Origin of the sequence: Thiocystis violacea, from assembly GCF_016583575.1 — a bacterium.
Taxonomy (GTDB): Bacteria; Pseudomonadota; Gammaproteobacteria; order Chromatiales; family Chromatiaceae; genus Thiocystis; species Thiocystis violacea.
In genome coordinates, this window is the sequence record NZ_NRRG01000001.1 from 171,783 (window position 1) to 257,745 (window position 85,963).

88 protein-coding genes (1 of these 88 running past the window's edge) are annotated in these 85,963 nt (G+C 65.7%); 59 read left to right on the forward strand and 29 right to left on the reverse strand.

The features are described 5' to 3' along the window. Together CKO27_RS00730 and CKO27_RS00735 are read left to right on the forward strand one after the other, a co-directional pair. Positions 1-905: the 3' portion of a glycosyltransferase family 9 protein gene (locus tag CKO27_RS00730; RefSeq protein WP_200372777.1), read on the forward strand. Its footprint begins 130 nt before the window's first position; the window shows 905 of its 1,035 coding nt (coding positions 131-1,035); the start codon falls outside the window, past its left edge; the stop codon is at positions 903-905. Continuing rightward, complete coding sequence (locus tag CKO27_RS00735) at positions 902-1,981, forward strand: glycosyltransferase (RefSeq protein ID WP_200372779.1); 1,080 nt, start codon at positions 902-904, stop codon at positions 1,979-1,981. Before CKO27_RS00730 ends, CKO27_RS00735 begins: the two co-directional genes overlap by 4 nt. Before the next feature lie 19 nt (positions 1,982-2,000). On the opposite strand, the gene CKO27_RS00740 is transcribed toward CKO27_RS00735, so the two are convergent. Then, the gene (locus CKO27_RS00740; RefSeq protein WP_200372781.1) at positions 2,001-3,209 is read right to left on the reverse strand and encodes a hypothetical protein; all 1,209 of its coding nucleotides are present in this window, start codon (positions 3,207-3,209) and stop codon (positions 2,001-2,003) included. A 166-nt stretch (positions 3,210-3,375) separates the two neighbouring features. On the opposite strand from CKO27_RS00740, the gene CKO27_RS00745 reads away from it, so the two are divergent. Continuing rightward, positions 3,376-4,521, forward strand: coding sequence for a glycosyltransferase (locus CKO27_RS00745; protein ID WP_200372783.1), 1,146 nt, complete (start codon positions 3,376-3,378; stop codon positions 4,519-4,521). 81 nt (positions 4,522-4,602) lie between these two features. On the opposite strand, the gene CKO27_RS00750 is transcribed toward CKO27_RS00745, so the two are convergent. Further along, a complete protein-coding gene (locus CKO27_RS00750; protein WP_200372785.1) occupies positions 4,603-4,776 on the reverse strand; it encodes a hypothetical protein in 174 nt (57 codons plus the stop codon). A gap of 619 nt (positions 4,777-5,395) precedes the next feature. Here CKO27_RS00750 and CKO27_RS00755 point away from each other — a divergent pair. From CKO27_RS00755 to moaD, 5 genes are all read left to right on the forward strand, one after another. Continuing rightward, positions 5,396-6,037, forward strand: a complete 642-nt coding sequence (locus CKO27_RS00755; protein WP_200372787.1) for a TusE/DsrC/DsvC family sulfur relay protein — start codon at positions 5,396-5,398, stop codon at positions 6,035-6,037. A gap of 131 nt (positions 6,038-6,168) precedes the next feature. Then, a complete protein-coding gene (locus CKO27_RS00760) occupies positions 6,169-7,341 on the forward strand; it encodes an NnrS family protein (RefSeq protein ID WP_200372789.1) in 1,173 nt (390 codons plus the stop codon). A gap of 46 nt (positions 7,342-7,387) precedes the next feature. Beyond that, entirely contained in the window at positions 7,388-7,918 is a 531-nt protein-coding gene (gene moaB, locus CKO27_RS00765) for a molybdenum cofactor biosynthesis protein B (protein ID WP_200372791.1), read from the forward strand. 10 nt (positions 7,919-7,928) lie between these two features. Beyond that, entirely contained in the window at positions 7,929-9,182 is a 1,254-nt protein-coding gene (locus CKO27_RS00770; RefSeq protein WP_200372793.1) for a molybdopterin molybdotransferase MoeA, read from the forward strand. Between the two features lie 25 nt (positions 9,183-9,207). Continuing rightward, positions 9,208-9,462 (forward strand): molybdopterin converting factor subunit 1, encoded by a 255-nt coding sequence (moaD, locus tag CKO27_RS00775; RefSeq protein ID WP_200372795.1) that lies wholly within the window; start codon positions 9,208-9,210, stop codon positions 9,460-9,462. A gap of 182 nt (positions 9,463-9,644) precedes the next feature. Here the strand turns inward: moaD and CKO27_RS00780 are convergent, their stop codons facing one another. Further along, positions 9,645-10,418, reverse strand: coding sequence for a hypothetical protein (locus CKO27_RS00780; RefSeq protein ID WP_200372797.1), 774 nt, complete (start codon positions 10,416-10,418; stop codon positions 9,645-9,647). 726 nt (positions 10,419-11,144) lie between these two features. On the opposite strand from CKO27_RS00780, the gene CKO27_RS00785 reads away from it, so the two are divergent. Next, positions 11,145-11,957, forward strand: coding sequence for an SHOCT domain-containing protein (locus tag CKO27_RS00785; protein ID WP_200372799.1), 813 nt, complete (start codon positions 11,145-11,147; stop codon positions 11,955-11,957). Between the two features lie 34 nt (positions 11,958-11,991). Here CKO27_RS00785 and CKO27_RS00790 read toward each other — a convergent pair whose 3' ends face one another. The 3 genes from CKO27_RS00790 to CKO27_RS00800 form a co-directional block, all read right to left on the reverse strand. Then, on the reverse strand, positions 11,992-15,039 hold the full coding sequence (locus CKO27_RS00790; RefSeq protein ID WP_200372801.1) for a PAS domain S-box protein: 3,048 nt from the start codon (positions 15,037-15,039) through the stop codon (positions 11,992-11,994). Between the two features lie 102 nt (positions 15,040-15,141). Beyond that, entirely contained in the window at positions 15,142-15,384 is a 243-nt protein-coding gene (locus tag CKO27_RS00795; RefSeq protein ID WP_200372803.1) for a hypothetical protein, read from the reverse strand. Positions 15,385-15,448: 64 nt separating this feature from the next. Next, complete coding sequence (locus CKO27_RS00800; RefSeq protein ID WP_200372805.1) at positions 15,449-15,790, reverse strand: hypothetical protein; 342 nt, start codon at positions 15,788-15,790, stop codon at positions 15,449-15,451. Positions 15,791-16,583: 793 nt separating this feature from the next. Here CKO27_RS00800 and CKO27_RS00805 point away from each other — a divergent pair. The 3 genes from CKO27_RS00805 (at position 16,584) to CKO27_RS00815 (ending at position 19,357) form a co-directional block, all read left to right on the forward strand. Next, a complete protein-coding gene (locus CKO27_RS00805; protein ID WP_200372807.1) occupies positions 16,584-17,117 on the forward strand; it encodes a P-loop NTPase family protein in 534 nt (177 codons plus the stop codon). Positions 17,118-17,119: 2 nt separating this feature from the next. Next, positions 17,120-17,854, forward strand: a complete 735-nt coding sequence (locus CKO27_RS00810) for a hypothetical protein (RefSeq protein WP_200372809.1) — start codon at positions 17,120-17,122, stop codon at positions 17,852-17,854. A 66-nt stretch (positions 17,855-17,920) separates the two neighbouring features. Continuing rightward, positions 17,921-19,357: a fibronectin type III domain-containing protein gene (locus CKO27_RS00815; protein ID WP_200372811.1), complete on the forward strand. Its 1,437-nt coding sequence runs from the start codon at positions 17,921-17,923 to the stop codon at positions 19,355-19,357. A 92-nt stretch (positions 19,358-19,449) separates the two neighbouring features. Here CKO27_RS00815 and CKO27_RS00820 read toward each other — a convergent pair whose 3' ends face one another. The 5 genes from CKO27_RS00820 to CKO27_RS00840 form a co-directional block, all read right to left on the reverse strand. Continuing rightward, positions 19,450-19,869: a DUF2384 domain-containing protein gene (locus tag CKO27_RS00820; RefSeq protein WP_200372813.1), complete on the reverse strand. Its 420-nt coding sequence runs from the start codon at positions 19,867-19,869 to the stop codon at positions 19,450-19,452. Between the two features lie 82 nt (positions 19,870-19,951). Beyond that, positions 19,952-22,177, reverse strand: a complete 2,226-nt coding sequence (locus tag CKO27_RS00825) for a RelA/SpoT family protein (RefSeq protein WP_200372955.1) — start codon at positions 22,175-22,177, stop codon at positions 19,952-19,954. Between the two features lie 100 nt (positions 22,178-22,277). Then, complete coding sequence (gene rpoZ, locus CKO27_RS00830; protein ID WP_200372815.1) at positions 22,278-22,580, reverse strand: DNA-directed RNA polymerase subunit omega; 303 nt, start codon at positions 22,578-22,580, stop codon at positions 22,278-22,280. A gap of 10 nt (positions 22,581-22,590) precedes the next feature. Then, positions 22,591-23,211, reverse strand: coding sequence for a guanylate kinase (gene gmk, locus CKO27_RS00835; protein ID WP_200372817.1), 621 nt, complete (start codon positions 23,209-23,211; stop codon positions 22,591-22,593). Positions 23,212-23,238: 27 nt separating this feature from the next. Further along, positions 23,239-24,105: a YicC/YloC family endoribonuclease gene (locus CKO27_RS00840; RefSeq protein ID WP_200372820.1), complete on the reverse strand. Its 867-nt coding sequence runs from the start codon at positions 24,103-24,105 to the stop codon at positions 23,239-23,241. 130 nt (positions 24,106-24,235) lie between these two features. On the opposite strand from CKO27_RS00840, the gene CKO27_RS00845 reads away from it, so the two are divergent. The 7 genes from CKO27_RS00845 to CKO27_RS00875 all read left to right on the forward strand — a co-directional run bounded on the left by CKO27_RS00845 (position 24,236) and on the right by CKO27_RS00875 (position 29,133). After that, entirely contained in the window at positions 24,236-25,174 is a 939-nt protein-coding gene (locus CKO27_RS00845) for a serine/threonine protein kinase (RefSeq protein ID WP_200372822.1), read from the forward strand. Between the two features lie 47 nt (positions 25,175-25,221). Beyond that, a complete protein-coding gene (gene rph, locus CKO27_RS00850; protein ID WP_200372824.1) occupies positions 25,222-25,941 on the forward strand; it encodes a ribonuclease PH in 720 nt (239 codons plus the stop codon). A gap of 13 nt (positions 25,942-25,954) precedes the next feature. Beyond that, complete coding sequence (gene rdgB / locus CKO27_RS00855; protein ID WP_200372826.1) at positions 25,955-26,563, forward strand: RdgB/HAM1 family non-canonical purine NTP pyrophosphatase; 609 nt, start codon at positions 25,955-25,957, stop codon at positions 26,561-26,563. Further along, the gene (locus CKO27_RS00860; RefSeq protein WP_200372829.1) at positions 26,560-27,291 is read left to right on the forward strand and encodes a YggS family pyridoxal phosphate-dependent enzyme; all 732 of its coding nucleotides are present in this window, start codon (positions 26,560-26,562) and stop codon (positions 27,289-27,291) included. Before rdgB ends, CKO27_RS00860 begins: the two co-directional genes overlap by 4 nt. 140 nt (positions 27,292-27,431) lie before the next feature. Next, positions 27,432-28,262: a pyrroline-5-carboxylate reductase gene (gene proC, locus CKO27_RS00865; RefSeq protein ID WP_200372831.1), complete on the forward strand. Its 831-nt coding sequence runs from the start codon at positions 27,432-27,434 to the stop codon at positions 28,260-28,262. Beyond that, complete coding sequence (locus CKO27_RS00870; protein ID WP_200372832.1) at positions 28,259-28,834, forward strand: YggT family protein; 576 nt, start codon at positions 28,259-28,261, stop codon at positions 28,832-28,834. Before proC ends, CKO27_RS00870 begins: the two co-directional genes overlap by 4 nt. Before the next feature lie 8 nt (positions 28,835-28,842). Continuing rightward, positions 28,843-29,133, forward strand: a complete 291-nt coding sequence (locus CKO27_RS00875; RefSeq protein WP_200372834.1) for a DUF167 domain-containing protein — start codon at positions 28,843-28,845, stop codon at positions 29,131-29,133. 15 nt (positions 29,134-29,148) lie between these two features. On the opposite strand, the gene gatA is transcribed toward CKO27_RS00875, so the two are convergent. Beyond that, the gene (gene gatA / locus CKO27_RS00880) at positions 29,149-30,603 is read right to left on the reverse strand and encodes an Asp-tRNA(Asn)/Glu-tRNA(Gln) amidotransferase subunit GatA (RefSeq protein WP_200372836.1); all 1,455 of its coding nucleotides are present in this window, start codon (positions 30,601-30,603) and stop codon (positions 29,149-29,151) included. Beyond that, a complete protein-coding gene (gene gatC / locus CKO27_RS00885) occupies positions 30,603-30,890 on the reverse strand; it encodes an Asp-tRNA(Asn)/Glu-tRNA(Gln) amidotransferase subunit GatC (protein WP_200372838.1) in 288 nt (95 codons plus the stop codon). The genes gatA and gatC overlap by 1 nt, the downstream gene beginning before the upstream one ends. Before the next feature lie 246 nt (positions 30,891-31,136). Here gatC and CKO27_RS00890 point away from each other — a divergent pair, with 246 nt between their 5' ends. The 21 genes from CKO27_RS00890 to CKO27_RS00990 all read left to right on the forward strand — a co-directional run bounded on the left by CKO27_RS00890 (position 31,137) and on the right by CKO27_RS00990 (position 50,787). After that, positions 31,137-32,183 (forward strand): rod shape-determining protein, encoded by a 1,047-nt coding sequence (locus CKO27_RS00890; protein WP_200372840.1) that lies wholly within the window; start codon positions 31,137-31,139, stop codon positions 32,181-32,183. A 103-nt stretch (positions 32,184-32,286) separates the two neighbouring features. After that, positions 32,287-33,153 carry a rod shape-determining protein MreC gene (gene mreC, locus CKO27_RS00895; protein WP_338115820.1) on the forward strand — a complete coding sequence of 289 codons (867 nt, stop codon included), beginning with the start codon at positions 32,287-32,289 and terminating at the stop codon, positions 33,151-33,153. 56 nt (positions 33,154-33,209) lie between these two features. Continuing rightward, positions 33,210-33,665, forward strand: a complete 456-nt coding sequence (mreD, locus tag CKO27_RS00900) for a rod shape-determining protein MreD (protein WP_242470656.1) — start codon at positions 33,210-33,212, stop codon at positions 33,663-33,665. 3 nt (positions 33,666-33,668) lie between these two features. Next, on the forward strand, positions 33,669-35,534 hold the full coding sequence (gene mrdA / locus CKO27_RS00905; RefSeq protein WP_200372844.1) for a penicillin-binding protein 2: 1,866 nt from the start codon (positions 33,669-33,671) through the stop codon (positions 35,532-35,534). Beyond that, positions 35,524-36,654 (forward strand): rod shape-determining protein RodA, encoded by a 1,131-nt coding sequence (gene rodA, locus CKO27_RS00910; protein ID WP_200372846.1) that lies wholly within the window; start codon positions 35,524-35,526, stop codon positions 36,652-36,654. Before mrdA ends, rodA begins: the two co-directional genes overlap by 11 nt. Positions 36,655-36,726: 72 nt before the next feature. Beyond that, positions 36,727-37,716: a lytic murein transglycosylase B gene (gene mltB, locus CKO27_RS00915; RefSeq protein ID WP_200372848.1), complete on the forward strand. Its 990-nt coding sequence runs from the start codon at positions 36,727-36,729 to the stop codon at positions 37,714-37,716. A 33-nt stretch (positions 37,717-37,749) separates the two neighbouring features. Then, positions 37,750-38,760: a septal ring lytic transglycosylase RlpA family protein gene (locus CKO27_RS00920; protein WP_200372850.1), complete on the forward strand. Its 1,011-nt coding sequence runs from the start codon at positions 37,750-37,752 to the stop codon at positions 38,758-38,760. A gap of 76 nt (positions 38,761-38,836) precedes the next feature. Beyond that, on the forward strand, positions 38,837-39,976 hold the full coding sequence (locus tag CKO27_RS00925) for a D-alanyl-D-alanine carboxypeptidase family protein (RefSeq protein ID WP_200372852.1): 1,140 nt from the start codon (positions 38,837-38,839) through the stop codon (positions 39,974-39,976). Between the two features lie 29 nt (positions 39,977-40,005). After that, positions 40,006-40,866, forward strand: a complete 861-nt coding sequence (locus CKO27_RS00930) for a D-amino acid aminotransferase (RefSeq protein WP_200372854.1) — start codon at positions 40,006-40,008, stop codon at positions 40,864-40,866. Beyond that, a complete protein-coding gene (locus CKO27_RS00935; protein WP_200372856.1) occupies positions 40,859-41,128 on the forward strand; it encodes a YbeD family protein in 270 nt (89 codons plus the stop codon). The genes CKO27_RS00930 and CKO27_RS00935 overlap by 8 nt, the downstream gene beginning before the upstream one ends. 8 nt (positions 41,129-41,136) lie before the next feature. Further along, the gene (gene lipB, locus CKO27_RS00940; RefSeq protein ID WP_276570109.1) at positions 41,137-41,790 is read left to right on the forward strand and encodes a lipoyl(octanoyl) transferase LipB; all 654 of its coding nucleotides are present in this window, start codon (positions 41,137-41,139) and stop codon (positions 41,788-41,790) included. 85 nt (positions 41,791-41,875) lie between these two features. Beyond that, positions 41,876-43,309 carry an Asp-tRNA(Asn)/Glu-tRNA(Gln) amidotransferase subunit GatB gene (gene gatB / locus CKO27_RS00945; RefSeq protein ID WP_200372860.1) on the forward strand — a complete coding sequence of 478 codons (1,434 nt, stop codon included), beginning with the start codon at positions 41,876-41,878 and terminating at the stop codon, positions 43,307-43,309. Positions 43,310-43,575: 266 nt separating this feature from the next. After that, positions 43,576-44,547, forward strand: coding sequence for an SLAC1 anion channel family protein (locus CKO27_RS00950; RefSeq protein WP_200372862.1), 972 nt, complete (start codon positions 43,576-43,578; stop codon positions 44,545-44,547). A 156-nt stretch (positions 44,548-44,703) separates the two neighbouring features. Beyond that, positions 44,704-45,549, forward strand: a complete 846-nt coding sequence (locus CKO27_RS24350) for an OmpA family protein (protein ID WP_242470657.1) — start codon at positions 44,704-44,706, stop codon at positions 45,547-45,549. 97 nt (positions 45,550-45,646) lie between these two features. Continuing rightward, positions 45,647-46,252, forward strand: a complete 606-nt coding sequence (hisB, locus tag CKO27_RS00960) for an imidazoleglycerol-phosphate dehydratase HisB (protein WP_200372864.1) — start codon at positions 45,647-45,649, stop codon at positions 46,250-46,252. Between the two features lie 86 nt (positions 46,253-46,338). Beyond that, a complete protein-coding gene (hisA, locus tag CKO27_RS00965) occupies positions 46,339-47,082 on the forward strand; it encodes a 1-(5-phosphoribosyl)-5-[(5-phosphoribosylamino)methylideneamino]imidazole-4-carboxamide isomerase (RefSeq protein ID WP_200372867.1) in 744 nt (247 codons plus the stop codon). A gap of 44 nt (positions 47,083-47,126) precedes the next feature. Beyond that, a complete protein-coding gene (hisI, locus tag CKO27_RS00970) occupies positions 47,127-47,522 on the forward strand; it encodes a phosphoribosyl-AMP cyclohydrolase (protein ID WP_200372869.1) in 396 nt (131 codons plus the stop codon). A 15-nt stretch (positions 47,523-47,537) separates the two neighbouring features. After that, positions 47,538-47,855: a phosphoribosyl-ATP diphosphatase gene (locus tag CKO27_RS00975; RefSeq protein ID WP_200372871.1), complete on the forward strand. Its 318-nt coding sequence runs from the start codon at positions 47,538-47,540 to the stop codon at positions 47,853-47,855. Between the two features lie 117 nt (positions 47,856-47,972). Further along, entirely contained in the window at positions 47,973-49,112 is a 1,140-nt protein-coding gene (tatC, locus tag CKO27_RS00980; RefSeq protein WP_200372873.1) for a twin-arginine translocase subunit TatC, read from the forward strand. Positions 49,113-49,235: 123 nt separating this feature from the next. Beyond that, a complete protein-coding gene (locus CKO27_RS00985) occupies positions 49,236-50,219 on the forward strand; it encodes a LysR family transcriptional regulator (protein ID WP_200372875.1) in 984 nt (327 codons plus the stop codon). Positions 50,220-50,409: 190 nt separating this feature from the next. Next, positions 50,410-50,787 carry a helix-turn-helix domain-containing protein gene (locus tag CKO27_RS00990; RefSeq protein ID WP_200372877.1) on the forward strand — a complete coding sequence of 126 codons (378 nt, stop codon included), beginning with the start codon at positions 50,410-50,412 and terminating at the stop codon, positions 50,785-50,787. 212 nt (positions 50,788-50,999) lie between these two features. Here the strand turns inward: CKO27_RS00990 and CKO27_RS00995 are convergent, their stop codons facing one another. From CKO27_RS00995 to CKO27_RS01015, 5 genes are all read right to left on the reverse strand, one after another. Continuing rightward, on the reverse strand, positions 51,000-51,458 hold the full coding sequence (locus tag CKO27_RS00995; RefSeq protein ID WP_200372879.1) for a cache domain-containing protein: 459 nt from the start codon (positions 51,456-51,458) through the stop codon (positions 51,000-51,002). Positions 51,459-51,588: 130 nt separating this feature from the next. Further along, the gene (gene hypE / locus CKO27_RS01000; RefSeq protein WP_200372881.1) at positions 51,589-52,635 is read right to left on the reverse strand and encodes a hydrogenase expression/formation protein HypE; all 1,047 of its coding nucleotides are present in this window, start codon (positions 52,633-52,635) and stop codon (positions 51,589-51,591) included. A 149-nt stretch (positions 52,636-52,784) separates the two neighbouring features. Further along, positions 52,785-53,921 carry a hydrogenase formation protein HypD gene (gene hypD, locus CKO27_RS01005; RefSeq protein ID WP_200372883.1) on the reverse strand — a complete coding sequence of 379 codons (1,137 nt, stop codon included), beginning with the start codon at positions 53,919-53,921 and terminating at the stop codon, positions 52,785-52,787. Next, complete coding sequence (locus tag CKO27_RS01010; protein WP_200372885.1) at positions 53,918-54,193, reverse strand: HypC/HybG/HupF family hydrogenase formation chaperone; 276 nt, start codon at positions 54,191-54,193, stop codon at positions 53,918-53,920. Before CKO27_RS01010 ends, hypD begins: the two co-directional genes overlap by 4 nt. Before the next feature lie 55 nt (positions 54,194-54,248). Then, complete coding sequence (locus CKO27_RS01015) at positions 54,249-55,466, reverse strand: nickel-dependent hydrogenase large subunit (RefSeq protein ID WP_200372887.1); 1,218 nt, start codon at positions 55,464-55,466, stop codon at positions 54,249-54,251. A 258-nt stretch (positions 55,467-55,724) separates the two neighbouring features. On the opposite strand from CKO27_RS01015, the gene CKO27_RS01020 reads away from it, so the two are divergent. Then, complete coding sequence (locus CKO27_RS01020) at positions 55,725-56,312, forward strand: class I SAM-dependent methyltransferase (protein ID WP_200372889.1); 588 nt, start codon at positions 55,725-55,727, stop codon at positions 56,310-56,312. A gap of 19 nt (positions 56,313-56,331) precedes the next feature. Here the strand turns inward: CKO27_RS01020 and CKO27_RS01025 are convergent, their stop codons facing one another. Continuing rightward, on the reverse strand, positions 56,332-56,892 hold the full coding sequence (locus tag CKO27_RS01025; RefSeq protein WP_200372891.1) for a tetratricopeptide repeat protein: 561 nt from the start codon (positions 56,890-56,892) through the stop codon (positions 56,332-56,334). A 157-nt stretch (positions 56,893-57,049) separates the two neighbouring features. Continuing rightward, a complete protein-coding gene (locus CKO27_RS01030) occupies positions 57,050-57,205 on the reverse strand; it encodes a hypothetical protein (protein ID WP_200372893.1) in 156 nt (51 codons plus the stop codon). A 219-nt stretch (positions 57,206-57,424) separates the two neighbouring features. Between CKO27_RS01030 and CKO27_RS01035 the strand changes: the two genes are divergently transcribed. From CKO27_RS01035 to speE, 7 genes are all read left to right on the forward strand, one after another. Further along, entirely contained in the window at positions 57,425-58,138 is a 714-nt protein-coding gene (locus CKO27_RS01035; protein ID WP_200372895.1) for a response regulator, read from the forward strand. After that, positions 58,135-59,487: an ATP-binding protein gene (locus CKO27_RS01040; protein WP_200372897.1), complete on the forward strand. Its 1,353-nt coding sequence runs from the start codon at positions 58,135-58,137 to the stop codon at positions 59,485-59,487. Before CKO27_RS01035 ends, CKO27_RS01040 begins: the two co-directional genes overlap by 4 nt. A gap of 51 nt (positions 59,488-59,538) precedes the next feature. Then, entirely contained in the window at positions 59,539-60,003 is a 465-nt protein-coding gene (locus CKO27_RS01045) for a peroxiredoxin (RefSeq protein WP_200372899.1), read from the forward strand. Between the two features lie 4 nt (positions 60,004-60,007). Continuing rightward, complete coding sequence (locus CKO27_RS01050; protein ID WP_242470658.1) at positions 60,008-62,464, forward strand: ATP-binding response regulator; 2,457 nt, start codon at positions 60,008-60,010, stop codon at positions 62,462-62,464. Next, entirely contained in the window at positions 62,461-63,342 is an 882-nt protein-coding gene (locus tag CKO27_RS01055) for an ATP-binding response regulator (protein ID WP_200372901.1), read from the forward strand. Before CKO27_RS01050 ends, CKO27_RS01055 begins: the two co-directional genes overlap by 4 nt. 21 nt (positions 63,343-63,363) lie before the next feature. Then, entirely contained in the window at positions 63,364-63,702 is a 339-nt protein-coding gene (locus tag CKO27_RS01060; protein WP_420825808.1) for an ArsR/SmtB family transcription factor, read from the forward strand. A gap of 117 nt (positions 63,703-63,819) precedes the next feature. Then, positions 63,820-64,677 (forward strand): polyamine aminopropyltransferase, encoded by an 858-nt coding sequence (speE, locus tag CKO27_RS01065; protein WP_200372903.1) that lies wholly within the window; start codon positions 63,820-63,822, stop codon positions 64,675-64,677. Here the strand turns inward: speE and CKO27_RS01070 are convergent. From CKO27_RS01070 to CKO27_RS01080, 3 genes are read right to left on the reverse strand one after another with little or no spacing between them, the layout of a single operon-like run. Beyond that, the gene (locus tag CKO27_RS01070; RefSeq protein ID WP_200372905.1) at positions 64,620-64,808 is read right to left on the reverse strand and encodes a DesA/ISL3 alpha bundle tail domain-containing protein; all 189 of its coding nucleotides are present in this window, start codon (positions 64,806-64,808) and stop codon (positions 64,620-64,622) included. The genes speE and CKO27_RS01070 overlap by 58 nt on opposite strands. 50 nt (positions 64,809-64,858) lie before the next feature. Next, positions 64,859-66,820: a hydantoinase/oxoprolinase family protein gene (locus CKO27_RS01075; protein WP_200372907.1), complete on the reverse strand. Its 1,962-nt coding sequence runs from the start codon at positions 66,818-66,820 to the stop codon at positions 64,859-64,861. Next, positions 66,817-69,276, reverse strand: coding sequence for a penicillin acylase family protein (locus CKO27_RS01080; protein ID WP_200372909.1), 2,460 nt, complete (start codon positions 69,274-69,276; stop codon positions 66,817-66,819). Before CKO27_RS01080 ends, CKO27_RS01075 begins: the two co-directional genes overlap by 4 nt. A gap of 72 nt (positions 69,277-69,348) precedes the next feature. On the opposite strand from CKO27_RS01080, the gene hemF reads away from it, so the two are divergent. Beyond that, positions 69,349-70,290, forward strand: a complete 942-nt coding sequence (hemF, locus tag CKO27_RS01085) for an oxygen-dependent coproporphyrinogen oxidase (protein ID WP_200372911.1) — start codon at positions 69,349-69,351, stop codon at positions 70,288-70,290. A 49-nt stretch (positions 70,291-70,339) separates the two neighbouring features. On the opposite strand, the gene CKO27_RS01090 is transcribed toward hemF, so the two are convergent. Both CKO27_RS01090 and CKO27_RS01095 read right to left on the reverse strand, forming a co-directional pair. Further along, positions 70,340-71,059, reverse strand: coding sequence for a DUF3581 family protein (locus CKO27_RS01090; RefSeq protein WP_200372913.1), 720 nt, complete (start codon positions 71,057-71,059; stop codon positions 70,340-70,342). A 306-nt stretch (positions 71,060-71,365) separates the two neighbouring features. Then, complete coding sequence (locus tag CKO27_RS01095) at positions 71,366-71,737, reverse strand: thioredoxin family protein (RefSeq protein WP_200372914.1); 372 nt, start codon at positions 71,735-71,737, stop codon at positions 71,366-71,368. Between the two features lie 238 nt (positions 71,738-71,975). On the opposite strand from CKO27_RS01095, the gene hemB reads away from it, so the two are divergent. From hemB to CKO27_RS01135, 8 genes are all read left to right on the forward strand, one after another. Then, a complete protein-coding gene (hemB, locus tag CKO27_RS01100; protein ID WP_200372915.1) occupies positions 71,976-72,986 on the forward strand; it encodes a porphobilinogen synthase in 1,011 nt (336 codons plus the stop codon). A gap of 99 nt (positions 72,987-73,085) precedes the next feature. Then, positions 73,086-73,928, forward strand: coding sequence for a shikimate dehydrogenase (gene aroE / locus CKO27_RS01105; protein WP_200372916.1), 843 nt, complete (start codon positions 73,086-73,088; stop codon positions 73,926-73,928). A gap of 31 nt (positions 73,929-73,959) precedes the next feature. Next, positions 73,960-74,835 (forward strand): NAD(P)-dependent oxidoreductase, encoded by an 876-nt coding sequence (locus tag CKO27_RS01110; protein WP_200372917.1) that lies wholly within the window; start codon positions 73,960-73,962, stop codon positions 74,833-74,835. Next, positions 74,832-75,539: a hypothetical protein gene (locus tag CKO27_RS01115; RefSeq protein ID WP_200372918.1), complete on the forward strand. Its 708-nt coding sequence runs from the start codon at positions 74,832-74,834 to the stop codon at positions 75,537-75,539. The genes CKO27_RS01110 and CKO27_RS01115 overlap by 4 nt, the downstream gene beginning before the upstream one ends. Before the next feature lie 149 nt (positions 75,540-75,688). Then, positions 75,689-76,024 carry a FeoA family protein gene (locus CKO27_RS01120; protein WP_200372920.1) on the forward strand — a complete coding sequence of 112 codons (336 nt, stop codon included), beginning with the start codon at positions 75,689-75,691 and terminating at the stop codon, positions 76,022-76,024. After that, complete coding sequence (locus CKO27_RS01125; protein WP_200372922.1) at positions 76,021-76,257, forward strand: FeoA family protein; 237 nt, start codon at positions 76,021-76,023, stop codon at positions 76,255-76,257. The genes CKO27_RS01120 and CKO27_RS01125 overlap by 4 nt, the downstream gene beginning before the upstream one ends. Next, complete coding sequence (gene feoB, locus CKO27_RS01130; RefSeq protein WP_200372924.1) at positions 76,254-78,599, forward strand: Fe(2+) transporter permease subunit FeoB; 2,346 nt, start codon at positions 76,254-76,256, stop codon at positions 78,597-78,599. Before CKO27_RS01125 ends, feoB begins: the two co-directional genes overlap by 4 nt. 2 nt (positions 78,600-78,601) lie before the next feature. Next, positions 78,602-78,823 (forward strand): FeoC-like transcriptional regulator, encoded by a 222-nt coding sequence (locus CKO27_RS01135; RefSeq protein WP_200372926.1) that lies wholly within the window; start codon positions 78,602-78,604, stop codon positions 78,821-78,823. An 80-nt stretch (positions 78,824-78,903) separates the two neighbouring features. On the opposite strand, the gene CKO27_RS01140 is transcribed toward CKO27_RS01135, so the two are convergent. The 3 genes from CKO27_RS01140 to CKO27_RS01150 all read right to left on the reverse strand — a co-directional run bounded on the left by CKO27_RS01140 (position 78,904) and on the right by CKO27_RS01150 (position 80,455). Further along, a complete protein-coding gene (locus tag CKO27_RS01140) occupies positions 78,904-79,425 on the reverse strand; it encodes a very short patch repair endonuclease (protein ID WP_200372928.1) in 522 nt (173 codons plus the stop codon). Next, positions 79,422-79,919, reverse strand: a complete 498-nt coding sequence (locus tag CKO27_RS01145) for a hypothetical protein (protein WP_200372930.1) — start codon at positions 79,917-79,919, stop codon at positions 79,422-79,424. Before CKO27_RS01145 ends, CKO27_RS01140 begins: the two co-directional genes overlap by 4 nt. A 119-nt stretch (positions 79,920-80,038) precedes the next feature. After that, entirely contained in the window at positions 80,039-80,455 is a 417-nt protein-coding gene (locus tag CKO27_RS01150) for a helix-turn-helix domain-containing protein (RefSeq protein ID WP_200372932.1), read from the reverse strand. 210 nt (positions 80,456-80,665) lie between these two features. Between CKO27_RS01150 and gltS the strand changes: the two genes are divergently transcribed. Both gltS and CKO27_RS01160 read left to right on the forward strand, forming a co-directional pair. After that, positions 80,666-81,874 (forward strand): sodium/glutamate symporter, encoded by a 1,209-nt coding sequence (gltS, locus tag CKO27_RS01155; RefSeq protein WP_200372934.1) that lies wholly within the window; start codon positions 80,666-80,668, stop codon positions 81,872-81,874. A gap of 2 nt (positions 81,875-81,876) precedes the next feature. Beyond that, positions 81,877-83,376 (forward strand): TAXI family TRAP transporter solute-binding subunit, encoded by a 1,500-nt coding sequence (locus tag CKO27_RS01160; RefSeq protein ID WP_200372936.1) that lies wholly within the window; start codon positions 81,877-81,879, stop codon positions 83,374-83,376. A gap of 597 nt (positions 83,377-83,973) precedes the next feature. Here the strand turns inward: CKO27_RS01160 and CKO27_RS01165 are convergent. Then, positions 83,974-85,560 carry an arylsulfatase gene (locus tag CKO27_RS01165; RefSeq protein ID WP_200372938.1) on the reverse strand — a complete coding sequence of 529 codons (1,587 nt, stop codon included), beginning with the start codon at positions 85,558-85,560 and terminating at the stop codon, positions 83,974-83,976. Between the last annotated feature and the right edge of the window lie 403 nt (positions 85,561-85,963).

The window sequence follows — 85,963 nt, forward strand, 5'->3', positions numbered from 1 at the left end:
CTCTGCTGGATCGGCATCCCGAGTTGGACGAGGTGATCGTCTGTCCGCGGCGCCATTGGGAGCGTCTGTGGCGGGCGCGCCGTTATCGCGAGCTGTTCGCCGGGATTCGGACCCTGCGCGCGACCCTGCGCGCGCGCGATTTCGATCTGGCGCTGGACCTGCAAGGGCTGCTCAAGAGCGGCGCGCTGGCCTGGCTCTCGGGCGCGCCCGAGCGTATCGGACTGGGCTCGCGCGAGGGGAGCCAATGGCTGATGACCCAGCGACTACCGCGCGGCGGGGACTCCAGGCGGATCGGGTCGGAATATCTCTTTCTCGCCGAGTCGCTCGGGCTGCCATGCGAGGATTTCGCGATGGAGGTCCACTATGGCGAGAGCGAGGCGGCCTTCGCCGAGGACGTCATCCGGCGCGAGGGTCTGGGCAACGGCTACGCGGTGCTCTGTCCCTTCACCACCCGGCCGCAGAAACACTGGATCGAGGAGCGCTGGGCGTCGCTGGCCCGGCGCATCCAGGCCGAGCTGGGATTGACGCCGGTGCTGCTCGGCGGACCGGCCGACCGCGAGGCGGCGACCCGTATCGCCGACGCCACCGATGATCTGCTGGTCGACGTCGTCGGTCGGACCAGTCTCACCGAGGCGGCCGCGCTGATCGATCGCGCGGCCTTGCTGGTGGCGGTGGATACCGGGCTGGGGCACATGGGGATCGCGCTGGACACCCCGAGCCTACTGCTGTTCGGCTCCACCTGCCCCTATCTGGACACCCGCCGCGCCAATGCTCGGGTGCTCTATCACAGGCTTCCCTGCTCGCCCTGCAAGCGTCGACCGACCTGCGGCGGAAGCTTCGACTGCCTGCGACGGATCGAGGTCGAGGAAGTCATGGGATCCGCCCGCGAGGTCTTGCGCGCATGAGGATCCTGCATGTCGAGGGTGGCCGGCATCTCTATGGCGGGGCCTTTCAGGTGCGGCATCTGCTGCGCGGACTGGCCGCGCGCGGACACCAGAATCGGCTCGCCTGCCCGCGCGGCTGCGCCCTGGCCGAGGCCGCCGCGCCGGTCGCCGAGGTGCACGGGCTGACGATGCACGGCGACGCCGACCTGGCGATGGTGGTCCGGCTGCTTCGGCTGATCCGCGCCGAGCGGCCGGATCTGGTGCATCTGCACAGCCGCATCGGGGCGGATGTCATGGGCGGAATCGCCGCCCGACTCGCCGGGGTTCCCGTGGTCCACACCCGCCGGGTCGACAACCCCGAGCCGCGCTGGCTGGTCGCGCTCAAATACCGCCTGCACGATCGCGTCATCGCCATCTCCGAGGGGATCGGCCGGGTGCTGCTCGCCGAGGGTCTGCCGCCCGAAAAGCTCCGGGTCGTGCGCAGCGCGGTGGATGTCGAGAGCTATGTCGGGCGGCTCGATCGCGCCTCGATCCGCGAGCGGCTCCAGGTTCCGGCCGAGGCCCTGTTGATCGGCGTCGTCGCCCAGTTGATTCCGCGCAAGGGGCACTGCTTTCTGCTGGAGGCGCTACCGGACCTGATCGCGGCGCATCCCGAGATCCAGGTGCGATTCTTTGGTCAGGGACCGCTGGCCGAGGAACTGGCGCGCCAGATCGATGGGGTTGGATTAGGCCAGCATGTCCGCCTCGCCGGCTTCCGCGAGGATCTGGCCGAGATCCTGCCAAGCCTGGACCTTTTGGTGCATCCGGCCCTGATGGAGGGGCTCGGCGTCTCCCTGCTGCAAGCCGCCAGCGCCGGCGTCCCCATCGTCGCCAGCCGCGCCGGCGGCATCCCCGAGGCGGTGCGCGATGGCCAGAACGGCCGACTGGTTCCGCCCGGCGATGTCCCGGCCCTGCGCGAGGCGATCCGCACCCTGCTCGTGGATCCCGAGCAACGGCGCGCCCTGGGCGAGGGCGGGCGGGCGCTCATGGCGCGCGAGTTCTCGATCGATGCCATGGTCGAGGGGAATCTCGCCGTGTATCGCGAGCTTCTGGATTGAAGAATCCGAGCCCGCGCCGCTATCGAAAAGGTCGGTAGGGTGCGAAGAAGAAGAGCAGCGCGAGACCGATGAAGGCGAGTACGGCGATGACGGTGGAGAGCCGATGCACGAGCCGCCAGCCGGGATTGGCCGCGCGCGTGATCTGGAAATCCTGGATGTGGATGGTCTCGCAGGCGCCGTTGCCGGTGTCGGTGCGGTTGGTGCTGGTGCCGCGCTGGAATCCGCCGGCGTGGGAGTAGCTGGCCAACTGGCCGCGAAGATGGATCTGATCGCCGATCCGGGCGGACTTGATCGCCTTCTGGAGATAGGCGTCGTGGCTCAAGAGATGGTTGTTGGAGAGCTGGTCCCAGCCGAAACGTTGCGCGGTCGCCGAGTCGTTGGTGGAGATCCAGCAGGTCCAGGTGGTGTTCTTGTAATGCATCTCGCGGAAGACGCCGTTGGCGACGTTCTCGCCCCAGACCACGCAGAGATCGCGGATGTTGATGAAATCCTTCCAGTCCTTGAAGTGGTAGATGTCCCAGAAGGCGTCGCTGTCGTGCAGGCTGACCACCACGCCATCCAGCTCGTAGTCGAACTGGGGCTCGATCCGGTACTCGATGCCCTGGGCCTCGATCTGGAACGGTTCGGTCAGGGTCGGGGTCTGGCGTGGCTCGACCAGTCGCTCCAGGTCGTAGAAGTCCGGCGGGGGGAATTGCTCGCCTTTCCAGTCGCTCCAGAGCGCGAGTCCCAGGCTGGAGAGGAAGACCAGCAGCAGGAGTTGGTTGACCAGTCGATAGGGGAAGCTGTCGGCCCGCTCCGGCGCGGCGGCGCGCGGTCGCTCCGTTGCGGCCGGTTGTCTGGCGTGCAGGAATTTGGCGAAGACGATCCCGCAGCGGCGGCAGATCTCGCCCGGCGGCTGTTCCTCGTCGCACTTGGGACAGCGGATGCCGACGCTCTCCATGGGCAGATCGAGTGGACGGGCGAAGGCCTCGGCGGCGGTTGGCGGCGCCTCGGACGCGGGTGCCTCGTCGCGGATCTCGCAGCCGATCCCCGCCCGCTCCAGCCGCTCCCTGGCGGCCTCGGCCTGGTCGAGCGTCAGCAAACCCTTGAGCGGCCGGGGCTTCCCGTTCAAGGCCGCGTCCGCCTGAGCCAGGTTCAGACGCAGCAGCTCGGCCAGCGCCGCGACGGCCTCGTACCGTTTGACGTCGGCCAGCCGTTCTCCAGTCAGGGTCAGTGAATAGCGTTTCATGGCGGCCTCGCGTCCAGGTGCGCCTCCTGTCGGGTCGATGCCTAATCATAACGGCGCGGGCCTTGGAGAAACGTGCCGGGCTCGACAGCTTGGCAACGCCTAGAATGCGAAACCCAGGCGCCGACTCCCTTGGCCGATGCCATTGCCCCCGCGAGACCCGTCGAACATGCCAGATTCAACCGCTCCAAGCCGGGTTCAGCCGACCCGCATCGCCTGTTTTTTCTCCACCTCCGGTCATAGCGGCGTGGATCGGGCGGCGAGGCATCTGATTCCGGCCCTGGCGCGGCGTGGTTACCAGGTGGATCTGCTCAAGGTACGCCGGCATGGACCGACACTGGAGACGATTCCGCCAGGCGTTCGGATCGTCGATCTGGGATCGCGCCATACCGCCGCCTGTCTGCCGGGGGTGGTGCGTTATCTGCGCGCCGAGCGGCCGGTCGTCATGCTCTCGGACAAGGACCGGGTGAACCGGATCGCCCTGCTCGCGCGCCTGCTCGCGCGCGTCCCGACCCGTCTGGTGCTGCGATCAGGCACCACCATCTCGATCGATCTCGCCAGCCGGGGTCCGCTGGAGCGCTGGATTCAGCGCACCTCCATGGGCCGACTCTATCCCTTCGCCGATCAGGTCATGGTCGCCAGCGAGGGCGTGGCCGACGACATGGCCGATTACACCGGACTGGCCCGCGCGCGCATCCGCGTGGTGCCGCCGCCCGTGGTTCCGGCGAGCCTCTTCGAGGCGGATCCGCCGCGCCCGGAACACCCCTGGTTCGGCCGGCCCGACGTGCCCCTGATCCTGAGCGCGGGTGAGTTGTGTAGTCGCAAGGACTTCGAGACCCTGATCCGGGCCTTCGCCCGACTGCGCGCCGAACGGGCCTCTCGACTCATGATCATCGGGCGCGGAGCGGCGCGCGAGCGCCTGCTGGCGCTCGCCGAGGAGTTGGGCGTGGCCGGGGATGTCGACCTGCCGGGCTATGTCGAGGATCCCTACGCCTACATGGCGCACGCCGATCTCTTCGCCTTCACCTCCCGCTGGGAGGGACTCGGCTTCGTGCTGATCGAGGCCCTGGCGGTTGGCACGCCGGTGGTCTCGACCGATTGCCCGAGCGGACCGCGCGAGATCCTTGATGGTGGGCGCTATGGCCCCCTGGTTCCGGTCGGCGACGTGACCGCGCTCGCGCGGGCGATGGCCGCGACCCTGAATAATCCGCCAGCGGCCAGCCGGCTCAAAGAGGCCGCTCGCCGTTATGAGATCGAGGCCAGCACGGATGCCTATCTGGACGCCATGGGGTTGCCGCCGATGGCCGAGGTTTAGGTGATGCGCGATCCTTGGTAGTCATCAATCTGACCCAGTAAAGACCCCATCGATCGGCACGATCGCCGCGCCGCGTCGGGATCAAACCGGATCCGCCGTATCCTCGCCGGTTCGGTCCGGCGCGGGTCGGGCGGACTCCGCTCCGACCTTCGCCGCTCGCCTCCGGTAGGTCGCGGGCGAGGCCAGACCGAGCAGGCATCCGTAGATAAAGGCCCAACCCGTCATGGCTCCAAAGGATTGATAGACGTATGTCATGGCTTTGTCTCCAGATGTCGACGCGCTCGCCACTGGCCTCCATCGCCAGGCTGACTCGCGCCCTATCGGGGGCGATCGCTCGAATCCGACCCCGCTGTTTTCGACTCCCTTCAAGAACAGCCTAGGTCAAGGAGGAGAACGCAAGCGGGATCCCCGTCACGTTCCCCAATGAATGTTCCGAGGACCGGCCATGGGGCCTCGGGAAGGAGGTATCCAAGCCGACCGCCGGCGCCATTCCGATGCCTCTTGTCTTTCTCGCGCGGCCTGGGTACGGATCGCCTGAACCGACCCGACCTCCTGGCCGATCGGCGCTCGGTTCGGCGAGACGATCCAGCCCGCCAATCAAGCCCGGAATCATTTGAATCCTATCGACTTATCAAGCTCCAGGCAGGAACGTCCAGGAAACTGAAATATCAAATATTTCGATGGGAAGTCCCGATAGATTTCGTTTTGCTTGGCCTTCAAACGCCACTATTTTCACTTTACCGCTGTGGATTCGGTCCCGACCCGGACTGGATCCGACACCGGATCGCTTCACTGAACCCAGCCGAACCGGGCCTGGCGCTTCCATCCTGGAGTCGCCTGGCTATTGGATGTCGTAGCCGTCGGAGACCTGACGATGATCGCAGTCAAAATATCCATGAAGGCCACCCATGAACCCCTGAAGCGCACCCCGGTCGTCCTGCGGCTGGACGCGGATGGGACCGAGACGGCGCCGGTACTGACCGATCGCGCCGGCGTGGCCAGCTTCGATCTGCCGCCGACCAGCGGCAAGATCCTGGTGTCCGGGGTGGAGCGCTACGATGGCCGGCTCGACGGCGAGATCCCGATCGAGTTGTGGTCCATCACCCAATCCGAGCAGGACTCGCGCGGACTCCCCGGCGAATTCCCGACCGGGAGCAACGCCTATCCCAACATGACGACCCGCGCGGTTCAGGTCGGCGGGCGCGCGATCCTGACCGACAGCGAGGGCTATCTGGTCGATCCCTCGGACTGGTCGGAAGACTTCGCGCGCGCCCTCGCCAGACAGGAAGGGCTGGCGCTGAATGCCGAACATTGGGAGGTGATTCGCTTTCTGCGCGCCCGCTTCGCCCGGCAGGGTACCCAGGCGACGGTGCGTGACATGATCCCGCACTTCCGCCAGGTCTGGGGGCGCGAACGCGGCAGCAACCGCTATCTTCACCAGATCTTTCCGCGCGGCGGTCCACAGAAGCAAGGCAATCGGCTGGCGGGACTGCTGCGCACGAAAGGCGAGCACTGAGTCGGGGTTCGACCGCCGGACCAGCGGCGGGGCGCGCGCCCCGCGACTTGACCGGCATCAAGGCCGGCACCCGACCCGGCGGCTAGCGTGCGAACCAACTTCGTTTCAGCCGCCACCCGGCCGGGATCCGTATGACCCTCAGCTCACGCCTTCAAGCCATGCCCGTCCTCGCGCTCGGGTTCCGTCCCTTCTTTCTCGCCGCCGGCGCGGCGGCGATCCTCGGTGTCGCCGTCTGGCTCGCGATGCTGAGCGGTCTCTGGCCACAACCGAGCCATCTCGCCGGCATCACCTGGCACGCTCACGAGATGCTTTTCGGCTATCTGGCGGCGGTGATCGCCGGCTTTCTGCTGACGGCGGCGCGCAATTGGACCGGCCTGCCCACGCCGACCGGTGCCTCGCTCGCTGCCCTGGTCGGGCTCTGGCTGGCCGGTCGGCTCGCGCCCTGGCTGGGGTTGCCGCCGGTGCTGATCGCGGGACTCGATCTCGTTTTCTTCCCGGCCCTGGCGCTGGCGCTCTGGCGACCGCTCTGGCTGGGTTCCAATCCGGTCAATCGGGTCTTTCTGCTGGTGTTCGCCGGCATGACCCTGGCCGGGGCCATGGTGCACCTGGAGGCGTTCGGCCTCTTTAGCGGCGGCGCGACGCGCGGCCATCGTCTGATGCTCGATCTGGTGCTGCTGATCCTGCTGCTGGTCTCGGGCCGGGTCATGCCCTTTTTCATCCGCAGTGTCATCGAGGACGCTCGGCCTCGGGTGTTTCCCTGGCTGGAACGCCTGACCTTCGCTGTCGCGGCCGGGCTGTTGATCGCCGATCTCGTCCAACCCTTTGGTCAAGTCGCGGGCGGGCTGGCCATCGGCCTGGGTCTGGTGCAACTGGCGCGGCTGATCGGCTGGCACGATCGCCGGATCTGGACCACGCCCATGCTGACCGTGCTCCAGACCGGTCTGCTCTGGCTGGTGCTCGGTCTGATCCTGGATGGACTGCCGGCCTTCGGCGTCCTGCCGCCGCGCGGCGCCCTGCACGCCCTGACCGTCGGCGCGATCGGGGTAATCACATTGGGTATGATGGCCCGGGTGGCGGTGGGGCACACCGGTCGGCCGATGCGGGCGACTCCGCTGACGATCCTCGCCTTCGTCCTCATCAATCTCGCCGCCGCCCTGCGCGGTCTCGTGCCACTGCTCGACCCCGCCGGCTATCACACATGGTTGATGATCAGCGGTTTCTGTTGGATCCTCGCCTTCGGGCTGTTTCTCTGGGTGCATGCCCCAATGCTGGTGAGCCCGCGTCCGGATGGACGGCCGGGATAAGCCGGCGCGCCAATACCAACAACGCCATTTATCAAAGGGGATCGAGATGAGTGAACACTTTAGCGAGCAGGCGTTTCTCCCGCTCAAGATCGCGATCCTGACCGTCTCGGACAGCCGGGGCGAGGACCAGGACAGCTCCGGGCGGTACCTGAAAGAGAGCGCCGAGGCGGCCGGACACAGGGTCGTTGCCAAGGCGATCGTCCCCGACGATGTCTACCAACTGCGGGCGGTCGTCTCGCGCTGGATCGCCGACCCCGAGGTCAACGTCATCCTGAGCACCGGCGGGACCGGGGTCACCGGACGCGACAGCACCCCCGAGGCCGTCCGGCCGCTGTTCGACAAAGGGATCGAGGGCTTTGGTGAGTTGTTCCGCCAGGTCTCCTTCGAGGAGATCGGTGCCTCGACCATCCAGTCACGCGCCATCGCCGGCCTGGCCAACGGCACCTTCGTCTTCTGTCTGCCCGGCTCGACCGGCGCCTGTCGCACCGCCTGGGAGAACATCCTCCGACCCCAGTTGGACATCCGCACCCGCCCCTGCAATTTCGCGCAACTCATCCCGCGTCTGCGCGAACAATGAGACGAACCCCATGACGACGTCTCACGAGTGTGGATCCATCCCCAGCGACCGCCCGACCCTGACCCAGCAGGAGGCGATCGACTTCCTGCTCTCACGGGTCCGACCCATCGCGGACAGCGAAACCGTCCGCATCGAGGCCGCTCTCGGGCGCGTCCTGGCCGTCCCGGTAACGAGTACCATCGATGTCCCCGGCTGGGACAACAGCGCCATGGACGGCTACGCCATCCGCCATGCCGATCTGGCCGCGCTCGGCGGACGGCTGCCCGTCGCCCAGCGCATCCCGGCCGGAACGACCGGCACGCCGCTGGAGCCCGGCACCGCCGCGCGCATCTTCACCGGCGCGCCCGTGCCGCCGGGCGCCGACAGCGTGGTGATCCAGGAGATCTGCGCGCGCGAGGGCGAGACGGTCCTCATCCCGCTGGACGCCAAGGCCGGGGCGAACATCCGGCGCGCCGGCGAGGACATCCGCGCGGGCGCGGAGGTGATCGCCGCCGGCATCCGTCTGGCGCCTCAGCATCTGGGTCTGGCCGCCTCGGTCGGGGTGGCCGAGCTGCGCGTCCATCGGCGCCTGCGGGTCGCGATCCTCTCCAGCGGCGATGAGCTGGCGACGCCGGGCGAGCCACTGGGGCCGGGCCAGATCTACAACTCCAACCGCTATAGCCTCCGGGGCTTGATCGAACGCCTGGGCGGCGAGGTGGTCGATCTCGGCATCGTCGCGGACACCCTGGAGGCGACCATCGCCGCCCTGAGGCGTGGCGCGGATGAAGCCGACCTGATCGTCGCCAGCGGCGGGGTGTCGGTCGGGGAGGAGGATCATCTCAAGCCGGCCGTCGAGCGGATCGGCACACTGGATCTCTGGAACATCGCCATCCGTCCCGGCAAGCCGGTCGCCTTCGGCTGGGTGGGCGAGACGCCATTCTTCGGCAGCCCCGGCAACCCGGTCTCGCTGTTCGTGACCTTCTGTCTCTTCGCCCGTCCGGTCATCCTGCGGATGCAGGGCCTGACCGGCGACCTCTCGCCCGTCCGGCTCAAGCTGCGCGCCGGCTTCGACTGGCCCAAGCCGGACAAACGCACCGAATTCCATCGGGGACGCCTGGTGGTGGGCGAGGACGGCGAGACCGAGCTGGCGGTCTATCCCAGCCGCTCCTCGGCGGTGCTCTCATCGGTCGCCTGGGCGGACGGTCTGATCGAACTGGCGCCGGGGCGGGTGATCGCGCGCGGTGATCGGGTCGACTTCATCCCCTTCGCCCATCTCTTCCAATGAGCCAGCCGCGAGGTCGACCGCCACCATGATCCGGATTCTCTATTTCGCCCGTTTTCGCGAGCAGCTCGGACTGGCCGAGGAAGCCCTCGCCCGTCCATCCGGTATCGACACCCTCGCCGACCTGCTGGGCCATCTGCGCTCCCGAGGCGGCCCCTGGGCCGAGACGCTACCCGAGGGCGAGCGTCTGATGATGGCCGTCAATCAGGAACTCGCCCGCCCAGAGACCCCGATTCGCGACGGCGACGAGGTCGGGATTTTTCCGCCGGTCACGGGCGGATGAGGGGGTGGTAGTGCCTCGATTCGTAGGATGACGACAAACGAGCCCACCCGTGGGAGCGGCTTTTAGCCGCGATCAGCACCAACGCGAGGTTTTTCGCGGCTAAAAGCCGCTCCCACGAAATCCTATCGATTGGGGCGCTACCGGCCCCCCCGGCAATGCCGGGGGATTAGCGAGCGCATCAACTAGCGCAGATAGTCATCCACGGCGTCGTCGGCGCGATCGATCTGACGATCCCCGCACGCGCTCGATACCCTCGTGCGACGGCCGTTCTGGTAAGAGACCGTGCAGCCGTTATCGAATCTGATCCGGCCACTGCCTCTTTCGCTCAAGTCGATATCAAGCCCCGAATTTCCGCGACGGGGCGGCTCCGATCCTTCGCGGTTATCGTAGGCACGGTCATAATCGCCCCGATCCTCTTGGCTGTAGCGACGGTCGCGACCCCCGCCGTATCCCTGTTCGCGGACATAGGACGCGGCGGCGTCATCGGCCCGGCGACGGTCCCCTGGACCGCAACTACCGCCGCGGTTGATCGGATCGCCGTCGCGATCATAAAGCGCGGTGCAACCGCCCGGCATCCGCACCTCGATTTCACCGGAACGACGGGGCACGACCTCGGGCACCCCGCCGCCCGGGCCGCCGCCAGGGCCACCCCCGACGCGGGGAGGCCGGCGTCCGCGGTAGTCGACATCGACCACGCGCCGGTTATTGATCTCGCAGCTCCAGGGATACTTGTCGCCATCGATCTTGGTCTTGCCCTCCACCCGATAGTTCTTCTCGCCGGGCAGTTGGGCGGCGCGGGACTCGCGCAGGTCGATGAGACCGTATTCGCTTCGGACGCGGCTCTCGCAATCGCGGACGGCGTCCTTGTTGTCGTAGGCGAAGGCGGCGCCAGGGGCCAGCAGCGCCAGGGTCAGCAAGACGCCGATCGGGGTTTGGATGGGATGGTCTCGGTGCATCGTCGATGGACTCCAGAGTGGAAGGCGTTGAACGAAACGGGATGGACGGTCGGTCGGAACCCTGACGGCGGTGACCATCAGGCGCCGATCATGATGACAAAATCCTTGCCGGAGCGTCGGTCGGGATGCCATGGACTGTCCGTCAGGATCATCAAGCGCGGGTAGCGCCCCAATCGATAGGATTTCGTGGGAGCGGCTTTTAGCCGCGATGAGCACCGATGCGAGGTTTTTCACGGCGGCAAGCCACTCCCACGGGAGTGCTCGTTTGTCGTTATCCTGCGAATCGAGGCACTACCCATCTTCGGTAGTGCTCCAATCCGTAGGATGGGCAGAGCGAGAGCGATGCCCATCCTGTACGCTCCGAGGCTCACGATAAAAGGATGGGCGAGCGCGGCGATGCCCATCCTCCACGCGCCGATCCTCTCGATTGGGGCACCACCCGGCGCCGATCCGTCCCCTAGCTGTCGTTGTTCAGCGGACGCTTTAGGGTTACCGTAAGCCCCATAGGATCGGTGCGCGCCTCGGCGGCAGGCGAGCCGCGCGACCCTCGCCCGGCCCCTCACCCCCGGCGCGGCGCGTTCGGTTGACCGCCACCCGTTCGACACTCCTGGCCAGGGCGCGATACGCATCGAAACGCCTCTGGTCGAAACCCCTCTAATGCCGCGCGGGAGAGACCCGATCTCTTCCGTGCCTTTTCGCCCGGCCAGACCGGGCGCGGAATGAAACATGCAGCCACTCACTTCCGAAGGTCAGCAAGTCGTCAACGCGCTATCCCAACGTCACGGCTTCAGTCCCGACGCCGTGACGCACATGCTGTTCGCCGTGCTCAACGGCAACGGTTCCATGGCGCAATTCAACCACCCCGAGTTTTCCGGGTCCGGTCAGTGGATGCTCGGCGGCATGCTGATGTTGAGCGACATGTTCAACCAGGGCCTGAAGGGACGTGTCGACGCCCTGTGCGGGGAGATTTCCGGGATCCTGGCCAACCAACCCGGCCTGTTGCGCCAGGGTAGCTTTCAATCGCAGAGTCAGAGCGGCGGTGGACAGCAGAGCCAGGGCGCGGGCGCCTTCATGGGCGACTCCAGCCTGTTCGTACCCGATCCAACCGCGCATTGGTGGCCTCGCGGGATCGGCTCGCCCAGCGCGACCGGCAGCCAGAACAACGTGCGCTACGCCTACTTCGCCAACGCCCGTCGGCTCGCGGTCGAGACCAATGGACAGGTCTGGGTGTATGACACCCTCGATCACCAAATCGGTGGCTTTTCCCAGCAGCAGGGAATGGGTGGATCGATCCTTTTCAGCAGTCAGTACGGCAGCGTGAATCTATCCAGCCTGCCGGTCGTCTCCATCAACGGCGAACCACCCGCCTCGCCCCATCCTGGAACATCGGCGGCGCCCATGCCGGACAGCGACTTCACCACCGCGCCAGGGGCGGATGTCTTTTCCGCCATCGAGCGCCTGGCCGATCTCCATGCCAAGGGCATTCTCACCGACGATGAGTTCGCGCGGAAAAAGTCGGAGCTGTTGAGCCGGTTCTAAACCGCGCCCATCGGACGATCCGCCACGACCCGCTTCAGGAACAGCGATCCAGCTCGGCCAGCAGGATCCTGGAGTCGAGCGGTTTCAGCAAATGCGCGTCGAAACCGGTCGCCTGGGTACGCTGGCGGTCATGTTCCTGGCCGTAACCGGTCAGCGCCACCAGTCGCGCGTCACGCCCCGCCTCGGTGGCACGCAGACGGCGCGCCACTTCGTAGCCGTCCATGCCGGGGAGTCCGATGTCGAGCAGAATCAGGTCGGGCTGGATCCGCTCGGCGGTTTCCAACGCCGTCGGGCCATCGTTGGCCGTGTGCACTTGCTGGCCCAGGCAGCGCAGCAGCATGGCGCAGGATTCGGCCACATCCCAATTGTCGTCCACCACCAGAATGACGCGCGATTGGTGGACGGGCCGATCGGAGGTCGAGGCCGATTCGGAGGCCACCGGCACGGTCGATGCCAGCGGCAAGGTCACGGTGAAGGTACTTCCGGCCCCAAGGCCGGGGCTCGCGGCCCGCACCTGGCCGTCGTGCAGTTCCACCAGACCCTTGACCAGCGCCAGGCCCAGACCCAGGCCGCCGCTGGAACGCTCCAGCGTCTGTTCGCCTTGGCTGAAGGCACTGAAGACGCTCGGCAGCAGGGAGGCCGCCATGCCGCGCCCTTCGTCGCGCACCTCGATCCGCGCCTCCTCGTTCGCCCTCTCCAGGGTCAGGAAGATCCTGGTGTTCGACTCGCTGAACTTGGCGGCATTGCTGAGCAGATTGACGATGACCTGTGCCAATCGCTCCGGATCGCCGTACACGCAGACAGGGGTTGGCGGGAGTGCGACCTCCAGACGCTGATCGTCCTTGTCGAGCCGCGGGCGAATCTGCTCCATGGCCCGTTCCACCGCCTCGCGCAGATCGAAGCCTTGCTTGCGAAGTTTCATCTTGCCCCGGTTGATGCGGGCGACATCGAGCAGGTCGTCCACGATTCGGCTGATATGATCGACCTGCCGACTCAGGAGACTGGCCGCCCAAGGCACCCGATCCAGTGTTGGATCGAGACTCAGGATGTCCGCCACATGCCGGATGGGGGCGATCGGATTGCGCAATTCGTGTCCCAGCATCGCCAGGAACTCGTCCTTGTGTCGATTGGCCTCGCGCAGGGCCTGCTCGGCGGCCTTCTGTTCGGTGATATCGATGGTGTAGCCCGCCAGCAGGGTCCGGCCGTCCTGGACGATCGGAAACTTGATCGAGGAATAGTGGCGCCCCTGGAACGCCTCCTCCAGAACCAGCATCTCCCCCGTGGATACGACGACCCAATCGTCCGCGGTGATCTTCGCGGCCACTTCGGCCGGAAACAGTTCAGACATGGTTTTGCCGACCATGTCCAGGCCCTGGAGACCGATCATCCGCTGAAAATTATCGCTGGCCTTGATCACGCGGCTCTCGGTGGATGTCACCTCCTTGAGATAGATGTAAACGGGCGAGTGACGCATGAACAGCGACAGTAATTCTTGATTCTCGCGCAGTGCCTCCTCCGCCTGCCTGCGTTCGGCGATGCCCATATCCAGGCAAAAGAGTTCCATCGCCCCGCCCGGAATCCGAACCACGGCATGACTCGATAGCACCGGAACCCGTCGCCCATCCTTGTGCCGGAGAGACAACTCGGCCATGGGCGGCGCTTGCCCGGTCGCGGCCATCCGCTCGATCGCCTGTTTCGCTTCCTCGCGCATCTCCGGCGGAATGATCAAATCCAGCAGATTCCGTCCGATCGCCTCCTCGGCTTCGTATCCGTAGAGGGTCTCGGCGGCCTTGTTCCAGTAATGCACGGTGCCGTCCGGACCATAGCCCTGGGCGGCGATCGACGGGGTTTGCTCCAGCAGCAGACGAAAGCGTGCCTCGCTCTCGCGCAGCACCTCGCCCTGGCGCCTCTGCTCGCTGATGTCGTACAGGACGCCGAGGCATCGGATCGGGAGGCCCTGTTCGTCGAATTCGAACCGCGAACCGATCCTGAGCCAGAGGACGGATCCGTCGGGACGGATGAACCGGAATTCGATCGGCCAGGTGTGCCTTTGCTCGATCATGGCCGTCAGTTGTTGACGAACCGAGGCGCGGTCATCGGGATGAATGTGCCGGGCGATGGTCTCGTTCAGGCCTCCGCAAAAGGTCTCCGGATCCATCCCGGTCATCTTGAAGGAGGTCTCGGACAGGTCCAGTGAATCGTCCCGCACGTCCCACACGAAGGATCCCAGTCCGGCGATGTCCTTGGCGGCATTGAGCAGCGCCTCGCCGCGCCGCAGGGCCTCCTCCATCTCGGCGCTGGCGCTGATGTCGATCAGGATGGCCCGCCACTGGGGCCTGACCTGCCGACCCATCGGCTCAAGGCTGGTCTCCAAACGGATCCGGCGCGGTGCCTTGTCTTCCCATTGGAGTCGCAGTTCGCAGGACCGTGGCACGCCCGAGGACCAGAGCTCCTGTCGGCAACGGTAGAAGACGTCCTGATCCTCGGGGTGGATGAAGCGGGTCAGGGCTTGGCCGACCAGGCGCATCCTCGGAGTTTCCAGGAGCTTCGCGGCGGCGAGGTTGGCCTCTTGGATCAGGCCATCCTCACCGAGGGTCACATAGCCCACCGGGGCCAAGTCATAGAGGTCGAAATAACGCGCGCGCGAGATCTCCAACTCCTCCAGGACGCCTCTCAGCTCCTCGTTCTGCAACTCCAGCTCGATCTGATGCACCCGCAATTCGTGGATCAGTCGTTCGTTCGCCTCTGGCGTGAGGCCGGTCGTCTCCGAAACGCTCATGGCGCCGGTCCGTGACTCGGCCCGCTGGCGCGGATTGTGCGGGGCATGGGACGGATCGGGAGCGGCGGCCGATAACCGGACCTGACGCAGATACTGGATATAGCGCCACAGCGTGGCGGCGATGGCGCGGGCGTCTTCCTCGTCCAGATCCTGGGACGCTTGTGCGTAGTGGGCCCGAAGGGTCTGGCTGTGCTTGTTGACGAACGCCTCGAAATCCAGCGTCCGATCGGCAATGATGGCGGCCTTGGTGTCGGGGTCGGAAGCTATTTCGCTGAAAATCCTGGCTGGATAGGGGTTGAACATCTCGCTAACGACCTGTTACGAATTGGCGTCCCATCAGCCGCTATCCAATGGCTCCGCGTTTTATCGGCTATCGTCTCGCGCACTCAAGAAGGATGGGTTCAGTCACCATGAGGCTTGGGGGCGCAAATAATGGAATAGAGCAACGGTCGCCTGACGAGCCGTTTCTCGATCCAATGTGTATCCACCCGCCTTTGCGTAATACTGGCGGATCGTCTCGCGATGCGTGGACACGAATTCATCGACCGCCAGGTTTTGGTCCGCGATAATCGATCCCAACCGGGCTCGGTCGGTCTCCAGATCGCGATAAATGATAGCTGGATCGAGATACGACATAATGAAGCGCACGACGGAATCAGGGTGTCTGGATTCTGCTCCCCATACGCACAGGACGTACACTGGGGAAGAATACTTAACCGCCAGACCCCATTGAAGGCGGAAATTTCTTTTCGTGTATGAATGGCGTTTTTGGTTTCTTTCGACCTAAACTGATAAATTCAAGTCCCATTACCCTGAAATCATGCAACCTCATGATTTGAATATTTTTTTGCGTTTCGAAAAATTCAACGGCCCATGAAGGATCCTGTGTAAAAAAACGGGCGCGCCTGGGCAAAAATGAGAACATCATCACGATTCGCTGCGGGGCATCCATCGCCGCCATATCGGCGACTGGATCCGCGATAAACACGCCGCCCGACCGCCATCCCATCGTTGCTCGTTCGAATCCATCGCCCACTCCGGCGAAATCATACACGCCTATGATCCAGTTCGCGGCCCATCCGACAGCCGGTCATCGGACTCCGGTCACAAATCGTCGATTCATCCGATTGACCTGGGTCGACCGTCCGATGGATCCGCCTGGCGTTCCTCGCGCGATGGATGTAGCCATGGAGCCGGGATCGCGATAGCGGTGTTTCGAATGAATGGAGCCGGCATCGGCACCCTGTCCGAAGGCCAGGGCCGGTCGAGAGGCGTATCCTTAGGGGTAGTGCCTCGATTCGTAGGATGGCGACAAACGAGCACTCCCGTGGGAGTGGCTTACCGCCGCGAAAAACCTCGCGTCGGCGCTCATCGCGGCTAAAAGCCGCTCCCACGAAATCCTATCGATTGGGGCAAAGATCGCACAGGATGCTCGGCGAGGGTCTCCCGCGGTTTCGCCCAGGCCCGCGCGGATGAGATGATGCGCACCCGCCCAAGGGTCGCGGGATGCCCGGTCGGGCTGGCCGCCGTGGACGAAAGCGGGGGTTCCGCCCTGGACGATTGGCCCCTGGCGGTTCATCCTAAACATCCTGTGGTTATGTCATCATGGCGTGTCCGTTCCATGACGGCCACACGCCCGGATCCAGGAGGTTTCGCGTATCGTTGAAATTACCAGCGCCCTTACCTTTATCTCCACCCTATCTCTCAATCGCGGATGATACTCAGGGACAACGATGAGTCAGAACGATGAAAAAAACCGGCGCGCGCTAGAGCAAATCGCTGAAGTCAAGCGGATCCTGGGCGCGATCGAGCATTCCTTGGGGGAGCGCAGGCCGATGTCACTGCTCGTGACCAGCGCCGCGAGCGACGAGGGGAAGACCCTGTTCGCTTCGTCGCTGGCCGCGACGGCCGCGCTCCTGGGTCGGTCGCGCGTGATCGCGCTGGATCTCAATTGGCACCGGCCCGCGATGCATCGCTTCTTTGGATGCGAGCCGGCCCACACGCTGGACAGGATGCGGGAGAGCGATCTGTCGGATCTCGTCTTTACTCCCAAGGACAGCACGCTGGACGTGCTGTGCGCGCCAGTCGACCATGCCGAGCATGAAAGGCTGAACAGCGATCTGTTCGGCATCGGCCATCGTCTCGTCGACCAGGCGAAGAATGCCTATGACCTGGTCGTCGTGGACGGCGCGGCCATCTTCCCAACGAATAGAAGAATGCTCGATCCCGTCATGCTGACCAAGATGGTCGACGGTGTCGTCATGCTGGTTATGAGTGGGGTGACTTCAAAACAGGATGTGAAGAAGGCCCATAAGATCATGGAAATCGCCGGAGCCAACATCATCGGCGTCGTCACGAATCAGCAAGCGAAGGGGGAATGATCATGGGTTTTCATATTCGGCGTTATCTCGCGGCCCTGAACGCGGAGAAGCGGTGGGCTCCCCTGATCCTGCTGCCACTGTTGATCTATCTGATCGGCGCGGCCTACCTGGATCGACAATACCGCGTACAACAGGATTTCTCCTACTCCGGGACGATCCTGGTCGTGAAGAATCCGGTCAGCACACTGAGTCTCGACGAGCTGATGGCGGATCCGGATCAATTGTTTCTCGATGGTTTCGCGATCTCGCGATTGCAGCAGAAAATGGAGCTGCTGCGCGATGGCGATGTTGCCCCGCGCGGCGAAGCCGATCTGCGTCGGCGCGTGCATTCGACCCTCAGCCTGGCTGGAGAGGGTGATTCGATGGCGCGGCTGAGCTATCAGGGCAACGATGGAGAACTGGGGCGCTATCTTGTGAATTACTTCACGGAACGTCTCCTGCAAAGGATCGAGGATGCGAAGGTACGTCAGACCTCGTCCATCGGCGCCGCTTCGCGATTCGAGAAATCCGGGGAGATGACCGTCAGCGCAAGTCCGGATCCCTGGAATGCGGACCGCGGGCTTCCCGCCGCAGCTATTCTTGGGCTGTCGCTGCTGGTGTTTCTCGTGCTTGTCGGGATTCGCGAGATCGCGAATCCATCATTCAAATCGGACCGGCAGATCGCGCGCTATCTTGGATTGCCGGTGCTGGGCAGCCTACCCAATGCCGAGCCGCTTGGAAGGCATTTAACAGAATAGGGTGAGCTTATGAAAATCGCATGGCCTGGCGCACGATTCGGCACGGCGGCCATCGTTGCCGGCGTGATGGCTCTTGTCAACATTCAGGCGATGGGTTCCGAGCCGGGATCCATCGAACTGGAATGGGATCCGGTTCAGGATTCCCGGGTCGCTAATTACAGGGTGCATTACGGACAAAGCCCCGGCAATTACGATCAGTTCCAGGATGTGGGGATGGCGACCAGCACGACGATTTCGAATCTTGTCCCAGACGCCATCTACTATTTTTCGGTCAAGGCGACCGATGGCTATTCGGAGGAATCGGATTTCTCCAATGAGCTGACATCCGGCCGGTTCCGCTATCTCTTCGGCACCAGCGACACCGCGTCCGGGGGCCCCTGGGTCGAGGTCGCCAACATGAAACGCAGCCATGAGCAGTTCCTGCCCGCCGAGCTGACCGAGCCCGACGCGATTCACGGTCAGCCGATCATCGCGACCGGCGACATCGATGGCGACGGTCGGGACGAGGTGGTCATAGGCTACATCGGCGCCACCGATACCAGTCCCTCGCGTGGCGGTCTGTTTCGGGTTCTCGACGACGACTTCACGCCCTTGACCTGGGGAGTCGTCTCCTGGCCGGACTACGCGGCGGCCACGGGTGACACCTACCCAGCGCTCGGTGATCTCGATGGCGATGGCCGGGCCGAGATCCTGGTCGGCCTCGGGACGGGCGGTGCCGGCCTGGTGGAGGTCTTCGCTTATTCCAACGGCGCCCTCGCGCCGCGTGGCTGGACGGAGGTCGACTGGCCCGAATACAACGCGGCCAGTGGCGCCACCTATCCCGCCCTGGGTAATCTCGATGGGGAGGGCGCGGACGAATTGGTGATCGGCCTGCATGCCGTGGATAGCCCGGCCGGCATTCCCGGAGGCACCTTTCTGATCAAGACGGGAATCGACATCTCCCCACCAGCCGAGGGATCCACCGAGGCCGGAACGATCCAACTCTCGCCGGGTCTCCAGGGGCGCCTCCTGGCCGAGCAGGGTCTGACCTTCGAGGGCCTGTCCTGGATCGAGTATGCCCACGACGTGGGCGAGACACGTCCGGCCCTGGGCGACCTCGATGGCGACGGCACGGACGAACTCGTCATGGGCTTCGGCGTGGGCGGCAACGGCTATCTGGAGGTCTTCGACTATACGCACGCCTCCCTGGTGTCCCTGGGTCTCATCGGCGTCAATTTCCCCAACTACAACCGACTCAACGGAGAGACACGGGCGGCCATCGGCGATATCGATAACGATGGGCGTGGCGAGATCCTGGTTGGACTCGGCCCGGAGGGGGAGGGAGTCGTCGAGGTGATCGACGACAGCTTCGAAAGCTTCTCGTCATCCGAGCGTTTCCAGGTCGGCGCCGAGGTGTCCGAGGCGCCCGCCGCATCCGCTCAATTCCAGGTCGGGGCCGCGAACGAAACGATCGCGAACACCGGAACCTGGCCCGCCTACAAGCGGGAGCGAGCGACACCATAGGGGAAGGCCGTTCGCCCCCATCCAGTCCGGGAATCGCGGCTTGGATGGGGCCTCCCACCCACGACCAGCCGGTCAGGGAGTCCCTTCTCCCGCTAGCTCGCCCTTCCGTATTCGGCCTTCGAGCCCGTCAGATCCCAGGCGAAGGTACAGTCCAGGTGCGACAGTACCGAGATCATGCCGCTCTCGCCGTCCTCCACCATCACCGCGACCGGCGCGCGCCGGCCGAATTGCCGATTGGCGCGTTTCACCCAGAGTCGGCGCATCTCGGAGTTGCGCGGAAAGTAGGTGTGCAGGGCCTCTTCGATGCGGGAGAGGTAAGCGATCCGCCGATTCACCTCGGGATCGTCCGGAAAGGCTTCCTGATCGTGGAAACGGCCCAGATGCCGTGGCTTGATCGTGTCGGGCAGTCGTAGGATGAGGGCGATCTCGCGCCCCGCCAAACCCCAACCCTCCAGCAAATCCATGGTGCGCCGGGTCAGAGAGAGGCGCTCGTCGAGTGTCGATTCAGTCATGTGGACCACCTGGGACCATGCCCGCGACCGGCGCGCCTGGGCTTCGGGTCCGAGATGGCGACGCCTGGCGCGGGTTCCAACCTCAGGAGCGGGTGACGCGGGTGATGCGGGTGACCAGTGGGATCAGACGCAGCCGCCGCATAATGCGGGCGAGGTGGGCGCGGCTCCTGACCTGAAGTCGAAACTCCAGGTCGGTCATCATGCCGTCCTTCTCCAGCGTCTGGACGTTGTCGATGTTGCATCCCTGCTCGGCGATCGCCCCCGCGACCACGGCCAGCACGCCGCGGCGGTTGTTGACCTCGACCCGAATCTCGGTGGCGAACTCGCCCTCGGGCTCGTTGCCCCATTCGACGTCGAGCCGTTTGTCGCGCCGGCTTTCCAGGCTGCCCAGATTGCGGCATTCCGCGCGGTGGACCACGATGCCGCGCCCCGGACTGAAGACCGCCGTGATGGCGTCGCCCGGAATCGGACGGCAGCAGCGGGCGAAATTGACCACCATGCCCTCGGTGCCCCGAATCGCCAGACGATGGGGGTGGCCGTCCGGATCGCCACGGCCCTCGGCGACGATGTCATCGCCCTCGATGCCGACCAGCCGGCGGGCCACCAGGGTCGCCAGACGATTCCCCAGACCGATATCCCCGAACAGCTCCTCGCTGTCACGCAGGCTGGCGTCCTCCAGATAAGCCGCCAGACGGATGGGGTCGAGCGTATCCACATCGACGCCGAAGGCGCTCAACTCGGCATTGAGGAGACGCCGTCCAAAGGTCCGCGCCTCAAGCTGCTTGATGTTCTTGAGATGCCCCCGGATGTTCACGCGCGCCTTGGCCGTGACGACGAAATTGAGCCAGCCCGGATTCGGCCGCGCGCCGGGGGCGGTGATGATCTCGACCGTCTGGCCGCTGCGCAGACCCGCGCTCAGGGGCGCCATGCGACGGTCGATCCGAGCGGCGACGCAGCCATTGCCGACGTCGGAGTGGATCGCGTAGGCGAAGTCCACCACGGTGGCGCCGCGCTTGAGGCAAATGATCCGACCCTTGGGGGTGAAGACATAGACCTCGCCGGGGAAGAGGTCGACCTTGACGTGCTCCAGGAACTCGACCGAGTTGCCGGCCTGGCGCTGCATCTCCAGGAGGTTTTGCAGCCAGTCGGCGGCGAGTGCGGTCGGACTGGAGCCCGACTGGAGCCCGTTCTTGTACATCCAGTGCGCGGCGATGCCGGATTCGGCCACCCGCTGCATGTCCTCGGTGCGGATCTGGATCTCGATCTGGATCCCCTGCGGCCCGACCAGGGCGGTATGCAGGGCCTGATAGCCGTTGGCCTTGGGGATGGCGATATAGTCCTTGAAGCGGCCTGGAACCGGCTTGTAGAGATTGTGGACCAGGCCCAGCACCCGATAGCAGGTGTCCACCCGATCCACCGTCACCCGAAAGGCGAAGACGTCGACCAGTTCGGAAAAGCCACGCGACTTGTCGCGCATCTTGCGGTAGATGCCGAAGAAATGCTTGCGACGGCCCTCGACCAGGCCCTGGATGTCCTCCTGCTGGAGCACGCGCTTGAGGGCCGTCTCGACGGTCCCGACCATCTCGACGCGCGCCCCGCTGGTCTTCTGCACCGCCAACTGGATGACCCGGCGCCGCCAGGGCCAGTAGTGCGCGAAACCCAGCTCTTCCAGCTCGACCCGAATCCAGTTGATGCCCAGCCGATTGGCGATCGGCGCAAAGATGTCGAGCGTCTCGCGCGAGATGCGCCGGCACGCCTCGGGCGCCATGGAGTCGAGCGTGCGCATGTTGTGCAGCCGATCCGCGAGCTTGATGAGGATGACGCGGATATCGCGCGTCATCGCCAGCAGCATCTTTTGCAGACTGGCCGCCTGCGCCTCGGCGCGCGACTTGAAGTCCAACTGGGTGAGCTTGCTGACCCCGTCGACCAGTTCGGCGACCTCCTCGCTGAAGGTCTCGGCGACCTGCTCCTTGGCGATCTGGGTATCCTCGATGACGTCGTGCAGGAGCGCGGCGATCAGACACTGATGGTCCATGCGCATCTCGGCCAGGATGCGCGCCACCGCCAGCGGATGGTAGATGTAGGGCTCGCCGGATTTTCGCTTCTGGCCCTCGTGCGCCTCGGCCCCGAAGAGATAGGCGCGATAGCATTCGCTGACCTGCTCGGGGGGCAGGTAGGTCTCCAGGTAGACGCAGAAATCGCTGATGAGGTAGCGCGCCTCGCCCGTACGCGCGCTCGGCGCGGGTTCGCCCCGCTCGGGTCGCGCCTGGACTCCGATGTCCGACAGAGGGAGTGGTGGCGCCGGCATTGGGAGCGTCCCCGCCAGGGTCGGTGGGCGGATTGGCGGGGCGGGGTGGGCGATCTCCTCGCTGTGCATGACGGCGCCCCCCGGCGGACCCTGTTCCCCCTCAGTCCTGGACATCCCGAGGCGGGTCGGCTTCGACGGTTTCCACCGCGAATTCCTCGGCCAGCGCCTGCTCCAGGGCCGCCGCCGTCTCGTCCATTTCCCGCTGGGCCTGCTGGACCATGCCGTGACTGATGTGTCCGGCGGCGATCTCGCGCAGCGACATCACGGTCGGCTTGTCGTTTTCCCACGGCAGCGTCGGCTCGACGCCATTGGCCAGTTGGCGCGCGCGCTTGGTGGCGAGCAGAACCAGATCGAAGCGGTTGTCCACATGATTGAGGCAGTCCTCAACGGTAATTCTTGCCATGCCAGTTCTCCTAATCGAGTGTGTTCAGTTGGTCGAGCAGTACCGCCAGGCGTGGGCGCTGACGGCTCAGTCGCTGCCGCTCGGCGAGCGTGATCGCCGCGAGGGCGTCGAGCGCCGTCTCGAAGCGATCGTTGACGACCAGGTAATCATATTCGGCGAAATGCGCCATCTCATCGCGGGCCTGGGTCATGCGCCCCGCGATCACGGCCTCGCTGTCGGTCCCCCGGCCACGCAGCCGGTTTTCCAGCTCCGCGATGCTCGGCGGCAGCACGAAGACGCCGACCGCCGCCGGAAAGCGTTTCCGCACCTGACGCGCGCCCTGCCAGTCGATCTCCAGGATCAGATCCCGACCGGATTCGAGGTGACGGCCGACATCGGCCGCGCGGGTTCCGTAAAGATTGCCGAAGACCTCGGCATGCTCGAGAAAGGCGCCCTGGTCGATCTCGGCACGAAATCGGTCCCGGTCCAGGAAATGATAGTGGACGCCGTCGCGTTCGCCATCGCGCGCCCGGCGCGTGGTGCAGGAGACCGACAGCGACAGCCCCGGATCGCGCGCCAGCAGCGCCTTGACCAGGCTGGTCTTGCCGGCCCCCGAGGGCGCCGACACGATGAAGAGGATACCGTCTCCCATGGCTGACTCCGAGCGTCGCGACCGCCGTTATTCCAGATTCTGGACCTGCTCGCGCATTTGCTCGATCAGAACCTTCATCTCCACCGCCTCGCGGGTGAGCGCCACGTCGGAGGATTTGGATCCGAGCGTGTTGGCCTCGCGATTGAGCTCCTGCATCAGGAAATCCAGCCGGCGTCCCACCGGCTCGTCGCGACCCAGCACGTCCAGCACCTCCTCGACATGGGCCACCAGACGATCCAATTCCTCGTCGACGTCCATCCTGGCGGCGACCAGGGCGATCTCCTGCTCCAGCCGCGCCGGATCCAGCTCGGCGCGCAACTCGGCGAGGCGCTCGCCGAGGCGCTGACGCACGGCGGCAAGCACCTCGGGCAGGCGCAGACGCACCCGCGCGACGCTCTCCCCGAGCCGGGTGCAACGCTCGCGCAGCAGGATGTCGAGCCGCGCGCCCTCGCGCTGGCGGGTTTCGAGCAGCGAAGCGATCGCGCGATCGAGCAGATCCAGCGCCTCGGCCGTGAGTCGGTCCAGATCGGGCTCCCGCTCCTGGATGACGCCCGGCCAGCGCAACAGATCCGACGAGGACGGCTCGTGGGGACGGCCGATGAGGTCGCCGAGTTCCCGACCCGCCGCGAGCAGCTGCTCGATGAAGGGTCGGTTGAGCTTGAGCGCGCTCAGAACGCCGACCGCCGGGGCATAACGCAGCGAGCAGTCCACCTTGCCGCGCTGGAGGCTGGCCGAGAGGCGCGTCCTGACCGCGCCCTCGAGCGCCCGTAACTCCTCGGGGAGGCGGATATGCGGCTCCAGGTAACGATGGTTGACGGTCCGCAGTTCCCACGTCAGTTCACCGAAGTCGCCATGGCGGGACTCGCGGGCGAAGGCCGTCATACTCTTGATCATGTGTTGGGGCGTCTCTATGGGTCGGTCGAGGCGAGGAAAACGACGAAAGCGGCGGATATTCCGCTGACTATCGTTCTATTATACCGGCTGAATTCAGCCAACGTCCGCGCGGAAATCCTCACCCCCAATCATGGCAGCCGCACGAGAGACACTTCCAACGGGCACCCGCGTGGGGCCCTACCGGATCAGCAAGGCCATCGCCAAGGGTGGCTTCAGTCTCATCTATCTGGCCTCCGACGATGATAGCGGCGAGGAGGTGGTCATCAAGGAATACATGCCAAAAAAGATCGCGCGGCGCGAGCAGGATCTGCGGATCGTTCCGATCAGTCCGGACTATACCGAAAACCTCCATCACGGGCGGAAACTCTTCTTTCAGGAAGTCAAGGCGCTGGCCTCGCTGGAGCATCCCAACATCGTGCGCGTCCTGGCCTTCGTCCTCGCCAACGACACCGGCTACCTGGTGATGCCCAACGAGCGCGGGCGCAACCTGGGCGCCTACCTGCACGAGCGCAAGGGGGGACTCAGCACCACCTTCCTGCTGGATGTCTTCGTCCCCATCCTGGACGCCCTGGCCCTGCTGCACCGCCGCTCCATGCTGCATCTTGACGTCAAGCCCGGAAACATCCATCTGCGTCACGGGAACCAGCCGCTGCTGCTCGATCTCGGCGCGGTCCATCCGCTCAGTCGGGGACGCACGCGCGGCGGACAGGTCATCACCGCCGGCTACTCGCCCGTGGAACAGTATTTTCGCGCCGGACAGGTCGGACCCTGGACCGATGTCTACGCGGTCGGCGCCAGCATCCGCACCTGCATGGAAGGGCGCACGCCCCAGCCCGCGCCCGAGCGCCAGAAGGAGGACAAGGTGGTCCCGGCGGTGGAGGCGCTGAAGGACCGCTATCCGGATTTCCTCCTGGAGGCGGTCGACTGGTCGCTCTCCATGGACGTCGCCAAGCGCCCCCAGGATGCCGCCGAACTGCTCGCCAGGCTGACCCCGCACCTCAGCGATCCGCAGACCGCGCGTCTGCGCGAAACCAGCTCGGAGCCGATGGGCGAAAGCCGCCTGCTCTGACACGACCGATCATCCGACACGACCCATCATCCATTTCGGAGTCACCCATGAGACCATCGCAACGACGCGCCGACGAGCTGCGCCCGATTCGCTTCACCCGAGGCTTCACCCGTCATGCCGAGGGCTCGGTGCTGGTGGAGTTCGGCGACACCCGCGTGCTCTGCACCGCCAGCGTCGAGTCGCGCGTGCCGCCCTTCCTCAAGGGTCAGGGCAAGGGCTGGATCACCGCCGAGTACGGCATGCTCCCGCGCGCCACCAATGAGCGGACCCAGCGCGAGGCCGCCAGGGGCAAGCAGGGCGGACGCACGCTGGAGATCCAGCGTCTGATCGGCCGCTCGCTGCGCGCCGCCGCCGACCTGAGGCTTCTGGGCGAACGCGCCATCACCCTGGACTGCGATGTGCTCCAGGCCGACGGCGGCACCCGGACCGCCTCCATCACCGGGGCCTGGGTCGCCCTGCGCGAGGCCATCGATGGCCTGCTGGCCTCCGGCGAGCTGAGCGCGGATCCGCTGACCAACCAGATCGCCGCCGTCTCGGTCGGGGTCTATCAAGGCATCCCGGTGCTGGATCTGGACTACGCCGAGGACTGTACCGCCGAGACCGACATGAACCTGGTGATGGATGGCGAGGGACGTTTCATCGAGGTTCAGGGGACCGCCGAGGGTGTCCCCTTCAGCCGGGCCGAACTCGACGCCCTGCTGGAGCTTGGCGCCGCCGGCATCCGCGACATCCAGTCCGCCCAGCGCGCGGCGCTCGGCGGACATTGAGGGAGGGAGGCGCATGAGCCAATCGCACGGCGGAGAACGCCTCGTCCTGGCCAGCAACAATCCGGGCAAGGTCCGCGAGATCGGCCAGCTTCTCGCCGGGGCGCGGATCCAGGTCGTGCCCCAGGGCGAGCACGGCGTCCCGGAGGTCGAGGAGACCGGGCTGACCTTCGTCGAGAACGCCATCCTCAAGGCTCGTCACGCCGCGCGCCTGAGCGGTCTGGCGGCGATCGCCGACGACTCCGGGCTGGAGGTCGACGCCCTGCGCGGGGCGCCGGGGATCTACTCGGCCCGCTATGCCGGCCCCGGCGCCAGCGACGCGGACAACCTGCTCAAGCTGCTGGCCGATCTCGCGGATGTCCCCGAGGCCGAACGCACGGCGCGCTTCCAATGCCTGCTGGTCTATCTGCGCCATGCCGAGGATCCAACCCCCTTGATCTGCCGGGGGACCTGGGAGGGGCGTATCCTGTTCGAACCGCACGGCGCGAACGGTTTCGGCTATGACCCCATCTTTTTCGTGCCGACCCATGGATGCAGCTCGGCGGAGCTGGACCCCGAGACCAAGAACCGCCTGAGCCATCGTGGCCAGGCCCTGCGGCGCCTCCAGGAGTTGCTTGAAGCATGATCGAGGACCAGATCGCGTCCAATCTGAGCCAGGTCCGGGCGCGCATCCAGGCGGCGACCGAGCGCGCCGGCCGGCCGGCCGGCGGCGTCGCGCTCATCGCCGTGAGCAAGAAGCAGCCGGCTTCGGCCATCCGCGCCGCTTACGCCGCCGGCCAGCGCGCCTTCGGCGAGAGCTATCTCCAGGAGGCGCTCGACAAGATGGCCGGGCTCGCGGATCTGGATATCGAATGGCACTTCATCGGCCGGATCCAGGCGAACAAGACACGCCAGATCGCGGCCCATTTCGACTGGGTCCATGGCTTGTCCGATCCGGCCCACGCGCATCGCCTGAGCGAGCAACGGCCAGCCGAGGCGCCGCCGCTCGCCGTCTGTATCCAGGTTAATCTCAGTGGCGAGGCGAGCAAGGGCGGCGTCGCGCCGTCCGAGACCGCCGGGCTCCTGAGCCTGTGCGACGCGCTGCCGGGACTGCGCCCGAGGGGACTCATGACGCTGCCGGCACCGGCCGACGACGAGGCGAGCCAACGGCTCCCCTTCCAGGCGCTGCGCGCCCTGCGCGACCGGCTCGCCACCCCCGAGCGACCGCTCGACTGTCTTTCCATGGGCATGTCGGACGATCTGGAGGCGGCGATCCTGGAGGGCGCGACCCAGGTTCGCATCGGCACGGCGGTCTTCGGCGCGCGTCCGTATAATCGAGGTCAGGCGGGGGCGATCGCCACCGCCGACCATTGAGATCCATCATTTCCGGGGTTGACATGTTTGTTTGTTTCAATCCACGCCCGGCCAAGCCGGGCGATACGGCACGGAAAAGCTTACGCCTCTCCCGTGCGGCATTATCCCCCTGAAGGGGAGGTTTCAACCTGGAGATTTCGATGACCACAGCCAGGATTAGCTTCATCGGTGGCGGCAACATGGCCACCAGCCTGATCGCCGGCCTGATCGCCGACGGTTACGCAGCGCACGACATCCAGGTCGCCGATCCGAGTCCGGAGCGACGCCAGGCACTCCAGGCCGGCTTCGGGGTCCGGGCGCTGGCCGGCAACACGGAGGTTCTCGACGAGGCCGATACCCTGGTGATCTGCGTCAAACCGCAAATGGCGCCCCTGGTCTGCGCCGAGATCGGTCCCGCGCTGCTCGCCCGCCAACCGCTGATCCTCTCCGTGATGGCGGGCGTTCCGGAGCGGGCCATGCAGCGCTGGCTTGGCGCGCCCCTGCCGATCGTGCGCGCCATGCCCAACACCCCGGCCATGGTGCAGACCGGCGCCATCGGTTTGCACGCGAGTCCCGAGGTCGACGCCGAGGGCCGCAACCGCGCCGAGACCATCCTGCGCGCCGCGGGGCTCATCCGCTGGGTCGAGGACGAGGCCGGGATCGACGCGGTCACGGCCATCTCCGGCAGCGGCCCGGCCTACTTCTTTCTGCTGATGGAGGCCATGGAGGAGGCCGGGATCGACCTCGGACTGGACCAGGAAACCGCCCGACTGCTGACCATCCAGACCGCCCTGGGCGCGGCCAAGATGGCCATGGAAAGCGAGGCTCCGCCCGCGCGGCTGCGCGAGCAGGTCACCTCTCCCGGCGGCACCACCGAGCGCGCGCTGGCGGTCTTCGACGAGGCCGATCTGCGGGGCCTGGTCGGACGCGCCGCCAAGGCCGCCCGCGATCGCGCCGCCGAGCTGTCCCAAACCCTGTCGGAGGCCCCATGACCGGTTCCTATCTGCTCGACCCGCTCGTCTTCCTGGTTCAGACACTGTTCGGACTCTATATCGCCGTGGTGGCGATCCGCTTCCTGCTCCAGATGACGCGCGCGGATTTCTACAATCCCATCTCGCAGTTCGTGGTCAAGGTGACATCGCCGGTCCTGCGTCCGCTGCGCCGCCTCATCCCCGGCTATGGCGGGATGGATCTGGCGGCCCTGATCCTGGCCTGGCTGCTGTCGACGATCGAACTGGGAATCCTGGCCCTGATGATCGGCGTGGATCGCTCCGTCCTCGGCGCCTTCGGCTGGGCGATCCCCAGTCTCGCCGAGCTGTTCATCAATATCTTTCTGTTCGCCGTGCTGATTCAGGTCGTCCTGAGCTGGGTCAATCCGGATCCCTACAACCCGGCGGTGTCGCTGGTGTCCCGGCTGACCGATCCGCTGATGCGCCCGGCGCGACGACTGATCCGCCCCATCGGCGGCATCGACCTCTCGCCCATGCTGGTGATGATCGGCCTGGTGCTGCTCAACATGCTGCTGATTCCGCCCCTGAAATGGCTGGTCGCCAGCCCCTTCTGATCGACCGCATGAGCTGGTACCGCTGGAATGGCGAGGATCTGGAGCTATCCGTGCGCGTGCAGCCGCGCGCGCCCAGGGACGCCTTCGTCGGACCCGACCCCGGCGGCGACTATTACCGGGTGCGCCTCCAGGCGCCCCCGGTCGACGGCAAGGGCAATCAGGCGCTGCGGCGCTTCATCGCTGACGCCTTTGGCGTGGCGCCCACGAGGGTCGAGATCCTGGGCGGCGAGCAGGCCAGGTACAAGCGTTTGAGGATCCGGAGTCCCCAAAAATTGCCGATCGACATCGATCGGCCCTGAACCCCGCGTCCCGGCTCACTCAAATCCCGCCGGTGCCGCCTGATGCCAATGCGTCGCATGCTGGAACCGATGGGCCACGTTGAGCAGTCGGGCCTCCTCGAAATAATTCCCGATGATCTGCAATCCGACCGGCAGGCCGTCGACCGGCTCGACCGGAATCGACATCCCGGGCAGCCCGGCCAGATTGGTGGCGATCGTATAGATGTCGTTCAGATACATGGCGACCGGGTCGTCCATCTTGTCGCCGATGGGGAAGGCGGTCGTCGGGCTGGTCGGACCCATGATGACGTCGACCTTGTCGAAGGCGCGTTTGAAGTCCTCGGCGATCAGGTGCCGGATCTTCTGGGCCTTGAGATAGTAGGCGTCGTAATAACCGGCCGAGAGGACATAGGTGCCGATCATGATGCGCCGCTGGACCTCGGCGCCGAAGCCCTCGGCGCGGCTGCGCTTGTAGAGATCCTCCAGATCCCTGGGGTTCTCGCAGCGATGGCCGTAACGGACCCCATCGAAACGGGCCAGGTTGGACGAGCACTCGGCCGGAGCTACCACATAGTAGACGGGCACCGAGAGCGGGCTGTTGGGCAGGCTGATCTCGTGGATCTCGGCGCCCAGGCGCTCGTACTCCTTGATGGCGTCCTGGATGACGGCGGCGACGCGGCCATCCAGTCCTGCCCCGAAATACTCCTTGGGCAATCCGATCCGCAGCCCCTTGATGTCGTCGTCGAGCGCGTCGACATAGTCCGGCACCGGAACGTCGGCGCTGGTGGAGTCGCGCGGATCGAAGCCGGCCATCTCGTCGAGGATGAAGGCGGCGTCGGCGGCGGAGCGGGCCATGACGCCGGCCTGGTCGAGCGAGGAGGCGAAGGCGATCATGCCCCAGCGCGAGCAGCGTCCGTAGGTGGGCTTGATGCCGGTGATGCCGCAGAGCGCGGCGGGCTGGCGGATGGAACCGCCGGTGTCGGTGCCGGTGGCCACCGGGCAGAGCCGCGCGGCGACGGCGGCGGCCGATCCGCCCGAGGATCCGCCGGGTACGCGGGTCTGGTCCCAGGGGTTGTGGACCGGTCCGTAAAAGCTCGTCTCGTTGCTCGACCCCATGGCGAATTCGTCCATGTTGGTCTTGCCGAGCACCACGGCGCCGGCGGCGGCGAGCTTCTCGACCACGGTCGCGTCATAGGGTGCGATGAAGTTGTCGAGCATCCGCGAGCCGCAGCTTGTTCTGAGGCCCTGGGTGCAGAAGATATCCTTGTGGGCGATGGGGATGCCGGTCAGGGGACCGGCGTCGCCGGATTTGAGCACCCGGTCGGCGCGCTCGGCGGCGGCCAGCGCGGACTCGGAGGCGACCGTGATGAAGCTGTTGAGACGCGGATCGAGCCGTTCGATACGATCCAGATAGTGCCGGGTCAGCTCGACGCTGGAATAGGTGCGCAGCCGCAGGTCGGCGGCCAGTTGGGCGATCGATTTGTTCTGCATTATTCGATGACCTTAGGAACCAGGTAGAGTCCGCCCTCGGTCAGCGGGGCGATGGACTGGAAAGGCTCGCGCTGGTCCGGCTCGCTCGGCTGGTCGGGGCGCAGCCGCTGGACCATGTGGAGCGGGTGCGCCATGGGATCGACGCCGGCGGTGTCCACCGCGTCCATCCGGGCGACCAGATCGAGGATGTTGGACAGATCGGCGGCATAGCGCGCGGTCCGCTCGGGGTCGATACCAAGCCGCGCCAGGTGGGCGATCTTTTCGATGTCGGATGAGTCCAGTGACATAGCGAATCCGCCGTTGGATGGAAACGCGGCAAAATAGCATAGGGGCGAGGGGCGGTGGTACTGGCGCCGGCCGAGCGAGGAGACGCGGTCGGCGAGCGGCGTCAAGCGCCGGCACCTTGCCGATCCCGGCCCGCGTTGCTAGATTAGCCGTCCATTCATGGACCCTGTCACCGGAATCAAGACCGGACTCCTCTCCAGACGCCCAGGTCGAGCGGCGTTCATCACCCCCCGGAAGGTATCTTTCAGATGTTCTTCAGAAGCATTCGTGGAATGTTCTCCAACGATTTGTCCATCGACCTGGGGACTGCCAACACCCTGATCTATGCCCGCGGCCAAGGCATCGTGCTCAACGAGCCCTCGGTCGTGGCGATTCGTCACGAGCGCACGGGCGGGACCAAGACGGTGGTGGCGGTGGGCGAGGAGGCGAAACAGATGCTCGGGCGGACGCCGCAGAACGTGAGCGCGATCCGCCCCATGAAGGATGGCGTGATCGCCGACTTCACGATCACCGAGAAGATGCTCCAGTACTTCATCCACAAGGTGCATGAAAGCAGTCTCTTTCGGCCGAGTCCGCGCGTGCTCATCTGCGTGCCCTGCGGCTCGACCCAGGTGGAGCGCCGCGCGATCAAGGAATCCGCGGCCAGCGCGGGCGCGCGCGAGGTGTTCTTGATCGAGGAGCCGATCTCGGCGGCCATCGGCGCCGGTCTGTCCGTGCACGAGCCGCGCGGCTGCATGGTCATCGATATCGGTGGCGGCACCTCCGAGGTCGCGGTGATCTCGCTCAACGGTATCGTCTATGCTGAGTCCGTGCGCGTCGGTGGCGATACCTTCGACGATGCCATCATCAACTACGTGCGTCGCAACTACGGAACCCAGATCGGCGAGGCGACGGCCGAGCGCGTCAAGCACAGCATCGGCTCGGCCTTCCCCGGCAACGAGGTCCTGGAGATCGACATCAAGGGCCGAAGCCTCGCGGAAGGCGTCCCGCGCAGCTTCAGGCTCAACAGCAACGAGATCCTGGAGGCGCTTCAGGAGCCGCTCGCGATGGTCGTGCAGGCGGTCAAGATGGCCCTGGAGCAGACCCCGCCCGAGCTGGGCTCGGACGTCGCCGAGCGAGGCATCGTGCTGACCGGCGGCGGATCGCTGTTGCGCGATTTCGATCGTCTTATCGAGGAAGAGACCGGACTGCCCGTGGTCGTGGCCGATGACCCCCTGACCTGTGTCGCCCGCGGCGGCGGCAAGGCCCTGGAGATGCTGGACGCGCAGGAAATCGGCTTGTTCGCGACCGAATGATCCGATCGGGCGTCCGACCCGAGCCAGGCTCGAATCCCAATGCCCCGCCAGATTCCGCCGACCTGGGATCTCGCCGAGGAACGCTGTCATCAAAGCCCTTTTCATTACCGGACCCTCGCCCACCCTCCGCGTGACCCTGGCCGTCCTGACGGCGCTCGGCCTGATCGTCGCCGATCATCGCGAACGGCACCTCGATCTGGTCCGCTCGACGCTGTCCCATCTCACCTATCCGCTGCAAGTCGCGGCCGACCGGCCCGAGCAGTGGTTTCGCGCGGCGCGTGAGCGCCTTGTCGGCCAAGAGGATCTGCGCGACCGCAACAGCGGTCTCCATCGCGAGAACCTGCTGCTCAAGGCCCGGCTGCAACAGTTCGAGGCGCTGGAGGCGGAGAATGCCCGTCTGCGCGACTTGCTGGGATCCTCGCTGGATCTCGGCGAGCGGGTGTTGATCGCCGAAATCATGGCGGTGGAACTCGCGCCCTATCGACAGCAGGTGATGGTCAACAAGGGGACTCACTCGGGCGTCTTCGTTGGCCAACCCGTCCTGGACGCCAACGCCGTGATGGGACAGGTCATCCGCGCCGATCCCTTCTCCTCGGTCGTGCTGCTGATCACGGACGCCGATCATGCCCTGCCGGTGGAGGTCAACCGCAACGGGTTGCGCACCATCGCCGCCGGCACCGGTCTGAGCGAGGATCTGGAACTGCTCTACATTCCCAAGAACGCCGACATCCAGGTCGGGGATCTGCTGGTGACCTCGGGCATGGACGGGCGTTTTCCCGCCGGCTATCCCGTGGCGCGGGTCAAGACCGTGCGCCAGGATCCCGACAACCCCTTCACCACGGTCATCGCCGAGCCCACCGCGCGTCTGGATCGCAGCCGCGAGGTGCTCCTGGTCTGGAACCTGAGCCAAACCTCCCGGCAACAGGCCCTGGCCGCCGAGGCCACGAAAGCCGGGGACACACCGCCATGAGGGGCGTGCGGGGGCGGCCCGTCAAACGTCGGCGAGGGGGGGCGCGACTCTGGCCCATGCTGCTGACGCTGACGCTGGCCCTGTATCTGACCGTCCTGCCGATGCCGGCCTGGCCCATGGATTACCGACCACAGTGGGTGGTGCTCGTCGTGCTCTTCTGGTGTTTCGCCGCGCCCGAGCGGATGGGCGTCTTCCTGGGCTTCCTGATCGGCCTGATGCTCGATGTCCTCACCGGAACCTTGCTTGGCCAGCACGCGCTGGGGCTGTCGGTCACCGCCTATCTCGCCATCGTTCTGCGCCCGCGCATCCGCATCTTCCCGATCTGGCAGCAAACCTTTCTCGTGAGTCTGATCCTGCTGGCCGAGCGCCTGCTGACGCTCTGGGTGATCGGCGCGACCGGTCAGCCCATGCCGCCCGTCACCTACTGGATCTCCCCGCTGGTCGGCCTGTCCCTCTGGCCGCTCATGGCCTGGCTCCTGCTTCCGTTCGAGCGCCGCGTGGGAGCGGATTGATCCATGCTTGAAAGCAGCCTTGAGGATCGTCGGCACGAGCAGCGCCTGGTCCGAACCCGTGCCATCGCCGCCGCCGCGCTGGTGCTCCTGGGCGTCGCGCTGATCCTGGCGCGCCTGCTCCATCTGCAATCCGATCGTCACGAGCACTACTCGGTCCTGTCCAAGGACAATCGGGTCAAGATCCTGCCGGTTCCGCCCAACCGCGGCCTGATCTTCGACGCCAGCGGCGTCCTGCTGGCCGAGAATCATCCCTCCTTCGCGCTCCAGATCACGATCGAGAAGGTCGCGAATCTCGGCCAGACGATCGATGAACTGGCCAAGCTGGTCCCGATCGACGACAAGGACCGCGCCCGTTTCGAGCGTCTCAAGCGACAGCGGACGCGCTTTCAGGCGGTCCCCATCCGGCTCAACCTCACCCCCGCCGAGGTGGCCCGTTTCGCGGTCGACGGGCATCGCTTTCCGGGCGTCGACGTCCATGCCGAACTCACCCGGACCTATCCGAAAGGCGGGCTGACGGCCCACGTGCTCGGCTACGTGGGGCGGATCAACGAAAAGGAACTGGCGAGCATCGACAAGGGCAACTATGCCGGGACCAACTTCATCGGCAAGGGCGGGGTCGAACTGGCGCACGAGGACGTGCTCCACGGCCGGGTCGGTTTCCAGCAGGTCGAGGTCAATGCCCGCGGACGCATCCTGCGGACCCTCGAAAACACCCCTCCCGAGCCGGGACAGGATCTTTATCTCTATCTCGACATCGCCCTGCAACAGGCCGCGACCGAGGCCCTCGGCGAGCATCGCGGCTCGGTGGTGGCGATCGATCCGCGCACGGGCGGCGTGCTGGCGCTGGTGAGCGCGCCGAGCTTCGATCCCAACCTCTTCGTCGAGGGCATCGGCCAAGCCGATTACAGCGCGCTTCTGCACTCGCCCGACAAGCCGCTCTACAACCGTGCCGTGCGCGGCCAGTATCCACCAGGGTCCACCATCAAGCCCTTCGTCGGTCTCGGGGGGCTGGCCCTCGGCGTCACCAATACCCGTAAGACGACCCATTGCCCAGGCCATTTCTCCCTGCCGGGACAAGGTCACCGGTTCCGCTGCTGGCGGCGCGGCGGGCATGGCTCGGTCAATCTGGAGTTGGCCGTCGTGCAGTCCTGCGACGTCTACTTCTACTCCCTGGCCAACCAGATGGGGATCGATCGGCTGCATGGCTTCCTCTCCGAATTCGGCTTCGGCGCGCGCACCGGCATCGATGTCTCGGGCGAACTGCCGGGATTGCTGCCCTCGCGCGAGTGGAAGGAACGGGTGCGCAAGCAGCCCTGGTATCCCGGCGAGACGCTGATCGTGGGCATCGGCCAGGGCTATGTTCTCGCGACCCCGGTCCAGTTGGCGGCGGCCACCGCCGCCATGGCCAACAAGGGCCACTACATCCAGCCGCGGCTCGCCTACGCCCGTCGCGTGCCGGGCGCCGCGGCCGGGACCGCCTTTCCCACGGTCGAGCGCCGGATCCAACTGGCCAATCCGAGCGATTGGGACGTGATGATCAGGGACATGGCCCTGGTGGTGGAGAAAGGCACCGCCAGGCGGATTCAGTCCTCCAGCTATCGGATCGCCGGCAAGACCGGAACCTCCCAGGTCTTCACCGTCGGACAGAAGGAGTCCTACGTCGCCTCGCAGGTGCCCGAGCGTCTGCGCGATCACGCCCTCTTCGTGGCCTTCGCGCCGGTGGAGGATCCGCGCATCGCCGTCGCCGTGCTGGTGGAAAACGGCGGCCATGGCGGTTCGACCGCCGCCCCGATCGCGCGCCAGGTGATCGATGCCTACCTCGGCGGATCCAGCCCGATCGTCCAGGGAGGCGCGGACGATGGGGATTAGCCCCTTTTCCTCGCGGCTCGATTGGGACGTCCGGACGGCCGCTCCCGGCCTGCTGAAACGGATGCACGTCGATGTGCCGCTGCTGATGGGACTGCTGGCGCTCTGCGGCTTCGGACTCATGGTGCTCTACAGCGCCGGCGACCAGGACATCCAGGTCGTCGAGCGTCAGCTCATACGGCTTGGCATCGCCTTCGGGCTCATGCTCGCCATCGCCCAGATCCCTCCGGCCAGTCTGCGGCGCTGGTCCTTCGGGCTCTATGCGTTCGGGGTTCTGATGCTGGTGGCGGTGCTGATCGTCGGCGATATCGGCAAGGGCGCGCAACGCTGGCTCGATTTCGGCGTGGTGCGCTTTCAACCCTCGGAGCTGCTGAAGCTCGCCGTGCCCATGACGGTCGCCTGGCTGCTGTCCATGCGCCCGCTGCCCCCGCGGCTCCTGAGTATCCTGCTGGCGATCATGCTGACCCTGATTCCGGTCGTGCTGATCGCCAAGCAGCCGGATCTGGGTACCTCTCTACTGGTCGTCAGCGCGGGCGTCACGGTGCTGTTCATCGCCGGCCTGAGCTGGCGCATGATCGTCGGGCTGATCGTCGTCGCGGCAGCCTTGGCCCCATTGGTCTGGTTCGGCATGCACGACTACCAGCGCGCGCGGGTCATGACCTTTCTCGATCCGGAGACGGATCCGCTGGGGACCGGCTACCACATCATCCAATCGCAGATCGCGATCGGTTCCGGAGGTCTTTCGGGCAAGGGCTGGCTCAACGGCACCCAGTCCCATCTCGAATTCCTGCCCGAGCGCCACACCGATTTCATCTTCGCGGTAATCGGCGAGGAGTTCGGTTTCACCGGCATTCTGGCGCTGATTGGGCTCTATCTCTTCATCATCGGGCGAGGACTCCTGATCGCCGCGCGAGCACAGGAGAATTATGGCCGGATGCTGGCGGGTGGCCTGACCCTGGTGTTTTTCGTCTATCTGTTCGTCAACACCGGGATGGTGATCGGCTTGTTGCCGGTGGTCGGCGTCCCCCTGCCCCTGATCAGTTACGGCGGCACCTCGATGGTGACGCTGCTGGCCGGTTTCGGGATGCTGATGTCGATCGAGACGCATCGCTCCAGGAAATAACATGGAATGGCAATCGGTTTGAAAATATACTGCATGTAACGACTGAGATCTGAATCACCCTCGGAGCCCTGGATGTCCGCCATCCGAGTCCTTGCCCTCGCGCTCGCCCTGAGTGCCTCCGTCCAGGCCACCGAGCCCGACGACTATCGCGCGGGCCTCGAGCCCTTCATCGCCGGGATGGCCGCCGAGCATGGCTTCGAGCCCGCGTCGCTGCGGACCATCCTGGGTCGGGCCAGCTACCGGCAAGACATCATCGACGCCATCGACCGACCTTACGAGGACAAATCCTGGACGGCCTATCGCCAGCTCTTCCTGACCCCGGAGCGCATCCAGGGCGGTGTCGACTTCTGGCGCGCCAATGCCGAGGATCTGTCGCGCGCCGAATCGATCCATGGGGTCGCTCCGGAGATCATCGTCGCCATCCTTGGGGTCGAGACCAAGTATGGGGCCAATGTCGGGGCGCATCGGGTGCTCGACGCCCTGACGACCCTGGGATTCGCCTACCCCAAACGCGCCGACTTCTTTCGCTCCGAGCTGGCGCACTACCTGCTCCTGACCCGCGAGGAGGGACTCGATCCGCTCGCGACCCTCGGCTCCTACGCCGGGGCCATGGGCAAGCCTCAGTTCATTGCCTCCAGTTACCGCGCCCATGCGGTCGATTTCGATGGGGATGGGCGGCGCGATCTCTGGAACAGCAACGCCGACGCGATCGGCAGTGTCGCCAACTATTTCAAACGACACGGCTGGCGGCCGGGTGCTCCGGTGGTCGTCCGGGCGAATCTCAAGGGCGAGCCGCCGACGGATTTCGAGATCGCCGGGAAACGCCCGGTCAAGCCCTTCCTGAGCCCGGATCGACTGAGCGACGCCGGCATCGTCTGGAGCGAGCCGCTGGAGCCCGATCGGCCGCTGACCCTGATCCGGCTGGATGGCCCTACCGACGAATACTGGATCGGGCTCGAGAATTTCCATGTCGTGACCCGTTACAACCACAGCAACCTCTATGCGATGGCGGTATATCAGCTAAGCCAAGAGATTCGCGCGCGCCAAGGCGTGGAACCCTGAGCAACGACCCGGCTGGATTGGAGACGAGGCGGCATGCCACGAACGACAGACATCGATCGCTCGATCGCGAGCGGCCTGGCCGGGAACGGCCCAAACCCAAACACGTTCCACTGGCTGCTGATCGCCACCCTCCTGCTGTCGCTGGTGGGTTGTTCCAGTCAGGGCAAACGTACGGCGGACGGCGACGCGATCCCGCCCGAGATCGCCCGCATTCCGGATGCCGTGCCCAAGGTCGAGCCCCTGTCGCGGTCCGGCAACGCGGAATCCTATGTCGTCCGCGGCCAGCGTTATCGCACCAAGAAGTCCAGTCGGGGCCATGTCGAGCGCGGGCTGGCCTCCTGGTACGGCGAGCCCTTCCACGGTCGCAAGACCAGTTCGGGCGAGGTCTACGACATGCACGCCATGAGCGCCGCCCACAAGACCCTGCCATTACCGACCTACGCGCGTGTCACCAACGTCGACAACGGCCGCAGCGTGGTGGTCCGGATCAACGATCGCGGACCCTTTCACGGACCGCGCATCATTGATCTGTCCTATACGGCGGCCGTCAAACTCGGGGTGGCGAGGACGGGCACGGCGATGGTCGAGGTCCGCGCGGTCGAGCCGAAAAAACGCCGCTGGGGCCTGGGCCTCTTCCTGGCCGATCAAGACGAGACCCGCGCCAGCCCCTCGACGCCCGCCTCGCGCTCGGCCAGGGCCAGCGCGCGCCAGCGCCCCCCGAGCACCGGTGGCGAGAAGACCTCCTCGGCGCGCGCCCCGTCGGCCGCGCGAACCCCTAGTCCGCGGATCGTCGCGGATCGCGCCGAGTCTCCGATCTATCTCCAGGTCGGCGCCTTTGGCGAGCCTGGGAACGCCGAACGCCTGCGCTCCCGACTGATGGCGGAACATCGCCGGGACGACATCCGCATCGTCGAACCGGGTGTCGCCGGGGCCGGGCTCTACAAGGTCAGAATCGGTCCGCTGGACTCCGAACGGGACGCGGAACGGCTCTCGCGACAACTCGCCACGCTCGGCGTGGAGGCTCCCCGGCGGGTGTCGAACTGAGGTTCGGTGCCATTTTCGAGAATCTAAGGGTAAAATGCGTCCAATCCTCCCGCCATCCCCAAGTCCCGGATCCTTCATGAAATCTGCTGTCAGGCTTTCGCTCTCGTGGTTCTTGCTTTGCGTCTTGCCTGCTATCGCCCTAGGGGCGCCGCCCACCGTTTCCGCTCCGGAATTGCAGGCCAAGGGCTATCTGCTGGTCGATTTCAACAGCAACCAAACCCTGGCCGAGCTCAACGCCGACGAGCGACTGGAGCCCGCCAGCCTGACCAAGATCATGACCGCCTACGTGGTGTTCCGAGAGATCGGCTCGGGTCGGATCAAGCTCAGCGATCAGGTGCTGGTCAGCGAAAAGGCGTGGCGGACGGGCGGCTCCAAGATGTTCATCGAGGTCGGTAAGCAGGTCAGCGTCGAGGATCTGCTCAAGGGCATGATGATCCAATCCGGCAACGATGCCAGCGTGGCCCTGGCCGAGCACGTCTCGGGCAACCAGGAGTCCTTCGCGGCGCTCATGAACAGCCATGCCCAGCGGCTTGGCATGTCGAACTCTCATTTCACCAACCCCAACGGCTTGCCCGACCCCGAGCTCTACACCACGGCGCGGGACATGGCCAGGGTCGCCACGGCCTTGATTCGGGAGTTCCCGGACTACTATGCCTGGTACAGCAACCTGGAGTTCACCTACAACGGCATCACCCAGCCCAACCGTAACCCGCTGCTCAAGCGCGATGCCTCGGCGGATGGCATCAAGACGGGTTACACCAAGGCCGCCGGCTACTGTCTGGTGGGTTCGGCCAAGCGCGGCGACATGCGCCTGGTTTCCGTCGTCATGGGCTCGGCCAGTCCCAACGCGCGCGCCGAGGCCAGTCTGGCCCTGCTCAACCACGGATTCCGCGCCTACGAGAGCCACCGGCTCTATCCCGCCGGGCAGCCGATCGAGACCCTGCGCGTCTGGTACGGCGAACAGGAAACGCTCCCCGTTGGTCCCTCGCTGGACGTGGTGGCCACGATTCCCCGCGGCAACTATGACAAGTTGAGCGCGCGTCTCGAGAAGACCTCCGAGCTCGATGCCCCGATCGCCAAGGACGCGCGCATCGGCGACGTCGTGGTCACCATGGGCGAGGAGGAAATCATCCGCGTCCCCCTGGTCGCCCTGGAAGAGGTGCCGGAGGGCGGTCTCTGGCGCAAGGCCAAGGACAGCGTCCTGCGGATGTTCTGACCCTGGTCGGTGATTTCGAGGCGCGTTCAATGAAGGAGTTGTATCTCAACGGCGCATTCATGCCCCCCGACGAGGCGCGGATCTCGGTCATGGACCGGGGTTTTCTCTTCGGCGACGGCGTCTATGAGGTGATCCCGAGCTACGGGGGCCGCTTCCTCGGGCTGGAACCACATCTGGACCGGCTCGACGCCAGCCTCGCGGCCCTGCGGCTCGCCAATCCGCTCGCGCGCGAGACCTGGCGATCGGTGCTCCAGCGGCTGATCGGGACGCCTCCCGCGCCGGATCAATACGTCTATCTCCAGATCACCCGAGGCGCGCCGCCGGAGCGCGATCATCTCTGCCCGGAGAGCACCGAGCCGACCGTCATGGCCCTCGCCAGGCCCATCAAGCCGCGCGCTCCGACGGTGGCCGAGCGGGGCGTGACCTGCATCACCCGACCGGATATCCGCTGGCTGCGCGGAGAGATCAAATCCATCTCGCTGGTCGCCTCGGTCATGATGCGACGCGAGGCGGCGGACGCGGGCGCGCTGGAGACCATCATGCATCGCGACGGACAGGTGACCGAGGGGGCCGTTTCCAATGTCTTCGTCGTCACTGGCGATGAACTCGCGACCCCGCCCAAGGGTCATCTGTTGCTGCCCGGCATCACGCGCGAGCTGGCCCTGCTCCTGGCGCGCGACCATGGCATTCGCTTCCTGGAGCACCCCATTCCACTCGAAACCCTGCGCGGCGCGGATGAAGTCTGGCTCAGCAGTTCGACCCGCGAGATCCTGCCGGTCACCCGGCTGGATGATCGGCCGGTGGGCACGGGACTCCCGGGGCCGCTCTGGCGGCGAATCGATGCGCTCTATCAGGACTACAAGGCGCGGGTACGCGAAGGCCATGTCTGACGACCAGGAAACCCTGCTCACCTTCCCCTGCCGTTTTCAGATCAAGGCGATGGGTCTGGCCGACAGCGGCCTGGAGTCGGTGGTGATCGAGATCGTCGGCCGTCACGCCGAAGGGATCGACGAGACGGCCATCTCCGTTCGTCCCAGCCGGGGCGGGAAATGGATCGCCGTGACCCTCACCATCGAGGCACGGAGCAAACCGCAGCTCGACGCCATCTATCGCGAGCTGAGCGCCCACGAGCGGGTAGCCTGGCTCCTGTGAGCGACGCCTTGCCGTCCGACCTCCGTCCACTCCGGCTCAGGCGCCCGCCGGGACTCCAGGACTATCTGGTTACGCTGAACGCGATGCGCGATTTCACCGACGCCCGTGACGCCGAGACCCTCGACGAGCTTTGGATACTCGAACACCCGCCGGTCTTCACCCTGGGCCAGGCCGGCCGGCGCGAACACCTGCTCGCCCCCGGCGATATCCCGGTCATCCAGGTCGACCGCGGCGGCCAGGTCACCTACCACGGGCCGGGTCAAGTGATCGCCTATCTGATGCTGGATCTGAGGCGCGCGGGGCTGGGCGTCAAGCGACTGGTCAACCTGTTGGAGCAGTCGGTGATCGATCTGCTGGGCGACCATGGCATCAAGGCCAGCCGGCGGACGGACGCGCCCGGGGTCTATGTCGCGGGCGCCAAGATCGCCTCGCTGGGGCTGCGGGTACGCAACGGCTGCTGCTATCACGGGCTGGCGCTCAATGTCGCCATGGATCTGGAGCCCTTCGGACGGATCAATCCCTGCGGTCATGCCGGGCTTCCCATTACTCAGATCTCGGATCTGGTCACCGGCGTCTCGGTGGCCGACGCCGGCGACGCGCTGGCCAGCACACTGGGTCGCGCCCTCAACCTGAGGCCGCTATCGCCGAGCGACAGGGCCTGATGGATGGCCCGGGCCGGCTCCGGCATTGGACGAGACTCGAATCCCCACTCCACACCTTTCACTGAATCACCGAACAGGTCCAGCCATGCCATGGGAAACCGTCATCGGTCTCGAGATCCATACCCAGCTCGCGACCCAATCCAAGATCTTCTCGGGCGCGCCGACCGCCTTCGGCGCCGCGCCCAACACCCAAGCCTGCGCCATCGATCTGGGGCTGCCGGGCGTGCTGCCGGTACTCAACGAACGGGCGGTCAAGCTGGCCGTGCGCTTCGGTAAGGCGATCGAGGCCGAGATCGCGCCGCGTTCCATCTTCGCGCGCAAGAATTATTTCTACCCGGATCTGCCCAAGGGCTATCAGATCAGCCAGTACGAATTGCCGATCGTGGGCCGGGGCCAGGTCGAGATCGTGCTGGACGACGGCACGGTCAAGACGGTCGGGGTGACGCGCGCCCATCTGGAGGAGGACGCGGGTAAATCGCTGCACGAGGATTTCCACGGCCTCACCGGCATCGATCTGAACCGCGCCGGAACGCCGCTGCTGGAGATCGTTTCCGAGCCCGACATGCGCTCGCCCCAGGAGGCGGTGGCCTACGCCAAGAAGATCCACCAGCTCGTGCGCTATATCGGCATCAGCGACGGCAACATGCAGGAGGGCTCCTTCCGCATGGACGCCAACGTTTCGGTGCGTCCGGTCGGTCAGAAGGCGCTCGGCACCCGCGCCGAGATCAAGAACGTCAACTCCTTCCGCTTCCTGGAGAAGGCGATCCAGTTCGAGGTCGAGCGTCAGATCGATCTGATCGAGGGCGGCGGCACCGTGGTCCAGGAGACCCGGCTCTACGATGCCGCCAAGGACGAAACACGCTCCATGCGCGGCAAGGAGGAGGCGAACGATTACCGCTATTTCCCGGATCCGGATCTGCTGCCGGTGGAGATCGACGCGGCCTTCCTGGCGGAGGCGACCGCGGATCTGCCGGAATTGCCGGACGCCAAGCGCGCCCGTTTCCAGGTCGATCATGGTCTGTCGGAATACGACGCCAACCTGCTGACCGCGACCCGCGAACTGGCCGACTATTTCGAGACCGTCGCCCGTGACAGCGGCGAACCCAAGCTGGCCGCCAACTGGGTCGGCGGCGAACTCATGGCCGCGCTCAACAAGACCGAGGGCGATCTCGCCGGATGTCCGATCAGCGCGACCAGGCTGGCCGGGCTGATCCGTCGCATCCAGGACGGCACCATCTCCGGCAAGATCGCCAAGCAGGTGTTCGAGGCGATGTGGAACGGCGGGGGCGACGCGGATCAGGTGATCGAGGCCCAGGGGCTCAGGCAGATCACCGACAGCGGCGCCATCGAAACCCTGATCGACGCCATCATCGCCGCCAATCCGGATCAGGTGGAGCAATACCGCGCCGGCAAGGATAAGGTGTTCGGCTTCTTCGTCGGTCAGGCGATGAAGCAGAGCGGCGGCAAGGCCAATCCGGCCCAGGTGAACGATATCCTCAAGCGCAAGCTGGCGCCCTGAGGCGATTGCCGGGACAGTCCGTACCCGACCGAAGGCTCCGGAACGAGCAGCGCGTCGGGCATGAGGATCGCTTGGAAACAATCTCGAACCGGCTGTTATTGACAGGGTCGAGCCGAATAACCAAGCGTCTCGCTCCGCGATTTATCAATGCATCGGGCTTGCCGGCTCGGATAGACTTTTTCGATGCCCAGGCCGATCGGCATGGCGGCGTCGAGCATTTCGCGCCGTCACCGGTGGGCCGTCCGTTCGGTTTCATTGGAGGCCAGATGACCACGCCAACGCCGTCGATCGCGCGACTTGAATTCTTTCCGATCTCGTTTTTCGCCATGATCATGGGCCTGTCCGGCCTTACGATCGGTTGGGAAAAGGCACAGTCCGTTCTCAAGCTCGATCTTGGAATCAGTTCCTGGCTGGTAGGCGTCACCGCGTCCATTTTCGTCATCCTCGCGATGCTCTACATCGGCAAGCTGGCGCTTTACCGCGCGGCGGTCGTCAAGGAATTACGGCATCCGATCAAGATCAACTTCTTCCCCACCATCTCGATCAGCTTTCTGCTCCTGTCGGTCGCCTTTCTGAATTTGATGCCCCAGGTCAGTCAAATGCTCTGGATGGTGGGCGCCTTGCTGCATTTGCTCTTCACGCTCTATGTCGTGAGCGTCTGGATTCATCACGAACATTTTCAGATCCATCACATGAACCCGGCCTGGTTCATTCCGGCGGTGGGCAACGTGCTGGTTCCGGTAGCGGGCGTGCCGCTGGGGTACACCGATGTCTCCTGGTTCTTCTTCAGCGTGGGCATGCTTTTCTGGCTGGTGCTCATGACCATCATCTTCTACCGCGTCATGTTCCATCACCCGATCGAGGATCGCCTCATGCCGACCCTCTTCATTCTGATCGCGCCCCCGGCGGTGGGATTCATCGCCTACATGCGCCTGGTCGGTGATCTGGATACCTTCGGGCGGGTGCTCTATTTCAGCGCGCTCTTCCTGACCCTGCTTCTTTTCACCCAGGGCGCCCGCTTTCTGCGGTTGCGCTTCTTTCTCTCCTGGTGGGCCTATTCCTTCCCATTGGCGGCCTTCAGCATCGCCAGCCTGGTGATGTTCGAGCGCACCGGAAGCGATTTTTATCGCTATCTGGGCGTTGGCGTTCTGACCATGCTGACGGGGATCGTTCTGTGGCTTTTGGTGGCCACGACGAAGGCGGTTCTTCAGCACCGGATCTGTCTGCCGGATCACTGAGTCCGAGGGCGCGCGCCTTTCGATAGCCCCGGCGGATCGGAGCGCTCGGGCGCGACCGATGCCGGGACTGCGGCTGCCAGCCGCGCACCCGAGCCTAATCCCTGGCCCTCTCGGTTCGGAATCTCTTTTGGTTCATCAGGATATAGAGTGAATCCCATGTCGGAAACCAATCCCAACCCAGCACCCACGCCGACGCCGACGCCGAAATCGCCATCCCTGCTCGGGGCCGGCTATCTGCTTTCGATGTTTGCCGCCGGCCTGGTCCTCGTTTACGCCCTGGACCACGGTCGCGGTCCAAACGTCCTCGACGGCTCCGAGGCGCCCCTGAGCCCAGCGCGGGTGACGGACTCCGCCATGACGGCGGAGGACGCGGATGGGTCGATCGGCCAACTCAGGCGCGATACCCGCGACCTCGGCGAGACCCTGACCGAGACCCAGCGACGGGTCGAGACGCTGGAGGCGGATCTGATGAGGCTGCGTCGGGATCAGGTGACCATGCTGGAAAGCGAGCGTCAGCGGATCGCGCGAGAACTGGACTCGGCGGCGCGCGCGTCCGGGCCGACACCCGCCGGCGGATCCTCCCCGGAGGAGGATCCCTTGGCTCGGTTGCGGCACGATCTCGCTGGCCTGGAGGCCAGGTTCACCGAGACGGGCGTCCTGCTCTCCCTGTCCGAGTCCGATCTGGGCTTTCGGCCGGGTATCGCCGCCCTGCCGAGCGGGCGTCCGGAGAGCCTGAGCCGCGTGGCCAGCGTCCTGGAGCTTCATCCGGATCTCAAGATCCTGTTGCGCGGACACACCGACAGTTCCGGCAAGGCCGCGAGCAATCTGGCCCTGTCCGAGCGGCGCGCGCTGGCCGTGCGGGAGTCGCTGATCGCCCTCGGCGTACCCGCCTCGCGCATCCTGGCGGAGGGGGCCGGCGAGTCGGCGCCCATCGCCGACAATGCGACCGATCAGGGACGCCGGCTGAATCGGCGGGTCGAGATCCACTTGACCCGGCCCTGAGCAAGCCGCCCCGCGCCCGTTCGATCGGGCGCGAGACTTATGATCCAGGGCGAGCCTGTGGTTTAATGCGGCTTTACAGCCGAGACACCCTGAACCAATGGCTTCCGAGATCCCTGGCCGCCGGGTCCAGATCGAGCGTGACACGCTCGAAACCCAAATCCGCGTCGCACTCGATCTGGACGGCAGCGGCCGCTCCAACTTCCAAACTGGCGTCCCCTTCCTGGAGCACATGCTCGATCAGGTGGCGCGTCATGGTCTGATCGACCTCGATATCCAGGCGAGCGGCGATCTGCACATCGACGCCCATCACACGGTCGAGGATGTCGGCATCACCCTGGGGCAGGCGCTCGCCAAGGCGCTGGGCGAGAAGAAAGGGATCCGCCGCTACGGCCAGGCCTATGTTCCGCTCGACGAGGCGCTCTCGCGGGTGGTGGTCGACCTCTCCGGCCGTCCAGGGCTGGTCTATGAGGTCCAGTTCAGGCGCGCCGTCATCGGCACCTTCGACGTGGATCTTTTCCAGGAGTTTTTTCAGGGGCTGGTCAACCATGCGGGCATGACCCTGCATATCGACAACCTGCGCGGAACCAACGCCCATCATCAGGCCGAGACCATCTTCAAGGCCTTCGGCCGCGCCCTGCGCATGGCCGTCGAGCCGGATCCGCGCATGGCCGGAATCACCCCATCCACCAAGGGTGCGCTCTAAGAGGCGCCGATCGATCTGCCGCCACGCGGATCCCGAACGAGTTTGCCCCACCGACCACCGATGAAGACCGACGAGAGACCTATCCCGTGCTGCTGATTCCCGCGATCGATTTGAAGGATGGCCGCTGCGTGCGGCTGCGTCAGGGCCGCATGGACGACGAGACCGTCTTTTCCGACGACCCGGTGGAGATGGCCGGACGCTGGGTGCGCGAGGGCGCGCGCCGGCTGCATCTGGTCGATCTCAACGGTGCCTTCGCGGGCGAGCCGGTCAATGGCTCGGCCATTCGCGGTATCGCGGCGGCCTATCCCGAGCTGCCGATTCAGGTCGGTGGCGGCATCCGCGACGAGGCGACGATCGAGGCCTATCTCAAGGCCGGGGTCGCCTTCTGTATCATCGGGACCCAGGCGGTGAAGGATCCCGAGTTCGTCGCGCGCGCCTGCCGGTCCTTTCCGGGACATGTGATGGTGGGACTCGACGCCAGGGACGGACAGGTCGCGATCAATGGCTGGGCCGAGATCACCCCCCATCGGGTCGAGGAACTGGCCCGGCGCTTCGAGGACGATGGCGTCGCGGCCATCGTCTATACCGACATCGGACGCGACGGCATGATGACCGGCCCCAATGTGGAGGCGACCCGCGCCCTGGCCTCGGCCATTCGCGTACCGGTCATCGCCTCCGGCGGCATCACCACCATCGAGGATGTCCGGCTCCTGGCGGAGGCGGCGGGAAGCGGTATCACCGCCGCCATCACCGGTCGGGCGATCTACGAGGGGACGCTGGACTTCGCCACGGGCCAGAAGCTGGCCGACCGTCTGAGCGCGGACGCTTGACCGGTCGCCACCCCGAGTCACCCAATCCATCGCGGAACATCACCATGAACGACGCTTGGCTTGAAGCCATCAAATGGGGGCCGGACGGGCTGGTGCCCGCTATCGCCCAGGAACGCGGGACCGGCACCATTCTCATGATGGCCTGGATGAACCGGGAATCGCTCGAACTCACGCGCGCGAGCGGCCATGCCGTCTACTGGTCGCGCTCGCGCGCCCGGCTCTGGCACAAGGGCGAGGAGTCCGGTCATCAGCAGGTCGTGCACGCCATCCGGATCGACTGTGACGCGGATGTCGTGCTCCTGGAGGTCGAACAAAAGGGCGGGATCGCCTGTCACACCGGGCGTCACAACTGCTTCTATCGGCAACTGGACGAGGCGGGCGACTGGGTCGAGATCGCGCCCGTGCTCAAGGATCCCGATGCCATCTACGCGAAGGCTTGAGTGGAGAGGGGCGCCATGAATGACACCCTGGAGCGCCTGTCCGAGGTTCTCGAGGCGCGGAAATCGGCCGACCCGGATTCCTCCTATGTCGCCAGACTCTACGCCAAGGGCTTGGACGCCATCCTCAAGAAGATCGGCGAGGAGGCCACCGAAACCGTGATGGCGGCCAAGGATGGGGTTCCCGAGCGGGTCGTGTCCGAGGTCGCGGATCTCTGGTTCCACACCCTGGTCCTGCTCGCCCATCAGGGGCTGGGGCCGCGTCAGGTGCTCGCCGAGCTGGAGCGGCGCTTTGGACTCTCCGGGCTGGAGGAGAAGGCGAATCGACCGGGTTGAGCCGGTCATGCGCCGAGTCCCCAGGCGGCCATCGCCGCCCAGCGACGACAATCGGATGAACCGCCAGGGCCGCGCCTCCTCGGGCGTCCTCAACACTGGTCAATAAGGGCCTAAATCATGTCTTCCGCGATGCCGCCCGACGATCCGGGCGCCGAGCAACCATTCATCTCGCATCTGGTCGAACTGCGTGATCGCCTGATCCGCATGCTGATCGCCATTGGCCTGGTCGTGCTGGTGTTGTTCCCCTTCGCGAACGACATCTATGCCTATGTCGCCGCACCCCTGCTGGCGCAGTTGCCCGAAGGCAATACCATGATCGCCACCCAGGTGGCCTCGCCCTTCCTCGCGCCCTTCAAGCTGGCGCTGGTCGCGGCGATCTTTTTCGCCATGCCCTATCTGCTGTACCAGTTGTGGGCCTTCGTCGCGCCGGGGCTCTATCAGCACGAGAAAAGACTGGCCATCCCCTTGCTGGTTTCCAGCATCCTGCTCTTTTACGTCGGGATGGCGTTCGCCTATTACCTCGTCTTTCCCCTCGTGTTCGGCTTCTTCGCCGCCACGACGCCGGAAGGCGTGGCCATGATGACCGACATTTCCTCCTACCTGGATTTCGTGCTCACGCTCTTCTTCGCGTTCGGCGTCGCCTTCGAGATTCCGATCGCCACCATTCTCCTGGTGCAGATCGGCGTGGTGACCCCCGAGGATCTCGCGAGCAAGCGTCCCTACGTGATCGTCGGGGCCTTCGTCATCGGCATGTTCCTCACGCCTCCGGACGTCTTCTCCCAGACCCTGCTCGCCGTGCCCATGTGGATGCTGTTCGAGCTTGGCATTCTGCTGTCGCGGCTGATGCTGCGCCAACGAAAGCGCGACGACGAACAGGCCGGGGCGCCACCCGCGTCAAGCCGGATCCTAGCCCCAGTCGGGCCAGGTGCCGCTCCGCGCGAGGTCGGGCGCGAACTCTCGCCCGCTTTCGATGACCCCGACCGCTGGCGGCCCTTGACGGACGACGAGATGGAGGCCGAACTCGACCAGATGGATGCCGAGGAGGCCGATCGTCCCGGTCGCTCGGGACCGTCGGCGACCGCGCCAGGGGAGGCGGGAATCGATCCGGTCGAGGACAAGATCAGACGCGCGAATCGACTGCGCGAACTGAATAACGACCTGGCGGCGCGTCAGTTGCTCTATCAGGTGCTCGAGGAGGGCGATGCCGATCAGCGCAACGTCGCGCGCAACATTCTTCGGCAGATCGACGAGCACTGATGTGACCGAGGTAGCAGAAAACGACCGTATGGCTTTTATTTTGCTGACCATGCAGTTGATATTGCTTTTATCAATGGCATCTGTGGTATACCATCATTTTTTGTTATCAGGCAGCGGATGGGAATGACCGTGGGCTCAGGCTCCCAGATTCACTACAAGCAGAATCGACTCAAGCAGCTGCGCGCCTTCTGTCATGCCGCGAGAACCGGCAGCGTCAGCGCCGCCGCGGAGAAGATTTTTCTCAGCCAGCCAACGGTATCGCTCCAGATTCAGGCGCTCGAACGCGAATTCTCGACGGTTTTGTTCGAGCGCCGCGGCCCCAAGATACGCTTGACACCGGAGGGCGATCTGCTGTTTCAGATGGCGGAGCCCCTGGTGGAGGGCATGGACAAGCTCCACGAGGCCTTCGCGACCCAGTGTGGTCGGGTGGATCAGGGCGTACTGAATATCGCGGCGGGTGAATCGACCATTCTCTATATCCTGCCCGATCCGATCAGCGCCTTTGTCGAGCAGTATCCAGGGATCGAGCTGAAGCTGCACAACGTGACCGGACGCGATGGACTGGCCATGCTCCGGGCCGACGAGGCGGATCTGGCCGTGGGATCCATGATGGAAATCCCGGATGACATCACCTATCGGCCGTTCGTGACCTATCAGCCGACCCTGATCACGCCCAAGAACCATCCGCTCGCCGAGAAGACAACGGTCACGCTGGAGGAGATCGCGCCCTATGGCCTGATCCTTCCGCCGCGCCATCTGAGCACCTGGCGGCTGGTCGATCTGGTCTTCAAGCAGCACAACCTGGGCTATCGGGTCACCATGGAAGCGGGTGGCTGGGAAGTGATCAAGAAGTACGTCGAGCTTGGTCTCGGCATTTCGATCGTGACCGATGTCTGTCTCACGGGAGAAGAGAATCTGGGCATGATCCCAATCGGACAATATTTCCCCAAGCGCAGCTATGGCATCGTGCAGCGGCGCGGGAAATTCCTGTCCCCTCAAACCAAATGCTTCATCAAGACGCTCGATCGCGCCTTCGCGGATCGGGTCGTCGAGCCGCAGCCGCAGACTGTCGGCGACGCCGAATGGGAAGATGCCTTCCTGGGCTGAGCAGCCCTCGAAGCCTGTCTAGCGCCAAAATCCGCGGATACCGATGTGTCCGTACCGGATGGCAAATCGATGTTTGAGCCCTCACACCAAGGACGTGTACCTCACCCGATCGATCGGGTAGGTTCGGCCAACGTCTTCTAAATACAGTGTGAACCTCTAACTACATAGGCTTGTTAACCTCAACACCACTATGGATCTTACAAAACGCATCGGCCAACGCTTACGCGCGGCCAGGCAAGAGCAAAAGCTCAGCCTCTCCGACCTCTCGAGCCGAACCAACTCGCTCTCCAAATCCCGCATCAGCAACTACGAGCAGGGAATTCGTAGAATGGGACTGGAGGAAGCCCAAGAGTTGTCGATCGCCTTGGGAACCGTCACCCCAACCTATCTGATGTGTCTCGACGACACGGATCCGCTTTCGGCCCGAGAGCGCGAGCTGGTCGAGTATTTTCGCCAGACCGACGAGCGCGGCCAGGAGAACATCATGAATGTCGCCAGGGCCGAGAGGGATCATCCGCCGGCACTGGTCGAACCATCCGAGGAATCTCCGGAGGCGCCGGAGGAATAAGGCGAGGTGAGTTGCCGTTCATCGATCGATTCGGCAATCGGCTCACCCATGCATGGACCCAGGCCATCCTGCCCCTGGTCCATCCACGGATCAGGAGGCCATGGGATCGACTGGACCCTCGATCGGATGACGCCAAGGGAATCGGAGAGACCAAGGCAGTTTGTCGGTAAACACCGCCCAAGGCGGTGTTTACCCTTTATCCTGCCGAACGGCTATTTGTAAGCCCCCACGCCACAGAAAAACCCTTCGTTGTTGGTCATGACATAGCTGGTCTTGTCGCGGATCTCGTCCGAGCCAGGGTAGGGCCACTTATAATCGACCCAGCCCTCGCCACTCGCCTTGGCGACCGCGATCATGTTCTTGAAGAGTTCGTCCCCGTATTTGTCGAAGCCGAGCAGATTCTTGCCGACCAGCTCCGGTTTGACCGCGTGCGACAGCATCACGCCCTCGAGATCCATGCAGAAGACATAAAGATCCTTGTCCTTGAAACCGCCGTCATCGGCGGCGAAGGTGGCGAACGCCTTCTCGCCGCCCATCGCGTTCACCGCAGCCTGCGCCTTCAGGGACATGGCCTTGGCCTCGTCGGGCGTACCCATGTCACTGGCCATGGCGATCGTCATGCCGGCGCCGAGCAGGGCCAATGCCGCTGTCATCACGAGTCTTGCGATCATGCCTCTGTCCTCTTGCGAATTATCAATTATCGTTGCGGGAGCCGAACGATAGTACAAAACCAGTGGACGGATCCAGTCGTGTCGTCCTGGGCTGGTCTGGATCGCGGCGACTCGCGCCGGCGGATCCTCCTCAACAGATACGCGGTAACTGCTCGCCGGCGAGCCAGTCGACGACGCGACCGCCGCCGAAACGGGTCTCCATCTGCACGAAATGCAGCGGATCGGCGACCACCTCGCCAATGATGGCGGAGGCGCTTCCGAGCGGATGCCCGCGCATGGCCGCGAGCAGCGTCTCGGCGCGCGCTCCGGGGCAGATGGCGATCAGCTTACCCTCGTTGGCCACGTAGAGCGGATCCAGTCCGAGCAGTTCGCAGGCGGCCGCGACCTCGGGACGCATCGGGATAGCCTCTTCGCGGATCCGCATGCCGACCTGGGACTGGTGGGCGAACTCGTTCAGGGTCGTGGCGAGACCGCCCCGCGTCGGGTCGCGCAGACAATGGATGTCCGGGACCGCCGCGACCATGGTCGCGACCAGCTCGTGCAGGGCCGCCGAGTCCGATTGGATCTCGGTGCCGAAGCCCAGGTTCTCGCGCTTGGACAGGATGGCGACGCCGTGATCCCCGATGAACCCGCTGACCAGGATGGCGTCGCCGGGTCGCGCCTGGTCGCCCGAGATCGCGAGCCCCTCCGGCACCACCCCGATCCCGGTGGTGGTGATGAAGACACCATCGCCCTTGCCGCGCTCGACCACCTTGGTGTCGCCGGTGACGACCGGGACGCCGGCGGCATTCGCGGCCGCGGCCATGCTCTCGACGATGCGCGCCAGATCCGCGAGCGGAAACCCCTCTTCCAGGATGAAACCGGCCGCGAGATAGAGCGGACGCGCGCCGGCCATGGCGACGTCGTTGATGGTCCCATGCACCGCCAGCGATCCGATATCCCCGCCGGGAAAGAACAGCGGCGAGATCACATGGCCGTCGGTGCTCATCACCAGACGACCGGGCGGGGGCGTGAAGAGCGCCTGATCGTTGCCCTGGGCCAACAGCTCGTTGTCGAGGAAATGCTGAAAGAGTTCGGCGATGAGCTGGGCCATGGCTCGACCGCCAGCGCCGTGGCTCATGTCGACGGTGCCCTGTTTGAGGTCGAGCCGGACGGGAAAGCGGGGATTGGTCGTCATGTCAGAGGAGTTTCACCAGGGTGGCGATGGCGGCGGTTTGGGCCGGCATCAGGGGGACGACCCATTCGAGCAGGTCATGGTTGAAGGCCGACCCCAATCTGCCAGCCGATCAGGGGCGATGCAACCCCAGACCGCGGCGTCCGCCGGGATCAGGCCGAGGCCCGCGCGCCTTGCTGGTCCCGGAAACGCCCGTAGCCCCAATAGGCCGCGCAGGCGCCCTCGGAGGAGACCATGCAGGAGCCCATGGGGTTGTCGGGGGTGCAGACCGTGCCGAACAGCTTGCAGTCGGTCGGCTGCTTCACGCCGCGCAGGATCGCGGGACACTCGCAGCCCTTGACCTCACGGCTCTCGCCAAGGCTGACCGGGAAGCGGCGCTCGGCGTCCAGATCGGCATAGGCGTCGGCGAGGGCGAGCGCGCTCTCGGGCAGGAAGCCGAGTCCGCGCCACTCGAAGCTCGGGCGGATCTTGAAGACCTCGGCCATCAATTCCAGCGCCCTGGGATTGCCCTCCTCGGTCACGGCGCGGCTGTATTGGTTCTCCACCTCGCACCGCCCCTCGTTGATCTGACGGACCAGCATCAGCGCGGACTGCATCACGTCCAGCGGCTCGAAGCCGGCGATCACGACCGGGACGCCGAATTCGCGTGGGACGAAGGCATAGGGACGGCTGCCGATCAGCGTACTGACGTGGGATGGACCCAGGATGCCGTCGAGTTGAACCCCCTCGGGGCCGGCGGTCGCGAGGATGGTGTGGAGCGCCGAGGGGGTGAGGACGTGATTGCAGAAGAAGGAGAGATTGGTCAGTCCCTCGGCCCGCGCCGTTTTGATCGCGACCGCCGTGGGCGGAGTGGTGGTCTCGAAGCCGATGGCGAGGAAGACCACTTGGCGCTCGGGTTCCGCGCGCGCGATCCGCAAGACATCCTGGGTGGAGTAGACCATGCGGATGTCCGCCCCCGCCGCCTTGGTCTTGAGCAGACTCATGCGCCCGCTCGCCGGCACCCGCATCAGGTCGCCATAGGTGCAGAGCGTAACCTGGTGCTGGGTGGCCATGGCGATGGCCTGGTCGATACGCGCCATGGGCAGGACGCAGACGGGGCAACCGGGACCGTGGATGAAACGCAGGTTGGGCGGCATCAGATGCTGGACGCCATAGCGGAAGATGGCGTGGGTGTGGCCGCCGCAGAACTCCATCAGACGGTACTGGCGCGCCGGATCGGCCTCGGCGGCGATGGCGGTCGCCAGGCCGCGCGCGAGCCTTTGATCGCGGAACTCGTCGACGTATTTCATGGCCGCGCCCCCAGGGCTGGGCTATCGGCCCTGGATTCGGTTTCCTCGTCCATAAGCCGCCCCATTTCCTCGATGAGCCGCAAGGTCTGCTCGGCCTCCTCCTCGCTCAACTTATTCAGCGCGTAGCCGACGTGCACCAGCACATAGTCGCCGACGGCCGCGTCGACGATCAGGGCCAGCGAGATCTCCTTGCTGATGCCGCCAAGGCTGACCTCGGCGGTGTTCGTGGCGGGATCGATCTGGGTGATTCTGGCGGGGATGGCGAGACACATTGGAGAAACCTCGGTTCAATCGGTGGCTTGGGTGGTCGCGCGCCTGGCGGTTCGGCTATGGTTCCGACCCTTGCACGGGATCATGGCATGAAGCGCTGGGCGCGATCAGAAGATCGTAGGCGACGCAGGGATCGGTCGAGAGGATCAGAAGCTCCGCCCATCGCGCGAGGCGCCCCTCGTCGGCCATCGGCAGACCAGACAAGGCCTTGGCGAGCAGTCCCTCGGGATGGAAGTTCCATTCGGTCGGCGCCAGGATGCGGTAATCCAGGATTCGCCCCTGTTCGACCCGCGCCAGATGCACCAACCGTCCCCGCGCGGCCTCGACTCGACCGAGGCCCACTCCCGGCGCGGCGCGGCGCGGATCCTCGGACGCCGGCATCGTTTCGGTCAAGGTCGCCCGGACTTCCGAAAGGAGCCGCGCCACCTCAAGCAGTGGGGCGACCAGGCGCGGCAGCAGCCCGTTCCCATGCCGGGCGACGAGCGCCGGCATCGGCTCATGATCGGCCTGACGGGTGAAAGGACTGGTCTCGCGGGGGCATCCGTCCCAGCTCGGCGCCGCCTGGAAGTCGGCCGCGTCCGGGGCCAGGAGACGCGCACTCAGCGCCCGCGGGTCGAGTTCGGGCAAGGCGTGGCTCTCGCACTGGCCGAGCGACGCTTCCCCGGCGGCGGACAGGGTCCGGAGCAGACGGGCGGCACTGGTCTCGGTCGTCCCGATCCAGCGGACGAGATCATCCGGGCGCGCGATCGCTTCCAGCCATTGATCCGCCGTCATTCCCAGGACGGCCCGAGCGACCAGGGCGTCCAGCTCGTCGAGCCGCTCGAGCGCGGCGTCGCGGTCGAAGCCGACCGCCTGGACTCCAGGCTGGAAGAGATCGCCATCCGGATCGACCAGGGTCAGGAGTGCCTTGACCCGCGCCAGCAGAAGCGCCGTGCTCGCCTGGTCGGGCGAGTCGCCCGAGAGTCGCGGCCAATCCAGAAGGATTCGCCAGAGATGCTCGCGGATGGTTTCGATCTTGACCAGGATCCCACGCGCCGCCCGGACGGGGTCGGTGGGCACGAGCCCGGTCGCCGATTCCAGCGCGCTAGCGCAGGCGCTGGCCTGGGCCTTGGCGCAGATGGAATAGAGCATGGGCAGCAAGGTGGCGGTCTGGGTCACCGAGCGCCCCGCGAACATGGAGGCGGCGGTCACCGGCCGGGTCGAGCGGATGGCGCAGGCGAGCCCCTGGGGCGTTCGCCGTAACTGGATGTTGAGCCTGCCGGCCGGATCGGACATGCTGTGCGGCCTGGTCTCCGTGAGGTCTGGCGCGAGACCCGAGTGTAACCCAGCCATCCGATTTCAAACCCTGTCCGCCGTGGGTGCATCGGATCCGCCGCGCGCGGATCCCGCTCCGCTACGGGCTGACCCGATGCCTTCATCGAAATCTCCCGGTTGAAACCTCCCCCTTCAGGGGGATAATGCCGCACGGGAGAGGCTTAACCTCTTCCGTGCCCTATCGCCCGGCTTGGCCGGGCGTGGATTGAAACATCAAACATGCTGACACCCGAACAACTCGCCGGTCTGCGGCGGGATATCCAGTTTTCCGCCGTGCTCGGCGGTCGCACCCTGAGCCTGCACAGCACCTGGGGACTCTTCTCGCCGCGTGAGATCGACGAGGGAACCCGGCTGCTGCTCGACCATCTGAGCCTCGATCCGGATGAGGATTGTCTCGATCTCGGCTGTGGCTACGGGCCGATCGGGCTCGCCATGGCGGCGCTCGCCCCCCAGGGCCGAACCCTGATGGTCGACAAGGATTTCGTCGCGGTCGACTATGCCAACCAGAACGCGCGTCTGAACGGACTCGACAACGCCGAGGCCAGGCTCGCCAATGGATTCGACCGAATGGAAGCGGGCCGGACCTTCGATCTAATCGCCAGCAACGTCCCGGCCAAGGTCGGCAAGGAGTTGCTGGCGATCCTGCTGCACGACGCCCACGAGCGGCTGCGTCCCGGCGGTCGCCTCTATCTCGTCACCATCAACGGTCTGCGCCAGTACATGAAGCGTAACCTGACCGAGGTGTTCGGCAATTACGACAAGCTCAAGCAGGGCGCGCACTACACCGTGGCCATGGCCCGGCGGTGAGCGGCGCGCTCGGGCGCGGCTACTCCTTCACCAGCCCCAAGAGGCGGATCGCCTCCTGACCGATATCGCTCGCGGGATCCAGGTCGCGCGCCTTTTCAAGCGCTTGGCGTGCCTCGGCTATGTTGCCGGCCTGGAGGTTGACGAAACCGAGCGTCAGCCAGGGACGCGGCAGATCCGGCCCCTTGTCGACCGCGTCGCGCAGGTGCTTGAGCGCCCCGGCCTGATCGCCGACGTAATGCAGCGAGAGCCCAAGATCATTGTGGGCCTCCGCGTCCTCCGGGTTCAGCTCCAGGATGCGCCGATAGACCTGGGCGGCCTCCGGATAGCGCCGTTGCATGAACAGCTCGTCGGCTTGCTGGTGAAGCAGAACCGGGTTGGTCTCGGTGATGGATTCCGGGATGGCGCTGGTTGCGATCGTGGGCCCCGCGGCCTGGGTCGATCGACCCGGCGCCGCCGCTGTCGCCGACGGTTGCGAGGGATGGCGCAGATAATAGTCCCGGGTCAGGGCGAAGACGGTGAAGCCGTAAAAGAACAGGAAGACGACGAGTGCGAGCCAATGCAAGGGCGTGAGTCGAGGCATCTGTCGGAGACCGGGCTGGAACAGGGTTCGCGGATGCTAGGAATCTGGTCCCCGCCTGTCAAACCTGGATTGATGGCCACAAAAAAAGGCCGCGACGGCAGGGTGTGTGTCCGCCGTGGCGACCTAATTGGCTTGCTGCTCGGAAAATGGCTCGTGATTACGGCCTTGAATCGAATGAACTCCGGTCTTCTGGCGCCGTTTCGGGCTCGCCGCGACGGAGGCCGGAATCGTTGCGTTTGATGATGGCGATCAGAAGGCCGGCGCAGAGGATACTGGCGGAAATCCCCATGATGGTGAGGGCGTCGAAACTCATGTGCTCGTCTCCGTGTTCCACTGGAAAATGACTGCTCCGGAACCCTTGGAACACAAGTGAGGCTAGGGCTTTCGCTTGGTCGAGCAGACGGTCTTTTTTCAGCCCTGAGTTTACAAGAGGGGCAGGAACAGAGTATTTCGGCATCTGCTAATGTTGTAACAACTTGTTTCTATCAATCCGTTTCGATGATCCCCGTGCCACACCGGAGTCCGCGCGTCCATGTCTGAACAACCCCTGCGAATCCTGGTCGTGGATGACGATGCCGGCCTGCGCGCGCTCTTGAGCGATTATCTGGAGCGCGCGGGTTTCAGCGTGGCGGTGGCGGAGGATGGTCAGGCGATGGATGCCTGGATGGAGACGCGGACCACGGATCTCGTCATTCTGGATCTCATGCTGCCGGGCGAGGATGGACTGACCCTGACGCGGCGGCTGCGCGCGCGGACCGACATCCCCATCATCATGCTCTCGGCGCGTGGCGACGAGGTGGATCGCATCGTCGGTCTGGAGGTCGGCGCCGACGACTATCTGTCCAAGCCCTTCAATCCACGCGAGTTGCTGGCGCGCATCCGGGCCGTCATGCGGCGCCACGCCTCGCCCGCGCGCGAGGAGGACGTGGACGAGGAGGTGATCCGTTTCGGCCCTTATCGATTGAGTCCATTGCTGCGCGAGCTGCGGCGCGACGGCCAACGGGTGGGGCTGACCAGCGGCGAGTTCGGTCTGCTGCAAGTACTGGTCGAGCACCCGGATCGGGTGCTGGATCGGGACCGTCTGCTGGATCTGCTCAAGGGCTACGAGCGCTCGCCCTTCGATCGCAGCATCGACGTCCAGATCGCCCGGCTGCGGGCCAAGATCGAGCCGGAGATCAAACGCCCGCGCTATATCCGCACCATCTGGGGCAAGGGCTATATGTTCACGCCCACGGGCGACTCATGAGCCGGCTGGGACGTCTGGTTCCCGCGACGCTCTTCGGCCGCGCGCTGCTCACCCTGATTCTCACCTTCGGCTCATTCGCCCTGGTGACCTCGATCGCCATCGTCGCCTACACCCTGATTCCGGTGGCCCAGCGGTCGGCCTCGGACCTCGCGAGCATCATGGTCCTGGCCGCGCGCACACTCGATCAGTTGCCACCCGCGCTTCGGGAGGAATACCGCTCGGGACTGGCGAGCGAGTATCGAATCCGGCTCGCCGAGGAGCGCCCACTGGCGAACGCGGCGCGGTACTTCTTCCCCTACCTGTCGCAGGTCGAGCGTGCCTTGTCCGAACGACTCGCCCATCCGGTCGAGATGGTGACGAGTCTGGCGAACGGCGAACGCTGGTTCTGGGCCGCGATCGATGTGGGCGGAGAGGTTCTCTGGGTCGGTTTCCCGCGCGGTCGCCTCGGAACCCAACCCTTGCGCGGCCTGACCATCATCTTCGTCGTCGCGGTGGGCCTGATCCTGATCGCGACGCTCATCCTGGCCGGACGGGTCTCGCGGCCATTGAAGCGGCTCGCCAAGGCCGCCGAGGACGTGGCGCTCGGCTTCTCGCCCAACCAACTGCCGGAGACCGGTCCCCTGGAACTGGTGAACCTGGCGCGCCAGTTCAACGAAACCAGCCGCCAGGTCCGGGAACTCCTGGCCAATCGCACCATGCTTCTGACCGGCATCTCGCACGATCTGCGCACCCCCCTGACACGTCTGCGCCTGGCCGTGGCCATGCTGCCGGAGGCGACACCGCCCGATCTGGTGGCCCGTCTGGAGCGCGACATCGACGAGATGAACGCCCTCATCACCCAGGCCGTCGAGTTCGGTAAGAACCTGGGCGCGGGGCGTCGCGAGGACGTCGAGCTTGGCGCCCTGCTGGAGCATCTGGTCGCCGGGCGGCCCCGCGTCATCTGGGAGCGCGGCCCTGTCCGCCATCATCGGGTGGATGCGCTGGCGCTGCGGCGCATCGTCGGCAATCTGCTGGAAAATGCCTTGAGGTACAGCCACGAGGCGGTCGAGGTGCATCTGGACGGACAGTCATCGCGCCCTCTGATCTTCGTGCTTGACCGGGGGCCGGGGATTCCGGAGGCGGAGCGGGAGGCCGTGCTCAGGCCCTTCTATCGGCTGGAGGCGTCGCGCAATCGCCGGACCGGCGGGACCGGTCTGGGTCTCGCGGTGGCGCACCAACTGGCGCTGGCCAATCAGATGGAATTGCGCATCGGTCTGCGTCCGGGTGGCGGAACCATCGCCAGCGTCCGACTTCCAGCCAGCGAGCGCGAGGAGGATGCGGGGCACGCGGGCCTGGTGGTTGACGGCTAGGTCGGGCATGCCTACATTCCGGTCACCAACCCCAACCCCGGAGCACCCGCGATGCTGCAACCTGGCGATCGAGCCCCAACCCTCGCCCTCCCAAATGCCGACATGGAACGGGTGAATCTGGAGGCGCTCATGGGTCGCCGGCATTATGTGGTCTATTTCTACCCCAAGGACGACACACCCGGCTGCACCATGGAGGCGCTCGAATTCACCGACCTGCAATCCGAGTTCGACGCGGCCGAGGCCGAGATTATCGGGATCAGCCGGGACAGTTGCGGGAGCCACGGGGCCTTTCGCGACAAATACGGACTCACCGTCCATCTACTCGCGGACACCGACGGCGAGGCGTGCGAGGCCTATGACGTCTGGCGGGAAAAGGAGGCCCATGGCGAGAAGCGCATGGGCATCGTGCGTTCCACCTTCATCGTCGACAAGCAGGGGCTGATCCGCCACGCCCTCTACGATGTCAAGCCCAAGGGACACGCGGTACAGGTGCTCGAAATGGTCCGAGCCCTCTGACGACATGGCCCAGGCGCGCGCGCAAGGCTTGCATCTGCGCGCTTACATCCTGCTGTTCCTGCTGACCTTCGGGTTGATGCCGCTGATCCTGGCGGCACTCATCAATCTGCCCCTGGTGCTGGACCGCACCGAGCTCTTCTATCAACGCGCCTATCTCCAGAATCTGCGCGCCGACTTCCGCGATCTGGACCAGCATCTGGCGAGCCGTCACGAGATGATCCGGCTCCTGGCCAAGTTGCCCGAACCCGGCCTCATCATGGGCGAGCAGGGCGAGGCGGACGAGATCGATGTCGCGCGCGCCCGCTATACCTCCTGGATCAATCAGATCCTCTCCGATCAGCGCGACGTCATCCAGATCCTCTTCGTCGGGGACGATGGCCTAGAGCGCTTCTGGCTGGCGCGCGACGCCCGCACCCAGGAATGGCGACCGACCCCCCAGCCACCCCAGGTTCCGAACCAGCAGTTTCTCGCCGCCGGACTGGAGAGCCCGCCCGGCACCGTGATGGTCAGCCGCATTCGGGTCGATTCCAAGGCCGGGGGCGAGGATCCGCGTCAGCTCATGACCCTGAACCTGGTGAGTCAGATCGGCGGGGATGGCGCCGAACCCCCGCCAGGTGTGGTGGTGCTGACCATCGACGTCGGCGGTCTCGCCCAATCCTACCGCGATACCCTCTGGGTCAATCATGACGGAAGCTATCTGCGTCCCGGCCAGCCGGCCAACGGTCAGCCCGAGGCGTTCGAGACCTTTCCCGGACTCGCCGAGATGTTCGTCGAGGGCAAACTGGCGCTCTGGAAAGGCCGTCAGGGGCGACAGATGCTGTGGGTGCCCATGTTCCTGACCGAGGACGGCTTCCCGCTCTGGGTCGGGCGGCTGGTCGATCCCTCGCCGATCGACGCCTTCCGCGACGAGCTGATCGTGCGCGTGCTCTCCATCATCCTGCTGCTGGTGCTGGTGGTCATGGTGGTGGCGCGCTCGATCGCCAAGCGGCTGGAACACTTCGGCCATGAGCTGACCGGCGGGATCGGACGCATCCTGCGCGACGGTCATCCGCTGCGCTTCAGTTGGGGCGGGCCGCGCGAGATCCGTGAACTGGGCGAGCAACTCACCGCGCTCGCCGAGACCCACGCTGAGCATCTGCGCTCCGCCCAGGCGCATACCCGCGAGCTGGAGAAATCGAACCGCTACAAATCCCAGTTCCTGGCCAACGTCAGCCATGAGCTGCGCACCCCGCTGAACTCCATCCTGCTCCTCTCCAAGATGCTCGCGGCCGACAGCAGCGGCCTGAATCCGGCCCAGCGCCGCCAGGCGCAGGTGATCCACGAGGCGGGCCGGGATCTGCGCGCCATGATCGACAACATCCTCGACATCTCGCGGATCGAGGCCGGTCATGTGAGCGTGACGCTGGATTGGGTTGAGTTGAAACCCATGCTTGAGGAATTGATGGAACTCTGCGGCCCCCTGCTGGCCGGGAAGCCGGTCACGCTGGCCCTGGCCGTGGATGCGCGCGCCCGGACCCGTCTGCGTACCGATCGGGGCAAGCTGCGCCAGATCCTCAAGAATTTTCTCTCCAATGCCATCAAATTCACCGACCGGGGGCAGGTGCTCATCCAGGTCGAGGCACGCGAGGATCCCGAGTACCCGGTGGCCTTGAGCGTGATCGATACCGGCATCGGGATCGCGCGCGACAAGCAGGAGATCATCTTCGAGGCCTTTCAGCAGGCCGACGGATCGACCCGCCGCCGCTATGGCGGCACCGGACTGGGTCTGTCCATCAGCCGCGAGCTGGCGACCCTGCTCGGCGGCTGGATCGAGGTGGAGAGCGCGCCCGGTGCTGGCGCGCGCTTCTCCCTGATGTTGCCGCTCTCGGCGGACGGGGCCAAGAGCGGCGTTCCGCACGAGGCCGTTCTGACCCAGACCTCCGAACCCGACCCCATCGCCGAGGAGAACGAGCACGAAACCGCGCCCGCGCTTCCGTCCGATGGCGATCCGAGGCCGGGCGAGAGCTGGGTGCTCATCATCGAGCGCGACGTCCGGACACTGGTGGCCCTCACCTCGGATCTCTCGCGCCGCGGCCTGCGGGTCCAGACCGCCGCCGACCTGGACGAGGCGCTGGAGACCCTGAGCGAGGAGGGCGAGGGCTGCGAACTGGTGCTGCTCGCCGCTCAGGTGTCGGCTGAAATGACCTGTGATACGATCCAGGCGCTCTTGGAGGAGACCCAGGGCACGCATCCCGCGGTGGCCGTTCTTGGGTCGAACGGAGCGGAGGCCCAGTTCGTGAGCTGTCTCGGCGTCGGAGCGGTCGCCGTCCTGTCCAAACCCATCGTTCCCGATCAACTGACCGCCTTGCTGGCCAAGGTGCTGGGCCACCAGGCGGTGGCCGGCTCGACGGCCGCATCGAGCCAAGACAGCGGGCCGCGGGTCCGGACGCCGGCCAGTCGCCCAAAGGAGGAGACGACATGACGCGCCATGCCGGGTTCAAGCTCCTGATCGTCGACGATCACGCCCACAACCTCTTCACCCTGCGCACCCTGATCGAGACCCACATGGATGTCACCGTGCTGGAGGCCAATTCGGGTCAGGAGGCGATCGATCGCACCCACCAGGATCCGGACATCGACCTCATCATCCTCGATGTGCAGATGCCCGAGATGGACGGCTTCCAGACCGCCTCGCTGCTCAAGCTGCGCAAGCGCACCCGCGACATCCCCATCATCTTCCTGACCGCCGCCTTCAAGTCCGAGGAGTTCCAGCAGCGCGGCTTCGCGGTCGGCGCGGCCGATTATCTGCTCAAGCCGATCGAGGACAACCAGCTCATCAACAAGATCAGCACCTACTTTCGGCTGATCGCGAAAGAACGCGAGCTCAACCGCACGCTGGAGCGAAAAGTCACCGAACGGACGCTGGAACTGGCCGAGGCGCGCCAATATCTTGAGAACATCCTCACCCACATGGGCGAGGCGCTCCTGGTTCTGGATCCGAATGGCGCCATCAAGCTGACCAATCCGGCCGCTTGCCGTATGCTGGGTTACAGTAGCGAGGATCTGCTCGGCATGTCGATCGGCGACGTGTTCGAGGAAGAAGGGGACGAGCAGGCCGGAGCCTTCATGGGTCTTTGGCTGGAGGCGCTGATCCGCACCGGCGCCCTGAGCAAGATCGAGGCACGCTTCATCGCCCGCGATGGCCGGCGCGTCCCCATCCTCTTTTCCCGGACCGCCCTAAAGGACAGCGCGGGCCGGATCGGCGATATCATCTGTATCGCCAAGGATATGACGGGGTACGTTCGGGTCGAGCAGGACGCGGAACCGGCCATGCATCGGATCGCGCCTGATGAGTATTAGAAGTAGAAGTAAGGAGGATGGATGATGATCGAGCCCACTTTACCCGACGCGTCCGAGGATGACGAGGATACCGCCCTGACCGCCAACGCACTCAAGGCGATGGCCCATCCACTGCGCTGGAAGATCCTCTGCTCGCTCGGCAAGAGCGAACTGTCGGTCGGCGAGATCGTCGACCGTACCGGAACCTCGCAGAGCAATATCTCGCAGCACCTCGAACAGCTCAGGAACAAGAACATCGTGGTGGCCCGCAAGGAGGCCAACCGGATCTATTACCGGATTCGTAACACCCAGTTGCTCGAACTCATCGGCATCATGCGCGAGGTTCTCTGTCCGGCGAACCTGGACGATCGCGCCAAGTAGCCCCATCCCCGCCCGCTGGCTCGCAAGGGGCGATGGTCCCCTTATCCGAGCCGCGCTTGTGACCGTCACGCCCCTTTACCCATAATGGCGGCCCTCATTCTCCACGGGATATCCGCCATGCTCGACCCCAATCAATGGTTCTCTGAAATCGCGGGGGACACGGGGAGCGCCTTCTCGCTCAAGCTCCGCGCCAGGCTCCACGAGGAGCAGACCCCTTACCAGCGCATCGAGATCCTCGACACCGAGGGTTTTGGCCATCTCATGGTCATCGACGGCTGCACCATGCTCTCGACCCGCGACAACTTTCTCTATCACGAGATGATGTCGCATCCGGCGCTCTACACCCACCCGGCCCCCAGGCACGTCTGCATCATCGGCGGCGGGGATTGCGGAACCCTGCGCGAGGTGCTCAAGCACCCCGAGGTGGAATCCGCCGTGCAGATCGACATCGACGAGGCCGTCACCCGACTCGCCGAACGTTATTTCCCCGAGCTGACCGAATCCAACGCGGATCCACGCGCCCGACTCCTGTTCGAGGACGGGGTACGCTGGATCCAGGACGCCCCCGAGGGCGGCCTCGACATCATCATCGTCGACAGCACGGACCCGGTCGGACCGGCCGTCGGGCTTTTCACCAGCGATTTCTACGCCCAGTGCCGGCGCGCGCTGGGGGCGAACGGAATCCTCGTTCAGCAGAGCGAGTCACCGCTCCTGCACATGGACATCCTGAGCGGGATGCACCAGGCGATGCGCGCGGCCGGCTTTAGCGAGACACGAACCCTCTTCTTCCCCCAGCCCATCTATCCCTCCGGCTGGTGGAGCGCGACCATGGCCGGCAAGGGCACGAGCCTTGAGGATTTCCGCGTCCAGGATATCGAGCGCAAATCCTTCGAGACCCAGTATTACAACCAGGAAATTCACCGCGCCGCCCTGGCGCGACCCGAATTTTTCCGACCCGCGTTGATGGGGAACTGAGCGTATTGGCGTGAGTGGCGCGCGCCTTCCAGCGCCTGGATACCGGTCGCCTCGGCCTGCTGGCACCAGCTCTGGAGCATGAGCAGAAGCCCTTCCTGGGTCGGCGCGCCGCGCACCCAGATATCCTGCAAGCACTCGCGATCCAGGAACAGGTTTTACAACGGCCCAGGTCGAACGCGGCTCAGATCCGCGTCAGGAGCAGATTCCCGATGGCGTCCAGGCGGGCCTTCCAGCCTGGGGCCAGCCAGGTGGTAGAGACGGCATCGGCGATGACCGCCGGGCCGACCCGGTCGGCGTCCCTGGCCAGCGACTCGCGCGCCAGAACGGGCACGGGGCGGTCGCATCCATGGGCGAGCCGGGTTCGCGGTGCGCCTGTCGGAGCCGATGGAACACACTCGGGCAGGCGCGGGAGGGACATCGGCGCGCGCACGCGAACCCGCAGGTTGACCAGTTCGACCGGAAGCTCCAGACGATGGCCATAGGCCGCCTCATGCGTCGCGTGAAAATCGGCCATGAGGTCCGCGACCCCGGTCCAGGGCCGATTCAGCGTGTGGGACTGGCCCTGGTAGCGCAGATCCAGCGACGACTCGACGCGAAGCCGATCGGCAGGCGTCCCTTCCTGGAGCAACTCGGCGCGGCCCTCGTCGGCGAGGGCGCGCAGGGCCGTCTCGATCTCGCGATCGTCCAGGTCGCCGAGCAATCCAAGCCGGGTCTTGGTCAGCGTCCGTCCCGAGGGCGCGACCAGCATCCCCAGCGCGGACAGCACCCCGCCATGAACGGGCGCCATGGCCCGCGTCATCCCGAGCGCCTCGGCCAGGGCGCAGACATGCAGCCCGCCCGCGCCGCCGAACGCGGTGAGGATGAAATCGCGCGGGTCCAGACCGCGTTGCACCGAGATGACCCGCAGCGCCCGCGCCATGTGCTCGTCGGCGATCCGGACGATACCCAGGGCGGCCTCTTCCAGCCCCAGGCCCAAAGCCTCGGCGACGCGGCCGACGGCGCTGCGCGCGGCCTCGGAATCGAGCCGCATCCGTCCGCCCAGAAAGCCGTCCGGGTCCAGCCGTCCCAGCACCAGGTTGGCGTCGGTCACCGTCGGCTCGGTGCCGCCGCGACCATAGCAGGCCGGTCCCGGATCCGCCCCGGCGGACTCGGGACCGACCAGCAGCAGACCGCCGGCGTCGACGCGGGCAATGGAGCCGCCGCCCGCGCCGATGGTGTGCATGTCCACCATCGGCAGGGCGACCGGGAAGCCGGCGATGCGTCCGGCCGTGGTCAGACGCGGCTCGCCGTCGATCAGTGCGACATCGGTCGAGGTGCCGCCCATGTCGAAGCTCAGCAGCCGACGCGGCGTCCCATCGGCGGAGGCGACGAAGGCCGCGCCGGCCAGCCCGCCGGCCGGCCCGGAGAGCAGCAGCCGCGCCGCGTGACGTGCGGTGCGCTCGGCCGCGACCGCCTCGCCGCTGCTCTGCATCACCGCCACCCGCGCGCCCGGCAGACCGGCCGCGAGCCGGTCGAGATAACCGGCGACCAGGGGTCCGACCCAGGCGTTGAGCCAGGTCGCGATGCCGCGCTCGTACTCGCCGATCAGCGGCAGCACCTCGGAGGAGCGCGAGACGAAGCGATCCGCCGGCAGGGCCTCCGCCAGGGCGCGCTCGGCGCTGTCGTCGAGATAGGAGAAGAGCAGATTGATGGCGATCGACTCCGGAGCGAGCCGCGCCACCTCGGCCTTGAAGGCGTCCAGATCCGTCTCGGTCAGCGGCTCCACCCAGCCGCCGTCCGCGCCGAGCCGCCCGCCGGTCTCGATGCAGAGTTCGGGCGGCACCGGCGGTCGGCGCGGCGGCGGCTGAAGATCGTAGAGATCCGGTCGCGCCTGTCGCCCGATGGTCAGCAGATCCTTGAGCCCCCGGTTGGCGACATAGAGGGTGCGCGCGCCCTTGCCCTCCAGCACCGCGTTGGTCGCGACCGTGCTGCCATGCACCACGCGCAGATCGCGCGGATCCAGGCCGAGATCGGCGATCCCCTGGAGGATGGCGCGCTCGGGCGCGGACGGGGTCGAGAGCACCTTATGGATGCGCACCTCGCCCTCGCGCCAGAGGACGAAATCGGTGAAGGTGCCGCCGGTGTCGATGCCGATCAGGGTCATGGGGTCGCGCCTTCCTCGGGCGGGAGCAGCCGGAGCCGGCCGATGGTCTCGTCCTCCGCCGGGCCGTTCCAGGGCCAGGGATGACCGCGCACCGCCAGCCAGTCCTGGAGCTGGTCGGTTCGGTAGGGGGAAAAGGGATGTCCGGACTGGCCGAGCGGCAGGGTGCCTCGGGTCTGGCTCCAGTCCGATGGCGTGGCGACGAAACGCATGGAGGCGGCGAAGAGTCCCTCGCCTGGATTCTGGGGCAGGGTTTTCATGATATCGATGGTGTCGGAGCTGCCGCCGACCGCGATCGGCCCGACGCTGAACAGCCGACCAAGCAGCGGAATGGCGTCGAAGGCATGTGGAAACTTGAGCGAACGGATCTGGTCCAGCCGAACGCCGTCCGCGTCGCCCGAGCGCGCGGTCAGTTCCGCCCAGACTGCGAGAATGGCGCGCGCCCAGATGGCGGCGGGGGTCTCGACCTCGGGTGTTCCGATGTCGTCCCAGAAGCTGGAATCGCCGCTGCGCAGGGTCTCCTGCAAGGGGCTGTAGGCGACGCTGACCAACGACATGAGCAGCGGCAGATCCTCGCCCAACTCATCGGCGTAGAGCGCCCGGAACAGGGCCGGTTCCAGCAGGGCGGCGAAGGCGGCGGGGCGGCTCGCGCCATCCATGGTCCCGTCCCAGTCCAGCAGATGGGTCGCGGCGATCTCCCAGGCGCGCGGATCCAGGTCGCGGATCTCTGGCTCCAGTCGACGCACCGAGGCTTGCATCTGGCGGCCCTGGAAACTGACCCGATCGGCCTGGATCGCGGCCATGGACTCGGGCGTGAGCGGCGGGGCCTTCGCGATCCGCTCGGCGACGCGCTGCGCGCGATGCGGCGACATCCAGGACCGGCTGACCTGGACCGGGTGGTCGCTCGGGATGGTGCGGTTATTGGCCGTGATCAGAACGTCCCCGGCCGGGTTGGTCGAGCTTGGGTTCAGCGCTTGGGGAACATGGCCTTGCCAGGCGTAAGCCTCGATCCAGCCCGGCGAGGGAAAGGCCCCGGAGCCCGCACCGCGCTCGGGCAGCAGGCCGGTCACCTGCCAGGCGATGCCGCCGTCGCGATGGGCCAGCATCAGATTGGTCGAGACATGCCGGAAGTCGAGACCCGCCGTCCGCGCCTCCTCCAGCGTGGTCGCCTCGGCCAGTCCGCGCACCGCCTGGAAGCTCCGGTCGGGCCGATCATGGTTCTGGCGCAATACCAGCAGATCGATCAGGCCGGGCTCGGGCAGGTCCATCAGGGTGCCGGTCGTGTCCCCCAGAATCTCATTCAGGACCACGCCCCGGCTGGTCGAGCGAATCGCGATCTCGACCGGCTCGCCGCCCCTGACCAGGACGCGCTCCCGGCGGATCTGGATCGGCTCCGGCTCACCGCCCGCGCGCTCCACATGGTGGCCATCGGGCGTCGGGCGCTCGATGAAGATGTCCTGGGTATCGGCGATAACGGTGGTGAAGCCCCAGGCCAGATCCGCGTTGTGGCCGATCAGGACCAGCGGCACACCGGGCAGGGCGACGCCGGCGACATGCAGCCCGCGCGCGATCAGCTCCAGCTCGTACCAGATCCCCGGCATTGAGAGCGCCAGATGGGGGTCGTTGGCGAGCATGGCCGCGCCGTTCGCGGTCCTGGATCCGGTGACCAGCCAGGCGTTGCTCGCCGGTCCGGGAATCGGCAGCCCGAGTCGGCCCGGAAGCGCAAGCATCCGATCGAAGGCGGCGACATCCACCTGGCCCATCCGAGCCCCGTCCGGCCCGGCGAGATAGCGGACCAGCTCGGGCGCGACCTCGGGGGCCGGAAGGCCCTCGTCAGTTGGGAAGAGTTCGCGCGCCCGCTCCGGCCCGAGTCGTTGGGCCAGACGCAGAAAGGTCAGCTCGCCGCGCGCGTTGAAGGACTGGGTCCAGGCCATGTAGGCGCCGATCGCCAGGCTGTCCTCCGCGTGCCAGGGGGCGGGTACGAGACCGGCGATCCGGTATTCCAGCGGACGCCGGTTCCCTGCCAGGTAGGCGTTCACCCCCGATGCGTAGGCATCGAGCAACGCCCGATCGGATGGCTCCATTCCTTCCAGGGCGCGTCGTGCCTCGCCCGCCAGTCCGACCGTGCGGAAGAAACGGTCCACCGGAAGCGCGTCCGGGCCGAACAGCTCGGCCAAACGCCCCGAGGCCAGCCGACGCAGCAGATCCATCTGCCAAAGTCGCTCCGACGCCACCACATAGCCCTGTGCGAAGAGCAGATCCTGGAGATTCTCCGCCTCGATGCTCGGCACGGCATGCGGCCCGAAACGCACGTTCACCGGCCGATTCAGACCCGGCATGATCAGCGAGCCCGAGTAAGCGGGTTCGGCGCGCTTGGCCAGCCAATAGAGGCCACCGAAGCCGACGAGCGGAAGCGCAAGCAGAATGGAGAGGATCCAGAGGATCGTTCGACGCAACATGAGGCTCTACACCCGGTCGGAGCTTGTTTATGATCGCTGTGGCCATTGTCCCACCCCGGAGGAATCGAAGCGATGTCGAGCCAGCCCGATATCCAGGCCGTCAAAACCTATCTGATGAACTTGCAGGACAGTATTACCGAGGCGCTGCGAGCAACCGACGGCGGTGCCGGCTTTCGCCAGGACACCTGGGACCGACCCGGCGGCGGAGGAGGGCGCACCCGGGTGATGCAGTCGGGCGCGGTCTTCGAGCAGTGCGGCATCAATTTCTCGCACGTCTTCGGCGACCGGCTCCCGCCCTCGGCCAGCGCGCATCGGCCCGAACTCGCGGGTCGACGCTTCGAGGCCATGGGCGTCTCGCTGGTCTCGCATCCCTGGAATCCCTACGTCCCTTCCTCGCATCTCAACGTGCGCTTCTTCATCGCCGAAAAAGACGGCGAGGAGCCGGTCTGGTGGTTCGGCGGCGGCTTCGATCTCACGCCCTACTATGGCTTCGAGGAGGACGTGATCCACTGGCACCGAAACGCACGCGAGGCCTGCGCGCCCTTCGGCGAGGATCTCTATCCGCGCCTCAAGGCTTGGTGCGACCAGTATTTCTTCATCAAGCATCGCAACGAGCCACGCGGGGTCGGCGGTCTCTTTTTCGACGATTTCGATCAAGGTGGATTCGACAACGCCTTCGCCTTCCTGCGCAGCGTCGGCGATCACTACCTGCCGGGTTATCTCCCGATCGTCAACCGTCGCTGGGCGAGAATGCACGGCGACCGCGAGCGTGACTTCCAACTCTATCGGCGCGGACGTTACGTGGAGTTCAATCTGGTCCATGACCGGGGGACGCTGTTCGGTCTACAGTCGGGCGGGCGTGCCGAATCCATCCTGGTCTCGATGCCACCCGAGGTGAGCTGGCGCTATGACTATCGGCCGGAGGCGGGAAGCCCGGAGGCTGAGCTGTATGAACGCTTCCTGGTCGTGAGGGATTGGTTGGACGAACCCGTGGCGGCGACCTTGGTCGCTTGATGGGCGAGCCTGCCTACTCGGTTCCGGCGGGCCTGAAGGCCCGCCACCCTCAGGCGGTCGCGTTGGCGGCCAGATAGGCGGCCTTCCAGTTCGCGTAGCGCTCGACCAACCCCTGGAGCGTCGCCGGATCGATATCGCGCAAACCGCTCAGGACCAGTGACTTGGAGCCCCGACCGATCGGCTCCCCGGCCTGTCCAATCTGAAACCCCAAGCGCGCCTCGCCTCGCCGCCCCTTCACCTCCAACTGACTCTCGACCAGGGTCAGGTCCAGGTCGCCAGCATCGAGACGATCCAGCTCGAAGAACATCCGCTCGTAGATCACCAGCGGTCGATCAGGATTGACCATCACCCCTTCGCGCTCCATCAGCGGGACCAGGATGTGTGGGAAATTCTGCCCGGAGAAGGCGACATAGCGTCGGCTCAAGGACTCGATCAGGGTCGGATCCCGACTCACGGGGCCGCTGGAGGCGACCTCCAGACAGGACTTACCCGCCGCGTCCGTCACCAGCATCCCCCCGTCGATCTCGGTGAAGGTTAGAGGAACGTCGGCGCCGACCATGCCCGTGAAGCGGAAGCTCATGCGACTGCCGACCCCATGCCTGGCCAGCACCAGCGCGAACAGCAGATCGCCGGGGGCGCAGAACCTTGGATTGTCCGCGTCGTGGATGAGATTGAAATCGCCGGCGATATCCTTGGCGAAGGCGCTGCCCTGGGCGGCGGAGATTCGGACGACGCCGGCCTCCTCGGTAAAGAACGGGGAAAGAAACATGAGACGGGGCTCGATCATTGAAGGGGAGGGCGATTGTACCCGCGATCGGACGCGCGAGAATTTCCGCCGTTACAACCTGCGCTGAAGTCTCGACCCCGATGGCGGCTCTGGCCAACGACCTTCGCGCCCGCACACCCTCGCGGAGGCGGCGGCGCGAGTGAAGGCCATGGATTTCCGGCTGGGCCGCGTGGGCGAGGACGGCATGCGGCCGATACCCCTGCTGATTTCCAGGAAATCTTGTACCCGCGATTCGCCCTGTCTAATTCCGGAGCTTTCGGTCGGGTACGGACTTTCCCGGAAATCGCCTCAAGGTCCGTCCGCTCCGAGATGCTCCTGAAGCCATTCCTTGATCTGGTAGCGCGAACGTGCCCCGCTGAAACGTCCGCGATCCTCGCCACGCTGGAAGAGAATGACGGTCGGAAATCCACGGACCTTGTAGTGACCGGCCAGACGCATGTTCTCGCCTTCGTCGACCTCCAGCTTGGCGAGCCGGATTCGGCCCTCGTACTCCTCGATGACCCGCTTGAGATGCGGGGTCAGGGCGTGACAGGGACCGCACCAATCGGCCCAGAAATCGACCAGGATGGGGTGCGTTTGGGAGGCTTCGATGACCTGGATCTGGAAATGCTCGTATTCGACATCGAAGATATGTGGATCGGGTTGGGAAAGGTACCGCATGGATAACGTCCGGGGACAGCGAATGTCCGAATATTAACGCGAAGGACGAAGCCGGGGCGTCGCGGATTTCGGAGCCGCCGCGCGGTTCACGCGAGGCGTTCACCGGCGATCCATAGGGAACGCCGGCCAAAACGCGGTTCGACTGGAGCCCCCGCGTCGGCTGAGCTATTTTAGGCGCCTTGAAGCGCCGGGATGGTCCCGGTCGCGCCGGACCCGACGCCGAGGCCCCTTAAATCCCATGGCTGACCTTGACACCCCCCGTTCCGCCTATCCCATCACCCGCATGCGGCGGATGCGTCGCGACGATTTCTCGCGCCGCATGATGCGCGAGACCGTCCTGACCCCGAACGACCTCATCTATCCGGTCTTCGTCCTCGAGGGCTCGGGGCAGCGCGAGGCGGTCACCTCCATGCCGGGCGTGGAGCGCCTCAGCATCGATCTGCTGGTCGAGGACGCGCGCGAGGCCGCCCGGCTCGGAATCCCGGCGATGGCGCTGTTTCCGGTCACGCCCCTGTCGGCCAAGTCGCTCGACGCCAAGGAAGCCTTCAACCCCGACGGACTGGCCCAGCGGGCCGTGCGCGCGCTCAAGGACGCGGTGCCGGAGCTGGGCATCATCACCGACGTGGCGCTCGACCCCTTCACCACCCACGGTCAGGATGGTCTCATCGACGAGGCCGGTTATGTCATGAATGACGAGACGGTCGACGTGCTGGTGCGCCAGGCGGTCTCTCATGCCGAGGCGGGCGCCGACATCGTGGCCCCCTCGGACATGATGGACGGGCGCATCGGCGCGGTGCGCGCCGCGCTCGAGGCGTCCGGCTACATCCACACCCGCATCCTCGCCTACTCGGCCAAATACGCCTCCAGCTACTACGGCCCCTTCCGCGACGCCGTCGGCTCGGCCGCCAATCTGGGCGCGGGCAACAAGTACACCTATCAGATGGATCCGGCCAACTCGGACGAGGCCATCCACGAGGTCGCTCTGGATCTGGCCGAGGGCGCGGACATGGTCATGATCAAGCCCGGCCTGCCCTATCTGGACATCGTGCGCCGCATCAAGGATCAGTTCGGCGCTCCGACCTTCGTCTATCAGGTCAGCGGCGAGTACGCCATGCTCAAGGCCGCGAGCCAGAACGGCTGGCTGAACGAGCAGGCGGTGGTGCTGGAGGCCCTGGTGTCCATGAAGCGCGCTGGCGCCGACGGCATCCTGACCTACTACGCCAAGGACGTGGCGCGCTGGCTGGCGTAGGGTACGCACCGCGTACCTCTTCCGTCCTCCAGGCCACTCCGAACACCCGAACCACGCGGGTACGCGAGGCGTACCCGACATCAGGAACGGCCATCGACCATGCCCGAGCGTTACGCCGTCATCGGCAACCCCATCGCCCACAGCAAGTCGCCGCTCATCCATGCGGAGTTCGCGCGCCAGACCGGACAGGATCTGGAATACGGCCGCATTCTCGGTGATCCCGAGGATTTTCCAGGCGAGGTGCGTCGTTTCCTGGCCGAGGGCGGCCTGGGTCTCAATGTCACCGTGCCCTTCAAGGAGCGCGCCTGGGCGCTCGCGGACGAGCACAGTCCGAGGGCCGAGACGGCGGGGGCGGTCAATACGCTGATCCGACTGACCGATGGTCGACTGCGTGGCGACAACACCGACGGGGTTGGACTGGTTCGGGATCTGGCGGACAACCACGGCTTTGGCTTCCAGGGCGCCCGCGTGCTGCTGCTGGGCGCGGGTGGGGCCTCGCGTGGCGTCCTTCTGCCCCTGCTGGAAACGGGTCTCGCCCGCTTGCGGATCGCCAACCGAACCGCCTCCAGGGCGCTGGATCTGGCCCGGCTCGGCGCGCCTCTCGGGCCGGTGGAGGGGTCGGGTCTGGAAGCGCTCGCGGGCGAGCGCTTCGACCTCATCATCAACGCCACCTCGTCGGGTCTGACCGATGAGGTGCCGGACATCCCGGACGACTGTCTCGCCGAGGGCGGTTGGACCTACGACATGCTCTATGGGGACCGGCCGACAGCCTTCCGTCGTTGGGGCCAGGAGCACGGTGCGGCGCGTGCCCTGGATGGTCTGGGGATGCTGGTGGAACAGGCGGCGGAGTCCTTCTGGCTATGGCGGGGAGTGCGCCCGTCCACGGCGCCCGTCATCGAACAGCTACGCCATCCGGCGGGCCTGGGATCCCGATCCGTCTGACGAGGCCATGACACAACCCGGAGTCGATGCGATGAAAACCGCTGTGCTGGGAATGGGCTTGCTGGGCGCGGAGATCGCGCTACGGCTGAAACGGCAGGGGCACGAGGTCACCTGCTGGAATCGCGGGGCGGAACGGGCCGAGGCCGCGCGCGGGCGTGGGCTGCGGATCGCGCCGACGGCGGCCGAGGCGATCGCGGCGGCGGATCTGACGCTGCTGCTGCTGAGCGATGCCCGCGCGATCCTGGATACCCTCTTCGAGAACGGCGACGCGGACGCCCTGGCGGGCCGGGTTCTGGTCCAGATGGGCACCATCGCGCCGCGCGAGAGCCGGGGCATCGGCGCACACGTGGCCGCGCAGGGCGGCGAGTATCTGGAGGCCCCGGTCCTCGGCAGTCTCCCGGAGGCGCGCGAGGGAACCCTGATTCTCATGGCCGGCGGCGACCCGGATCTCTTCGGGCGCTGTCTGCCGGTTTTCAGGGATCTGAGCCGCGACCCGCGACGCATCGGCGAAATCGGTCAGGGCGCGGCGCTGAAGCTGGCGATGAACCAGTTGATCGCCGGCCTGACCGCGACCTTCTCGCTGAGTCTCGGCCTGGTGCGCCACGAGGAGATCGACGTCGATCAGTTCATGTCCCTGTTGCGCTCCAGCGCCCTCCATGCCAAGACCTTCGACAAGAAGCTCGACAAGTATCTGAGCCACGACTACGGCGCGGCCAATTTCCCGCTCAAACACCTGCGGAAGGATGTTCGGCTGTTCCGTCGCGCCGCGGAGGAGGCGGGGCTCGATACCCGTCTGATCGAGGCGATCGACGCCTGCTGTCTCCAGGCCGAATCGATGGGGCTGGGCGACCAGGACTACTCCGCGCTCTACGAGGCCATGGATTCCAATCGGAGCGAGGCGACATGAACCCGACCCAGCCGACCGAACTACCGTTCACGCACAAGCCGGGGCGCCGAGAGCGTCACATCAAGCGCCGGCACGCCAATCCACTGTTCGGATGGCCACCCGAATCGATCGCGCCCGAGACGCTGCTGGCGGCCCAGAAGGCGGATCACGAGGACATGGAGAGCTTTCAGCAGAGCTTCATCGCCCTGGTGCAACGGGCGATCGATCTGCCTCCCGATGCGGGAAGCGAGAGGGTGCTGGCCCTCAAGGAGGCGCTGGAACGCCATTACGAGGACAGCTTCGGTCTGCCCGAGGATCACGGTAAGGAGCGTGTCGCAATCCGCCGACTGATCGAGCTGACCATGACGGCGGTGAAACGCGCCGCGGGCGAGGATCCTCTCGCGCTACAGGAACTCGCCGACGAGGAGGCCGCGCGGGCGATCCATTTCAGGCTGCTGGAACAGCCGCTCGTCGTGGATCTGCTCCATCCCGAGTCCCCCATCCGGCCCGCCGAGCTGACACCGACGCTCCTCGGCGCCTCGCTCGTGGAGGTCGAGGCGGCGCTGGAGATTTTCGACAGGGATCAGATCGCCCGGATCCTCGAAGAGGGGATTCGACTCACCGATGAACTGGCCGCGCGCGCGATCGACATGACCCAGGCGCGACAGCGCCTCGCCCTGATTCTCGCCCAGTCCGAGTCCGAGCGCGACGCCCGCCGTCATTGAGACAGTGATCCCGGAGGTCTAGCGAAGCCGCTTCGCCGACCCGGTCGGCTCGCGACCAACCTCTTTTTGAGAATAGTTTGCATTAACATGAGCGCGCTCCTAAAATAGGATTTATTCTTGTTAATAGTCCTGTTGCATGGTGCCTACCCATGAATCATTCCATTTCGCTCAACGCCCACCCGCATGATTTATTAGATGTTTTCCAGGGATCGCCACTGAGCGATTCCACGGAAGGCTTGGTCGGCTCCAACTCGGGGACATTTCCGCTCACCATGGCCGGAGAAGGGGAACCGGTGCGTATCCATAGCCTTCGAGGCGGCAAGGGTCTGGTCATGCGCCTGACCGAGCTGGGCCTGAATCAGGGCGCGGAGGTTCGGATCGTCCAGCGACAGGGCGGCGGACTGCTGGTCGCGCGCGGGGAGACGCGCATCGCGCTCGGCGGCGGCATGGCGGCGAAGATTCTCGTCGGGAGGATCACTCGATGAGCACCACGCTGAAGGAGTTCGTCGTCGGGGATCGTGGTCGCGTCCTCGGCTTTCTGTCCGGGGGTGGCGCCTATCGGCGCAAGCTGCTGTCCATGGGGTTGACGCCGGGAGCGACGCTGGAGGTGGTGCGCGTCGCCCCGCTCGGCGATCCGGTCGAGATCCGGGTGCGCGGGACCTCGGTCAGCCTGCGGCGCGGCGAGGTGGCGGTGCTGGAAATGGAGCGCGACGCATGAGCAAGACCTACTCCATCGGCGTAGTCGGCAACCCCAACTGCGGCAAGACGACCCTCTTCAACAGCCTCACCGGCGCCCGGCAACGGGTCGGCAACTGGCCGGGTGTCACGGTCGAGCGCAAGACCGGACGGTATCGCTTCGGCGAGGCGGATTTCACCCTAGTGGATCTGCCCGGGACCTACTCGCTGGACGTCTCGGACGCCTCGGTCTCGCTCGATGAGCGGATCGCGCGCGATTTCGTGCATGCGCGCGAGGCCGATCTCATCCTGAACATCCTGGACGCCTCGAGTCTGGAGCGGAATCTCTATCTCACGACCCAGCTCATCGAGATGGGCCGCCCGCTGGTGCTGGCCCTCAATATGATGGACGTGGCGGAGGAACGGGGACTGGCGATCGACGTCCGCGCCCTGTCCAGACGATTGGGCTGTCCCGTGGTCCCGATCATCGCGGCGAATGGAACGGGCCTCACGACACTCCGCCAGACCTTGCTGGAGGCCGCCGAGCGGGCGGGTGGACGGGGCGTCGCCGAGCCGGCCACGATTCCCTTCGGCCCCAAGCTGGAGACGGCGATCGCCGCGCTCGTGCCTCGTCTGACAGCGATCGCCGAGGCCCAGGGCGATCCGCCGCGCTGGCTCGCCGCGCGCCTGATCGAGGGCGACGATCTGGCCCGCGCGCTGGTCGGGGACGCCGTGACCTCCGACGAGGTCCGGTCGCTGCTGGGCGAGGAGGCCGATGACGCGGATATCCTCTTCGCCGATGCCCGCTATGGCTTCGCCCATGCCCTGACCCAGGAGGCGGTCACGCCATCAGGCCAGGCGTCGCGCGGTCTCTCGGATCGAATCGATCGGGTGATGCTCAACCGCATGCTCGGCATCCCAATCTTCCTGGTCGTGATGTATCTGATGTTCATGTTCACCATCAACATCGGCGGCGCCTTCATCGACTTCTTCGATATCGTCGCCGGGACCATCTTCGTGGATGGCGCGGCCGAGTGGCTGGCCTCGATCGGTACCCCCGAGTGGCTGATCATCGGTTTGGCCAACGGCATCGGCGGCGGCATCCAGGTGGTCGCGACCTTCATCCCCATCATCGCCTTTCTCTATCTCTTCATGTCGGCCCTGGAGGACTCGGGCTACATGGCGCGGGCCGCCTTCGTCATGGATCGCGCGATGCGCGCCGTGGGGCTGCCCGGCAAGTCGTTCGTCCCGCTGCTGGTCGGCTTCGGCTGCAACGTGCCGGCGATCATGGCCACCCGAACACTAGAGAACCGCCGCGATCGCATCCTCACGGTCATGATGGCGCCCTTCATGTCGTGCGGTGCGCGACTGCCCGTTTATGCCCTGTTCGCGGCGGCCTTCTTCACGTCCGGCGGTCAGAACATCGTCTTCGCGCTCTATCTGATCGGCATCGCCGCGGCCATGCTCACCGGCTTCATTCTCAAGTGCACCCTGCTCGAAGGTCAGGTCATGCCCTTCGTGATGGAATTGCCGCCCTATCATCTGCCGACGCTCAAGGGCGTACTCATCCGGACCTGGGATCGCACCAAGGGATTCGTGCTGCGGGCCGGCTCCGTCATCGTCCCCATGGTGCTGGTCATCAACGTGCTGAACAGCACCGGAACGGACGGAAGCTTCGGCAACGAGGACAGCGACCGCTCGGTGCTGGCCGAGATCGGGCGGAGCATCGCCCCGGCCTTCGGCCCCATGGGTCTGGATGCCGAGAACTGGCCGGCGACGGTCGGTATCTTCACCGGCATCCTCGCCAAAGAGGCGGTGGTCGGCACCCTGGATGCCACCTATTCGGCGCTGGGAGCCTCCGACCGGGGCACGGACAGCGAGGCCGAGGAAACACCCTACAGCCTGAGCGCCGGGCTGACGGAGGCCGTGGCGACCATCCCGGTCAATCTGTCGGACGCCCTGGGTGGCTGGGCCGACCCGCTCGGACTCGACATCGGGGATCTCAGCGATCCAACCGCCGCCGCCGAGGCTCAGGCCGTGACCACGGACACCTTCGGCGCCATGGCCGCCCGGTTCGACGGCGCCGCCGGGGCCTTCGCCTATCTGCTCTTCATCCTCATGTACGCGCCCTGCGTCGCGGCCATCGCCGCCATCCATCGCGAGACCTCTGCGGGTTGGACGATCTTCGCGGTGTTCTGGACCACCGGGCTCGGCTACCTGTCCGCGACCCTCTTCTACCAGGCCGCCATTTTCCAGCGCGATCCCGCGACCTCGAGCGCCTGGATCGGCGGCATGCTGGCGCTCCTGATCGCCGTGGTGATCGCCATGCGCTGGTGGTCGCGGCGCGATCCCGCCTCCGGCAACCTGGCGCGGGAGGCGGTCTGACCATGATCGTCTCAGAGCTTTCAGCCTATCTCCGTGACCATCGCCGCGCGGCCCTGCTGGATCTATCCAACCGCTTCGACTCCGATCCGGAGGCCCTGAGGGGCATGCTCGGCACCCTGGAACGCAAGGGGAAGGTGCGCCGACTGCCGGCCAACACACCCTGCGGTGGCGGATGTTGCAAATGCGATCCGGCCACCATCGAGATCTACGAATGGGTCGACTGAAGGACCGGGGATCGATACAGGGTGGATACCTGTATCGAAGGATGATGATCGATGGCCGAGCGCGCCGCGCGCCTGGGCACTCATGAAGGGGATTCCAAACGCAATCCGGCCACTCCGCTTCGCCATCCTTCAATCACGGCTTCGCGCATCTCCGGATGGTTCAGGAACCGCTCGCAGGCGTCGATCACCGCCACCGGATCCTGTCTGCCCTTTCCCCGCAGCGCGCATTCCCAGACGATCAGGACACGCCAGCCGGCCAGACTCAGGGCGCTCAGCGCGCGGCTGTCACGCGCGCGATTCTCCCGGAGCTTGTTCTCCCAGAACTCGCGGCGGGTGGCCGGAGTGGCGGACAGATGACAGCCGTGCGCGTGCCAGAAACAGCCATGAATCAGGATCAGCGCCCGGCGTCCGGGAAAGACGATGTCGGGCCGGCCGGGCCGTTTTCGATCATGGAGACGGTAGCGGTAGCCTCGGGCAAAGAGGGCGCGACGAATCAGGATCTCCGGTTTCGTATCGCGCGAACGGATGCGTGACATGCAGAGCGAACGCTGCTCCGGCGTCAGCACATCGCCGGAGTTCGTCGATTCCCCGCCCTCGCTCATCCCTGCCCGAGCGCGGAGGCGGCGACCAGAATCCGATTGATCCGCGCCAGTTCGCGTCGACGGCGTTCCGTGGGCTTGGCGTCCTGAAAATCCGGTCCGAGCAGACAGAACAGCAGGGCCTTGAAAATCGGCACATCGTCCCGTGAGGGCGACAGCCCGGCCAGAAGGCTGTCCCGATACTCCCGGTTCAACAGCAGACGACCGTTCTCCCGATCCACACGGAACACCTCCTGGCGATCGAAGGTCTCCCAGCGCAGGTCGATCCGCTGGGTTGCGCTGGGGGATTCCGATTCGGGCGCGAACTGGCTCGCCACGGAATCCGGAAGTCCAGTGCCGGGGATCGGTGTCCGGCGCCTGAGCGCCTTCGCCTCCCTGGACCGATAGACCCGTTGCGCGGCCTGACGATACGCATCGAAGGAAACGCCGTCACAATCCGACGCATCAAAAACAGCTTCGACGAACCCCGGCGGCACGATGACCGATGACTTCTGCACATTGAGACTAAAACTGTCATCGCGGGATCTCGCCAACCCCGGCGAGGCGCATACGGAACGTCCGCGGATAGTCTTCAAGCGGATAGTCTTCAAGGGGTGCGCCCGCGTAACCGAAGGGGTCAAGCGCAGGCACGGCGGCGCGGATCTGATGCTCCGGCTCTCCCGGCTCCTGCTGATCGATCCGGAGACTCAGGATGCCGTGCTGGATGAAGCCACCCCGCGGCTTCGAGGTCGCGCACCTTTCGACGCACGGTCTCACGCGGGATGCCACTGCAGTCGGCGATGGACTGAAGGTTAATGGGGTCGGGATCGGGCGCCTGCTCGTTCCTCGCCAAGACCATGAACTCGTCGTATGAAAGCCCATCGATGTGGCGAGGCGGCAGGGTCCGCGAGCCAATGATGGCCAGCACCAGCATGCGATCCAAGTCGCCCCCGAACTGCCTCCGCAGCACGATCAGGAGTGCGCTGAACGCCTCGACATGCACCGGCCAGAGGCGGCCGAAGTGGCGGGCCAGGTCTTCGTATTCGAACGTCATGACCGAATCGGCTCAGGGTGGCGAAGGCCTCGGGTCGGCGCGCTGGGTGGTCAGCCGATTGGGGCGATCAGGTGAGCGCCTATTTTGGGCGGTCGGCGCATTGCGGACAAGGGCCGGGAACCCGAAAATTACCGGTCCGCTGCCGGTCGCTACGGCAACCTGGCGTCCTATCTGCTGGTCGCTGCGACCACTCCAACTGGAGCCCGTGCTATGCCGGTGGAGATCCCACTCGCGCTGACGACCGTTGCCGCCATCCTGGTTCTGCTCACCGGCCGGGCGTTGATCTCCCGGGTGAGCCTGTTGCAGACCTACAGCTTCCCCGAGCCGGTGGTTGGCGGACTGGCGGTGGCCGTCTTGCTGACCTTGGCGCGCGTCGGCGGCGACCTGGAGCTGCAATTCGACACCCGCGCCCAGACGCCCCTACTGCTCGTCTTCTTCTCCACCATCGGACTCGGCGCGGACCTGCGCACCCTGGCCCGGGGTGGACGCAAACTCCTGATCCTGTTCGCGGCCGTCATCCTGGCGCTGCTGCTGCAGAACGCGCTGGGCATCGCGGCGGCCCACGCGCTGGACCTGCACCCGTTGATGGGCATCCTGGGTGGCTCGGCGACCCTATCCGGCGGTCACGGTACCGGGGCGGCCTATGGCAAGCTCTTCGGGGAGGTCAATAATCTCCAGGGGGCGGTGGAGGTGGCCATGGCCTGCGCCACCTTCGGCCTGGTGCTGGGCGGTATGCTGGGCGGACCGGTCGCGCAGTGGTTGATCCGCCGCCACCGATTGCAGCCGAGCGCCGGGGCGGCCGGCGACCTGGGGCCGGGCTCACTCGCCACCGATGAACGCCGCCCCTTAAGCCCCGGATCGCTGCTGGAATCGGTGCTGCTGTTGATGGCCTGTCTGGGCCTGGGCACCCTGCTCGCCGAGCACGTGACCCTCCCGGGCCTCACCCTGCCGACCTTCGTGTGGTGCCTGTTGACCGGTATCCTGCTGCGCAATGCACTGGGGGTGGGCGACCGCTACCAGGTGGACGGACCGACGGTGGAGCTGATCGGCACCGTCTGCCTGTCGCTGTTTCTGGCCATGGCCCTGATGACGCTGCGTCTATGGGAGTTAGTGAGCCTGGCCTTGCCCATCCTGGTGATCCTGAGCCTCCAGGCCCTGCTGGTCGTGACCCTGGCGATCAACCTGACCTTCCGCATCATGGGCGGGGACTATGACGCGGCGGTCATCGCCGCCGGTCAGTGCGGCTTTCAGCTCGGCGCCACGCCCACAGCGATTGCCAACATGCAGGCCATCACCAGCCGCTACGGTCCCTCGCCACTCGCCTTCCTGCTGGTGCCGGTGATCGGCGCCTTCCTGATCGATCTGACCAATGCCCTGGTGATCCAGGGCTACCTCGCCCTGCCCTGGTTCGGGTTCTGACCATGCACCTGCCATTGTTCAAGATCCCCGGCGATTGGCTCGCCGTCGTACTGGCCGCGCTGCTGCTCAGCGCCTGTCAGGAGGCCCCCGATGTGCACCAGGTCACGCGCACCGTCGAGGCGCGCTTGAGCCAGGCTTTCGGCCCCGAGACCTTCGCCCTGACCAGTCTGCGTCGCCTGGGTCGCGGTCCCTTGAGTGCGGACGGCCAGGGCCGGCCGCAACGCATCGTCTACTACAACGCCGTGCTCACCTTCGCGCGTGACCTGGATTTTTCTTCCTGGAGCAACCTCAACGCCGCCGCCTTCGCGACCCTCCTGGGGGCGACCGAGAAGGGGGTGAGCGGGTTGCACCAGGCGGGCAACCGGCGTGGGGATCGGGTCTATGTCCACGGCAGCGTGAGCTTCGCGCGCAACGGGGACGCCTGGACGCCGATCGCCACCGTCCTGCCCGAGGTCGGTACCCCCTCGGCCCCCTTGAGCCCGGCGACCAGCGCCCAATCCCAGCGACTCTTCGCGCGCCTGATGCAACTCTACGAGCGCCAGAGCGCCGACCCCAACCGCCAGCGTCAGATCATCGCCGAGGAGTTGGGGAACGCCTACACGACCATCACCGAGCGTCTGGACCGGCTGGACCGCGTCCTGACCTTGGCCGGCGGTCCCCCGGGCGGGGAGTACCAGGGGGTGGCGGACCTGCTCGTCCAGACACTGACCGCGCGGGGGCGCACCGCGGACGCGCGCATCACCGCCGGGAGCGTGCAGAACCTGCAACTGCTGCGTGGCGGGCACGTCGACCTAGCGCTGGTGCAGAACAACCTGGCCGCCACGGCGCTGCCGGGCGCTGGCGCGACCGATGACCGGCTGGTGGCCCTGGCGAGTCTGTTCCCGGAGCCGGTGCAGGTGCTGGTCGCGCGCGGCTCGGCGCTCACGAACCTGCGTGACCTGGCCGGTAAACGGGTGGAGATCGGCCAACCCGACTCGGGCAGCCGGGTCAATTCCGTCCTGTTGCTCCAGGCCGCCGGGGTGGAGCTGCAAGCCCTCGGCGCGGTCCACGAGGACGGCCTGGAGCAGGGACTCGTCGACCTGGCCGCCGGGCGGATCGACGCGGTCATCGCCACCATCAGCGCCCCGGCCCGCCTGATCGCGCAAGCGGCCGCGCGGGGCGAGGTCCAGTTGCTGTCGGTCTCGCCGGACGTGCAGGCGGCGCTGACCCATCAAGGTGCGGGACTGATCCCCCTGGAACTGCCCCCCGCCACCTATCCAGGCCAACTGCAACCGGTGCGCACCCTGGCCGTGACCGCCCTGCTGGTCGCCGCGCCCGACCTGCCGGGGGCGGACGTGGAGCAGGTGCTCGGCGCGCTCTTCGGCGGGAGCGACTTCCTGGGGGCCGGGTCCATGGCCGGTTCGCAGATCAGTCGCCAGAGCGCCGCCACCGGGCTGACCCTGCCACTACACCCGGCCGCCACCGCATTCTTTGCGCACGCCCCCCCGCTGCCGACCCGCTGAGCGGGCGAATCCGCTGGTCTGCGCGCCTGCGAAGGCGTGCCGCACCCGGTTGCATGGGGCTGCCAACACCGCTCGCCTCGCACGGGTGCTAAGCCGCCGCCCCATCCTCCTCGGACCGCGATCACCGGGCGATCAACGCGTTCGGGAACGCTGCGCGCGGACGCGCCGCTCCTCCAAGCGGCGGTGCTGGGAGCGGGTGCTGGCACTGTAGGGATTTGAGGCGCAATGGAACAGAAAACCTAGGTAAGCGGGGTAGACCCAACACCGACACTGGTGGCGAATTGTCCGACCGGGTTAGCCCACTCCTGATTGCAGAGCGGCGAACCTGGAACGGCGGGTTAGAGCCGTTGGTGTTCCGGTCAGCCATCCCCCAATGCGAATCAGGGGTTTTTGGCCCAAACCGCCGAAAGTATGCACTAGCTGGAAACAAACGCGACGCTCTATTCGCGGCGAGAGAATACGAACCGGACACCGTTGCCTCATGGGTTGACGGCCGATGTTGTAGGCGTACCTCTCGAATGGGAAGCGGACACCGTTGTGTTAAAAAAAACAGGGAGCGCCGCCGGTGTGGACGGCGCTCCTGACTCTGCGGCCGACCTATTCGCCGGACGTGGTCATACTCTTGATCTGCTTCTCGAGCGAATCGAGGCTCCAGTCGCCCGGGGTCTGGCTCGGCGGATACTCCTTCAGGGTCAGGAGGAACTTGCTGGCCACGGCCTGCAGCGGCACGAGCACGAACGCCCGGTCGATCATCCAATCGTGGTAGGTGTTGGAGTTATGCTGGGATTTCTCAAAGGGATCGCGACGCAGGTTGAACAGTAGCGGCAGGCGCAGGTGCACGAGGGGCTCGCGCCACACTTGCAGCTGTTCAGCGCGGTTCTCCAGGTAGATCGCTTTCCAGTCGCCCACGCGGATGGCCATCACGGCGCCGTCGTCGCCCACATAAATGAATTCATTGCGGGGATCGTCGGTGGACTTGCCGCTGAGGTAATCGAGCAGGTTGTAGCCGTCGATGTGGTTCCGGTAGGTGCGGCCGTTGAGTTCCACGCCATTGAGCAGCTTCTCCTTGATGTCAGGCGCGCCGGCGGCAGCGGCGAAGGTCGGCAGCCAGTCCTCGTGCGAGACGATGCCGTTGAGGGTCACACCGTCGGGGAAGTGACCAGGCCACTTGATGAAGGCCGGAACGCGGAAGGCGCCTTCCCAATTCGAATTCTTCTCGCTACGGAAGGGCGTGGTGCCGGCATCGGGCCAGGTGTTGTAGTGCGGGCCGTTGTCGGTCGAATACTGAACGATAGTGTCGTTTGTGAGGCCAAGGTCGTCGATCAGCTTCAGGAGTTCGCCGACGTGCATATCGTGCTCGACCATGCCGTCACCGTATTCGTCCTGACCCGAGATGCCGGTGTGCTCGGGCTTCACGTGCGTGCGGAAATGCATGCGGGTGCCGTTCCACCAGCAGAAGAAGGGCTTCCCGGCTTTGGCCTGGCGGGTGATGAATTCCTTGGCGGCGGCCATGGACTCGTCGTCGATGGTCTCCATGCGCTTCTTGGTGAGCGGCCCGAGGTTCTCGATCGTCTGGCCACCCTTGCCGTCGGCCTTGGCCTTGATCACGCCACGGGGACCGAACGTTTCGAGGAATGTCTTACCGCTAGGCAGCTTCATGTCCCGCGGGTAGTCGCGGTTTTCGGGCTCTTCCTCGGCATTGAGGTGATAGAGGCTGCCGAGGAACTCGTCGAAACCGTGCATCGTGGGCAGGTGTTCGTCACGATCGCCCTGGTGGTTCTTGCCGAACTGACCGGTCGCATAGCCCTGGCTCTTGAGGACGGTGGCCATCGTCACGTCGGTCTTCTGCCAGCCTTCCGCGGCGCCAGGCATGCCGACCTTGGTCATGCCGGAGCGGACCGGTACGGAGCCGCTGATGAAGGCGGCGCGACCGGCGGTGCAACTCTGCTGCGCATAATAGTCGGTGAAGGCAACGCCTTCGCGGGCGATGCGGTCAATGTTCGGCGTCTTGTAGCCCATCATGCCACGGTTGTTGTGGCTGATGTTCCAGGTACCGATGTCGTCACCCCAGATGACGAGGATGTTGGGTTTCGTCGATTGGGCATGAGCCATGCCACTGAAGGCCAGCAGCACGGCGCCCAAAACGAGAGTGTTCCGAGCCAGAACTCTTAGGTGTTTTTTCATCTAGCTTCATCTCCTCACGTTGATGAATGATGACCAGCTAACAAGCTCTGGTCATGACGATGATCCTTCGTGGACTGCCTGGTAGGACCGGGGGAACCGCTATTCAGGAAATAGTTGGCCGGATCATTTCGGGAAAATCGTCTTCCAATCGTCCTTCATATCCACAACCGTCCAGCCCTTCACCTTTGCTTCGTCGAGGCCCCTATCAAGCTTTCCGACGCGGGACTTGCGGTCATAGGCCCATTCGCGCTTGGCGTCGGTGTGGTGGACCTCAGTACAGTGCATTTCACATTAAGATATTGATTATAATGACATCGCCATGAGATTCTGCCCCCAATGTCCTGATGTCTGAAATCCGTACCGTCAAACGGCTCCGAACCCTGCTCGCCACTCACCTGGACTG

Coding starts and splice junctions, on each gene's coding strand:
- gatB (WP_200372860.1), top strand. CDS start 41,876: ATGCCATGGGAAACCGTCATCGGTCTCGAGATCCATACCCAGCTCGCG.
- CKO27_RS00790 (WP_200372801.1), bottom strand. CDS start 15,039: ATGTTCAACCCCTATCCAGCCAGGATTTTCAGCGAAATAGCTTCCGAC.
- CKO27_RS00875 (WP_200372834.1), top strand. CDS start 28,843: ATGAGCTGGTACCGCTGGAATGGCGAGGATCTGGAGCTATCCGTGCGC.
- rodA (WP_200372846.1), top strand. CDS start 35,524: ATGGGGATTAGCCCCTTTTCCTCGCGGCTCGATTGGGACGTCCGGACG.
- CKO27_RS01030 (WP_200372893.1), bottom strand. CDS start 57,205: ATGAGTTTCGACGCCCTCACCATCATGGGGATTTCCGCCAGTATCCTC.
- feoB (WP_200372924.1), top strand. CDS start 76,254: ATGAGCAAGACCTACTCCATCGGCGTAGTCGGCAACCCCAACTGCGGC.
- CKO27_RS00950 (WP_200372862.1), top strand. CDS start 43,576: ATGACCACGCCAACGCCGTCGATCGCGCGACTTGAATTCTTTCCGATC.
- CKO27_RS00920 (WP_200372850.1), top strand. CDS start 37,750: ATGCCACGAACGACAGACATCGATCGCTCGATCGCGAGCGGCCTGGCC.
- CKO27_RS01110 (WP_200372917.1), top strand. CDS start 73,960: ATGAAAACCGCTGTGCTGGGAATGGGCTTGCTGGGCGCGGAGATCGCG.
- gatA (WP_200372836.1), bottom strand. CDS start 30,603: ATGCAGAACAAATCGATCGCCCAACTGGCCGCCGACCTGCGGCTGCGC.
- CKO27_RS01125 (WP_200372922.1), top strand. CDS start 76,021: ATGAGCACCACGCTGAAGGAGTTCGTCGTCGGGGATCGTGGTCGCGTC.
- gmk (WP_200372817.1), bottom strand. CDS start 23,211: ATGGGAGACGGTATCCTCTTCATCGTGTCGGCGCCCTCGGGGGCCGGC.
- CKO27_RS01015 (WP_200372887.1), bottom strand. CDS start 55,466: ATGTCCGATCCGGCCGGCAGGCTCAACATCCAGTTACGGCGAACGCCC.
- hisI (WP_200372869.1), top strand. CDS start 47,127: ATGAACGACGCTTGGCTTGAAGCCATCAAATGGGGGCCGGACGGGCTG.
- mreD (WP_242470656.1), top strand. CDS start 33,210: ATGCTGCTGACGCTGACGCTGGCCCTGTATCTGACCGTCCTGCCGATG.
- CKO27_RS01135 (WP_200372926.1), top strand. CDS start 78,602: ATGATCGTCTCAGAGCTTTCAGCCTATCTCCGTGACCATCGCCGCGCG.
- rdgB (WP_200372826.1), top strand. CDS start 25,955: ATGAGCCAATCGCACGGCGGAGAACGCCTCGTCCTGGCCAGCAACAAT.
- moaB (WP_200372791.1), top strand. CDS start 7,388: ATGAGTGAACACTTTAGCGAGCAGGCGTTTCTCCCGCTCAAGATCGCG.
- CKO27_RS01160 (WP_200372936.1), top strand. CDS start 81,877: ATGCACCTGCCATTGTTCAAGATCCCCGGCGATTGGCTCGCCGTCGTA.
- gltS (WP_200372934.1), top strand. CDS start 80,666: ATGCCGGTGGAGATCCCACTCGCGCTGACGACCGTTGCCGCCATCCTG.
- gatC (WP_200372838.1), bottom strand. CDS start 30,890: ATGTCACTGGACTCATCCGACATCGAAAAGATCGCCCACCTGGCGCGG.
- moaD (WP_200372795.1), top strand. CDS start 9,208: ATGATCCGGATTCTCTATTTCGCCCGTTTTCGCGAGCAGCTCGGACTG.
- CKO27_RS00785 (WP_200372799.1), top strand. CDS start 11,145: ATGCAGCCACTCACTTCCGAAGGTCAGCAAGTCGTCAACGCGCTATCC.
- CKO27_RS01050 (WP_242470658.1), top strand. CDS start 60,008: ATGGCCCAGGCGCGCGCGCAAGGCTTGCATCTGCGCGCTTACATCCTG.
- CKO27_RS01115 (WP_200372918.1), top strand. CDS start 74,832: ATGAACCCGACCCAGCCGACCGAACTACCGTTCACGCACAAGCCGGGG.
- CKO27_RS00990 (WP_200372877.1), top strand. CDS start 50,410: ATGGATCTTACAAAACGCATCGGCCAACGCTTACGCGCGGCCAGGCAA.
- mltB (WP_200372848.1), top strand. CDS start 36,727: ATGTCCGCCATCCGAGTCCTTGCCCTCGCGCTCGCCCTGAGTGCCTCC.
- CKO27_RS00840 (WP_200372820.1), bottom strand. CDS start 24,105: ATGATCAAGAGTATGACGGCCTTCGCCCGCGAGTCCCGCCATGGCGAC.
- CKO27_RS00935 (WP_200372856.1), top strand. CDS start 40,859: ATGTCTGACGACCAGGAAACCCTGCTCACCTTCCCCTGCCGTTTTCAG.
- CKO27_RS00820 (WP_200372813.1), bottom strand. CDS start 19,869: ATGACTGAATCGACACTCGACGAGCGCCTCTCTCTGACCCGGCGCACC.
- CKO27_RS00755 (WP_200372787.1), top strand. CDS start 5,396: ATGATCGCAGTCAAAATATCCATGAAGGCCACCCATGAACCCCTGAAG.
- CKO27_RS01020 (WP_200372889.1), top strand. CDS start 55,725: ATGCTGACACCCGAACAACTCGCCGGTCTGCGGCGGGATATCCAGTTT.
- CKO27_RS00780 (WP_200372797.1), bottom strand. CDS start 10,418: ATGCACCGAGACCATCCCATCCAAACCCCGATCGGCGTCTTGCTGACC.
- CKO27_RS01165 (WP_200372938.1), bottom strand. CDS start 85,560: ATGAAAAAACACCTAAGAGTTCTGGCTCGGAACACTCTCGTTTTGGGC.
- CKO27_RS01035 (WP_200372895.1), top strand. CDS start 57,425: ATGTCTGAACAACCCCTGCGAATCCTGGTCGTGGATGACGATGCCGGC.
- CKO27_RS00735 (WP_200372779.1), top strand. CDS start 902: ATGAGGATCCTGCATGTCGAGGGTGGCCGGCATCTCTATGGCGGGGCC.
- CKO27_RS00740 (WP_200372781.1), bottom strand. CDS start 3,209: ATGAAACGCTATTCACTGACCCTGACTGGAGAACGGCTGGCCGACGTC.
- speE (WP_200372903.1), top strand. CDS start 63,820: ATGCTCGACCCCAATCAATGGTTCTCTGAAATCGCGGGGGACACGGGG.
- CKO27_RS01075 (WP_200372907.1), bottom strand. CDS start 66,820: ATGACCCTGATCGGCATCGACACCGGCGGCACCTTCACCGATTTCGTC.
- CKO27_RS01045 (WP_200372899.1), top strand. CDS start 59,539: ATGCTGCAACCTGGCGATCGAGCCCCAACCCTCGCCCTCCCAAATGCC.
- rph (WP_200372824.1), top strand. CDS start 25,222: ATGAGACCATCGCAACGACGCGCCGACGAGCTGCGCCCGATTCGCTTC.
- CKO27_RS00975 (WP_200372871.1), top strand. CDS start 47,538: ATGAATGACACCCTGGAGCGCCTGTCCGAGGTTCTCGAGGCGCGGAAA.
- tatC (WP_200372873.1), top strand. CDS start 47,973: ATGTCTTCCGCGATGCCGCCCGACGATCCGGGCGCCGAGCAACCATTC.
- CKO27_RS01140 (WP_200372928.1), bottom strand. CDS start 79,425: ATGAGCGAGGGCGGGGAATCGACGAACTCCGGCGATGTGCTGACGCCG.
- CKO27_RS01055 (WP_200372901.1), top strand. CDS start 62,461: ATGACGCGCCATGCCGGGTTCAAGCTCCTGATCGTCGACGATCACGCC.
- rpoZ (WP_200372815.1), bottom strand. CDS start 22,580: ATGGCAAGAATTACCGTTGAGGACTGCCTCAATCATGTGGACAACCGC.
- CKO27_RS00930 (WP_200372854.1), top strand. CDS start 40,006: ATGAAGGAGTTGTATCTCAACGGCGCATTCATGCCCCCCGACGAGGCG.
- CKO27_RS00810 (WP_200372809.1), top strand. CDS start 17,120: ATGGGTTTTCATATTCGGCGTTATCTCGCGGCCCTGAACGCGGAGAAG.
- CKO27_RS00890 (WP_200372840.1), top strand. CDS start 31,137: ATGTTCTTCAGAAGCATTCGTGGAATGTTCTCCAACGATTTGTCCATC.
- CKO27_RS00760 (WP_200372789.1), top strand. CDS start 6,169: ATGACCCTCAGCTCACGCCTTCAAGCCATGCCCGTCCTCGCGCTCGGG.
- CKO27_RS01060 (WP_420825808.1), top strand. CDS start 63,364: ATGATGATCGAGCCCACTTTACCCGACGCGTCCGAGGATGACGAGGAT.
- CKO27_RS01095 (WP_200372914.1), bottom strand. CDS start 71,737: ATGCGGTACCTTTCCCAACCCGATCCACATATCTTCGATGTCGAATAC.
- CKO27_RS01040 (WP_200372897.1), top strand. CDS start 58,135: ATGAGCCGGCTGGGACGTCTGGTTCCCGCGACGCTCTTCGGCCGCGCG.
- CKO27_RS01080 (WP_200372909.1), bottom strand. CDS start 69,276: ATGTTGCGTCGAACGATCCTCTGGATCCTCTCCATTCTGCTTGCGCTT.
- CKO27_RS00985 (WP_200372875.1), top strand. CDS start 49,236: ATGACCGTGGGCTCAGGCTCCCAGATTCACTACAAGCAGAATCGACTC.
- CKO27_RS00995 (WP_200372879.1), bottom strand. CDS start 51,458: ATGATCGCAAGACTCGTGATGACAGCGGCATTGGCCCTGCTCGGCGCC.
- CKO27_RS01150 (WP_200372932.1), bottom strand. CDS start 80,455: ATGACGTTCGAATACGAAGACCTGGCCCGCCACTTCGGCCGCCTCTGG.
- CKO27_RS01025 (WP_200372891.1), bottom strand. CDS start 56,892: ATGCCTCGACTCACGCCCTTGCATTGGCTCGCACTCGTCGTCTTCCTG.
- hemB (WP_200372915.1), top strand. CDS start 71,976: ATGGCTGACCTTGACACCCCCCGTTCCGCCTATCCCATCACCCGCATG.
- hemF (WP_200372911.1), top strand. CDS start 69,349: ATGTCGAGCCAGCCCGATATCCAGGCCGTCAAAACCTATCTGATGAAC.
- CKO27_RS00815 (WP_200372811.1), top strand. CDS start 17,921: ATGGCTCTTGTCAACATTCAGGCGATGGGTTCCGAGCCGGGATCCATC.
- CKO27_RS01090 (WP_200372913.1), bottom strand. CDS start 71,059: ATGTTTCTTTCCCCGTTCTTTACCGAGGAGGCCGGCGTCGTCCGAATC.
- hypE (WP_200372881.1), bottom strand. CDS start 52,635: ATGACGACCAATCCCCGCTTTCCCGTCCGGCTCGACCTCAAACAGGGC.
- CKO27_RS00770 (WP_200372793.1), top strand. CDS start 7,929: ATGACGACGTCTCACGAGTGTGGATCCATCCCCAGCGACCGCCCGACC.
- CKO27_RS00745 (WP_200372783.1), top strand. CDS start 3,376: ATGCCAGATTCAACCGCTCCAAGCCGGGTTCAGCCGACCCGCATCGCC.
- CKO27_RS01010 (WP_200372885.1), bottom strand. CDS start 54,193: ATGTGTCTCGCCATCCCCGCCAGAATCACCCAGATCGATCCCGCCACG.
- CKO27_RS00860 (WP_200372829.1), top strand. CDS start 26,560: ATGATCGAGGACCAGATCGCGTCCAATCTGAGCCAGGTCCGGGCGCGC.
- aroE (WP_200372916.1), top strand. CDS start 73,086: ATGCCCGAGCGTTACGCCGTCATCGGCAACCCCATCGCCCACAGCAAG.
- CKO27_RS00825 (WP_200372955.1), bottom strand. CDS start 22,177: ATGCCGGCGCCACCACTCCCTCTGTCGGACATCGGAGTCCAGGCGCGA.
- mrdA (WP_200372844.1), top strand. CDS start 33,669: ATGCTTGAAAGCAGCCTTGAGGATCGTCGGCACGAGCAGCGCCTGGTC.
- CKO27_RS24350 (WP_242470657.1), top strand. CDS start 44,704: ATGTCGGAAACCAATCCCAACCCAGCACCCACGCCGACGCCGACGCCG.
- hisB (WP_200372864.1), top strand. CDS start 45,647: ATGGCTTCCGAGATCCCTGGCCGCCGGGTCCAGATCGAGCGTGACACG.
- proC (WP_200372831.1), top strand. CDS start 27,432: ATGACCACAGCCAGGATTAGCTTCATCGGTGGCGGCAACATGGCCACC.
- CKO27_RS00870 (WP_200372832.1), top strand. CDS start 28,259: ATGACCGGTTCCTATCTGCTCGACCCGCTCGTCTTCCTGGTTCAGACA.
- CKO27_RS00750 (WP_200372785.1), bottom strand. CDS start 4,776: ATGACATACGTCTATCAATCCTTTGGAGCCATGACGGGTTGGGCCTTT.
- CKO27_RS01120 (WP_200372920.1), top strand. CDS start 75,689: ATGAATCATTCCATTTCGCTCAACGCCCACCCGCATGATTTATTAGAT.
- CKO27_RS00925 (WP_200372852.1), top strand. CDS start 38,837: ATGAAATCTGCTGTCAGGCTTTCGCTCTCGTGGTTCTTGCTTTGCGTC.
- CKO27_RS00845 (WP_200372822.1), top strand. CDS start 24,236: ATGGCAGCCGCACGAGAGACACTTCCAACGGGCACCCGCGTGGGGCCC.
- hypD (WP_200372883.1), bottom strand. CDS start 53,921: ATGAAATACGTCGACGAGTTCCGCGATCAAAGGCTCGCGCGCGGCCTG.